This window comes from Pseudomonas sp. FBCC-B1667 (assembly GCF_059133255.1).
In genome coordinates this window covers 3106371-3219376 of sequence record NZ_CP101437.1, presented here as the reverse complement: position 1 = coordinate 3219376, position 113006 = coordinate 3106371, and the positions used below count along the sequence as shown (strand labels likewise).

General features: G+C 57.7%; 115 protein-coding genes and 1 pseudogene (2 of these 116 cut by a window edge). 74 read left to right on the top strand and 42 right to left on the bottom strand.

Annotated features, from left to right (window positions below):
• The 20 genes from NL116_RS14665 to NL116_RS14570 all read right to left on the bottom strand — a co-directional run.
• On the bottom strand, positions 1 to 1167 hold the 5' portion of the coding sequence (locus tag NL116_RS14665; RefSeq protein WP_494377804.1) for a hypothetical protein. The gene continues 366 nt to the left of window position 1, outside the view; only the first 1167 of its 1533 coding nucleotides appear in the window; the start codon lies at positions 1165 to 1167; its stop codon lies off the left edge, out of view.
• Positions 1160 to 1384: a hypothetical protein gene (locus tag NL116_RS14660; RefSeq protein ID WP_494377803.1), complete on the bottom strand. Its 225-nt coding sequence runs from the start codon at positions 1382 to 1384 to the stop codon at positions 1160 to 1162. The genes NL116_RS14665 and NL116_RS14660 overlap by 8 nt, the downstream gene beginning before the upstream one ends.
• Positions 1381 to 2232 (bottom strand): hypothetical protein, encoded by an 852-nt coding sequence (locus NL116_RS14655; protein ID WP_494377802.1) that lies wholly within the window; start codon positions 2230 to 2232, stop codon positions 1381 to 1383. The genes NL116_RS14660 and NL116_RS14655 overlap by 4 nt, the downstream gene beginning before the upstream one ends.
• Positions 2233 to 2665: 433 nt before the next feature.
• Positions 2666 to 3064 carry a hypothetical protein gene (locus NL116_RS14650; protein ID WP_494377801.1) on the bottom strand — a complete coding sequence of 133 codons (399 nt, stop codon included), beginning with the start codon at positions 3062 to 3064 and terminating at the stop codon, positions 2666 to 2668.
• Position 3065: 1 nt separating this feature from the next.
• Positions 3066 to 3599 (bottom strand): head-tail connector protein, encoded by a 534-nt coding sequence (locus NL116_RS14645; RefSeq protein ID WP_494377800.1) that lies wholly within the window; start codon positions 3597 to 3599, stop codon positions 3066 to 3068.
• On the bottom strand, positions 3599 to 3886 hold the full coding sequence (locus NL116_RS14640; RefSeq protein ID WP_494377799.1) for a hypothetical protein: 288 nt from the start codon (positions 3884 to 3886) through the stop codon (positions 3599 to 3601). Before NL116_RS14640 ends, NL116_RS14645 begins: the two co-directional genes overlap by 1 nt.
• Positions 3886 to 4227, bottom strand: a complete 342-nt coding sequence (locus tag NL116_RS14635; protein ID WP_494377798.1) for a hypothetical protein — start codon at positions 4225 to 4227, stop codon at positions 3886 to 3888. Before NL116_RS14635 ends, NL116_RS14640 begins: the two co-directional genes overlap by 1 nt.
• Positions 4228 to 4241: 14 nt before the next feature.
• Complete coding sequence (locus tag NL116_RS14630; RefSeq protein ID WP_494377797.1) at positions 4242 to 5429, bottom strand: phage major capsid protein; 1188 nt, start codon at positions 5427 to 5429, stop codon at positions 4242 to 4244.
• Between the two features lie 147 nt (positions 5430 to 5576).
• Entirely contained in the window at positions 5577 to 6611 is a 1035-nt protein-coding gene (locus NL116_RS14625; protein WP_494377796.1) for an HK97 family phage prohead protease, read from the bottom strand.
• Positions 6611 to 7327 carry a hypothetical protein gene (locus NL116_RS14620; protein WP_494377795.1) on the bottom strand — a complete coding sequence of 239 codons (717 nt, stop codon included), beginning with the start codon at positions 7325 to 7327 and terminating at the stop codon, positions 6611 to 6613. Before NL116_RS14620 ends, NL116_RS14625 begins: the two co-directional genes overlap by 1 nt.
• A complete protein-coding gene (locus tag NL116_RS14615) occupies positions 7324 to 8628 on the bottom strand; it encodes a phage portal protein (RefSeq protein WP_494377794.1) in 1305 nt (434 codons plus the stop codon). The genes NL116_RS14620 and NL116_RS14615 overlap by 4 nt, the downstream gene beginning before the upstream one ends.
• Complete coding sequence (gene terL / locus NL116_RS14610; protein WP_494377793.1) at positions 8628 to 10040, bottom strand: phage terminase large subunit; 1413 nt, start codon at positions 10038 to 10040, stop codon at positions 8628 to 8630. The genes NL116_RS14615 and terL overlap by 1 nt, the downstream gene beginning before the upstream one ends.
• A complete protein-coding gene (locus tag NL116_RS14605; protein ID WP_494377792.1) occupies positions 10021 to 10764 on the bottom strand; it encodes a hypothetical protein in 744 nt (247 codons plus the stop codon). Before NL116_RS14605 ends, terL begins: the two co-directional genes overlap by 20 nt.
• 13 nt (positions 10765 to 10777) lie before the next feature.
• Positions 10778 to 11077 carry a DUF1364 domain-containing protein gene (locus NL116_RS14600; RefSeq protein ID WP_494377791.1) on the bottom strand — a complete coding sequence of 100 codons (300 nt, stop codon included), beginning with the start codon at positions 11075 to 11077 and terminating at the stop codon, positions 10778 to 10780.
• The gene (locus tag NL116_RS14595) at positions 11077 to 11544 is read right to left on the bottom strand and encodes a hypothetical protein (RefSeq protein ID WP_494377790.1); all 468 of its coding nucleotides are present in this window, start codon (positions 11542 to 11544) and stop codon (positions 11077 to 11079) included. Before NL116_RS14595 ends, NL116_RS14600 begins: the two co-directional genes overlap by 1 nt.
• 99 nt (positions 11545 to 11643) lie before the next feature.
• Positions 11644 to 11994 (bottom strand): hypothetical protein, encoded by a 351-nt coding sequence (locus tag NL116_RS14590; protein WP_494377789.1) that lies wholly within the window; start codon positions 11992 to 11994, stop codon positions 11644 to 11646.
• Positions 11987 to 12952 (bottom strand): ParB/RepB/Spo0J family partition protein, encoded by a 966-nt coding sequence (locus NL116_RS14585; protein WP_494377788.1) that lies wholly within the window; start codon positions 12950 to 12952, stop codon positions 11987 to 11989. The genes NL116_RS14590 and NL116_RS14585 overlap by 8 nt, the downstream gene beginning before the upstream one ends.
• Positions 12953 to 12998: 46 nt before the next feature.
• Positions 12999 to 13358, bottom strand: a complete 360-nt coding sequence (locus NL116_RS14580; RefSeq protein WP_494377787.1) for a hypothetical protein — start codon at positions 13356 to 13358, stop codon at positions 12999 to 13001.
• A complete protein-coding gene (locus NL116_RS14575; protein ID WP_494377786.1) occupies positions 13351 to 14121 on the bottom strand; it encodes a hypothetical protein in 771 nt (256 codons plus the stop codon). Before NL116_RS14575 ends, NL116_RS14580 begins: the two co-directional genes overlap by 8 nt.
• Complete coding sequence (locus tag NL116_RS14570; RefSeq protein ID WP_494377785.1) at positions 14114 to 15145, bottom strand: phage replication protein; 1032 nt, start codon at positions 15143 to 15145, stop codon at positions 14114 to 14116. Before NL116_RS14570 ends, NL116_RS14575 begins: the two co-directional genes overlap by 8 nt.
• Before the next feature lie 97 nt (positions 15146 to 15242).
• Here NL116_RS14570 and NL116_RS14565 point away from each other — a divergent pair, with 97 nt between their 5' ends.
• Entirely contained in the window at positions 15243 to 15530 is a 288-nt protein-coding gene (locus tag NL116_RS14565) for a ubiquitin family protein (protein WP_494377784.1), read from the top strand.
• Between the two features lie 141 nt (positions 15531 to 15671).
• Here the strand turns inward: NL116_RS14565 and NL116_RS14560 are convergent, their stop codons facing one another.
• Positions 15672 to 16238 (bottom strand): toxin YdaT family protein, encoded by a 567-nt coding sequence (locus NL116_RS14560; protein WP_494377783.1) that lies wholly within the window; start codon positions 16236 to 16238, stop codon positions 15672 to 15674.
• Positions 16239 to 16602: 364 nt separating this feature from the next.
• On the opposite strand from NL116_RS14560, the gene NL116_RS14555 reads away from it, so the two are divergent.
• From NL116_RS14555 to NL116_RS14495, 13 genes and pseudogenes are all read left to right on the top strand, one after another.
• The gene (locus tag NL116_RS14555) at positions 16603 to 17358 is read left to right on the top strand and encodes a S24 family peptidase (protein ID WP_494377782.1); all 756 of its coding nucleotides are present in this window, start codon (positions 16603 to 16605) and stop codon (positions 17356 to 17358) included.
• A gap of 372 nt (positions 17359 to 17730) precedes the next feature.
• Complete coding sequence (locus NL116_RS14550; RefSeq protein ID WP_494377781.1) at positions 17731 to 18096, top strand: hypothetical protein; 366 nt, start codon at positions 17731 to 17733, stop codon at positions 18094 to 18096.
• A gap of 60 nt (positions 18097 to 18156) precedes the next feature.
• Positions 18157 to 18342: pseudogene (gene csrA / locus NL116_RS14545) on the top strand (carbon storage regulator CsrA); the annotation flags it as partial.
• 518 nt (positions 18343 to 18860) lie between these two features.
• A complete protein-coding gene (locus NL116_RS14540; protein WP_494377780.1) occupies positions 18861 to 19082 on the top strand; it encodes a hypothetical protein in 222 nt (73 codons plus the stop codon).
• Between the two features lie 10 nt (positions 19083 to 19092).
• The gene (locus NL116_RS14535; RefSeq protein ID WP_494377779.1) at positions 19093 to 19290 is read left to right on the top strand and encodes a hypothetical protein; all 198 of its coding nucleotides are present in this window, start codon (positions 19093 to 19095) and stop codon (positions 19288 to 19290) included.
• A 21-nt stretch (positions 19291 to 19311) separates the two neighbouring features.
• Positions 19312 to 19554: a hypothetical protein gene (locus NL116_RS14530; RefSeq protein ID WP_494377778.1), complete on the top strand. Its 243-nt coding sequence runs from the start codon at positions 19312 to 19314 to the stop codon at positions 19552 to 19554.
• 2 nt (positions 19555 to 19556) lie between these two features.
• Complete coding sequence (locus tag NL116_RS14525; RefSeq protein ID WP_494377777.1) at positions 19557 to 19817, top strand: hypothetical protein; 261 nt, start codon at positions 19557 to 19559, stop codon at positions 19815 to 19817.
• Positions 19814 to 20002 (top strand): hypothetical protein, encoded by a 189-nt coding sequence (locus NL116_RS14520; RefSeq protein WP_494377776.1) that lies wholly within the window; start codon positions 19814 to 19816, stop codon positions 20000 to 20002. The genes NL116_RS14525 and NL116_RS14520 overlap by 4 nt, the downstream gene beginning before the upstream one ends.
• 144 nt (positions 20003 to 20146) lie before the next feature.
• The gene (locus tag NL116_RS14515; protein ID WP_494377775.1) at positions 20147 to 21277 is read left to right on the top strand and encodes a coiled-coil domain-containing protein; all 1131 of its coding nucleotides are present in this window, start codon (positions 20147 to 20149) and stop codon (positions 21275 to 21277) included.
• A gap of 56 nt (positions 21278 to 21333) precedes the next feature.
• On the top strand, positions 21334 to 22281 hold the full coding sequence (locus tag NL116_RS14510; RefSeq protein WP_494377774.1) for a RecT family recombinase: 948 nt from the start codon (positions 21334 to 21336) through the stop codon (positions 22279 to 22281).
• A complete protein-coding gene (locus NL116_RS14505; RefSeq protein WP_494377773.1) occupies positions 22278 to 22946 on the top strand; it encodes a lambda exonuclease family protein in 669 nt (222 codons plus the stop codon). Before NL116_RS14510 ends, NL116_RS14505 begins: the two co-directional genes overlap by 4 nt.
• A 374-nt stretch (positions 22947 to 23320) precedes the next feature.
• Complete coding sequence (gene yejK, locus NL116_RS14500) at positions 23321 to 24340, top strand: nucleoid-associated protein YejK (RefSeq protein ID WP_494377772.1); 1020 nt, start codon at positions 23321 to 23323, stop codon at positions 24338 to 24340.
• A 13-nt stretch (positions 24341 to 24353) separates the two neighbouring features.
• Positions 24354 to 24677: a hypothetical protein gene (locus tag NL116_RS14495; RefSeq protein ID WP_494377771.1), complete on the top strand. Its 324-nt coding sequence runs from the start codon at positions 24354 to 24356 to the stop codon at positions 24675 to 24677.
• A 7-nt stretch (positions 24678 to 24684) separates the two neighbouring features.
• On the opposite strand, the gene NL116_RS14490 is transcribed toward NL116_RS14495, so the two are convergent.
• Positions 24685 to 24867, bottom strand: a complete 183-nt coding sequence (locus NL116_RS14490) for a hypothetical protein (RefSeq protein WP_494377770.1) — start codon at positions 24865 to 24867, stop codon at positions 24685 to 24687.
• A 76-nt stretch (positions 24868 to 24943) separates the two neighbouring features.
• Here NL116_RS14490 and NL116_RS14485 point away from each other — a divergent pair, with 76 nt between their 5' ends.
• From NL116_RS14485 to NL116_RS14445, 9 genes are all read left to right on the top strand, one after another.
• Positions 24944 to 25723 (top strand): DUF2786 domain-containing protein, encoded by a 780-nt coding sequence (locus NL116_RS14485; protein ID WP_494377769.1) that lies wholly within the window; start codon positions 24944 to 24946, stop codon positions 25721 to 25723.
• A 355-nt stretch (positions 25724 to 26078) separates the two neighbouring features.
• Positions 26079 to 26285, top strand: a complete 207-nt coding sequence (locus NL116_RS14480) for a hypothetical protein (protein WP_494377768.1) — start codon at positions 26079 to 26081, stop codon at positions 26283 to 26285.
• The gene (locus tag NL116_RS14475; RefSeq protein WP_494377767.1) at positions 26282 to 26551 is read left to right on the top strand and encodes a hypothetical protein; all 270 of its coding nucleotides are present in this window, start codon (positions 26282 to 26284) and stop codon (positions 26549 to 26551) included. Before NL116_RS14480 ends, NL116_RS14475 begins: the two co-directional genes overlap by 4 nt.
• Positions 26548 to 26781, top strand: a complete 234-nt coding sequence (locus tag NL116_RS14470) for a hypothetical protein (RefSeq protein WP_494377766.1) — start codon at positions 26548 to 26550, stop codon at positions 26779 to 26781. Before NL116_RS14475 ends, NL116_RS14470 begins: the two co-directional genes overlap by 4 nt.
• A 126-nt stretch (positions 26782 to 26907) precedes the next feature.
• The gene (locus NL116_RS14465) at positions 26908 to 27834 is read left to right on the top strand and encodes a phosphohydrolase (RefSeq protein ID WP_494377765.1); all 927 of its coding nucleotides are present in this window, start codon (positions 26908 to 26910) and stop codon (positions 27832 to 27834) included.
• A gap of 42 nt (positions 27835 to 27876) precedes the next feature.
• The gene (locus NL116_RS14460; protein ID WP_494377764.1) at positions 27877 to 28257 is read left to right on the top strand and encodes a hypothetical protein; all 381 of its coding nucleotides are present in this window, start codon (positions 27877 to 27879) and stop codon (positions 28255 to 28257) included.
• 329 nt (positions 28258 to 28586) lie between these two features.
• Positions 28587 to 29789 (top strand): tyrosine-type recombinase/integrase, encoded by a 1203-nt coding sequence (locus NL116_RS14455; RefSeq protein ID WP_494377763.1) that lies wholly within the window; start codon positions 28587 to 28589, stop codon positions 29787 to 29789.
• Between the two features lie 12 nt (positions 29790 to 29801).
• Positions 29802 to 31391: an ABC-F family ATPase gene (locus tag NL116_RS14450; RefSeq protein WP_080943075.1), complete on the top strand. Its 1590-nt coding sequence runs from the start codon at positions 29802 to 29804 to the stop codon at positions 31389 to 31391.
• 284 nt (positions 31392 to 31675) lie between these two features.
• Positions 31676 to 32863 (top strand): MFS transporter, encoded by a 1188-nt coding sequence (locus NL116_RS14445; protein ID WP_494377762.1) that lies wholly within the window; start codon positions 31676 to 31678, stop codon positions 32861 to 32863.
• Positions 32864 to 32888: 25 nt separating this feature from the next.
• Here the strand turns inward: NL116_RS14445 and NL116_RS14440 are convergent, their stop codons facing one another.
• Together NL116_RS14440 and NL116_RS14435 are read right to left on the bottom strand one after the other, a co-directional pair.
• Positions 32889 to 33926, bottom strand: coding sequence for an alpha/beta hydrolase family protein (locus NL116_RS14440; RefSeq protein ID WP_494377761.1), 1038 nt, complete (start codon positions 33924 to 33926; stop codon positions 32889 to 32891).
• Between the two features lie 250 nt (positions 33927 to 34176).
• On the bottom strand, positions 34177 to 34788 hold the full coding sequence (locus tag NL116_RS14435; protein ID WP_494377760.1) for an FMN-dependent NADH-azoreductase: 612 nt from the start codon (positions 34786 to 34788) through the stop codon (positions 34177 to 34179).
• Positions 34789 to 34917: 129 nt separating this feature from the next.
• On the opposite strand from NL116_RS14435, the gene NL116_RS14430 reads away from it, so the two are divergent.
• Entirely contained in the window at positions 34918 to 35826 is a 909-nt protein-coding gene (locus NL116_RS14430; RefSeq protein WP_494377759.1) for a LysR substrate-binding domain-containing protein, read from the top strand.
• On the top strand, positions 35823 to 36182 hold the full coding sequence (locus tag NL116_RS14425) for an MmcQ/YjbR family DNA-binding protein (protein ID WP_494377758.1): 360 nt from the start codon (positions 35823 to 35825) through the stop codon (positions 36180 to 36182). Before NL116_RS14430 ends, NL116_RS14425 begins: the two co-directional genes overlap by 4 nt.
• Here NL116_RS14425 and NL116_RS14420 read toward each other — a convergent pair.
• The gene (locus NL116_RS14420; protein ID WP_494377757.1) at positions 36179 to 36610 is read right to left on the bottom strand and encodes a DUF1294 domain-containing protein; all 432 of its coding nucleotides are present in this window, start codon (positions 36608 to 36610) and stop codon (positions 36179 to 36181) included. The two genes, NL116_RS14425 and NL116_RS14420, sit on opposite strands and share 4 nt — an antisense overlap.
• Positions 36607 to 37437, bottom strand: a complete 831-nt coding sequence (locus NL116_RS14415; RefSeq protein WP_494377756.1) for an undecaprenyl-diphosphate phosphatase — start codon at positions 37435 to 37437, stop codon at positions 36607 to 36609. The genes NL116_RS14420 and NL116_RS14415 overlap by 4 nt, the downstream gene beginning before the upstream one ends.
• Positions 37438 to 37729: 292 nt before the next feature.
• Here NL116_RS14415 and NL116_RS14410 point away from each other — a divergent pair, with 292 nt between their 5' ends.
• The 9 genes from NL116_RS14410 (at position 37730) to fapF (ending at position 45953) form a co-directional block, all read left to right on the top strand.
• Complete coding sequence (locus NL116_RS14410) at positions 37730 to 39364, top strand: methyl-accepting chemotaxis protein (RefSeq protein ID WP_494377755.1); 1635 nt, start codon at positions 37730 to 37732, stop codon at positions 39362 to 39364.
• A 138-nt stretch (positions 39365 to 39502) separates the two neighbouring features.
• Complete coding sequence (pnuC, locus tag NL116_RS14405) at positions 39503 to 40066, top strand: nicotinamide riboside transporter PnuC (protein ID WP_494377754.1); 564 nt, start codon at positions 39503 to 39505, stop codon at positions 40064 to 40066.
• Positions 40063 to 40587, top strand: a complete 525-nt coding sequence (locus NL116_RS14400; protein ID WP_494377753.1) for an AAA family ATPase — start codon at positions 40063 to 40065, stop codon at positions 40585 to 40587. The genes pnuC and NL116_RS14400 overlap by 4 nt, the downstream gene beginning before the upstream one ends.
• A gap of 356 nt (positions 40588 to 40943) precedes the next feature.
• On the top strand, positions 40944 to 41399 hold the full coding sequence (fapA, locus tag NL116_RS14395; RefSeq protein ID WP_494377752.1) for a functional amyloid chaperone FapA: 456 nt from the start codon (positions 40944 to 40946) through the stop codon (positions 41397 to 41399).
• 1 nt (position 41400) lies between these two features.
• Positions 41401 to 41982 carry a fibril amyloid subunit FapB gene (fapB, locus tag NL116_RS14390; protein WP_494377751.1) on the top strand — a complete coding sequence of 194 codons (582 nt, stop codon included), beginning with the start codon at positions 41401 to 41403 and terminating at the stop codon, positions 41980 to 41982.
• Between the two features lie 63 nt (positions 41983 to 42045).
• Positions 42046 to 43062, top strand: a complete 1017-nt coding sequence (gene fapC / locus NL116_RS14385) for an amyloid-like fimbrin subunit FapC (RefSeq protein WP_494377750.1) — start codon at positions 42046 to 42048, stop codon at positions 43060 to 43062.
• A gap of 63 nt (positions 43063 to 43125) precedes the next feature.
• Positions 43126 to 43806, top strand: coding sequence for a fibril amyloid maturation endopeptidase FapD (gene fapD, locus NL116_RS14380; RefSeq protein WP_494377749.1), 681 nt, complete (start codon positions 43126 to 43128; stop codon positions 43804 to 43806).
• Positions 43807 to 43850: 44 nt separating this feature from the next.
• Positions 43851 to 44594, top strand: coding sequence for a fibril amyloid subunit FapE (gene fapE / locus NL116_RS14375; protein ID WP_494377748.1), 744 nt, complete (start codon positions 43851 to 43853; stop codon positions 44592 to 44594).
• Positions 44595 to 44639: 45 nt separating this feature from the next.
• Complete coding sequence (gene fapF, locus NL116_RS14370) at positions 44640 to 45953, top strand: fibril amyloid transporter FapF (RefSeq protein ID WP_494377747.1); 1314 nt, start codon at positions 44640 to 44642, stop codon at positions 45951 to 45953.
• A 66-nt stretch (positions 45954 to 46019) separates the two neighbouring features.
• Here the strand turns inward: fapF and NL116_RS14365 are convergent, their stop codons facing one another.
• On the bottom strand, positions 46020 to 47345 hold the full coding sequence (locus NL116_RS14365; RefSeq protein WP_046033095.1) for a sigma-54 dependent transcriptional regulator: 1326 nt from the start codon (positions 47343 to 47345) through the stop codon (positions 46020 to 46022).
• Between the two features lie 343 nt (positions 47346 to 47688).
• On the opposite strand from NL116_RS14365, the gene NL116_RS14360 reads away from it, so the two are divergent.
• From NL116_RS14360 to nhaB, 3 genes are all read left to right on the top strand, one after another.
• Positions 47689 to 47955: a hypothetical protein gene (locus NL116_RS14360; protein WP_494377746.1), complete on the top strand. Its 267-nt coding sequence runs from the start codon at positions 47689 to 47691 to the stop codon at positions 47953 to 47955.
• 274 nt (positions 47956 to 48229) lie between these two features.
• Complete coding sequence (locus NL116_RS14355) at positions 48230 to 49519, top strand: delta-60 repeat domain-containing protein (RefSeq protein WP_494377745.1); 1290 nt, start codon at positions 48230 to 48232, stop codon at positions 49517 to 49519.
• A 74-nt stretch (positions 49520 to 49593) separates the two neighbouring features.
• Positions 49594 to 51096 (top strand): sodium/proton antiporter NhaB, encoded by a 1503-nt coding sequence (gene nhaB / locus NL116_RS14350; protein ID WP_494377744.1) that lies wholly within the window; start codon positions 49594 to 49596, stop codon positions 51094 to 51096.
• An 84-nt stretch (positions 51097 to 51180) separates the two neighbouring features.
• Here nhaB and NL116_RS14345 read toward each other — a convergent pair whose 3' ends face one another.
• The 3 genes from NL116_RS14345 to gnd are packed head-to-tail and all read right to left on the bottom strand — an operon-like array spanning position 51181 to position 54508.
• Positions 51181 to 52011, bottom strand: a complete 831-nt coding sequence (locus NL116_RS14345) for an HAD family hydrolase (protein ID WP_494377743.1) — start codon at positions 52009 to 52011, stop codon at positions 51181 to 51183.
• Positions 52008 to 53531 carry a glucose-6-phosphate dehydrogenase gene (gene zwf / locus NL116_RS14340; RefSeq protein WP_494377742.1) on the bottom strand — a complete coding sequence of 508 codons (1524 nt, stop codon included), beginning with the start codon at positions 53529 to 53531 and terminating at the stop codon, positions 52008 to 52010. The genes NL116_RS14345 and zwf overlap by 4 nt, the downstream gene beginning before the upstream one ends.
• Complete coding sequence (gene gnd, locus NL116_RS14335; protein WP_494377741.1) at positions 53528 to 54508, bottom strand: phosphogluconate dehydrogenase (NAD(+)-dependent, decarboxylating); 981 nt, start codon at positions 54506 to 54508, stop codon at positions 53528 to 53530. The genes zwf and gnd overlap by 4 nt, the downstream gene beginning before the upstream one ends.
• A 272-nt stretch (positions 54509 to 54780) precedes the next feature.
• Here gnd and NL116_RS14330 point away from each other — a divergent pair, with 272 nt between their 5' ends.
• The 3 genes from NL116_RS14330 to NL116_RS14320 all read left to right on the top strand — a co-directional run bounded on the left by NL116_RS14330 (position 54781) and on the right by NL116_RS14320 (position 57454).
• A complete protein-coding gene (locus tag NL116_RS14330; protein ID WP_494377740.1) occupies positions 54781 to 54963 on the top strand; it encodes a DUF6026 family protein in 183 nt (60 codons plus the stop codon).
• 195 nt (positions 54964 to 55158) lie between these two features.
• Positions 55159 to 56895 carry a phosphoethanolamine transferase CptA gene (locus NL116_RS14325; protein ID WP_494377739.1) on the top strand — a complete coding sequence of 579 codons (1737 nt, stop codon included), beginning with the start codon at positions 55159 to 55161 and terminating at the stop codon, positions 56893 to 56895.
• A gap of 349 nt (positions 56896 to 57244) precedes the next feature.
• Positions 57245 to 57454 (top strand): hypothetical protein, encoded by a 210-nt coding sequence (locus NL116_RS14320; protein WP_494377738.1) that lies wholly within the window; start codon positions 57245 to 57247, stop codon positions 57452 to 57454.
• A gap of 50 nt (positions 57455 to 57504) precedes the next feature.
• On the opposite strand, the gene NL116_RS14315 is transcribed toward NL116_RS14320, so the two are convergent.
• From NL116_RS14315 to zapE, 3 genes are all read right to left on the bottom strand, one after another.
• A complete protein-coding gene (locus tag NL116_RS14315) occupies positions 57505 to 58002 on the bottom strand; it encodes a GNAT family N-acetyltransferase (RefSeq protein WP_494377737.1) in 498 nt (165 codons plus the stop codon).
• Between the two features lie 96 nt (positions 58003 to 58098).
• Complete coding sequence (locus NL116_RS14310; RefSeq protein WP_494377736.1) at positions 58099 to 58680, bottom strand: DinB family protein; 582 nt, start codon at positions 58678 to 58680, stop codon at positions 58099 to 58101.
• Between the two features lie 15 nt (positions 58681 to 58695).
• Positions 58696 to 59814: a cell division protein ZapE gene (zapE, locus tag NL116_RS14305; protein ID WP_494377735.1), complete on the bottom strand. Its 1119-nt coding sequence runs from the start codon at positions 59812 to 59814 to the stop codon at positions 58696 to 58698.
• Positions 59815 to 60124: 310 nt separating this feature from the next.
• On the opposite strand from zapE, the gene NL116_RS14300 reads away from it, so the two are divergent.
• Positions 60125 to 61177 (top strand): aldo/keto reductase, encoded by a 1053-nt coding sequence (locus NL116_RS14300; RefSeq protein ID WP_494377734.1) that lies wholly within the window; start codon positions 60125 to 60127, stop codon positions 61175 to 61177.
• 52 nt (positions 61178 to 61229) lie between these two features.
• Here NL116_RS14300 and speB read toward each other — a convergent pair whose 3' ends face one another.
• Both speB and NL116_RS14290 read right to left on the bottom strand, forming a co-directional pair.
• Positions 61230 to 62189 carry an agmatinase gene (speB, locus tag NL116_RS14295; RefSeq protein ID WP_494377733.1) on the bottom strand — a complete coding sequence of 320 codons (960 nt, stop codon included), beginning with the start codon at positions 62187 to 62189 and terminating at the stop codon, positions 61230 to 61232.
• 17 nt (positions 62190 to 62206) lie between these two features.
• The gene (locus NL116_RS14290; protein WP_494377732.1) at positions 62207 to 63298 is read right to left on the bottom strand and encodes a polyamine ABC transporter substrate-binding protein; all 1092 of its coding nucleotides are present in this window, start codon (positions 63296 to 63298) and stop codon (positions 62207 to 62209) included.
• Positions 63299 to 63399: 101 nt separating this feature from the next.
• Between NL116_RS14290 and NL116_RS14285 the strand changes: the two genes are divergently transcribed.
• The 3 genes from NL116_RS14285 to NL116_RS14275 all read left to right on the top strand — a co-directional run bounded on the left by NL116_RS14285 (position 63400) and on the right by NL116_RS14275 (position 66417).
• Entirely contained in the window at positions 63400 to 64299 is a 900-nt protein-coding gene (locus NL116_RS14285) for a LysR family transcriptional regulator (RefSeq protein ID WP_494377731.1), read from the top strand.
• A 98-nt stretch (positions 64300 to 64397) separates the two neighbouring features.
• Complete coding sequence (locus tag NL116_RS14280; RefSeq protein ID WP_494377730.1) at positions 64398 to 65873, top strand: nucleobase:cation symporter-2 family protein; 1476 nt, start codon at positions 64398 to 64400, stop codon at positions 65871 to 65873.
• A 55-nt stretch (positions 65874 to 65928) separates the two neighbouring features.
• Positions 65929 to 66417, top strand: coding sequence for an LEA/WHy family protein (locus NL116_RS14275; protein ID WP_494377729.1), 489 nt, complete (start codon positions 65929 to 65931; stop codon positions 66415 to 66417).
• A gap of 18 nt (positions 66418 to 66435) precedes the next feature.
• Here NL116_RS14275 and NL116_RS14270 read toward each other — a convergent pair whose 3' ends face one another.
• Entirely contained in the window at positions 66436 to 67359 is a 924-nt protein-coding gene (locus NL116_RS14270) for a carbon-nitrogen hydrolase family protein (RefSeq protein ID WP_494377728.1), read from the bottom strand.
• Between the two features lie 84 nt (positions 67360 to 67443).
• Between NL116_RS14270 and NL116_RS14265 the strand changes: the two genes are divergently transcribed.
• Positions 67444 to 68352: a LysR family transcriptional regulator gene (locus tag NL116_RS14265; RefSeq protein ID WP_494377727.1), complete on the top strand. Its 909-nt coding sequence runs from the start codon at positions 67444 to 67446 to the stop codon at positions 68350 to 68352.
• Between the two features lie 9 nt (positions 68353 to 68361).
• Here NL116_RS14265 and NL116_RS14260 read toward each other — a convergent pair whose 3' ends face one another.
• Positions 68362 to 68616 (bottom strand): hypothetical protein, encoded by a 255-nt coding sequence (locus NL116_RS14260; protein ID WP_109786463.1) that lies wholly within the window; start codon positions 68614 to 68616, stop codon positions 68362 to 68364.
• Between the two features lie 165 nt (positions 68617 to 68781).
• Here NL116_RS14260 and NL116_RS14255 point away from each other — a divergent pair, with 165 nt between their 5' ends.
• Complete coding sequence (locus NL116_RS14255; protein ID WP_494377726.1) at positions 68782 to 69099, top strand: ElaB/YgaM/YqjD family protein; 318 nt, start codon at positions 68782 to 68784, stop codon at positions 69097 to 69099.
• Positions 69100 to 69171: 72 nt separating this feature from the next.
• Here NL116_RS14255 and NL116_RS14250 read toward each other — a convergent pair whose 3' ends face one another.
• Positions 69172 to 70209 carry an Ldh family oxidoreductase gene (locus tag NL116_RS14250; RefSeq protein WP_494377725.1) on the bottom strand — a complete coding sequence of 346 codons (1038 nt, stop codon included), beginning with the start codon at positions 70207 to 70209 and terminating at the stop codon, positions 69172 to 69174.
• 204 nt (positions 70210 to 70413) lie between these two features.
• On the opposite strand from NL116_RS14250, the gene NL116_RS14245 reads away from it, so the two are divergent.
• The gene (locus NL116_RS14245; RefSeq protein WP_494377724.1) at positions 70414 to 75267 is read left to right on the top strand and encodes a dermonecrotic toxin domain-containing protein; all 4854 of its coding nucleotides are present in this window, start codon (positions 70414 to 70416) and stop codon (positions 75265 to 75267) included.
• A gap of 96 nt (positions 75268 to 75363) precedes the next feature.
• Positions 75364 to 76365 (top strand): FecR family protein, encoded by a 1002-nt coding sequence (locus NL116_RS14240; protein ID WP_494377723.1) that lies wholly within the window; start codon positions 75364 to 75366, stop codon positions 76363 to 76365.
• 56 nt (positions 76366 to 76421) lie between these two features.
• Here NL116_RS14240 and pvdQ read toward each other — a convergent pair whose 3' ends face one another.
• On the bottom strand, positions 76422 to 78767 hold the full coding sequence (gene pvdQ / locus NL116_RS14235; protein WP_494377722.1) for a bifunctional acylase PvdQ: 2346 nt from the start codon (positions 78765 to 78767) through the stop codon (positions 76422 to 76424).
• 226 nt (positions 78768 to 78993) lie between these two features.
• Here pvdQ and NL116_RS14230 point away from each other — a divergent pair, with 226 nt between their 5' ends.
• A complete protein-coding gene (locus NL116_RS14230; RefSeq protein WP_494377721.1) occupies positions 78994 to 79395 on the top strand; it encodes a fe2+ zn2+ uptake regulation protein in 402 nt (133 codons plus the stop codon).
• On the opposite strand, the gene NL116_RS14225 is transcribed toward NL116_RS14230, so the two are convergent.
• Positions 79385 to 79573: a hypothetical protein gene (locus NL116_RS14225; RefSeq protein ID WP_494377720.1), complete on the bottom strand. Its 189-nt coding sequence runs from the start codon at positions 79571 to 79573 to the stop codon at positions 79385 to 79387. The two genes, NL116_RS14230 and NL116_RS14225, sit on opposite strands and share 11 nt — an antisense overlap.
• A gap of 156 nt (positions 79574 to 79729) precedes the next feature.
• Between NL116_RS14225 and NL116_RS14220 the strand changes: the two genes are divergently transcribed.
• The 6 genes from NL116_RS14220 to NL116_RS14195 all read left to right on the top strand — a co-directional run bounded on the left by NL116_RS14220 (position 79730) and on the right by NL116_RS14195 (position 87219).
• The gene (locus NL116_RS14220; RefSeq protein WP_494377719.1) at positions 79730 to 79867 is read left to right on the top strand and encodes a hypothetical protein; all 138 of its coding nucleotides are present in this window, start codon (positions 79730 to 79732) and stop codon (positions 79865 to 79867) included.
• A gap of 264 nt (positions 79868 to 80131) precedes the next feature.
• Positions 80132 to 81373 carry an MFS transporter gene (locus tag NL116_RS14215; protein ID WP_494377718.1) on the top strand — a complete coding sequence of 414 codons (1242 nt, stop codon included), beginning with the start codon at positions 80132 to 80134 and terminating at the stop codon, positions 81371 to 81373.
• Positions 81374 to 81394: 21 nt separating this feature from the next.
• The gene (locus NL116_RS14210; protein ID WP_494377717.1) at positions 81395 to 82525 is read left to right on the top strand and encodes a LuxE/PaaK family acyltransferase; all 1131 of its coding nucleotides are present in this window, start codon (positions 81395 to 81397) and stop codon (positions 82523 to 82525) included.
• Between the two features lies 1 nt (position 82526).
• Complete coding sequence (locus tag NL116_RS14205) at positions 82527 to 84941, top strand: aldehyde dehydrogenase family protein (RefSeq protein WP_494377716.1); 2415 nt, start codon at positions 82527 to 82529, stop codon at positions 84939 to 84941.
• A 53-nt stretch (positions 84942 to 84994) separates the two neighbouring features.
• Positions 84995 to 86284 (top strand): phenylacetate--CoA ligase family protein, encoded by a 1290-nt coding sequence (locus NL116_RS14200; RefSeq protein ID WP_494377715.1) that lies wholly within the window; start codon positions 84995 to 84997, stop codon positions 86282 to 86284.
• On the top strand, positions 86284 to 87219 hold the full coding sequence (locus NL116_RS14195) for a GNAT family N-acetyltransferase (RefSeq protein WP_494377714.1): 936 nt from the start codon (positions 86284 to 86286) through the stop codon (positions 87217 to 87219). Before NL116_RS14200 ends, NL116_RS14195 begins: the two co-directional genes overlap by 1 nt.
• Here the strand turns inward: NL116_RS14195 and NL116_RS14190 are convergent.
• Complete coding sequence (locus tag NL116_RS14190; protein WP_494377713.1) at positions 87208 to 88134, bottom strand: LysR family transcriptional regulator; 927 nt, start codon at positions 88132 to 88134, stop codon at positions 87208 to 87210. The genes NL116_RS14195 and NL116_RS14190 overlap by 12 nt on opposite strands.
• A gap of 118 nt (positions 88135 to 88252) precedes the next feature.
• On the opposite strand from NL116_RS14190, the gene NL116_RS14185 reads away from it, so the two are divergent.
• From NL116_RS14185 to NL116_RS14095, 19 genes are all read left to right on the top strand, one after another.
• Positions 88253 to 89248: an aldo/keto reductase gene (locus NL116_RS14185; RefSeq protein ID WP_494377712.1), complete on the top strand. Its 996-nt coding sequence runs from the start codon at positions 88253 to 88255 to the stop codon at positions 89246 to 89248.
• A gap of 194 nt (positions 89249 to 89442) precedes the next feature.
• Positions 89443 to 91434, top strand: a complete 1992-nt coding sequence (locus NL116_RS14180) for a methyl-accepting chemotaxis protein (RefSeq protein ID WP_494377711.1) — start codon at positions 89443 to 89445, stop codon at positions 91432 to 91434.
• Between the two features lie 231 nt (positions 91435 to 91665).
• Positions 91666 to 92112: a DUF411 domain-containing protein gene (locus NL116_RS14175; RefSeq protein ID WP_494377710.1), complete on the top strand. Its 447-nt coding sequence runs from the start codon at positions 91666 to 91668 to the stop codon at positions 92110 to 92112.
• Positions 92112 to 92546 carry a YqaA family protein gene (locus tag NL116_RS14170; RefSeq protein ID WP_494377709.1) on the top strand — a complete coding sequence of 145 codons (435 nt, stop codon included), beginning with the start codon at positions 92112 to 92114 and terminating at the stop codon, positions 92544 to 92546. The genes NL116_RS14175 and NL116_RS14170 overlap by 1 nt, the downstream gene beginning before the upstream one ends.
• 117 nt (positions 92547 to 92663) lie before the next feature.
• Positions 92664 to 93683, top strand: a complete 1020-nt coding sequence (locus NL116_RS14165; RefSeq protein ID WP_494377708.1) for an alpha/beta fold hydrolase — start codon at positions 92664 to 92666, stop codon at positions 93681 to 93683.
• Positions 93684 to 93696: 13 nt separating this feature from the next.
• The gene (locus NL116_RS14160) at positions 93697 to 94650 is read left to right on the top strand and encodes a D-2-hydroxyacid dehydrogenase family protein (RefSeq protein WP_494377707.1); all 954 of its coding nucleotides are present in this window, start codon (positions 93697 to 93699) and stop codon (positions 94648 to 94650) included.
• 578 nt (positions 94651 to 95228) lie between these two features.
• The gene (gene glgA / locus NL116_RS14155) at positions 95229 to 96815 is read left to right on the top strand and encodes a glycogen synthase GlgA (protein ID WP_494377706.1); all 1587 of its coding nucleotides are present in this window, start codon (positions 95229 to 95231) and stop codon (positions 96813 to 96815) included.
• A gap of 13 nt (positions 96816 to 96828) precedes the next feature.
• Positions 96829 to 98625, top strand: coding sequence for a malto-oligosyltrehalose trehalohydrolase (gene treZ / locus NL116_RS14150; protein ID WP_494377705.1), 1797 nt, complete (start codon positions 96829 to 96831; stop codon positions 98623 to 98625).
• Positions 98622 to 100700: a 4-alpha-glucanotransferase gene (malQ, locus tag NL116_RS14145; RefSeq protein WP_494377704.1), complete on the top strand. Its 2079-nt coding sequence runs from the start codon at positions 98622 to 98624 to the stop codon at positions 100698 to 100700. Before treZ ends, malQ begins: the two co-directional genes overlap by 4 nt.
• Entirely contained in the window at positions 100697 to 103474 is a 2778-nt protein-coding gene (locus tag NL116_RS14140) for a malto-oligosyltrehalose synthase (protein ID WP_494377703.1), read from the top strand. Before malQ ends, NL116_RS14140 begins: the two co-directional genes overlap by 4 nt.
• 21 nt (positions 103475 to 103495) lie before the next feature.
• Positions 103496 to 103828: a DUF2934 domain-containing protein gene (locus tag NL116_RS14135; protein ID WP_494377702.1), complete on the top strand. Its 333-nt coding sequence runs from the start codon at positions 103496 to 103498 to the stop codon at positions 103826 to 103828.
• A 103-nt stretch (positions 103829 to 103931) separates the two neighbouring features.
• Positions 103932 to 106091, top strand: a complete 2160-nt coding sequence (gene glgX / locus NL116_RS14130) for a glycogen debranching protein GlgX (protein WP_494377701.1) — start codon at positions 103932 to 103934, stop codon at positions 106089 to 106091.
• Position 106092: 1 nt separating this feature from the next.
• Positions 106093 to 107082: an acyl-CoA dehydrogenase family protein gene (locus NL116_RS14125; RefSeq protein WP_494378062.1), complete on the top strand. Its 990-nt coding sequence runs from the start codon at positions 106093 to 106095 to the stop codon at positions 107080 to 107082.
• On the top strand, positions 107079 to 107837 hold the full coding sequence (locus NL116_RS14120) for a PIG-L deacetylase family protein (RefSeq protein ID WP_494377700.1): 759 nt from the start codon (positions 107079 to 107081) through the stop codon (positions 107835 to 107837). Before NL116_RS14125 ends, NL116_RS14120 begins: the two co-directional genes overlap by 4 nt.
• Positions 107834 to 108433 (top strand): SAM-dependent methyltransferase, encoded by a 600-nt coding sequence (locus NL116_RS14115; protein ID WP_494377699.1) that lies wholly within the window; start codon positions 107834 to 107836, stop codon positions 108431 to 108433. The genes NL116_RS14120 and NL116_RS14115 overlap by 4 nt, the downstream gene beginning before the upstream one ends.
• On the top strand, positions 108430 to 109089 hold the full coding sequence (locus NL116_RS14110) for a glycosyltransferase family 2 protein (RefSeq protein WP_494377698.1): 660 nt from the start codon (positions 108430 to 108432) through the stop codon (positions 109087 to 109089). The genes NL116_RS14115 and NL116_RS14110 overlap by 4 nt, the downstream gene beginning before the upstream one ends.
• A gap of 126 nt (positions 109090 to 109215) precedes the next feature.
• A complete protein-coding gene (locus NL116_RS14105; RefSeq protein WP_494377697.1) occupies positions 109216 to 109974 on the top strand; it encodes a PIG-L deacetylase family protein in 759 nt (252 codons plus the stop codon).
• A gap of 108 nt (positions 109975 to 110082) precedes the next feature.
• A complete protein-coding gene (locus NL116_RS14100) occupies positions 110083 to 110907 on the top strand; it encodes an endonuclease/exonuclease/phosphatase family protein (RefSeq protein ID WP_494377696.1) in 825 nt (274 codons plus the stop codon).
• Positions 110908 to 111186: 279 nt separating this feature from the next.
• The gene (locus NL116_RS14095) at positions 111187 to 112260 is read left to right on the top strand and encodes an autotransporter domain-containing protein (RefSeq protein WP_494377695.1); all 1074 of its coding nucleotides are present in this window, start codon (positions 111187 to 111189) and stop codon (positions 112258 to 112260) included.
• A 140-nt stretch (positions 112261 to 112400) separates the two neighbouring features.
• On the opposite strand, the gene glgB is transcribed toward NL116_RS14095, so the two are convergent.
• Positions 112401 to 113006, bottom strand: the end of a protein-coding gene (gene glgB / locus NL116_RS14090) for a 1,4-alpha-glucan branching protein GlgB (RefSeq protein ID WP_494377694.1). The gene runs 1626 nt beyond the window's last position; the window shows 606 of its 2232 coding nt (coding positions 1627–2232); its start codon lies off the right edge, out of view — the gene reads right to left on this strand; the stop codon is at positions 112401 to 112403.

Below are 113006 nucleotides of genomic sequence, written 5' to 3'. Positions count from 1 at the left end.
GGTATCCGTTTTGTAGGTGGTGACCACCTCACCAATAATTGTCCTTCCGCTGTAGACGCCGACCAGCGAGAACCCATCGGCACGCAACAATCGCTGCTCCCTACCTGAGAATGTCAGGCTTGGATCGCCAGCAGGGATTGCAGGGAGTGGCGTATTGAAAAGCGGCAGTGACGCCAAGGCAGGACCGCCTACAGCATCAGCACCAGCGGGGGCGACAACAATGTCTGCCACCTGCGCATCTGTCGTCAAACGGCGTGAACGAGCCCCCATAATCCTTGCAGCCAGCATATCCGCCGGATAGATGATCGCAGAGCCGATATGAGTTGAAGTGGCAGCTACATTGTTACCGACCAAGACCAGCACTTGCGTGTCATTGGCCTGTGCCGCAGCGCTGGCATCGGCGAAAGAAGCATGTTTACCGATGAAGGCGACACCGTCAGCGACGCCCACAGCAGCGTTAAAGCGATCCGTTAGTAGATTGATGACATCCGCACGATTGGCGTACCAGGATTCAGGCCAGCTAATCCCGGTGTATCGGGTTTCACCGATTACATCCAGCAAGCCAACGGGATAGGTAACGGCGGCCCCGCCAGCCCATCCAGTTAATGCGGCTGTTACACCAGGTACGCTACCCTCGATCGACAGTGCATACTGATTTGGGCCAATACCGATGTCCTTCGCCGTAAAGGTGACCACTTCGTCAGCCGCAGCAGCACCGATCAATACCCCCTTAAATGCGGTTTCAACTGCTGCTGCGACTGCCGCCGCGATTTCGTCCTCTGCATCACCTGCTGACACCGGCACTTCAGCATATCGAGCGGAGTCTGCTACACGAACTGTCAACGTTCCGGGGGCTGTTGCTGGCCCAGTAAACGTGATTGTTGCTTTAGAAAAGACGCTTCCTGTAGAGCGAACACTGATTACATCAAATGGCACAGCGCCTTTCGATGCGTCCATATAGGCCGCGATTCGCTCATGAAGCTCGCCAAAACCGAATTGGCTGCGCAACTGACTAAGTGTCAGTCGGTGGACATTCTGGAAATACCCGCTGCCTGTTACAGAGGGCGGAACCACTCCGATAAGGAGGTCTCGGCGACTACCAATGGATTGCTGGCTCGGTGTCGCAAGTAGCGACAGTGAGACTCGCGGAAGGCTAATTTCACTCATTATCGGCTACCTGGTCTTCGGGCTTCTCTTGTGGCGGAGCCTCGGTTGTTTTTTTTCGCTCGACAATTACCGCGAAGGATTTGTCGGCAAGCCTACGACGCCAAAACGAATCGCTCGGCGTCTTCTCGTTGATGGCCTCAACACTGATGGTTCCCCCAGGTGAAGTGCCATCGATGACCGCTTGTGATTTATTCACGAGCGTGATTTTCAGTTTCATTGATCAAGCTCCGTTGTAAGTTTCATGGCGTCACCACCAATACCCAAACCCATATCCTGATAGATCCGCAGAAATGCGACGTCATCCGGATATTCAGTTCCGTTGATACCCGAGCAGAACGTCGTGACCGTTGGCGCTTGGAAGTCATAAACGTGAACATACCGGGCGTCAGTCATCGGGCCGGGCCCATGACTTTCAAAGATCGATCGGATGGATTGCGCAGATCCGGAAAATACGACGCCGGAAAAAGTCGAGATGATTTCAGAAGCAATTACGCCATACGCCAATTGCTGTGCACCGGCTGCGCCAATGTCATCTGCTGCTGGAATGAAGCAAGCAATGCTGAAGTGTTGAATAATCGTCATCATGTTCATGTCTTGCGCTGTAGGCATGGCCAGCGTGTCACCGACGGAATGCTGATCACGTGCCGTATCAACATCGCCCATGATGATGAAGAGATATGGAGCAGACCTCGCGCGCTGCGTATAAATTTCCGTCGCCCTATCAATATCAGCAGATACCGCGATATTCAGGGATACAGAAGCAGTGCAAACGACTGGCGTGCCATCAGGAGGGACAGGAAGGCCCGCTCTTGCCTTGAGTACGATCTGATCCCCCGTGACCGACTCCACCTCAAGAAGCCCAAACAGCGATGCGATGCGGCCGCCGCCCATGGTGGTTTTGCATAGTAGACGGACAGATTGGACCTTGTGACCGGGAGCCGTAAGCACCAGCTTTCGGCCAACGATGTCGGCGGACGCCACGGAAATCGCCTGACCATCGAATCGGTCTGTAATCGTTGAAAGAGCACTATATGCATGCTCAAGAATTTCTTTGGGTGTGATCACTAGCCCATCCTCATAGCGTTTTTATAATGCTTACGAAAGAGGCGAGTAAGCACTGCGTCTGCAAACATTCCGACAGTTCGAACATGTGGTCTGGCCCTCATGTTCTTTGTGCCCTCCTCAAGCCATTTTCCGTATTCGGCTCGATCTCCAAATTCCATTCGACGATTGTCTGAGGTGTAGCCGACAGTTCTTGCAAGGCGGCCTGTGCGCCGGGCAGGAGCTTCGCCAGGAGCGGAGGCAACATGCCTGCGCCCCCTGAACAAATATGTCCGCCCCGTCCGTCTCCCAGACGTCAGTAACTTGTAGAGCTTGTCCTGCTGGATCTCGCCGAACTCACTCAAAGCAGCACCGTTAGCGTCATCGATGAGCCCTGAGTGGCGCCGCAGCCTGTCAAGACGCCCCTGCGATGCCTTTGTGATTCTTATCTTCAGCATTACGCCTCCGAAGCAGAGCCAGCGCCCCGATAATCGCATTGAATCTTGATGCTCTCGTTGTCCAGGTCGACGTTATCAGCGCTCATGACTTTGTAGTTTTCTGGCTTCCCATCAATGCGTAGGAAAAGGTTTCCCTGTTGAAACTCCTCCATCAAGGAATCGTCGTAGCGCACAGAAACGATGTGCGTAGGAGCGTCCTCAATACTGACCCCCGTGTCTGTAGGATCAATTTTGTACGACGTGACCTTCGCCCAGACTCCCTTGGCGATCAGGTCAAAGGTCACTGGCGACATGCTCAACGAATCAGGATCTACACCGCCGACCATTCGCGCATACAGATCTATCGTGTGCCGCAGATCGCTGGCTTTGAGGCATGACTTCTTTGCGCAACTGGCCATATCAGAACACCCTGCTAATGCGATGACGCCGCAGCGACTTAATGGCTGCCTCTTCCACACCTGAAGCGCAATCACACCCGCCGCGTTTACTGAACTCGACAGCGCATAGATCAAGGATCGCCAGGCGAATGTCTGCGGGAATATCCGTGACCGCTTTGTACCCCGCACTCAACGTCACCTGAAGCGGATTCTCAACGTGAGGATTTGGCTCTGCATCCACCGCGAGCAGTACGAGCTGGCATTGCTCATGCACTGGTTCGGCGATCCATGCCGAGGTCGGCAACTCCATCAGCCCGGTATCCGTACATATTTTGATGGCCGTTACACCGCCTATAAAAAACGGTGCCGGGGTAAGCCGCTGGGATAGGTAGAGAGGAGCCGACAGAGTCAATTCACGCTCGCTGAGCATGCGGTTCGTGATTCGTTCTGCCTGGCCAATGCAACCGACTCGAATAGCATCAAGCGCGATGTCGTCAGCGCTGGTGCTGACTTTCAGAAAAGCCTTCAGTTCAGCCAGAGTGACGACATCGAACATCATTTAGCTCCTTGAGGTTTAGATTCGCTGGCAGGCGTTTTAGTCGCAGCAGGCTTGTCTGAGGAGGCGTCTTTCTGAGCGTCAGATGCAGCATTGCCAGACTCCTGCTTCTGCGCAGCCGAGTCGTTTGGCTTTTTCTCGGGCTCGTGCCATTCAGCCCAGCCGGCATCGACCAAGTCTTGGTTGTCAACGGGGGTAAAGTCTCGAACTTCCCCCTTCTTGATCTTGACCAGCTCGAACCCACCAAGAGCCCATTTGCCGGTTTTCGTGATTTCGATCTTACTCATCACGGCACCGGCGCATATGCAGGATTGGAAAGGATCGCAACCATCGCATCGGGCGCAGCACTCGGCGTCACGAACACATAACGCTTCGCGCCTAAGTAACCGATCTTTACTGCCGAGTTGGCACCATCCAGGACTGCCGGCATTCCGATCAATTGACGAGCGGGCACAATCGTCGAGTCTGCAAAAACTGCAGTGTCACCTTCGCGAACTTCAAAAGTGATCGGCGCTGCAGGATCTGCAATTGTCACCGCGGCGAATAAAATTGAACCAGATCCTGTCGTGCCTACCGGAGTACTTGCCGTAACAACAAAGACTTCTGCATCATGATAAAGATTATGCATCTGAACCTCTCCTGTTAGGCCTTGATCTTGAGAAGCTTGAATGCTTCTTTCAGTGTTACTTGGCCGTGGTTGTAGCGATGGAAAGTGAGCTCGATAATCGCGGCCTTCTTGCTAGTGATATTGTCGCGAATGACCTCGGTCCCAGTGCGATCGATGATCGTGTAACCGCGACGGAAATCCGCAAAGGCCATCGGAATCGAGTTGGCAGCGATATCAGGCATGTCTTCCATAAGCACATAGCTGAAACCGGCGATCTGGTTCGGAACCACGCCATTCAAGCCTGGCTGGAACAGATACTGCCCATTGGTGCCCTTCAGGATTCGGATCTGTGCCAAGGTTCTACGATTCAGGGCGAACACCGGGTTGTAACCAACCTTCAAGTCACCTGTTAGAAGCAAGATGTCATCACCGCTGAGCACGCCGGACCCAGCAGAAATTCGAGCATCGCCCTGGAGGCCGGCAGCGCCGGAAAGGAAGCCCATCGGCTTCTTCACATTGTCACCGACAGTAAACCCACGCCCCTCAGCGAAAGCGAATGCCTCGGCAACGTCCGTCATAACTTCATTTTCGAAGTCAAAGGCCGTGTCCAGCAGGAGGTCGCTAGTCATTGGGATGGTGGTAGTCAATCGGTGAACCGTCAGCGACTGACTCCCGTACTTCGATTGGGACTCGTCACCCTCTTCGGCCTCGCCTTCATATGTCGCGACCGGGATGCCGGTGCGCACTGGGCCCTGAAGAGTTTTTCGGGAAACCGTGCGAACTCGAGCAACAGAGCGGATCGGGGAGATCTCGGTGATCCCCTTAATGATCATACTATCCAGCTCTGGCGTGGTCAGGTAGCCGCCATCCGTTCCGGAATCAGAGCGCATCAGGCTGCTCTTTTGCTCAACATCCATGTCATCGCCGCGACTGATATAAGCGCTGATGGCCTTGTACTCGGGCGTCTCTTTGTAGTCGCGCCCAGTGCCAGGACCGCCCTTGCGCGCCAGCTCTTTTTCTAGCACGTCCATGCGCTCAGAGAATTCGGCGGACGCCTTTTTGGACGCCTCGAGCTCGGTAGTAAGACGCTGGCTCTTTTCTTCCTGCTTGGCAAAGATCTCCTCCGCTTTCGCAGCCATTGCCTTTGCCTCTACATGCTGAGCGCCTAAGCGCTCAGTGGTGCTGCGCAACTCATTAAGTACTGCACCGATATCGTCTGACATTTCCCGCCTCGCAAAATTGATTGGTCTGTTTGCCGATTTCTCGGCGGGCCATCTCAATTGATCGCATCTCGCGTCAATTAATCAGTCCACAGCACCAACCGAACATCTCGCTCGACGGGCACAGGTGTTACGCAATAATATTTTTAACTAAGTCCTATTGACGATGCCCTTCAACGAGTCAATCGCAGACTTAATTCCCGCAACCAGTTCAGTTTCAACTGGAGCGTTTTTCATCTTTATCCTTGAGACTAGGAGTTTAGCTGTTTTACGGCTAAAAGAAACTCCCTCACAAAGCTGGCGTTCCAAATCGCGCTCATTGAACAAGTCTAAGTCATCAATTCGAAATGATTTTCCGGAAAGCGGCGACTCCAAATCCATTCGCTTGTAATACATATCGACGTTATCGCAAATGGACTTACGGCTTTCGTCTGGGATGTCGACGCTTCCGCATGCCCCCGCAAGAGTCGCGGCGGCTGCAAATATGGCTTTAGGAACAATCTTTGGCTCCCCGCCTATGATATCCACGATTGGCAGCTTGCAGCTTTTGAAGTCATTCGGGGCCGATTCGTCCGCCCAAAGAAAGCATGTTTTATATTTTTTGTTTGGAGCACCTTCCGATCCCGCCCACTCACGAATCCGCAGCTCGGCAGACTTGCTATCCCACGGTGTTTCCCTGGCAGCCGTTGCATACTCCTGAACTGGATTGCTTTTCACTGAAGTGATGCGAGCCATGGTGTTTGCTGGCATGACACAGAGCGACCCCTCGAAGAGAGTGCAGGCCTTGATAATCCTGACTTCATCTCGATACGCAACCTCGTTAGCATAATAACCAATGCTCATGCCGGAGATTGACCCACACTTGATCTGAGGAATCATTCGCTCAGCTACGAATCGGTCAGCCTTTGGCAGTCTTGCCTTAACGAACAATCCATAACTGTCTTCGCGCATCTCAGTAAAAACGCCAACAGGCTCGGATCGATCATGGCTAAACAACGTCGGCAGCTTAAACCCTGAAGACTCCCATGCCGCAAGAGATTTTGTGAAGGCGCCATGTTCCACAATGTCATCCCAGTGATCGACATTACCGAAAACCGCCAGATAACCAGAAACCTCAAAAAACTCTTCATCATCCGAGAATTCTTTTCGCTCAAGCCGAATAAAGGCCTTCACTTCGCCGCCCATTATTTTTCACCCTCAGTGTAAATAGCGATACAGCGACAATGGACGATCTCTTTTGCTGGAGCGCCAAGGCTGTAATCTGCTGGAAATCTCATGCGGTAGCCGCCAACAGTAAACGTCGAATCGAAATCGACGGTCTGATTGTTGGCGAGCACATGCGTTGTTCTAACTATACCGTCATTCATGGTAATCCATGTTTTTTTATGCAGTCCCGCACTGTCGGCGGTATGGTATTTAACGCTCTCTGCACTTGCTGTTGTTTCGGTTACCGCACCAGTTGTTGCCCGCGAACTGAAAGTTTGTTTTAGATTGGCGTAAGCAGTCCGAGCAATGGCCGCACTACTGGCATCCTCGCCCGCTGCTACTAGCTCTTTTGCTGAATAAACAATCGCGGCAATGACGTTTTTTAGCGTCGTGTCTGAAATCATGCCGGATGACTCAAGGGCGCGATCATTTAGCCAGACGACATAGCCTGTAGCGTCGACAGAAGACAGGGCGAATGCTTCTCCGACCAGAAGACCGTGCTTCACTAGAATTCCCGTGAGCGCCCCCTTGATGTCGTCACGAATAGCAGGGGATTCACCACGAGCAAAGGCTCCGAGTGCTGATTTGCTTGCCTCTTCGAAGAACACAAGCAGCGAGGCATAAAGTATCTTTTCGAGATCGTCTCGCTTCTCGCTTTCCAGCTTCGTTGCGGCTGCTATACCCTCTTCGTTCATTTCGTCAAATCGAACAATCTGCTGTTGTCAGCAGTGAACATATCGGTTCCGACCGGCACCAGTGCCGCTGGCTGGTACAGAGAGTCGCCGCCATCAAGTGGCTCGCGACCTGGTATCTCCGACCGAAGCTCATTGATAGTTTCCACGCCAATGTCTTTGCGTTTTTTAAGCACTTCAATCATTCGGTCATATAGCGGGGCGATCTTTTGTTCGTCATAAGTGATGGTGTATTCACTTGGGTCAATGCCATAGCGTGGAAGCAATACTCTGGATAGCCCGGACAGCAACGTCTTTGCCAGCGGCAAAACTGCCCGATCATAAAGTTGAAAGACGGACTGGCGCATGTTGTCGTAGGTTGCGGCGTCCTGCCTTACAAGTGGAAGCGGTATTTTGAACCTGGTATAAATTGCATCGCCGGATGCTCGGTCCAGTGTCGAAAAATCCATATCGACGCGCCCCTTCCCTGCCTCCTTGATTTCCAAATCCGTAGACTGGACAACGGCGATTTTCCCGGCAGTTCCAGATCCGGAAAAATCCTCGTTTATTTTATCGCGCCGAGCTTTCATTTCCTCCTCGCCGACCGAGTCCTTGAAAAGGAATACCAGCGACAGCTTCCCGCCATTATTCAATACGGCCAAATTATGCTGACGGCTTAATACAGATTGCCTGGCATCCATTGCGCAAGAATTAAGCGGGCTGTCTGGATCGGCCCCGGTGCGACTCGAGTAACCTTGAATTATCCCAACCTCGCGCATACTGCCGTCAAGATAGCGAACTCCTTTCTTCTTTTCCTGGCGTACGTAAACACCCTTCACTGCGCCCTGGTTAACTTGTATTTGTGCTGGATAGCCATCGCCTTGGTCGTATTGCACAGAAGATGCGCCAGGGCGAACAGCAAACACCTCAAGCGGCGGCCTATTGATGTTTCCAGACAAGGTTACCTTTGCCGACGCCGTAAGAAGATAAGATCTAGCAAGTGCGCCGATGAACTGCTCAAACGTTTCAAACCCGTTGGGTCCACGTAACAGCGTAATAACATCATGCATCTCGTCTATTTTTCCGTCTGCCACCCTGACAATGATAGGCGACAGCTTTTCGACCTCATCGCAGATCATCTCAACTGAAACCGCTACTGGTCCAACGGTTTGATAAAACTTTATCGCTTGGCTCGGAGTTATGAGGCTTGACGTAATAAAATCAGCGAGCGCCCCGTTTACAGTTCGAGCTACTGTCTTGCCTCCCGAATTCGCGGCGCCAGCTTGACCGGATTTCTTGCCAAGGTTGATACCGAAGATTTTCATTATCCCATCCAGAAAGTTGACTTCTTGGCGATCTTATTAAAACAACCGCCAGCCGCGTCAATTTGGTCTTTGTATTTACCGCTCGGAAATGTTTTGTGTTCATCAATGAACAGCTTATTCCATTCACCTCTGACCAGCTTAATATTTTCGGCTTCTACTTGCACTGCATATGGTTCAGCGCGAATAGCCTTATCACCGGTTGCTCGCTCAGATTTAATGTTATACCCCGCCAAGTTCCTTACCGTGCCCTCCGCGGACTCTTTACCACCAGATCCCGGCTCTTGCTCAATCCAGATAGCACATCTATCGCCATCGAGCTCAGCAGTTTGCTTTATTGTTTTTTCGCGAGTGGTTGCACCCCACTGCCCCCTCACTACATCCAGCACATACCAGAGACCATCTTTACTGCGGCCCATCTTCACGCCTGCGGTATATGCGCCGCCACCCTCAGTGCCAGCTTTATCCCAATAACGCACTACTTCGATCAGGGGAGGCGCAGCATCGACAACTTCGAGCTTCTCCCAGGCAAAGAAACCACCGGTACGCGGCGCAGGACGCTGCTGGTTTTGTCCGGCATGCCCATAACTTCCAAGCAGCTTCTTGTCCCGCTCCACAACCTCCAGAGGGAAGCGCTCGGGAAAAAGTAGCTCACCGTCATAGGTGCGCTTGTCGGCCACGCCTAGACTGGTCACGCAGCGGCGCTCAGGCTCAAACTCCATAGGCAGCATTAGGTGCTCATACCCAAAGTCTTCAGCGATGATCAGACCTGAGACGTCCGACTCGTGCACCCGCTGCATGACAACGACGATGGCGGATGAGATAGGGTTGTTGAGTCGAGTGGGCAGCGTTTCGCGGAACACGTCGATAGCAGTGTTTCTATCTGCCTCGCTCTTCGCACCTTCAACGCTATGCGGGTCATCCCATGCCACCCGATCACCACGACGACCAGTCATGCTCGCTACGGCGCAGGCCTGACGAAAGCCAGTACTGCCGTTTTCGTAAAAGGTCTTTTCGTTCTGGTCGCCCATCAACTGGACGCCCCATCGCTCCTGGTACCAATCAGAGGTAACGAGCCGGCGCATTTTTACCGTGTCGCGGATGGCAAGTTTCTGTTCGTGACTGGCGCCAATGAAGCGCATGTGCGGCATTGCCTTCGGCCCCCACTCCCAAGCAGGCCAGAACACACCAACCAACATCGATTTCATGGTGCCAGGAGGGATGTTAATCAGCAGCCGATTGAAGTCACCTCGGGTGATAGCCTCAAGGTGCTCACACACTACCTCGACATGCCAACCATGCGTGTAAGGCTGCCCCGGTTCCAGCACATGCCAAGCCTCGCGAACGAAGGTCGCAAGAGAACGGCGGCAGGCTTCACGCTCAAGCGAGACGAGGTCAATCTGGAGCGCGTGCATTCATCAGCGCCTTGATCACGTCATCTGGGAGCTGCGTCAGATCGACGGTGCCGTGCTGAATTGGCCCGCCGCCTTTGCCGGTGTGCTCAACCTTGACTGGTGGCGCGATGTCGAAGGCGTCACGCTCCAGGCCGATCAAGATCTTCAGCGTTTCAGAAAGCTTCTTTACTGAGTCGATGCGCGATGGCAGAGCAATGACTTTCATGTACATGTCATTCAGCCGGTCATTACCCTTGTCATCGGGGCGCTCCATCATCTCGGCTAACTGCTCGAACAATTCAGCATTGCCCGTCTGCTGCTCAAGCTCCACGAGCATGCTGGTGATTAACGCACGGTAACGCGTGATACTCGACCTGTGAGAGAGCTTCACGCTGACTATCGCTCTGGCGCTGGCCTCGACAAGTTCGCACTCAGAAAGGTCGGCTCCGCTGCGTACCTCACTGCGTACTTCTTCGTCCGAATCAGCCTCTACATCAACAGATACCGAGCCTTCAGCATTGGCCGCTCTGCGTACTTCGCTGCGTACTTCTGTGCTGCGTACCAGATCATCAGCTCGCAGCCTTACCCTCTCGGAAAGATCCCTTGACCAAGAGTCGCGCTTGGCTCGCTTACGAATTGCCCCCTCGCTCACATCTGACTTTGTGGCAATTTCTCGAAGGCTAAGCAATCCAGCTCGGTAGTCGAGCTCAATACGCTCCCAGTCGATGGGTTTCTTCTTGCTCACACATCCTCCCCATTCACGCTGCCACTACCCCTTCACTCACCAATATGTCGTTGGTACGCAATACACCCTCCGCGTGATACAGCCGCATCTCATCTTTGGGCATGTCGTACTTGGCGCGACCATCAATGCGGTCGTGGCACCAAGCGCAGCACCAGGCACCTTGCAGATTGTTTGGCTTCATGCCCATGCCGCACGTACCGGAGAGGCGGTAATGGGCGAGCACGGTTGTTTCGGTGTTGTTGGGGCACCCTGGCAAACGGACTTGGCAATCACGGCCTCGGGCAGCCTTGGTGATTTTTGTTTGCTTAGCCATCAGCAGTCCTCGCTCAGCAGATCAGTGAATACAACACCCTGCGTCGAGAACGCATCAACTATACGGTCCGTGTACTCGATGCCCTGGGCGCGATTGAATAGGCGCGTGACCGGGAATCCATCAGGACCTAGCAAGGGACAATCCCCCATCAGCTCAAGCTTCTGCTCATAGTCGAGATTCAGAAGTATTCGGTTCCAAGAGTCGCGAAAGCACGGATCTTCAGACCGCATGATCGGCACACCAAAGTGCAGCTTGCAGTACTTACGCGCATCCTCAGTACCTCCGACTTGGGTCATCTCGGCGATACGCTGGTAGAGAGAGAACCAAAGGGCATTCTGGTCAAGCGTGCGGTCCTTTCCAGGGCGAAGCGAGACCACCACGAACTTCTTCTCGCGATACATGGTGGTCAGCATGGTGATAGCTTGTGACAGCCTCGGGGCGCTGTTTACGCTGATACGGTCAGCCATGGCCCCGCCCCTTCATGCGACCACAGCATTCAAGCCATGCAGCGACCGCGATACCTGCGAGCCAAGAGACAGCTGGAAGTATTGAGCTGGTGAGCTCAGTCATAACCGCGCCTCCTTGGCCATCTCAGCATCAATCACCGCATCCCACTCGGTATCGGAAACGTTGTAAGCAAGATCCTCGACAAGTGCCATTTGCTCATCAGGCTTGATGAAGCGATATCGGTCGGCGTCTTGGCGCAGCAAACTTACGACCTCAACGATGCGCGCCTCACCCTTTGCACCAGATGCCACCCAGATGGCGCCATGGCCACTTCTAAGGTGATCGTTGTCTGCCCTGAGCTGGCGTATCTCGCGAACCAGGAGCTGCACATCACCCATACCTGGTGCAACGCACTGCTCTGAATCCTTGAGGATGGAGTCAAGGTTCGCATCTGATAATCGACTATTCATTGTCGGCCCCAACTGCTTCCAGCTCACCTTGTGCAGCCTTCTCTTCGCGGAGACGCTGCTTTTCAGCCTGCCGCGCACGAGCTGCTTCAGCATCACCGCGAGCATCCAGCAGATTCCGCAGGAGACGCGCAGGGAGCTCGACCGTCAGCACCTCGGTTTCCTCTTCTTCCTCCTCTCCCCGCTCAGCTCGTGCCTGGGCAAGTTTGTAGAGTTCGGTGTGGACACTGAGCGGTACCGCTGAAGCAAGGTCATCAGCAGACGCGATGTAACTAGTTACTACTTTCTTCGGGAGCGACTTACCCTTGACTGTTCCCTTTGTAACTTTGGCCTTGCCCAATCCACGAGCTTTTTGCAGTTCGGCCTCAAGATGCTTTCCGGCGCCTTCGCCGTACTCACGAATGAAGTCGATTGCGGTCTCTGTGCTGACGTGTCCCGAGGACATCAAGTTATGAACATCGACATTCGCATATGCAATCAATAAGTGATCATCAACATGCGGGCGACTCTTTTTCACCAGAGACGCGATTTCAGACGGCGGAATATTTAGAGCCGCAAGCTCTTTGTACATTTTCGCGTATTCGAGTGCGGTTAAACCGAGCTGATTGTTACTCGTGGCGATGCGCGCAATGCGCTCTGCGTTGTTACCCTTGAACGGAACGATGTCGATCAGCTCAACAGGGCGCCCTTCTGCCAACAAGCGGCCATAGGCCTCATGGCGGCGGTAACCTTCAACGATGACCAGCTCACCCGTGGCCGTGTTCAGATGGACTTCAATGGCTGGGACTTGCCCACCCTCACGCAAATAGTCGGTCAGCTTGACGATAGACTCTTCCCAGCGTGCGTCATGGTTGCGAGCATTCCAGCCAAGAACGAGCGTCTCATATTTGACTTGCATGCCGGTGCGAGCACGCTTGATGACGCCATCTTTGACAAGACTTTCAAAAGAGTAATTAGCCATCATATTCATCCTCTAATTATAAACCAGCTCAACTTTTAGATCTGGATTAAATGTTTGTTTTGTTTGATTTTAAAATGTCGCGAATAGAATTTATTGCAGCACCTGCTACTTCCGGCGTTCGAATGGAATCGGCAGGTAACTTGTACAAATAGCCGCCCTCTAAAAAACGCTTACACGCCTCAGAAAAATTCCTCTTAAACACTTCCTCGACTTTGTTGTCAGGGTAAGTGTCTCGGTTGTTCAGCATCCACCAGCCAGTTTCTCGAGCTGCGTGGTGCACAACTCGGTGACTCCACTTGGCTTTGCCAGCCATGCATGGGCGGACATTGCGGCACGCCTCTGCGAAGGCTTCAGCAAGACTGGGGATACCGGCATCCGAGAGAAGATGTTTTTCCAAGTTAGGCATCGCGCTTCTCCAGTAAGGCCATAACCTGCGCCTGAAGCTTCCGCTTACGCAGGTAAAGCTCAACTCGCTCAAGACGCGCCTGGCGCCGCTTTTTCTCGGCGCCTTGCGCAAGTGTTTCTCTGATGACCTGGAGCCGCTCGGACACTTCGGGGGATGGCTTGCAGGCCTCACCAGTGATCAAGCAGGCGATTGCCTTCCCGTCCTCAGTGATCGGCTCCTGCGCCAGATCGAGCAGATACATCTCTGCTCGATCGTGCGAAATACGCTGCATCTGCACCGCGGTGGCTAGAGCGTCGACTCGTCCTGCCGGATCGAATCCCATCGAAAGATGCCATTTGGCTGGAAGCGCCTGACGTCGCGCCTCGCCGACGATCCGGACATAGGCATCCATGAACGCCATGCGAGCGCCGATCTTGTCGCCTGCGCTCAACACGGGACGCGCAGCAGCCAGCGCCAGATGAATCTCTTCGGTCAAAACGATGGAATCGAATTCGTTGCACGACGAAACGGCGATAGCCCATGCCTCGTCCTTGCCTGGCCGACCATCTGCCGCCTGAACACGCTGGAGGATGTCGGCCATGGTCAAGCGACCACGAACCTCCTGACGGCAAGCGAGCAGCGCAGCCTGGATCAGCGCCAGCGGATAGCGACTCAGATCCACGGTCATGATCGCTGCAGTGTTCGGGCTCAGCGTGCAGCCCATTGCCTCAGCGGTACCGCAGATCAGATCGACCACGTCGTCGATTTCGTACTGGCTAAGCATGGGATTCGTTCCGCTTGCGAAGCAGTGCTTTGGCTTGATCAGCGGTCGATACGTTGGCTTGCGTGTTTTCCATCTGACGGGCAGTAGCCCCGTTCACCTGGGTCTGTGTAGCCCACTGGGTGTGGTAAGCCTCTGCGTTAGCCAGCAGCTCGCCCAAGCCATGGCACTTGCGGATCAACTGGGCGTCGTTGATCTTGACGAAGTACGCGGCCACGCTGTGAGCCACATCAGACCCAAGACGGTCGATCAGCTGACCAAGCTTTCCGCCAACGGAAGCGTTCCACACCGGCCAGGTGTGGTAGCGCTTGCGGTATGCCATGGCGTAGTTAGCCCAAGTCTTGAATGTTTTGCAGGTCGGATCTTTCGGCCCCGGCATGTCGAGAGGGATTTCGCAGCGTGGCGCTTCCGTCGCAGCTGACTGCTCACCGACCAAAACTAATCCGCCAGAACGGGTCGGCTCTGCCGTGCCCTCTGGCAAATTCTGATCACTGGTATCCTGATTGGTACCCTGATTATTGGTTACCTGATTACTGGTATCCTGATTTGTCGGAGATTTTTCCGACCTCGAACGGATTTTTTTCCGACCCCTATCGGAAATATTTCCGACCTCGCTCGGATTTTTTTCCGATCTAGCTCGGATTTTTTTCCGACCTGTTACATCGGATTTTTTTCCGAGCTCCTTATCTAAGGTCGGATATTTTTCCGACCCGTCAAGCTTGCGATTCCACTCCTTTGCTTTCTTCGTCAGACGGACCAATGTGATGCTTGAAGTGCTGGCCAGATCGATTAATCCAGCCTCCTCCAGCGCCCTCAAAAGCCGGTACGCGGTATCGGGTTTATCCGTGAGCAAAGGCAACTCTTCAACGATCTTGGCTTTGCTCAACGCAAAGAAGATCCCGCTATCTGTCTTCATTGAATTAGCCCAGCTTGGGCATTCGTAGACAAAGGCAAACAGCAGCGCTTGCTGTGAGTTCAACCCCCACTCAAGAGCTTTTGCTTGATTGATAGTAATCGTGTACTGCATGTCAATCTCACTCCTACGTGAGGAGCTTGCGAAATAGGTGTCCGGCGCATCCGTGGTATTTTGAATTTCCACAAACAAAGGCCCAAGGAGGCCGGACATGACTCAAACAAATAGCGACTTGCTGGAACTGATTCGCCGAAAAAACAATGTTGATGAAAAAATTGAATTGTTAGTGACCGCGCTCCAGACGCAGACAGCAGCTTTGATCAACGTCCAGCTGGTGATGCTTGCCGCAATCAATCGAACCGAATCTTTCGACAGGGGCAGGCTCATCGAAGATCTGGAGCGACTGCGAGATCTCGTACCTAACGACCTGAACGTCGACGAATACAAAAGTGCTATCAGGATGAGGATTCGCCAGCTGAGACCTTTGACTTGTATCTGACCCCTTGAAAAATAATCATCTCGTCTGTTTCGAGCGTTAAAATCACGCTTTCGTAGTCATCAAATGCGCCTTTCGCAGACCTATCAGATGCAGCTCTGACGGCCTCGGTCGTCAGATTTTGTTTATGCAGTTCTTGCTGATTCATAATCTCGCTCTCTCTTGGATAGTCTGCTCAATGAGACTCAACGCCTGACCGCCCGCAACGAGCGATTCACTTAACTCACGGTGGGCGATTTTCAGTCGGTCTTGGCTTGTATCGTCCAGCAGATACACCATGGCCTCTTGTGCTTCAGCGCCCTCTTTCATGACCGCCCGGACGTGGTGAAACATTCCGTCCTCAATGCTCTCCTTGGCGATCACACGCACGGAAACGCCAAGCGGAACGAGCAACTCTCCGAGTACCTGGATCTTCAGATCGCATGGCAGTGCAGCCAGAATCGACGGGATGAAATTTGCCGGGAGCAAGTTGGTATCTTTCGTGGCGTCATTGAGCCAACGAAAGATCCGCTCCGAGTTAACAGCCATCCGAGTGTGCGCATCTTGCGTTGGCGGCTCGAAGCGAATACCGGTGCATTGCGGGCCGCCGATTCGCTCGTGAGTCTCGACGATCAACTGAGCCGCAGTAGCCCGACTCATGCCCTCCCGCTTGCACCACTGATTGACGCCGCCGAGCAAGGTCGCAATCAATGTCTGCGAGTCAGCTCGCATGACTTAGAGCCTCAGCAGATGCATTATTCCGGTCCGCTTTGAGCTCTGGCCAGATTTCGTGCCAATCATTTGGGCGCAATGCTTGGCGAGTAACTGAACCACTAGTGGCAGTTTCTGTCCGAACCGCAATCTCAGCGGAAGCAGTTTTGCAGCCGTAAGCGATCATTCGCAGGTAGGCACGACTGGTGCCAGTCTTGGCCACTGCGGAGTCATCGGCTGTTTTGAGCCACACCAGCAGCTCTATGTTTTTGGTCCTCATAAGCAGCTCTCGAGTAAAAGTACCCGAAATATAACCCCAAGGTAACAGCGATGGCAACACCCTTGGGTTATTTACCTGTGGGTAGCAAACTGAGATTATTCGTTAATGGACATATATGAAATTCGACGCGAAAACCTGCGCGCCATCGTCAAACAGAAATTTAGTGGCCGGATGGCCGGATTAGCCGAAGCGGCTGATCGGGCGCATAGCTACATATCGCGCTGCCTAACAGAAAATGAAAAGCATCGAAAAAACGTCGGTGAAGAGTTCGCACGCGATTTAGAAATTCGTCTCGGTTTACCGCCGTTGGCGCTGGACAAACCTAAAGAGGAAGGACTAGTTTCCTCAGGTGAAAGGCCAGCGCTAGACAGGTCAGAAGAAGTCAAATTGCCACTACCGCATGGCTCTCGCCATGTAATGGATAGGGACATTTCCCCTCCTGTCGATACTGGACACATATACAGTGTCCCACTAATCTCGCTGAGCAATGCCATTGAATGGGTCTCAGGAGGTTACAAAATGACGGACATCGCGATAGAGGCGTACATACCGTGTGTCGTTCCGGTAGGGATTCGCGCCTTTGCCTTTCGCATGACTAATGACTCAATGTCAGGCCCTCGGGCGGAGCGCCCAATTCTTCCAGGCTGGATCGCAGTAGTCGATCCGGACGCCCCGGTGTCTCCGGGGCAACTTGTTATCGCATCGGTTGGCGGGCAAGAACCAATCATGGGGGCATTGAGCCCATATGGTGGGCGCACATTTGTTAAGCCGGCAAATCCGGAGTATGAAAAGGAGGAGATTGATCCAAACGACCCTAAAAGCCTAATTGGACGCACGGTTTTCGTAGGTTTCACTACCTAACGATCTGCATCGCATACTTCCAAACAAGCAATCGAGGCCCGCATAAAGCGGGTTTTTTTTCGTCCATTTTATTTTTATTACCTGAGGGTATTGACCGTGATTTTAACCTATGGGTAATATTCACCCCGTCGCAGCAACACACCACCGCGATACGGGGCAACCCGGCGCTCTTTAACAATCTCGACCCCACCGCAGTCCCGACAGGCGCAGCAGCATCGCGATCTGAGCGACGGTGGCAAAACATGACTGCAAGTGCCGGTTCTTTGAATCGGCCCATGCTCGGATCTGGTGACCGAGCCAGGTCGACCCGCTGACGTTTCTGGATTCAGCGACCACCGACCTGCGCTGTTAGCACTCCCTGCTGGAGCCAAGATGAGGCGCAACACCGGCACAGTACAAAGCAGTGAAAGAATGCCTCCCAGGGTGGCGAGTAACCCTGTACCGAAAAGCCAGAAGAAATACAGCGCGACACGCCAGCAGCTGAGCGCGGCACACCGATTTCACTGGCTGCCCTTCTTGCGAGGGGCAGACGGGAAATCAACCGGAGCTGTAACCATGAACCAACCAGCGGCAAGCAAGTGTACCTTCTGCGGTAAGACCATCGAAGTGGTGGTAAAGGCGAAGATCATCGATCAAGCCTATGACCAAGTACGCAGAAAAAAATACGTTCGAACTCGTGAGCTGGAGTTCTGCACTGAAGAACATGCAAGCAACTACCAGATGAGTTGTGAGGGATGATTTCACCCCTGCCACTGGAGACGGTGGCAGCGGGAAATCCAACCAAGCAAGGAGCAAGACATGCTGATACTCACCCGCAAGATTGGCGAAAGCATCAACATCGGCGACGACATCCTCATCACTATTCTGGGCGTAAGCGGCCAGCAGGTACGGATAGGGATTGCGGCGCCAAAGGATGTCGCAGTGCATCGTGATGAGATTTACAAGCGTATTCAGGCTCAAAATATCAGCGCTCTTACGGCGCCGAGCGGCTCACCACCTTGCGCCTGGACTGAGCAAGAACACCGCGAGCTTGTGACTGCCCTACGGCAGGTGACGACCGAAGAAAGTCGGTCTTGTCGATAGCGAACAACCAGCGCCGCGAGAGCCTCTCGTTAACTGCCCGATCCCTCGCAAGAGGTCGCATCGGTGAGCTCTGCAGCACAACGGTAGTTTCGTTGGATGGTTCGTGTGCCATCGCTTCAGAGCTCACCGATGCGACAGTATCGACACCTGTTCACGGCAGGCCTTCGGGATCACCGTGACGCGTAAGCCGGAAAGAGCGCGGCTGTACATCCCCGGCAGCTCAGGGCGCATAGAGAGGGCACCGTTCCCCGCAAGGGTTTGCACGGCTCCTTGTAGGGTTTCCCGCTCGTGCGTGACCTGGCATCTCACCACCCCGATTTCATACGTCGCCACCTTGTTAGATGAGCCTTGCGGAAGTCTGTTTCTGATCAAGGTGGCGACCTATGCATTCGATTTTAAAGCCCATTACAGGAGTGTTCATGAGCACCAAGGAAATCGTTTTCGATGCTGAAACGGTCAACGCCTGCGGAGAGTGCGGGCACTCGTCCAATGTTCGCGTTACCGCTGAAGCCGACCTGCAAACGTTGTTCGACAACTTCGAAGCTGTAGAGGTGATGGAGTTCATTGATCGCGCCCACTTCCTCGAAGCCATCGGCGAAGAATTTGCCCGTCAGTACTTCGGTATCGACGCCAAAGAATAAGGAGTCATCCATGGAAAACGCTAAGCCTGATAAGGCGCAGTGCCCGCAGTGCAAAAGCTGGTGCGACCCAAGCCAGCTGGAGGTCACCAAGATCTCTCGGCGCGGTCGCAGCCGTCATACCGGCAAGCGGGAGACGCAGTATCAGCTTCTGAGCTTCTGCAAGAACACGCCCTGCGCCGCTCGCTATCAGGCTGGCGCCTTGGGCTAATCCACGCTTGTCGGAGGCCTCATGGCAACCAGTTACGCAGATAGTGCACAGGCCCGCGAATGGGATAGGCGCTACGACGCTTGGGGCCGCGAGAAGAAACCACAGCTCGATGAATTCCACGACTATGAAGCCGCCGAGTTGATGCGCTCGCAGGAGAGGATTGAGCATGAGGCGCGGGAGCTTATCGAGCGAAAGGCAGCGGCGACAAAGCGTCGCGCCGCAGTTGAGCAGATAGGCAAATTCTGGGGCTACAAGGAAAAGTAATTATGCGCAAACGCTATGACAGAACCGTCAAATTCATTGAGTTTCAGATCGAATCAATCGGCAGATCTCTCTTTCCAGCCCTGAATGGCTGTGAGTGCGCAATTCAGCTCGCCCTCTACCAAGGTGATATTGATCAGGGTGAATCGATCGAACTCATGCAGCGCGTCTGCGATGCCGAACAAGCCCGCGAATCTGAGCTCAACAAGATTCAAGCCGATCGTAGGGATGCACAAGTGCGAGACCTTTGCAGGGGCGGGCTATGACAACCTCTCCAGTCAAAAGCCTGATCGAAGAAATGACCGACGAACTGATCCGCGATCATCTGTCGGAATCCAGCGAGCCGCTCAATCGCGACACGCCAGTCAGCAAGCTTCCGGTGCGCTTGTCGTCGACACTGCACAACCACCATTGGAAACATGAGGTACGTCATGACCAGCGCTCAACGTAGTCGCCGCCATGCCATTTGGCGAGGCTCTGCGGGCGCCCTATTCCTCAGCATAATTTGTTTCGCCCCGGCAATCGGCGGCCTGATTACCCAATAACCACCCCCCTTAATCACGGCGCCCCGCAAGGATGGCGCGGAGTTTTACTCATGCCTAAAAATCAACAAGCGGACGTTGCTGCCGACAAAGTTCTGACCGAAGAAGTTGCGAGTGCCGTCACCGATATCGCGGAATATCGTCCGCACGAAGAGCAGATCGTTCGTCTGGAGACGACTTACGCGAAGCTGGTCGTTGACTGCTCGACGAGTGAAGGTTTGGCAAATGCAAAAGAAGTACGCGCCGATATCCGGGACGTGCGCTATGCCTTGGACAAAACCACCAAGACGGCGCTGGTCCCCTATCAGCAGAAGGTCAAGGATGCCCAGGCTCGCGTCAACCAAGTCAAGGAGTTCGGGGAGGCATTGAAGGGTCGTGTACTGGCAATTGAGGAGCCCGTCGACGAAGCCATTAAAGCCGAAGAAAAACGCATAGCTGACGCCAAGGCCGAACGCGAGCGTATCGAAGCTGAGCGCGTTGAAGCCATTAGGGCAAAAATCACCCGATTCCGCTCTGTCGCTGCTGCATATGCAAGCCGCAGCGCTGCCGATGTCGCAAGCATTCTGCAAGGCGTAAAGGAATCGGTGATCCTGCCTGAAGAATATGCGGAGTTCGAGGCTGAAGGCACCATCGCTCGCGACAATGCTATTGAGCAACTGGAAACGCTGCACAAGTCTGCCATTGAACGCGAAGAGGCTGCCGCCAAACTGCTGACACAGCAGAAAGAACTCGACGAGTTGCGCAAGAAGCAACGCATCGCCGATGAAAACGCGGAGAAGGAACGCCAACGCATCGCAGCAGAAGATCGCCAACGCATCGCGGATCAACAAGCCGAACTGAACCGGCAGCGCGAGCAACTGCAGCGTGATCAAGACGCCCAGCGCCTAAAGGACGAGCAGAACCAGCGTGACCAGGAAGAACTGACCCGTCTGCGCGCACAAACATCTGTCTCGGTTCCAGCGGCAACCATCGCGCATATTCCAGCACTAGAAGCTGCCACAGTCACGACTTCAGTGGTTGTCGAGCCGGCACCAACATCAAAGGCTTTAACCGATCCCACAGCGGTAGACGTGGCCTCCGATCCAAATATGCCAACCGCTGCCGAAGTAGTGGAAGTGGTAGCCATGGCCTACGACGTGGACAAGGATCAGGCCTGCGCGTGGCTGCGTGCCCTGTCGTTCTAAAGAATCCAGAAACTAACCCCAGTGGCCGATCAGAATCGTCGGCTATGGAGCAAGCAATGAGCGCATCAACTCAGCTGTCAGCAATCTCGACGGATTTTGCCAGCCCCACAGCACTGATCCTAAACCGCGAAAGCATGCAGTCCATGACCGACTTGGCAGCAATGATGGCGGGTGGTCAAGCGACCGTACCCGCGCATTTTCGGGGTAACCAAGCTGACTGCATGGCCATCGTCATGCAGTCAATGCAGTGGGGCATCAGCCCCTTTGCTGTCGCTCAGAAAACTCACCTCACCCAGGGCGGCGCACTTGGATACGAGGCGCAGCTGATCAATGCCATAGTGATTTCTCGTGCACCAATTCAAGGGCGTCCGGAGTATGAGTACCTGGGCGACTGGGACAAGATTCTGGGGCGCGTGAACGAGAACAAATCCGACAAGGGCGGCAAATATTACACAGCAGCGTGGAAGAAAGACGACGAGCTAGACTTGGGCATCATTGTTCGCCTGACCATGATCGGTGAAACCCTGCCACGCGAGGTCAAGGTCATGATGACCCAAGCCTACCCGCGATTCTCTACTCAGTGGGCAACTGACCCTAAGCAGCAGATTGCTTACCTCGCAATCCGCAAATGGGCCCGACTGCATGCCCCTGACGTAATTCTCGGGGTCTACACTAGCGACGAGATGCCATCAGCCGAAGAAATCGACATTACACCGCATGAGGGTGCAGCGGCCCCCGCCGAGACGGCAACTTCGTCCGCCCAGAACGATGTGACAGACGCGGCCGCGGACTTGTTCGAGCAGTTGAAAAAGGTCGCCAAGGAACAAGGAATTGATGGCTATGAAAAGGCCTGGAAGGCACTGAAGCCCACGGAGCGCGTAGCTGTCGGCATGGCCCGCAAAGACGAACTGAAGAACATTGCGCTGAGCGTCAGTGCGGAAATTATCGATGCTGAATTCACCACCGTTACCGAAGGCGATGATCAGCAAGGCGCCGAACAATGAGCGTCGCTATAGACCTTCAGCGCACCGAGCAGTGGCACACCGATCGCATTGGCCGAATCACCGCTAGTCGGTTCAACGACGTCATGGCGTGGGGCAAGCCTGATAAAAAGGGTAAGCGAGAGCCACAAAAAGCCCGTACCAGCTACATGCTCGAACTGTGCTTTGAGCGCTTGGCGCGGAAGCCAAAGCACCAAGTGAAAAGCGCCTCAATGCGCTGGGGTACCGAGGAGGAGCGCTCATCACACGAAGCCTACGAGCTCATGACCGGGAATGATGTCGTGCCCAGCGGCTTCATAATCCACCCGAAATACGATTGGCTGGGATGCTCGCCAGATGGCCTAGTGGACGCCGACGGCGGCATAGAGTCGAAGTGCCCCTACAACGAAGCTGTTCACGTGCAAACATGGCTGGAGGGCATGCCTGGCGAGCATATGGCGCAGGTCCAAGGCTGCATGTTCGTCACGGGTCGCAAGTGGTGGGATTTTCTTTCGTTCGACTCGCGTCAAGATGGAGATTGTCAGCTCTACATCCAAACGATTTATCGCGACGAAGAATACCTAGAGACACTGCACAAAGAGCTCGTTCAATTCAATCTGGAACTGAATCGCATGGTTGATGAAGTGGCCGACAAGGCTCGAATGCAAATGCATCGACTGTCAGCCTAAAGGCCTATTTTATTTCAGTGCGTCCACGACTCGGTCCAAGGGGCATAGGTGAGTTTGGTCAAGAACCAAATTTTACTGCAGTCATTGCATTTTAAAATTGTGATGCAACGACCTATCGGCTCCCTCTTCCCCGTTTCAACAAGTTGATTTGCGTGACCCGGACGACCTGGGTTTTCAATCGCGCTCCTACATCTGCTGCATAAAACCACTCTTATCTCCTAATCAGCGAAAGGCTGGACCGAACAAATAGCTCATGTGAGGGGTTGAAGCTAGTCAAATCGCTACGTCACGCTGATTTGTAACGACTAGCCGTAACACACCGACAGGCCACGCCGCTGCCCTCTTTTTTGGCGACATCAACTCAAGGAATCCGTATGCCAATTCGTCATTGCATCATTCACCAGATCAACAAGAAACCAGATGGCTCGCCATCCATTCTCCATTTACGAAACACGGAGCTGAGTGAGTCCAATACGAATGAAGCCCTGCTACAAGGCTTCAACGAAAGCTACAACGCAAAAGCCGGCAAGGGCTGGGGCTTCTTTCAAGCTGAATCCGGAGCCTTTCCGCTCAGTGGCTGGCTTAGCCAGTACTTGGATGGAGCGAAAGACTTTGCCGAATTCAGCGTGCGTGCCACCGAGCATCTGAAGCAGTTGATGGATGAGTCAAATCTAACGGTCGGTGGCCATGTCCTGCTTACCCACTACCAGCAAGGCATGACTGATTACCTGGTCATCGCTCTCCTCCAGCAGCGCCAAACTGTTTCCGTAAACGAAAAACTTCAAACCGTTTACTCCCACTATCTGGATCTTGATCACTTGAGCTTCGCCGCTCGAATAAATCTCTCTGAATGGAAAAACAACCCGCAGTCGAAGCAATATGTGTCCTTCATCAAGCCCAAAGGCGGACGCAAGTCGGTCGAATACTTCCGCGATTTCATCGGCTGCCAGGAAGGCGTCGACGGTCCGAGCGAGACTCGCACGCTGCTCATGGCATTCAGCGATTTCGTCGCCGCTGAGGATCTACCTGAGGAACAAGCTAGGCACGCGACCACTGCCTTGGTCGACTATGCCACTGCGCAATCTAAAGTCTGCGAGCCAATCATCCTTGAGGAGCTTTCCGAGCTGCTTTCGGAGTTGATCGACGAAGAGCGTCCTACGGCGTTTCACGACCACATCAAAAACAAGGATTACGGCCTGTCACCGGAGATCCCCGCAGACAAAAAGACCATCAACAAATTCCGGCGCTTCACCGGGCGCGCCGAAGGCCTCTCGATCAGCTTCGAATCTCACTTGCTCGGATCGAAACTGCAATACGACGGCAAGGCCGGCACGCTGCTCATAAAAAACCTGCCAGTTCAACTTGCAGATCAACTCAAGCGGGCCAGCGCCTGACTGGAGATAACTCATGGGTCTACCAGTAGCTGCTCTTAGCGATGATGAGCTTATTCATTACGCAGGTTTCGACGAAGACGCCCAGGCTGAGATGGTCCGCAGATCGGCTTGTTTTAGCGGAACCTACCTCAGCGAGATCGAAAGACTCAATCAAAGGGTGGTTGATCTCGAAGGACAGCTGGAGGATGCAGAAAAAAGCAGCTCGCCAGCGGACGAACTGCAAGCATGCCTCCAGAGTGTTTACGAGCTGCTGAAGGATCATTGCGAGGTGAGTGCCGGCGAGGCAGCTGAATTAATTGATGAGGCGCTGGGATTAATGTCCGACTTTGCCGGCTGACTAAGCCTTATCTATTGTGCTGAAGATCTGGCTCAGGCCCGTAGGCAAGATCCCGCCACTGCGCCAGCTCTGCTATCAAACGAAGCCCGCCGAAAACCTCAGCCTCAAGCTTTTCCTCGGGAAGGCTGAGCAAACGAACCACCTCTTCACCAATAAGCCGAATCGCTTCTACATCGACCTTCGCACTCATCGCAGCCACCTCCGTTGCGCCAGATTCAAAAAATTACTCCACTTCAATAAATCACGCCAGCCGACGAGGATCCCTGATGTCCGCACAACAGATCGACGAAAAGAAACGCGAGCGCGCGATCCGCAAGATCAAGCATTGTCTGGCGCTAGCCCAAAGCGCCAACGAGAACGAAGCCGCAACAGCACTTCGTCAAGCACAGGCGTTGATGCGCGAGTATCGGCTAACCGAAATTGACGTGAAGTTGAGCGATGTCGGTGAAGTCGAGTCGGCCATCTTTCGCGCCAAGCGTCGATCAGCATGGGATCAACAGCTGAGCATTGCTGTGGCAGACACATTCGGCTGTACGACCCTGCGCTGTCGGAAGTGGAGCTGTTCGAAAGGCCAAGTCATTGAGTGCGCGACATTCGTTGGTGTTTCTCCCGCTCAGAACATCGCCCTGTACGCGTATGAGGCGCTGCACACCAAGCTCACCATGGCGCGCAAGGAGTACTGCTCAGCCGTCAGGTCCGGAGTTCATCGAAGTCAGTATTCGGCAGAAACTGCTGGCGATCACTTCGCGCTGGCGTGGGTGTGGGAGGTTCAGTCGAAGCTGAAAGCGCTTGTGCCTCAAGGTGACGATGATCCGCTAGGACGCCCCTCCACCGGCCAAGACCTTGTCGCAATTCAGGCGCAGGACAAGGCATTGATCAGCGAGTACCTCTCCACCCAAGACATTGGAGAGTCCCGAAAAAGCAAGGGAGTCGAGTTGGATCTGGACGCCCAAATCGCGGGCATGCTCGCAGGTCGAAATGTTGAATTGCATGCAGGCATAACACGCGCTGGCGATAACTTGCTCGCGATCCAGCACAGCGCCTAACCAGAATCCTATGAATTTGGTGCGCAAGTAGGTCGCAACCCTTCCTGTTTTTTTCCAGCCAGCACAGGTATCGCCATGCCAAAAAAGAACAAGCCCGCTGAGCGATACCGCCATCGCGTGACGCGAAAGCATTACCTGGTCATCGCCGAATCAGAGGGGATATGCAGTCTCCAGGGTGTCGATAGGCACCCAATCGAAGTCAGCCGAATCAACTTAACCACCAGTGACACCTGGGAGCGTATGCCATGAAACACGAACCACCTGATAAGACACTGGAAGAAGCGGCGAAGCCGCTTTTGTGGATGGGCGCTGTGCTGGCGATCCTCGCAGTGATTGGCCTCGTTTGGAGTTTGTTATGAGCACCATCATCACCGTCCGCTATTCGACCGGCTCGTACGTCGCTCGCGCCAAAGGTCACAAGGGTACGGCCAGCAGCACGATCAGTGCTCGAATGGCTGCCAATGGCATGGCAAACAAGCTCGGGTTCGACCTCACCCAGCTCCAACCGATCGGCGAAAAGGACCAGGTGCAAACCTTTATCTATCCGGAGACCCCACAATGAAAAAGGTTCTTTTTCTCTTGCTGCTGACGCTCGCCGGATGTAATGCCTCAGCAAACATCCCTCCGGCCATCACTGTCATGCACGATGACGACCATGCTGTGACTTGCTGGCTCTCGACGTACAACGGCTCCAGCTCGATTGCCTGCCTGCCGAACTTTATGATTGAGGATCCAGGTGATAGCGAATACAAGCCGGAGGATGACGCTCGCCTTGAGTCCTCCTCCGCGACGACATCTACTTTGAGCGGGGAGTTATTCGGACTATGAGCCGGTACATCGCTGTGATACACGGTTGGCATGTCACCAGTAACGGCTTCAACGTGCACGAACTGGAATCGCGGACTCTAGATGAGGCGCAGAAGGAAGCTTGCTGGCTGAAAGGTCAGCGCGAGGCGAGTTTTGATCGGTGTGCTTATGTGATTGTTGAGATAGACGATACCGAGCATCTACCGCGAAGCCTGACTTGGCGCGAGCGCTTAACTGGAAAACTGCACTAAAGGAGTCCGCCCGACACGGACAGCATCCATGCGCCGTTGAACGTCCGAACCGGGCGAACAATCCACCTTATATCACCAACCCTCCCCCCTTTCAAAGCCATCCGCTATAGCGGCAAAGGAACAGTCATGACTGCCAATCAATCGAAACCCATGTGCATTTACCATGGCAACTGCGCTGACGGCTTCGGCGCAGCCTGGGTGGTACGCAAAGCTCTTGGTAATGATGTCGAGTTCGTCGCTGGTGTTTACGGTCAAGAGCCGCCGGACGTCACAGGCAAGGACGTGATCCTCGTCGACTTCAGCTACAAGTACGACGTACTGGCAGCGCTCGCGAACAAAGCCAATAGCATCATCGTGCTCGACCACCATAAAAGCGCTGCTGAAGACTTAGCCCGCTTTGAGCCATTTCACGCTGGCATCGAAGAAGATACTCGGCACGACGACGGGTCTCCGTTGCTCGGATGGAAGACGGCGCACGATATGGCTCACTCGCAGAATGGTCCAGCCATTGCCTGTTGCTTCGACATGAATCGCAGCGGGGCAATGCTGGCGTGGGATCATTACTTCCCCGACCAAGATCCACCGCAACTGCTGCGACACATCGAGGATCGCGATTTGTGGTTGTTCAAACTGGACGGTACCAGGGAGATTCAGGCCAACCTGTTCAGCTACCCCTACGACTTCGAAGTGTGGGACCGCCTGATGGCCGCCGACGTTGAGACTTTGCGTTCAGATGGCGCCGCGATTGAGCGCAAGCATCACAAGGACGTCGCTGAACTGGTCGCCGTGACGAAGCGCCGCCTGGTGATCGGTGGTCACGACGTGCCCGCAGCTAGCCTCCCGTACACCTTGACCAGCGATGCCGGCCATCTCATGGCGCAAGGCGAGCCATTCGCTGCCTGCTACTGGGACACGCCGGACGGACGTTCATTCAGCCTGCGCAGCACCGACGAAGGCCTCGATGTTTCCGATATCGCCAAACAGTACGGCGGTGGCGGTCACCGCAACGCTTCCGGCTTTCGCGTGCCATTCGGCCACGAACTGACCCAATAACCAAAGCTTATATACCAGCCTGCCGGTGGGAGAGGAATCGCCATGCCTGAAATCAAGTGTCTCATGGGCCACGCACAGCACGTCAGCACCACCGACTGGGTGGCCACTCTGACACTCGACCAACTCCGCTTCGCCCGGAAGCTCATGGATGAAATGATTAAAGCAGCCGAGGCGCAACCGGAACGAATTGTCTGGCGTGTTTGCCTGGGTGGCATGTGCTTAGGAAACTATCCCGAAGATCAATACGAAAAAGCTGCTGACCATTTGTTGCAAGTGTTCAAAGGCACGTTTATGGAAGAAGCCGCTGAATACATGAAAAAACCATACGGTACCGAAGTATTCCGCCGCCAGTTACCCAGTATCGAGATCGAGCGTGTGACTCAGTTCGAATATGAAACCGAGTGGTTTCCTGAAAAATCGTAATTAGTGCCCGCCCGGTACTGCCCCGCTTTTACCAGCATGTAAATCGGAACCGGGCGAGCGGCGCACACGATACAGCAGAAAGCCTTCCTCCAAAAAATATCTAACGGCCTGCCGATGGGCGGCGGGCAAGGAACCCCCATGTCCGAAAACATAGCGATTGAACCAACTCCTCCGCCAGATCCGGACAAGCTGACAGAAAAACAAATGGCAGTTCGACTCGGAACAACTGTGAAAGGGCTTCAGGCCCGCCGCAGCCGAAAGAAAATACCGGAAGGCGTCTGGAACAAGGTAGACGGCGCCATTATGTACAGCGTCAGGAGATACGACGAATGGGTAGAAAGTCTGTGGGTATGCCCGCCGGGGTGGAGATCAGGGGCGATGCAATCCGGATCCGTTTTACTTGGAACGGTCAGCGACGCTCAGAGACGCTTACCATCCCAGCAACGAAGGAAGGCATCAAGATTGCCACCCGCCTTAGAGATCAAGTAGTCGGGCTTATTAAGATGGACCTGCTTGACGATGCGAAGTATGCCGAGCTATTTCCTAACTCGGCTACAACTTCAGGCGGAATGTTATCGTTTGGGGTGTACGCCCAGCTCTGGCTTAATGGGAGGGAGATCGAGGCAGGCACGCGCAAAAACTATAAGGGAGTTTTAAATCTTTACTGGATGCCTCAGCTGGCATTAACTCGGCTCGATTTAATTAGCACAATGCTCCTGCGCCAGATCGTCGGTGAGATCGATTGGTATTCGCCAGGTGTAAAGCGCAATGCCCTGGTGCGCCTAAATACTATTTTGGATGCAGCCGTTGCTGAGGGGCTAATCGAGAAGAATCCCGCAAAGTTGTTGGATAAACCGAAGCGTAAAAAAGAAGAGCCCGATCCTTTCAGTGTTGAAGAGGCCAATCAAATCATCGAACAGCTGTATCGGACGGAACATTGGCCCAGTAGCATATTCGGGGCATTCTTCGAGTTCGCGTTTTTTACCGGCCTTCGGTTGCAGGAAGCGATAGCCCTGCGCTGGGATGAGGTCGATATCCAAAAAAGGGAAATGCGCATATGCCGGGTAATCGCCTTGGGCGAAATTGAGGAGCGCACAAAGACAAAGAAGAACCGGGTTGTGCTACTCAACCCTCGCGCACTGCATGCTCTAGAGTTTGCGAAGAAGTATGCAGAGCGACGACTGAAGGGCGAAGGAGCATTGAAAGCGTTCCCTTACGTGTTTCCGCCATCGAGGATGAGCGAGTACATCAAACAAACCTCGGACCTGCATAAACAGTGGGGGCCGGCTCTGGCAGCCATTGGCGTCCGTTATCGCCCGCCGCACAACTGCCGCCATACTTATGCGACAATGTGCTTAATGTCCAACATGAACCCCGCCTTTATTGCCCAGCAGCTTGGCCATAGCGTCAAAATGCTGCTTGATACTTATGCGCGCTGGCTGAGCTCAAGTGGTGATTGGGAAGAGATGGACAAGCTAAACAATGGCCCAAGATTGGCCCAAGCCCAAAATGCACAGCGCGTAACCCCTTGATAGGTAACAGTTTTGATCTCTACAGCTAACATCACGATGCAGTTCGGCGCCAAGCCGCTATTCGAAAACGTTTCGGTCAAGTTCGGCGCGGGCAACCGCTACGGCCTGATCGGCGCCAACGGTTGCGGCAAGTCGACTTTCATGAAAATCCTCGGTGGCGATCTCGAGCCATCCGGCGGCCAGGTCATGCTCGAGCCGAACGTGCGTCTGGGCAAATTGCGCCAGGACCAGTTCGCCTACGAAGAATTCACCGTGATCGATACCGTGATCATGGGTCACGAAGAGCTGTGGAAGGTCAAGGCCGAGCGCGATCGCATTTACTCGCTGCCGGAAATGACCGAAGAAGACGGTATGGCTGTCGCCGAACTGGAAACCGAGTTCGCTGAAATGGACGGCTACACCGCCGAATCCCGTGCCGGCGAGCTGTTGCTGGGCCTGGGTATCGGCATCGAGCAACACTTTGGCCCGATGAGCGAGGTTTCCCCAGGCTGGAAGCTGCGCGTATTGCTGGCGCAGGCGCTGTTCTCCGATCCTGAAGTGCTGTTGCTCGACGAACCGACCAACCACCTGGACATCAACACCATCCGCTGGCTGGAAAACATTCTGACCCAGCGCTCCAGCCTGATGATCATCATCTCTCACGACCGTCACTTCCTGAACAGCGTGTGCACCCACATGGCTGACCTGGATTACGGCGAATTGCGTCTGTTCCCGGGCAACTACGACGAGTACATGACCGTGGCGACCCAGTCCCGCGAGCAACTGCTGTCGGACAACGCCAAGAAGAAAGCGCAGATTTCGGAACTGCAGTCGTTCGTCAGCCGCTTCTCGGCCAACGCCTCGAAAGCCAAGCAAGCGACTTCCCGCGCCAAGGCCATCGACAAGATCCAGCTGGCCGAGGTCAAGCCTTCGAGCCGCGTGAGCCCGTTCATCCGTTTCGAACAAACCAAGAAGCTTCACCGTCAAGCGGTCATCGTCGAGCGTATGGCTAAAGGCTTCGACGGCAAGACCCTGTTCAAGGACTTCAGCTTCCAGGTTGAAGCCGGCGAGCGCGTGGCGATCATCGGCCCGAACGGTATCGGTAAAACCACCCTGCTGCGCACCCTGGTCAACGAACTGACCCCGGATGCCGGTACCGTGAAGTGGACCGACGCTGCGGAACTGGGCTACTACGCCCAGGACCACGCGCACGACTTCGAAGACGACTGCAACCTGTTCGACTGGATGGGCCAGTGGACTCAGGGCGGCGAACAAATCGTTCGCGGTACCCTCGGCCGCATGCTGTTCTCTAACGATGAGATTCTCAAGTCGGTCAAGGTCATCTCCGGTGGTGAGCAAGGTCGCATGCTGTTCGGCAAGCTGATCCTGCAAAAGCCGAACGTGCTGATCATGGACGAACCGACCAACCACTTGGACATGGAATCCATCGAGGCGCTGAACCTGGCGCTGGAGAACTACCCAGGCACGCTGATCTTCGTCAGCCACGACCGTGAGTTCGTATCGTCGTTGGCAACCCGCATCATCGAATTGAGCCCTAGTGGCGTGATCGACTTCAGCGGTACTTATGACGATTACCTGCGTAGCCAGGGTGTTGTGTTCTAAGTATTGGTTTCAAGCTTCAACTGAAGGCCCTGTCCATGTGACGGGGCTTTCTGCATTTCATGGCCAAAGAACCTTCTGGTGCTGAAACCTTCGCGAGCAAGCCCGCCCCCACATTCGATCGAGTTATCCCTGTAAGAATGCGGACAAATGCGAGAGCGGGCTTGCTCGCGAAGGGGCCCTGAAAGACAACCAAAATAGTCAGTCAAAATAGATAGCCAGCTTCCTTTTATTCCCCACCCACGCCATGATGCAGCTCTCCCACCGCCGCCCGCGAACGAGCCCACATGTCTGCGCAGCAACAGCCCCCGCAAAGCTCCCTGGCGATCACCCTGCAGATCGTCTCCATCGTTTTTTATACCTTTATTGCCTTCCTCTGCATCGGCCTGCCGATTGCGGTATTGCCGGGCTATGTTCATGAGCAACTGGGCTTCAGCGCGATCATCGCCGGGCTGACCATTGGCTCGCAGTACCTGGCCACCCTGCTCAGCCGGCCGATGGCCGGGCGCATGTCGGACAGCATTGGCACCAAGCGGGCGATTGTCTACGGGTTATCGGGGATTGTGCTGAGCGGCGTATTGACGCTGATCTCGACGTTGCTGCAGAGCATGCCGCTGTTGAGTCTGTTGATCCTGATCGCCGGTCGCTTGCTGCTTGGGATCGCCCAAGGCTTGATTGGCGTAGGCACCATCAGTTGGTGCATGGGCCAGGTCGGCGCGGAGCACACCGCCCGCTCCATCTCCTGGAACGGCATCGCGTCTTACGGCGCCATCGCCATTGGCGCGCCGTTGGGCGTGGTGATGGTTGCCGAGTATGGTTTCGCCAGTCTGGGGATCGCGTTGTCGCTGCTGGCGCTTGCCGCGCTGCTGCTGATTCGCAACAAACCGTCGGTGCCGGTGATCCGTGGCGAGCGCCTGCCCTTTTGGGCAGTGTTCGGGCGTATTGCGCCGTTTGGGGCGAGCCTGAGCCTGGCGTCCATCGGGTATGGCACGCTGACCACCTTTATTACCCTGTATTACGTCAGCCGTGGTTGGGCCGGTGCCGCGTATTGCCTCACCGTGTTTGGTGCCTGCTTCATTTTGGCGCGACTGTTGTTCATCTCCAGCATCAGCCGTTTCGGCGGATTCACCTCGGCCATTGCCTGCATGAGCATTGAAACCGTGGGCCTGGTGCTGCTGTGGCTAGCGCCTTCGACGGGTTACGCACTGATCGGCGCGGGCCTGACCGGTTTTGGCTTGTCGCTGGTCTATCCGGCGCTGGGGGTTGAAGCGATCAAACAGGTGCCAAACTCCAGTCGTGGCGCGGGGTTGAGTGCTTATGCGGTGTTTTTTGATCTGGCACTGGCCATCGCCGGGCCGTTGATGGGCGCGGTGGCGTTGAACCTTGGGTATACGTGGATTTTCTTTAGCGCCGCGTTGTTGTCGGTAACCGGACTGGCGCTGACCCTGCTACTCAAACGCCGCGCAATGGCCTAGCCAGCTGCTACAAGGGTTGTAGTGTTTATTGATCGGCAGTTTGCAGGCCTGCCCGGGTTGCGATGCCCAGGGTGCGGGAGAAGAATCGCCCGGCTTCGGAGATCATGTCGCGATGAATGCCTTCGCGGTCGACACCGTCGGCGTCGGTGCACAGCGCCGGCATGGTGGCGATCTGTTCATCGTTGCACGGTGCCATGAACACGAAGTGCCCTGCCCCCGCCAACAATTTGAAATCCGGCGCTATCGGCAATTTTCGGGCGAGTGCAGCAGCGTTCTTGTCGAAGGCGACCAGTTTGTCACCGTCACCACTGTAGAGCAGCACCGGCACATGCACATCGGCCAGGGTGTGACGGCCGAATTTCAAACTCAACGGCGCCATTAACAGCAAGGCACGCACACGCGGGTCGGCCACAGGTTGAAGATCGTCACGGTCCACAATCAGCTCACCTTTGGTGTTGCAGGCATCGCGATCGTCGGGGCGCTCCTCGCAATACCGACGCAGACGATCCAGATCAGGCGTGGCACCGGACAGGATCAACGCCGTCTCCCCGCCCGCCGAATAGCCGATTACGCCGACCTGATTGGCATTGACGAATGGCGCAAGCATGCGATCGCCCAGCGTGGCAGTAATAGCTTCGGAAATCTGGATGGGACGGCCGTAGAGGTTGCTCAACGTACCAAGGCGGCTGTGATCTTTGGAGTTGTCGCCGGGATGGACCACCGCCACCACCACAAAACCTTTTCGCGCCAGCGACGTGGCGAGGTCGTGCAGGGCCAGCGGGGTTCCGGTGTTGCCGTGGGACAGCATCAGCATCGGGAAACGGCCGATAGCCACCGGGATGTCTTCACCGGCTTCGACCGTGTAGCCCTCGATTTTACTGGTGTGTTCGCGCTCACTGGAGGGATAAAACGCGATGGCGTGCATCGGTTGTAAATCGAGAGGGTCGAGAAAACTCATCTCATGGAAGCCGACGCTCCAGTGTGGATGCGGCGCAGGCGCGGCGTGCACTGAATTCAGGCTGCTGAGCAGGCAAAACAGTAACGTTGCACAAAGACGCACCATAAGGATGCCCCACCATTTGTTACCTGACCGGAAAGCCCGTTCTCCCCGGATGATCGAGGCAGCGGCCTTGTACCAGCTATCGCGGACACCAAGGTCGTTGCAGAACGGGAGCGTTAACCCCCTGTTGCATAACCTGGGCCACAACCTGAAACAGCCAGAAACAAAAAACTCCGTATCTGGCACTTGCGTGACCAGAATACAGAGTTTTCGGGGGTGTTGCCTGAGCTGTTTTACGTTTTTTACGCAAGCCTTACGCAGCGGCGAAAAGTTGCTCGCTGATTTGCGCTTGAGCATCGCTCATGGCTTTGGTGCGAACTTCGTCACCGTAGGCCAGGCCATGGGCGCGGACAAACTCGATGTCGGTGATACCGATGAAGCCGAACAGCACTTTCAGATATTCTTCGTGAGCCACGCCAGTGGCTTGACCGGCATGCAGGCCACCGGAAGTCGAAACGATCACGACTTTCTTGCCACCGCACAGGCCTTCTGGGCCGGCTTCGGTGTAACGGAAGGTCTGACCGGCAACGGCGATCCGATCGATCCAGGCCTTGAGTTGGGTCGGGATGGTGAAGTTATACATCGGTGCGGCAATCACCACGGCATCGGCGGCGAGGAATTCAGCCAGAGTGGTGGCGCTCAGCTCGGCCTCGTGCTGCTGGGCGGCGTTGCGCAGTTCGGCGGCAGTACCCGCAGCAACGAGAGTCGTGGCGGAGAAATGGCTGATGGCATCGGCGGCGAGGTCGCGGTAAGTGACCACGGCGCTCGGCTCTGCGGTTTGCCAGGCTTTGACGACTTCGCTGCTCAGCAGACGGGAAGCCGAGTTGTCACCAAGAATGCTCGAATCGATATGCAACAGTTTCATGTGGGATCTCCAAGTGAGGACCGCCACGGGGCGATCTGATGGAGTGAATCCTACAGACGAAACCAATGGCTGATTAGGCCGCAACAATGCGATAGTTCGTCCCACTGATAGAACAATCGGACCGCCGTCATGCAAGACCTCAATGATCTCTACTATTTTGCCAAGGTGGTCGAAGCCGGCGGTTTTGCCGCTGCCGGTCGATTGCTCGGGATTCCGAAATCGCGGTTGTCGCGGCGTATTGCCGAACTGGAAGAACGCCTCGGCGCACGCCTGCTGCAACGCACCACTCGGCAACTCAAGCTGACGGCGGTGGGCGAGCGTTATCTGCGGCACTGTCAGGCGATGCTGCTGGAGGCGGAAATGGCTGATGAAGCGGTGGCCAGCATGTCCAGCGAACCCCGTGGCCGGTTGCGGGTGTCGTGCCCGGTCGGCCTGGCGCATGAAATGTTGCCGACGGTCATCGCCCGATTTCTTGAGAAATACCCGCAGGTGCAATTGGAGGTCATGCTGCTCAATCGCCGGGTCGACCTGGTCACCGAAGGCGTCGACGTCGCCTTGCGCGTGCGTGAACTGGGCGATGAAGATCCGTTGCTGGTAACCCGACGCTTGCGCCAGGCACAAATGGCCATGGTTGCCACCCCGGCGTTTTTGCACGGGCGTGAAATCAATCACCCTGAGGACCTGAAAAATCTGCCCGTACTCGGCGCACTCGAAGCCGACCGCATGGTGCATATTCGCCTGCTGGATCAGCAAGGCAAAAGTGTCGAGCTGAGCCTGGAAGCGCGGCTCGGCATCGATGACTTTATCGTGCGCAAGGCCTGCACCCTCGCCGGCCAGGGTTTTACCTTGCTGCCCATGATGTATTGCGAGCCGGAGCTGGAAGACGGCTCGCTGGTGCAACTGCTACCCGATTGGTCATTGCCTGGCGGCTGGCTGCAAGCGGTCTACCCTCATCGGCGCGGGGTAATGCCGGCGGTTCGTGCCTGGCTTGACCATTTGATCGAAACATTCAACGCGTGTGGGGACCGACTGATATGAAGGCTGGACGTATGAGCGAAGAGGATGTCGCGCAGTTCTGTCTCGCGCTACCGGGTGCGCGGGAAGACTTTAAATGGGGCGGTGTGCGGGTGTTTTCGATTGCCGGGAACAAGATGTTCGCGTTGCAGAACCTGCGCGGCGATTCCCTGGCTTTCAAAGTCGACAAGGATCTGTTCCTGGGCCATTGCGATCGGCCGGGCATCCACCCGGCTCCCTATCTGGCGAGAGCCCAGTGGATCATCATGCAAACGCCCTACCCGCTGGGCGCCGAAGAACTGCAAGGCTTGTTGCAACGGTCCCACCAATTGGTGGTGAGCAAACTGCCCAAGCGTACCCGGGTGGGACTGTTGCTTTAGAACAAGGCCAACAGGTGTGCGCCCAAAAATAGCTGATCGATCCAGAACACTTGGTGCAGCAACACAATCAGCCAGAACAGCAGTTGATACGAGACTTTGCGGGTCTTGTGCCGAAACACCTGCTGAGCCAGCAAGGCGCCGGGCCAGCCACCGGCCAGTTCAACCGCGTGCAAGACGTTTTCCGGCGTGCGCCAGGCGTCGGCGCGGGCCTTGCGCTTGTCGCTCCAATACAGGAAAAACGCCAGCACACTGACGATCCCGTATGCGGCCAGCGGAATCAACGACACACCGCGCAGCCAAAGCGTCACCGCCCCAAACAGCGGCAGCGCACACAGGACTGCGAAAACCAGCAGTTTGAGCCTGGGATGCTGGATGCGCTCTCCCCCGGACCCGCGCCCGGGGTCGCGGCGCCCGCCGGCGTCACTCATGGCTTGGCCGCAGACCAGTCGACCCAGCCAAACTGCCAGGTGGCCAGAATGACCAGTCCAAACGCGATCCGATACCAGGCGAACGCTGCGTAGCTGTGGCTGGCGATGAACTTGAGCAGGCCGCGGACCGCGATCATCGCGAAGACGAAGGCCGTCACGAAACCGATCGCGAACACCGGAAAATCTGCCGGCACGAACAGATGACGGTATTTGAAACCCGAATACACCGCTGCAGCGACCATGGTCGGCATTGCCAGGAAAAACGAGAACTCGGTGGCCGTTTTGCGCGACAGGCCGAACAGCAACCCGCCAATGATGGTCGAGCCAGAACGCGACGTCCCTGGGATCATGGCCAGGCACTGGGCGAAACCGACCTTCAGCGCGTCTTGCCAGGTAATCTCATCGACCGTTTCGGCATGCACCTGATGCTGGCGTTTCTCCGCCCACAGCATAATCACACCGCCCACCACCAACGCGGTCGCGACGGTAATCGGGTTGAACAGGTAATGGTGAATCAGGTCGGAGAAAATCACCCCCAGAACCACGGCCGGCATGAAGGCGATCAGCAGGTTGGCGGTGAAGCGACGCGCGCTCGGTTGCGTTGGCAAACCGGTCACCACATCGAGAATCTTGCGACGAAACTCCCACACCACTGCCAGGATTGCACCCAACTGGATAATGATGTTGAACGCGATTGCGCGCTCGCCACCGAAGTTGAGCAAGTCGGCCACGATGATCTGGTGCCCGGTGCTGGAAATAGGCAGAAACTCTGTCAGCCCTTCTACTACGCCAAGTATCAATGCCTGAAAGGCGGTCCAAAGATCCATCAATCCCCCAAGAAGCAATGCCCCCAGGCATGCCCCGTCAATTTTGTTTAAACGTTCATTGCGCTGAGCGTAGTTGAAGTTCCGCGCGCACAGGATCCAGACGAAACCGTAAAAATTCCGTGAAAACAGAGCGTGATTCAGGTTTTTCTGCGCGGGGCCGAAATCCTATCAGACAAGCCACTAAAACGCTGCCGGGGAATAGGACTAGCGTCGCATATGCCCAACCGGCAAAGCGTGGTTGGATGCTGGCAATGGTTTATGACAATAAAAAGAAAACTGGAGTAACAGCGTTATGAACAGCTTGCGCAGTGTATCGATCAGCCGACGCTTGTGGCTCATCTTGATCGTGTCGGTAGTGATGTTGCTGACGTTGGGCCTGCTGATGCTCAAGCAGATTCACGACGACCTTTATCAGGCCAAGGCGCAGAAAACCCAGCACGTGGTACAGACTGCCAGCGGCATTCTGACTTACTACCATGACCTGGAAACGGCCGGCACCCTCTCCCGTGACGCAGCGCAGAAGCAGGCGCTGACCGCGGTCCGTGGACTGCGCTATGACCAGAATGACTACTTCTGGATCAACGACCTGACGCCGGTGATGATCATGCACCCGGCCAACCCCAAGCTTGACGGCCAGAACTTGTCGGCCATCCGCGACCCGGACGGTTTTGCGGTATTCAACGAAATGGTCGCCGTGGCCAAAGCCAAGGGCGCCGGCATGGTCAACTACCGTTGGCCGAAACCGGGTGCCAGCGCCCCGGTCGAAAAAACCTCTTACGTCAAACTCTTCGAGCCTTGGGGATGGGTGATTGGCTCGGGGGTGTACATCGATGACACGCAGGCCGAGTTTTATGGTCGTGCAGAGGAGGCGACGATGCTCGGGGTGGCGATCGCACTGGTGATGGCGCTGTTGGTCATCCTGATCGCCCGCAGTATTGTGCGCCCGCTCCAGGACACCGTGAACGCCATGGCCAATATCGCCAGCGGTGAAAGTGACCTGACTCGCAGCCTCGATCCCCACGGCCAGGACGAAGTGGCGCAACTGGCACGGCATTTCAACGCGTTCACCACCAAGTTGCGCCGGGTGATCACCGAGTTGCAGGTGTCCGCCAGCGCGCTGGGGCAATCGTCCAGTGAATTGGGCAATGACGCCGCCCAGGCTCAACAACGCAGCCAGCAGCAGTCCCAGCAGATGGAACTGGTGGCCACGGCTGTTAATGAAGTGACCTATGGCGTGCAGGATGTGGCCAAGAACGCCGAGCATGCCGCCAGCGAAATGCGCGACGCCGAATCTCAGGCGCAGCAGGGCCAGATCAACATCGACGGGAGCTTGCAGCAGATCGACAAACTGTCCGGCACCATCGATCAGGCTGTCGAAGTCATTCGCACCCTGGCAACGGAAAGTACGCAGATCGGCAGCGTACTGGAGGTGATCCGCTCTATTGCCGAGCAAACCAACCTACTCGCCCTCAACGCGGCCATCGAAGCGGCCCGGGCCGGTGAGCAGGGTCGAGGGTTTGCAGTGGTGGCCGATGAAGTGCGCCTGCTGGCCCAGCGCACGCAGAAGTCCACCGCAGAAATCCAGTCGATGATCGAACGCCTGCAAAACCATTCGGAAGCGGCGGTCAAAGTCATCGGCGACAGCAGCCGCGCGTCACAACTGACGATTGAACAGGCAGGCCTGGCCGGTGCGAGTCTGAATGCGATTGGCCAGGCGTTGCGCAACCTCAACGGGCTGAACGCTTCGATCGCCAGCGCGACATTGCAGCAGGCCCACGTGGTGGAAGACATCAATCAGAACGTGACCCAGGCTGCGGCGTTGTCCCACAGCACTGCGTTGGCGGCGGAGCAATCGAGTTTGGCGAGCGTTCGACTCAAAGACCTGAGCGAGCAGTTGAACGGGTTGCTCAAACAGTTCCGCGTGTAACACATCCCCTTTAGCAACTGACGAGCAACGTTTCTGGCGAAGGGGTTGCCCGTCAGTTGCTACTTGCAGGACAGGTTCTACTTGGCCGCGCCTGCCGGTACAATCCGCCCCCCACTTCGCTTTCCCCAAGGAACTTCCATGTCCGGGCTTGAACTGTTTGCCGCCGCCCTCGGTGTGGTCGCCGTCTGGTTGACGGTCAAACAGAACCCCTGGTGCTGGCCGATCGGTCTGGTCATGGTGCTGCTCTATAGCTGGATCTTTTTTGAGGTGAAGCTGTATTCGGACATGCTCCTGCAAGTGATCTACGCCGCGCTGCAACTCTATGGCTGGTGGCAATGGACCCGCGCAGGCGCAGCGAATTCTGGCCGTCAGGTCAGCCGGCTTGACTCGAAATCAGTCGCTTGGGGCCTCGCGGTCGGCGCGCTGGGCAGTGTGCTATTGGGCGCCGCCATGGCGCACTGGACCGATGCCGCCCAGCCTTGGCTCGACGCCGCACTGACCGGGTTCAGCCTGGTCGCGCAAATGTGGATGGCGCAAAAACGCGTGCAATGCTGGCCGTTGTGGATTGCCGTTGATGTAATTTTCGTCGGGCTGTTCATCTACAAAGGCATGTACCTCACGTCTGCGCTCTATGCACTGTTCCTGTTGCTGGCCGTGCAAGGCTGGCGTGAATGGCGTAGCGACCCGGCACTGCACGCATGAAGGTGCTGGTGCTCACAGGGCCCGAGTCCAGTGGCAAGAGCTGGCTGGCGGCAGGATTGCAGGAGCATTTCGGCGGTGTGCGGGTCGATGAATACGTGCGTTGGTTCATTGAACAAAACCCTCGCGATACGTGCCTGGGTGATATTTCCGAGATCGCACGCGGCCAGTTGCAGTGGGAAGATGAAGCCCGCTCGCGACAGCCACGGCTGTTGATTCTCGACACGCACTTGTTGAGCAATATCCTGTGGAGCCAAACCCTGTTTGGTGACTGCCCGGCATGGCTTGAACCTGCTTTATTGGCTCGGCACTACGACTTTCACTTGCTGCTGTCACCAGAGCATGTCGACTGGACGGATGACGGCCAGCGCTGTCAGCCAGAGTTGAGTGAACGCCGGGTATTTTTCAAGGCGACTTACACCTGGCTTGAACAGCATCGACAACCGTTTCAGGTCTTGCAGGGCAGTTGGGCAAACCGCCGGTCTCAGGCCTTTGAAGCGGTCACGCGCCTGCTGGCCTCTTGAGCCTGTTTTGAGTCGATTTTCCCCAGCGATTCCCCTGTTCTGGGGCAAGAGTGTCCATTCGTGAAACACTCATCTGCCCGCAAACAGGCCGTTTCAGCACTCTTCATCATCTTGTCATGGCTCTTGTTAAGCGTTTGAAACACCACCGCGCTAACCCTTGTTCTAGAGCTTTGCATCGCGATTGTTCGACAAAACCTTGCGGCACCTGTCTCAGCCCTGAAACACCTCGCGTATCGCTCAGTTCTCATTAAAAGCTAACCATTTGAATTAAAACAATAATTCAAATGCGGCACAGCTTTCGCTCTCTCCTTCCCAACGCTGACAAGGGCCAGCCCACAAAAGAAGGAATAGCTGCCGTGGGGACTTTCAATAAAGGCATGACCTGCCTACTGCTGATCGGATGTGCCGCCACTTCGGTACTCAGTTTCAATGCCCAGGCTGATGGCAACGGCGTTATCACTCTCAAACGCGACGTCCAGCCCATCCCTATCGGCCGCAATGGCGGCAAAGACCCCTACCCAACCACCGTCAATGCCAACCCATCGGCGCGCATCACCTCGACCATGAGCAACACCGAGTTGACTGACGGTGATTTCGCCAACATTGCCAGCGGCTCGACCATCACCGGCAACATCAACCCCAACACCAACGGTGGCAGCATGCAAGGCCTCAACGTCGTGACCAATCCCAACGGCATGCCAGGCATGAGCGCCGGTCACGGTGGTGGCAGCGGTGCCGCGATTTCCGGAACCATCAATCGGGCCATGAGTTCCGGCATGGCCCCCCTGACCAGAATGGCCGGAGGTCAATGACATGACTCGCAGCCTGATCTTCCTCGCGCTGTTTGCCAGTGCCGGCGTCATGGCCGACTCCTCCGGTGTTCCAACCGTGAACAACGCCAGCATCCAGGATGCCGGTGTCCAATACAAAGGCAACCTGAACGTCAACCAGGCAGCCGGTGATCAGCAACAACAAACCAACGTTCGCGCCATCGCAATCGGCACCAATGCCGGGGCGACGACCAGCGTCCAGCAAAAAATCAACACCCCCGCCAATCCGTCAATGAACGCGACGGCCACCATCGGCGGCACCTCTTTCAGCAATGGCAACGGCGTACTGGGCGTCAACCAGAGCGCCGGAGCCAACAACCAGATGGCCAACGCTGCGCGGATCAGCATCAGTGCCGGACCGCAGAGCGTCGACGATAGCGCCCTTTCTCAACAGAACGTGGCGTTGCTACCAAACTCAGGAGCAACTGGGTCCCAAACCGGCAGTCGCCAGGTCGTTACCAGCGACCAGGCCTTCACCGGCAGCCGAGGGATTATCCAGGTGAACCAGAGTGCCGGGGTGGGGAACCGAATGGCTAACACCCTGAGCATCCGGGTCGCTGACTGACCCAAACGCAGTGCGATTAGAAAGTACCAACACTTAACCAACTAATAAGCACGGAGAAACACCATGAAACCTACAATGGCCCTAAAACCACTGGTTTTCGCTCTCGCAGCAGTGATGGCAATCGCAGCACAAGCAGGCGGTCGTGATGATGATCACGGTCATGGCAATGGTCACGGCAATGGGCATAACAACCATCAGCCTCAACACCCTACTTTCGACGAACTGCTCTCAATCAGTGCCGGTGCCGGCGCGACAGTGATCGACGCACAAGACAGCAGTGGCAACACTGTGCTGAACCAAGGCACCAAAAATGGTGCTGCAATCGACAACTCGCTCAATGGTTCCAACGGCAACATGGGCGCTAACGTGGCAGCCGGCGACGGCAACCAACAAGACAACGCCGCCGCATTGGCGACTGCTGACGAAAGCTTCATTTTCGGTTCCGCAGTTGCGGCTTCCAGCGCCACTCAAAACAACTCCGACAACGCCGTCGCCAACTACTCCAACACCAATACCTCCACACTCACCAACGCAGGTAACAGTGGTTCCGGCAATATCGGGGTGAACGTGACCTCAGGCAACTTCAACCAACAGAAAAACAACCTGGCGATTGCTGTATCGGGTGGCCGTGTAGCCGTAGCAGCCGCCGAGGCTAATCAAACCTCCAGCGGCCTGCAAGTGGCCAACAACGGCACTCAGACCTATAAAACCGACACCCTCAGAGGCACTATCACCGCGGCTGGCGCGTTTGTAGCTGCAGGCAAAGCAGTGTCTGAACCTGCCAAAGACGATCATGGCCACGGTGGTTATGGTAACGATGACAGAGGTCATGGCGGCAACAACGGTGGTGGCAAAACCAATTCCGACTTCGTTGCAGTTGGCGTTTTCGGTCTGGCTGGCGTAACCACTCAACAAGTAATGACTCCAGATGGCTGGAAAAACCCTGTAACCAACACTGCCATTATGCAAAACTCGATGAACAACTTCTCCGGCAACGGCGGAGCCAACGTATCGTCTGGTTCTGGCAACCAACAAAGCAATTCGCTGTCCATCGCCGCAGGTTGCAAAGCCTGCCTGTAATCGCGATCGAAATGAAAGCCCCGGCAACGGGGCTTTTCCACAGTCCGCAAAGGCGTATCGATCATGCGTAAGACTGCCCTTTTCGCACTCCTCTGCCTGTCTGGCCTGACTCAGGCCGCACAGATGCCGGTTGCCGCCCTGCCAGGCGGCGTGCTGGTTTATAAGCATGTGCAGAGTTTGCGTGAGCGCAAGTTTTCCGACATCGTCGAACAGAAAACCGACTTCAGCTGCGGCGCTGCCGCACTGGCGACGGTGTTACGCCAGGCCTATTGGCTGGACGTCGATGAGGAGCACATCATTAAAGGCATGCTGGTCAATGCTGACCAGAACCTTGTTCGTACTCAAGGGTTCTCCATGCTGGACATGAAGCGCTACATAGAAAGCATCGGCATGCGCGCCAGGGGCTACAAGATCCCACCTGAAAAGCTGGATGCAGTAACGATTCCGGTGGTAGTACTGATGGAAATTCGCGGCTACAAGCACTTCGTGGTGTTGCAGCGTGCGGACAAGAACTGGGTCTATATAGGCGACCCGGTCCTCGGTCACAAGCGCTACTCCCATGATGACTTTGTCAAAGGTTGGAATGGCATTGTCTTCGCCATCGTAGGTCCCGGTTATGACAAAACCAATGCATTGCGCAGTCCACCGGTACCGCTAACGGCCAAGAACAAGCTGGATAGCTTCAACCCTGTCAGAGATGCTGAATTGATGGATTTTGGTTTCATACAGAGCGACTTCTTTTAATCGCCAAAAGATGATATTGGGGCAGGATGCTCCGGGAGCAGCAGATGAAAACTTCATACTGGCTGGCCGTTGCCTGTCTGGCAGCGAGCGCATCAGGCTATGCCAATGGATTCAAACCCATCGAAATCAAGGATCAGGAACTCGCCCAGTTGCGCGGCCGCTATGTAATGCCGGGCCGAATTATCAGCTTCGGCGTGGTCATGAGCAGTACCTGGCGCAATGCCAGCGGTGACGTCATCGGGGCAGCGACGTCCATGCAAATTCAGGCAGCAACGATCAAACCCGAATTTTATGTATCAACCATCAGTCACACCGGCAATGGCACTACGCCTGACCCAGGCACCGGCAATGTGATCGGCGGAGCAGGTCTGGCGACCAGCCAGGGCGTTACCCAAAGCGTTCGAGCAGCCGGGGACGGCAACACCGCTTACAACAACGTCGCGATCAACGTGAAGGAAGCCAACCAGGCGCCGGCGCTTTTGCCGGGTCAAGGACAGGCCCTGATGGCTGGACAAACCATCTCCGGCAGCAACGCCGCCGGCAGTGTCGCCGTAACCGCCTCCGGGGGTGGCATACAAATGGCTATTCAAGCCAGCGGCAACCAAGGCACGGCTCTGCAACAAGTCGCCCAGGGCGGATTGCTGCAAAACACACGATTGCTGGGCAACAGCAACATGGTGAACAACCTCACCCAACTCAACGTGGTGCTCAATAATAATGGCCCGAGTGCTGGCGCATTGGACTGCAACCTGACCCAACTTAACGCCCTTCGCACCTTAGGATATTGAACTACGCTGACTCTCGACCATTGGGCTTTAAGGGACGGCGAATTCATGTATCGATCAGTATCACTGCGCGCAGTAGTTTGTTTGAGCACTCTGTTTCCGGCGGCGATGTTGCAAGCAGCACCCAACGCCGATGTAGAGGCCCTGAAACAGGAACTTCTGGAGTTGAAGCAACGATACGAAGTACAACAAAAAGCCTTGGCGGTACTCGAACAACGGGTCCGCCAAGTAGAGGAACAACCCGCAGCGCCCCCACCAAAACGACTGGCCAAGTCGCCAGCAGACATGAAGGGGAACGCGGGCACCGCGGTCGCCACAGGGACCGGCGCCGCAGCAGCATCGGGGGGAGCCGCTGGGGGTAGCGGCAGTTCTTACGGCCAATCGCTGGCTGACGACTCACAACCGGCACAGAGCGTTTCCAACCTGTATGACGAAGCCAGCGGCTTCTTCGGCGGCGGCAAATTCAGCCTCGAAACCGGTATAACGTACTCCCGATACGACACCCGGCAACTGATTCTCAACGGCTTTCTCGCGCTGGACTCGATCTTCCTTGGCAACATCAACCTCGATCGCATCAAGGCCGATACCTGGACACTTGATGTTACGGGCCGTTATAACTTCGACAACCGCTGGCAATTTGACCTTGACGTGCCGGTGCTTTACCGCGAATCAACTTACCAGTCCGGTGGGGGCAACCAAGGCGCGGCTAACGTCACCACTGAACAAACGGTCACCCAGGATCCGACGATTGGCGACGTCAACTTCGGCATTGCCTACAAGTTTATGGACGAATCGGTGAACACCCCGGATGCCGTTTTCACCTTTCGAATCAAGGCGCCTACGGGCAAGGACCCGTTCGGGATCAAACTGCGTCAGACCGACGCCAACTCTAACCTGTTCGTACCTGACTCCTTGCCCACTGGTAACGGCGTATGGGCCGTCACCCCGGGCATTTCGCTGGTCAAAACCTTTGACCCGGCGGTGCTGTTCGGTAGCTTGTCTTACACGCACAACTTCGAAGAGTCCTTCGACGACATCAGCGCGACGGTCAACCAGAAAACACCGGGCAAGGTACAAATCGGCGACAGCTTCCAGATCGGCGCAGGTATTGCGTTCGCCTTAAACGAAAAGATGAGTATGTCGTTCTCGGTGTCTGACCTGGTGCAGCGCAGAAGCAAGCTGAAACAGGATGGCGGTGACTGGGAATCCGTGGTCGCCAGCGATGCAAATGCCGGCTACTTCAACATCGGCATGACCATTGCCGCCACCGACAACCTGACCATCGTACCCAACCTGTCCATCGGCATGACGGACGATGCCCCGGACTTCCAGTTCAGCCTGAAATTCCCTTACTACTTCTAACCCTTACCCGAAATGGAAAAGGCCCGCTGCGACGGACATCGCAGCGGGCCTTTGCGTTTGCGGCCTCTACCGGATCTGATGTTTGTGCAGCAATCGGTAGAACGTCGGGCGTGAAACACCCAACACTCTGGCGGCGACACTGAGATTGTCACTGTGCCGATTCAGTACGTCGCACAGCGCCTGGCGTTCGGCGCGCGTCTTGTAGTCTTCTAGCGTGCCCATGGGAGTGGCGAAGGCTTGCTGGCTGATCAAGCCAAGGTCCCGCGCCTCGATTTGCCGCCCTTCGGCCAATACCAACCCACGACGTACCCGGTTGGCCAATTCGCGGACATTGCCCGGCCAGTCATGCTTGCCCATGGCAATCAGCGCGTCCTCACTGAAACTGCGCGGACGGCGGCCGGTTTCGTGGCTGTAGAAGTGGGAAAAGTGGTTGGCCAACATCGACAGATCGCCGTGGCGTTCACGCAGCGGCGCGGTGACCACCTGGAGCACGTTCAGGCGGTAGTACAAATCCTCGCGGAAACGTTTCTTCTCGATAGCGGCCTCAAGGTCGACGTGTGTTGCCGCCAATACCCGAACGTCCACCGGAATCGGCTGACTGCCGCCTACGCGCTCAATGTGCTTTTCCTGTAGGAAGCGCAGCAGATTGGCTTGGAGTTCCAGCGGTAAATCGCCGATTTCATCGAGGAACAATGTGCCGCCGTTCGCCGCTTCGATCCGCCCGACCTTGCGCTGATGGGCGCCGGTGAAAGCGCCCTTCTCATGGCCAAACAACTCGGACTGAATCAGGTGTTCGGGAATCGCGCCGCAATTGATCGCCACAAAAGGTTTGCTGTGGCGCTGGGATTGCCGGTGCAGGGTTCGGGCGACCAACTCCTTACCGGTGCCGCTTTCGCCTCGGATCAACACCGGGGATTCGGTGGGCGCCAGTTTGCTCAACAATTTGCGCAGCTCGCGAATCGGTTTGCTGTCGCCCAGTAGTTCGTGCTCGGGCTGGTCGATGTGAATCGTGCCCTGCCCACGCAGGCGCGCCATACCGAACGCCCGTCCCAGAGTGACCTGAACGCGAGAAACGTCAAACGGCAAGGTGTGAAAGTCGAAAAACCATTCGCAAACGAAGTCCCCGACATTCTGCAAGCGCAGGACTTCCTGATTGAGGACGGCGATCCACTCGGTGCCGCTGCGGCTGATCAGCTCTTTGACGGCTTCCGGGCGTTCCAGGTGAAAGGGTTGTAATCGCAAGAGGCCAACGTCGCAGGTTCTATCGGCGGCGTTCTCCAGGGAACAACTATCAACATCCCATCCCACAGAGCGTAAACCCGGTAATAGACGATGGCAGTCGTCACAGGGATCTACTACTAACAGACGTCGTAACGCGGGCGCTTCGATCATGACTGTTCCTTGGCGCCAAATTATAGGAAATATTAGTAAAAACAGTCATTTGGCGGACTTGGCTGTAACATTAGCAAGAATTTGACACGGCCTTGTATCGATTGACTATAGAGCAGCCACTTAATAAGTTATAAGCAACGACTTGCTTAGTTACCTAACGAGTTGAACCTTTCATTCAGCTTTCAAAAAAAGTCCTGCAACTGAGGTTATGAAAGAAAGTTGAAATTTCTTTTGTTTGGGTGTGACCTGACCCCCTGTTGGGGGCATCAGTACAAGTAACTAGCCGAACGGTAAGCCCAACCGACGGCACATCACTTGATTGGGCATACAGAGAGAAGACCCCATGACCGCCCCGCTCCGTATCAACGAAGCTCTTTTGATTGCCGACCGCGCATTTCAACCTTTCGAATGCGTCGCCTGGGCTCAACAAGACGGCAACGGCGAGCTCTGCATCACCGTCATCGACCGCACGAATACCCATATCGGCCGCACCCAAATCCCAAGCAGCGCCTATTCCGACCCGGCACAACTTGAACATTTGCTGCAGCAGGCCCGTGCCGAACTGAGCCAGGACGGTTATAAACTGCAATCGTGGTCCATGCCGCATTAAGGGCATTTGGCGGATTACTTCCCGATAATCCGCCCTCCCCCACACTTTTGTTTGACTGTTTACGACAGTAACAGCGCATTCAAACTTCAATCTCCCCACCCCGAGTTACTTGGCTGGCTTGTCAGTGGTTCGAAAAGACACTGTTCTGGCACACAGCGACCCTCCGCCTGTTAGTTAGGACAGTTGTGCGATCGCTCATTCAGGGATTGAATGTTTCGCAGGCAGTTGGCCACCCGCCCCGCGGGTTTCGGCCAGCTCGCAAGGAGATGCGCGCATGCCACACCAGACTGCATTTGCCCTATCTGCATCGCCGACCATTGCTGGCGACCTCGATAAAAGTTTCGCCGCCGGTGGCAAAACCCAAGTGTATTTCGCGGGCAGTACGTCAAGCATCGCCAACAGCGTCGCGATCGACCCGAACGGTCGCGTGCTTGTGGCGGCCACCGTCGGCATGCGAGAAGGCAACTGTTTTGGCCTGGCCCGGTTACTGGAAGACGGCTCGGCAGACCTGGCATTTGGCACTAACGGCAGCGTTATCGGGCAGTTCCAGCATGGTCATGAGGCCATGGCGGGCAAAGTCCACGTACTCGCCAATGGACACCTTCTGGTCGCCGGCCTGCATTATGAAAATGATCAGCGAACGCTGCCAGCGCTGGCGTTGTTCGATTCGCAAGGCCACCCGGTGGAACGTTTTGGTGACAATGGACGCTGCGTCGTACGCCTGCCGGGAAACCTGTCCCAAGGCATGCGCGACCTCTGGCTTCCTCCCGGCGTTCCGGGGGCCGAAGCCTGCGACGTGCACGTCCAGGCAGATGGCCGGGTTCTGTTACTGGCCAACCATCATTTTGAATTGGCCGATCACGTCGGCCTGCTGATACGCCTCACCCGGCATGGCGAACTGGACACCTCCTTCAACAGCCGCGGCTTCGTCATCGTCAGGCATTTACTGATGAACTCCTGGCTCCGCAGCCTGATGGTGCAACGTGACGGCCGGATCATGGTGGGTGGGTCGATCAATTTCCCCGAAGAAGGCTTGCTCGCGCGCTACCTCCCTGACGGTCGCCTGGATGACACGTTCGCCGTGGATGGTTTTATGACATTCAGGGCCGAGGAGCGCGGGGCTCAGGTCAGCCAGATCATCGAGCAGGACAATGGCGACTTGCTGTGTTTTGGCAGCAGCCGCGACCCGATGCATTGCCTGGCCTTCAAAGTACACAGCAACGGTCGTCCGGACGTTCATTGCAACGGGGGTCAGCCACAACTGCTGAAAGTTGGCCGCAGCGGCTGCCAATGGACAGGCGCGTGTAGCCAGCATGACGGCCGTGTGTTGGCAGTAGGTGCCACGGTCGGCGGGATTGAAGCCGATTTCCTGTTGGCCCGGTACTTACCCGGAGGGCAGCTGGACCCAGGTTTTGCCGAAGGCACCTGCTGGGTTCGCACGCGCCTGGGGAGCAGCCTCGACACCGCGACGTCAGTGGCCGTTCAGGCAGACGGAAGCATTGTCGTCGGCGGCTATTCGCTGGATGGCTACTACAAGGCTGTTGTAGTGCGTTATCTCGGCTAGACCCGAACTTCCCACACTTGATATTCCCATCTTGTTACGGCAAGTTGCGCGCTTCTTTAAACAAGGAGTAGCCGATGTCCGGTTCAATGGCCCAGGCGTTCGCGCATAACTTTCTCGGCCACTCACCTCGCTGGTACAAAGCGAGCATTCTCGGCTTCCTGATTCTCAACGCATTGGTGCTGTGGACGGTAGGTCCGGTTGCGGCCGGTTGGCTGCTGGTGCTGGAGTTCATCTTCACCCTGGCCATGGCGCTCAAGTGTTATCCGTTGATGCCCGGCGGGCTGCTGCTGGTCGAAGCGCTGCTGCTGAAAATGACCACACCGCAGGCGCTGTATGACGAACTGGTGCACAACTTTCCGGTGATCCTGTTGCTGATGTTCATGGTGGCCGGCATCTACTTCATGAAAGACCTGCTGCTGTTCCTGTTCTCTCGGCTGTTGCTGGGGGTTCGCTCCAAGGCGCTGCTGGCGTTGATGTTCTGCTTTCTGTCGGCTTTCCTGTCGGCGTTCCTCGATGCCTTGACCGTGACGGCGGTGATCATCAGTGCTGCCGTAGGGTTTTACTCGGTGTATCACCGTGTCGCCTCAGGCAATGATCCACGCCAGGACAGCGAGTTCAGTAATGACCAACACTTGCCCTCCCTTCACCATGAAGACCTTGAACAGTTCCGCGCCTTCCTGCGCAGCCTGCTGATGCACGGTGCCGTGGGCACAGCGCTGGGCGGTGTCTGCACGCTGGTGGGTGAACCACAGAACCTGTTGATCGGCCATGAGATGGGTTGGCACTTCGCTGAATTCTTTTTGAAAGTTGCCCCGGTTTCACTGCCGGTGCTGGTCGCCGGTCTGGTGACGTGCGTGCTGCTGGAAAAACTGCGCTGGTTTGGTTACGGCACCCTGCTGCCGGACAACGTGCGCACGGTGCTGGCCAATTATGCCGCCGAGGATAATGCCGAACGCACCACACGCCAGCGTGCTGCTTTGTTGGTGCAAGGTGCTGCGGCATTGATCCTGATTGCAGGGCTGGCGTTTCACATTGCGGAAGTCGGCCTGATCGGGTTGATGGTGATCATCTTGATCACCGCGTTCACCGGCATCACCGACGAGCATCGGATCGGCAATGCGTTCAAGGACGCCATGCCGTTCACCGCGCTGCTGGTGGTGTTTTTTGCGGTGGTGGCGGTGATTCATGATCAGCAACTGTTCACCCCGCTGATCCAGTGGGTATTGGCGCTGCCGGCCGACCGGCAACCGGGCATGTTGTTTATTGCCAACGGCTTGCTGTCGGCCATCAGCGACAATGTGTTTGTGGCGACTATTTACATCACGGAAGTGAAACAGGCCTTCATCTCCGGCCATATGACCCGCGAACACTTCGAGACACTGGCCATTGCAATCAACACCGGGACGAACCTGCCCAGCGTGGCGACACCCAATGGTCAGGCAGCGTTTCTGTTTCTGCTGACCTCGGCGATTGCGCCGCTGATTCGGCTGTCGTACGGGCGGATGGTGTGGATGGCGTTGCCGTATACGGTGGTGATGGGTGTGCTTGGGTGGTACGCCGTTAGTTTCTGGCTGTAACCCGGACCAAAAACTGTGGGGCCTGCTCGCGATAACGGTCTGAAAGGGCCTCATGGCGAGCAGGCTCACTTCTACACCGGGGATTTATGTGGGCTGGCGAGGGAGGATGTATTGCTCGATCGCCTGTGCCGCACCGTCTTCGGTGTTGGCGCCCGTCACCACGTCGGCCTGACGCTTAACCGCCTCTTCCGCCTGACCCATGGCAATCGACAGCCCGGCGCGATGAAACATCGCCGGGTCGTTGCCGCCATCGCCCAACGCGGCAGTTTGTTGCAGTGGTACTCCGAGGTATTTGGCCAGTGTCTCCAGCGCCGCGCCCTTGTTCGCCTGCATCGCCGTCACGTCCAGATACACCGGCTGTGAACGCGACACCTGGGCCTGGCCTTCAACCCTGGGCAGCAATTGTGCTTCCAATTCGATCAGCAACCCGGTGTTGTTGCTGGCCGCGACGATCTTGTCGATGCGCTCCAGGTACGGTTCAAAATTCTCCACCACCACTGGCGGATAGCCCAGACCATGCTGCTCTCGGGGAACCATCGGGCCATTGGCGTCTTTCAACAGCCAGTCGCCGCCACTGAATACCCAGACTTCGATGTCCGGCAGATCGGCAAACTGCGTCAGGGTGGTAAGCGCAGCGGTGGCCGGCAAGTAATGAGCCACCAGCAAGCTGCCGTCCGGATTGACGATCGTGCCGCCATTGAACGCGGCCGTCGGTACATCGACGCCTAACGCTTCAATCTGCTGCAACATCGCTTTGGGCGGGCGGCCGGTGGCCAGGCTGAACAACACGCCGGCCTCACGCAACGAACGGACGGCCTCGACAGTTCGCTGACTGAGCGTGTGATCGGGCAGCAACAAGGTACCGTCCATGTCACTGAGCAGAAAACGGATGGGCTGTTGCGTGACGTCCCTCATCCGAGGCTGTGCCAGACGCGACCATCACGTGCCAGCAACTCATCGGCGTCAGCCGGGCCATCCTCACCTGCTGCGTAATGCTGAACCGTTGCGTCCTGTTGCCAGGCGTCGAGAAATGGCTGCACGGCGCGCCAGCCGTTCTCGATATTGTCGGCGCGCTGGAACAGCGTCTGATCGCCGGTCAGGCAGTCATAGATCAGCGTTTCGTAGCCGGTGGACGGCTGCATTTCGAAGAAGTCCTTATAGGCGAATCCCAGTTCGATATTGGCCATCTTCAACGCCGGGCCAGGCCGTTTGGCCAGCAGGTCGAACCACATGCCTTCGTTGGGTTGAATCTGGATCCGCAGGTAGGTCGGTTGCAACTCGTCGACCTCGGTGTCACGGAACTGCGCATACGGCGCCGGTTTAAAGCAGATCACAATCTCGGTATCGCGCACGCTCATGCGTTTACCGGTGCGCAAGTAAAACGGCACGCCGACCCAACGCCAGTTATCGATCATGACTTTGAGCGCCACATACGTTTCGGTCGTGCTATCGGGCGCCACGTTGTTTTCCTGGCGATAACCGGGCAGCGGGTTACCGTCGACGTCGCCCGCGGCATATTGACCGCGGACCGAGTTGGCCCGTGCCTCTTCGGTGGACCAAGGGCGAATGGCTCCGACCACTTTGGCTTTTTCACCCCGTACTGCGTCGGCGCCAAACGCTGCCGGCGGTTCCATAGCCACCATCGCCAGTAACTGGAACAGGTGATTGGGCACCATGTCCCGCAGGGCACCGGTGTGTTCATAAAAGCTGCCACGGGTTTCGACGCCGACGGTTTCAGCGGCGGTAATCTGCACGTGGTCGATGTAATGGTTGTTCCAGAACGCTTCGAACAGGCTGTTGGAAAACCGGCTGATCAAAATGTTCTGCACGGTTTCCTTGCCCAAGTAGTGATCGATCCGGTAGATCTGGTTTTCCGTCATCACCTTGAGCAAGCAGGCATTCAAGGCTTCTGCGGTGTGAAGGTCGGAGCCGAACGGTTTTTCGATGACCACCCTTCTGAACGCTTCAGGGGTTTCTTGCAGCAAACCGGCGGCGCCGAGCCGGCGCACCACTTCACTGAAGAAACGTGGCGCGGTGGCCAGGTAGAAGACCGCGTTGCCCGTGCCACTGGCGGCGATTTTCGCCGCCAGTGCTTGATAAGTGCTGTCGTCCAGGAAGTCGCCCTGGACGTAGCTGATGCCTTGGGCCAGTTTGGCCCACACCTGCGGATCAAGCGCTTGATCGCCCTTGCCGACCTTGGCCGCCGCTTCCGTTCGAATAAAATCTTCGAGCTTGCGGGCAAAGGCATCGTCAGTGATGGCGTTGTGGTCAACGCCGATGATCCGCAATCCATCCCCCAGCAAACCGTCGCGACTCAGGTTGTACAGCGCCGGCATCAGCAGGCGCTTGACCAGGTCACCGTGGGCACCGAACAGGAACAGCGTGGTCGGTGGTGCGGGTTCTGCCTTGGATTTATTGCGGATCAGACGAGTCATTTTTTCGGTGTCTCCACGTGGCCGCCGAAGCCGAAGCGCTGGGCTGAGAGAATCTTGTCGCCGAAGGTGCCTTGCCCACGCGAACGGTAGCGCGAGAACAGCGAGTTCGACAGTACTGGTACCGGCACCGCCTGCTCCATGGCGGCTTCAATGGTCCAGCGGCCTTCACCGCTGTCAGCCACGGAACCGGAATAGCCGTCGAGTTTCGGATCACTGGCCAGTGCGTCGGCGGTCAGGTCGAGCAGCCAGGAGGAGACCACGCTGCCACGACGCCAGACTTCGGCGATGTCGGCGACGTTCAGGTCAAAGCGCTGGTCTTCGGGCAGGTTCGTGCTGGCCTTGGTCTTGAGGATGTCGAAACCTTCGGCGAAGGCCTGCATCATTCCGTATTCGATGCCGTTGTGAATCATCTTCACGAAATGCCCCGAACCCGCGGGCCCGGCGTGGATATAGCCACGTTCAGCGCGATCGTCATCGGACTTGCGGTCCTTGGTGCGCGGGATGTCACCCAAGCCCGGCGCCAGGCTGGCGAACAGCGGATCAAGGCGCTTAACCTCTTCGGCATCACCGCCGATCATCATGCAGTAGCCACGCTCCAGGCCCCAGACGCCACCGGAGGTGCCGACGTCGATGTAGTGCAGGCCTTTTTCCGACAAGGTCTTGGCCCGGCGGATGTCGTCCTTATAGAAGGTGTTGCCGCCGTCGATGATGGTATCGCCAGCTTCGAGCAAGGTGCTCAGGGTCTCGATGGTGTCTTCGGTCGGTGCGCCGGCTGGCAGCATGACCCAGACCGCTCGCGGTTTGGCCAGGCCGGCGACCAGCGCCGGCAAGTCTGCGACGCCCGTGGCGCCCTCTGCAGCCAGGGTGTCGATGAAGGCGGTATTGCGGTCGTAAACGACAGTGGTATGCCCATTGAGCATCAGGCGCCGCGCAATATTGCCGCCCATGCGGCCCAGTCCAATGATCCCGAGTTGCATGTGCTGATGCTCCCTACTACAAATAAAGTGTGTCAAAGGTTATAGCCCAACGTGAGTCATGGGGTTAGTCCAGAGCGTTGGCACATAGTTTCCGGGCATTGTGCCCGATCCTGATTGATAACGTCGGTAATCGCGCCGAAGACACAACGACCACGAAAAATAAAAAAGTTCCCTTGTGAGGCAAAAGAAATCAAAATCAGCGCCGATAGTAGATCAGCACCCGCTTGTAAGGGGGCGTTCTACAGTTGAGTCAACCAATTGCGAGGTGAGCAATGGGCACAGTACACGCAGCACGGCCAGCACAGACCCTTTACGTTACGATTCGTCGGGATGAATTGCGTCAATTGAAAGAAGAGCGCGACCTCTTGAAGCAGGAACTCGCGCAACTGCGCCAGCTGACGCAAGGCACTCAATCGCTACCTTTGCCCGTGACTCAACGCGCGCCTCATGCCTGATTTTTTCAGATAAATCGGAGACAGCGCTTCGCTGTTTCCGGTCTCGTTTTACCCTCGCAATCTCCAGCGCTTCACAAATTTTTCACAAATACTTACTGATAATCCCGCGCATTATGGCCGCTCGATTCTCGTGTGGTTTCCGTTCGTCGGCATGGGATGGCTCGACGTCGAAGTGATTTCTGGCTGGAGCGTTGAATGGCATTGTTTAAGCGCAGCACTACGTCTGCGAAAGGTTTCGATTGGGCAGGATTTCTCTGGTTATTCCTGTTCTTCTGGTATTTTTCCGGCATCACCCAATTACTCATTCAACTGACCGGCACTTCGGGCTTTACCGGATTCCGTCAGGCGTTTGTGATGAGCGCCATCTGGCTTGCGCCGATGCTGGTGTTCCCTAAACAGACGCGCGTGATGGCAGCGGTCATTGGCGTCGTGCTGTGGGCCTGCTCAATGGCCAGCCTGGGTTACTTCTTTATATACCAGCAGGAGTTTTCCCAGAGCGTCATCTTCATCATGTTCGAGTCGAACATCTCTGAAGCTGGCGAGTACATGACCCAGTATTTTGCCTGGTGGATGGTCGCGGCGTTCCTCGCCCACACGCTGTTCGCTTATTTCCTGTGGACCCGCCTGCGCCCGGTTGTCCTTCCTCGTTGGCAGGCACTGGTGGCCGCGACGGCTATCGTGATCGCAGTGGTCGGCTACCCGCTGGCCAAGCAGACCGCGCGCACCGGCAATTTTGCTGAAGGGTTCGACAAGTTCGAAACCCGCATCGAGCCTGCCGTGCCTTGGCAGATGGCCGTGGCTTATCACCGCTATCTCGAAACCCTGGCCGGCATGCAAGACATGCTGCACAGCGCGAGCAAAATTCCACCGCTGAAAAACCTCGCCGACTCGAGGGTCGACCAGCCGGCGACCCTGGTGCTGGTGATCGGCGAGTCCACCAACCGTCAACGCATGAGCCTCTATGGCTACCCGCGTGAAACTACGCCGGAACTGGACAAGCTCAAGGACCAACTGACGGTCTTCGACAACGTCATCACCCCGCGCCCTTACACCATCGAGGCGCTGCAACAGGTGCTGACCTTCGCTGACGAAGAGAATCCGGACCTTTACCTGACTACGCCATCGCTGGTCAGCATGATGAAACAGGCGGGTTACAAGACGTTCTGGATCACCAACCAGCAGACCATGACCAAGCGCAACACCATGTTGACGACCTTCTCCGAGCAAGCCGACGAGCAGGTGTACCTGAACAACAACCGTAACCAGAACGCCGCCCAATACGACGGCGACGTGATCGAGCCGTTCAACAAGGCGTTGGCCGATGCGGCGCCACGCAAGTTGATCGTTGTGCATTTGCTGGGCACACACATGAGCTACCAGTACCGTTACCCGCCGACGTTCGACAAGTTCACCGACCGTAAAGGCGTGCCGGACGGCGTGCGCGACGATCAGGTGCCGACGTACAACAGCTATGACAACGCCGTGCTGTACAACGATTTTGTGGTATCGAGCCTGATCAAGGACTACGCCAAGTCCGATCCGAACGGCTTCCTGTTGTACCTCTCCGACCACGGCGAAGATGTGTTCGACTCCGTCGGTCACACCACCCTTGGGCGTAACGAGAACAAGCCGACTGCGCCGATGTACACCATTCCGTTCATGGCATGGGCATCACCGAAATGGCGTGAAAACCATGACTGGAGTTTCGCTGCAGACCTGAGCCGGCCTTACAGCAGCTCGCAACTGATTCACACTTGGGCAGATCTGGCCGGTTTGAGTTTTGATGAGCTGGACCACAGCAAGAGCCTGGTCAGCGCCAGCTTCAAGCCGCGCCCATTGATGATCGGCAACCCCTATGAGCGCCAGGTGCGCCCGCTGATCGATTTCAGCCTGATGAAGCCGAAAGTTGATCCGACCCTCGTAAAACAGTAGACGCAGACAGGGGCCGATTCCGGCCCCTTTTGCTGTGCCCTGCACAAAACCTTGCCTCGTGGAAAACACCTTAAAACGAGATTAATTCACGTTTCCGCTAAATCCCCTCTTCTCTCCTCGTCCTTGAACAAGCGGGAATCTTCCATTGACGACGCGGAGTCGGCTGCGATGTATTACGACAACGTCGGGTTCTACAACGGCGTGTTTTGGGCTGACCCGCGCACCATCACGTTCAGCCTCGACTGCAAGCTCTGACAAGCGCATTCCCATTTGACCGAATCGGCGGATAATGTCCTTTCGACATTGGTTCACGGACGAAAGGCCCTGCTACCTGTAATGGGAGACACCCATGAAGCGTACTACCTTGATCCTCGCCAGTCTGTTGATGTTCAGTTCAGCCACAGCCTTTGCAGAACGCGGTGGCGAACGCATGCATTACTACTACGAAAAATTGCATCTCGCCCAACAAAAGGCAAATGGCTTCGAGATCAAAAACATCGAACTGCCAGTACCCACCGATCCAACCGCACAAATGACCGAGTCCTATCGACCGAAGTAAATCTCGCCAGCCGGGCGTCCTGAGGGGCGCCCTTTTTCAGGCCCGAGCGGTTAAAGGTTCTTGATCCAGAACAGCATGCGGCCATGGGTCGGGTCGAACATGCCGGCAGCAAAACCGAACTTGCCATAAGACGCCTGAGCGACCGCGTTGCCTTCGAGCACTTCCAGTGTAATTTTGCAGCAACCCCGTTGGCGGGCAATGTCTTCAACTTTTTGCAGCATCCTCTGGCTCAACCCCAAACCGCGAAACTGCGGCACCACCGACACGTCGTGCACGTTGATCAGTGGCCGGCAGGCAAAGGTCGAAAAGCCTTCGAAGCAATTGACCAGCCCGGCAGGTGCGCCGTCGACAAACGCCAACACACTGAACGCGTGGGGACGCTTGGCCAGTTCCCCCGGCAGTTGTTGCAGCCTATCTTCGGGCAACGTATGCCCGCCACCCATCGGGTCCTGGGCATAGGCGTTGAGCACCACACCAATCGCCTCGGCGTGCACCGGGTTGGTGTAACTGGCCTGAAGTACCAGAATGTCTGCGAATTCCGTTTCCATCGTTGCTATCCCGTCGAGTTGTCCCGGCGCGTCACTCGCGCCGCAAAGTCGAAGGACATTAGCCTGACTCACCATCGCCGACAACCTGATCCTGCCTTAAACACCCCAGATCAGCGTCTCGGTCCAACCCAACTCGGCAAAATCCGCCGCCCGTAAACCCGACTCGCCAGAACAAAAAAACTCGTCCAGTTGTGGCGGTGCAACCGAGGTGCCGCTGAGCATCGCGTGCACCTGGCCGCGATGATGAAGCTGGTGTTCGAACAGATGGGACAGCAGGCGCAAACGGCTGTCATGTTGCGGCGTGTCCCGGGCAATGGTCACGATTCGCCCAAGGTCGGCGTCGCGCAACTGTTCGCAGTAGGCGATCAACCGATTGTCGACCAGCGATTGCTCGCGCTTGAGGTTAGCGCCGACGCCGAACGGCTCGTTATCCTTGAAAAAAACGTAGCAGTCGGGATGTGGATCATCACCGCGCAACTCGCGCTCCAGTGCGTCCACGTAAAACCAGTCGCAGGTCAGGATGTGATTAAGCGTTGCGATGAGGCTGGGGAAGAAGCTGACTCGCGGGGCCGCAAGCTCCACCGGAGTCAACAGGCTCCAGGCCTTGGCGAGTCGGTAATTGGCCCAGGCGTTTTGATAAGCCATGGTCAGCAAATGGTGAGACAGGGGCTGATTCATGTTCGCTCCCGACAGTCAGGCTTCAGCAAAGCGTTGCAGTTGCATTTCCTTCAAACGGCTTAACGTGCGACGGAACGGGAATTCCAGATAACCCTCGGTGTATAAGGCCTCCATCGGCACCAGTGCTTCAAGGTACAGCGGGACTTTGCGGTCGTAGCACTCGTCCACCAGCGCGATGAAACGCCGCACGCCATCGTCGTGCACGGACAGTTGCGGCAGCTCGCGGTCTCCTGCAACAACGTGCTCAGCGGCGTCTTCGGTGCCTCGGGCGATGCGTCCTTCGCGTTTTTGCGCGCTGAGGTTCGGCACTTCACTCAACAGAATAGCGCTGTAGGTGTCGCACAGGGCCATGAAGTCCATGGCCGAAAAAGGTTGCTCGCACAGGTCCGCATAACGGCACCACAGCACGCCGGCGCTGGCCTGCAAGACGTTGACGTGACGGTAACCTACGGTCACCGGGTCGCTGGACACGGACTGGCCCACGGTCAACGCCTTGAACACCTCGCCCAGTGCGTCGGGGTGCGCGTCATTGGTCACCCAGTAACGCTGCAATGCAGTGCCCGGATGCAGGCGATGGTCTTCGCCTCCCTCCACCGCGATCACTTGCATGTGCCGCTTGATCGCTTCAATCGCGGGCATGAAGCGGTCGCGATTGAAGCCATCGGCGTAAAGCTGATCCGGCGGCAGGTTGGAAGTGCACACCACCACCACGCCCTGCTCGAACATTACCTGAAACAAGCGTCCGAGAATGATTGCGTCGCCGATGTCATTGACGAACAACTCGTCGAAACACAGGACGCGCACTTCCTCACTCAACTCCCGCGCCAGCGCTTTCAAGGGGTCGACGGTGCCGGTCAGTTGAAACGAACGCTGGTGCACCCAGCCCATGAAGTGATGGAAATGTTGCCGCCGGGCCGGCACGCGCAGGGTTTGATAGAACTGATCCATCAACCAGGTCTTACCCCGCCCGACCGGCCCCCACAGGTAAACGCCAGTCATCGGCGCTCGCCCTTCATGCAAGGCTTCGTGGCATTTTTGCAGCGCCCACACGGCGTGTTCCTGGGCTTCGTCCTGGACGAAGCCCTTGGTTTCAATGGCGTGTTGCCAGGCGCTTAACGGAGAGTCGACATTCATGCGCGGGAGTATACGTCCGAACTGACGCCACCGCCTCAGGGCTGCTACCCGCGAACCCATGCGGCTCCACATTTTCCGGATAGCCATAACCGGCCGGCCCCGCAATGCGTCCTGGGCTTCAGGGGCCGACACGGCGGTAATCTTGGCCAACGTTGGCCGCCGCTTTACTCAATACCACCAGGACCGACGGTCGCCCATTTGGCCTCCGTGGGTAAAGTGCATTGACGCGCATAGATTACACGCATCATATTTAATACATGTTGCTAAACATTTAAATCCAATCCCGGCGTCTTTCTTCAGGAGTCACTCCATGCATTACAAAGTGTTCGGCCGTAAAACCGGCTTGCGGGTTTCGGAACTGGCGTTGGGCGCCGGCAATTTCGGTACGGGTTGGGGCCACGGTGCCGAGCGTGACGAAGCCAAGCGTATTTTTGATGGCTACCTGGAGGCCGGCGGCAACTTCATCGACACCGCCAACGGTTATCAGGCGGGTCAGTCGGAAGCCATGCTTAGCGAATTTATCGTGGCAGAGCGCGATCGCTTGGTCATCGCCAGCAAGTACACCTTGGGGACGACGCCGTCTGCGAGCATTTCCCACACCGGCAACAACCGTAAAAACATGGTTCGCGCCGTAGAAGAAAGCCTGACCCGGCTTAAAACCGATCACCTGGACTTGTTCTGGGCGCACATGAGCGATGGCGTGACACCCATGGAAGAAATCTTGCGCGGCTTCGATGATCTGGTGCGCGCCGGCAAGATCCATTACGCGGGGCTGTCAAACTTCCCGGCGTGGCGCATCGCCCGCGCTGACGTGTTGGCCGAAGTGCGTGGTTTTTCGCCGATTGCAGCGATTCAGGTGGAATACAGCCTGGCGGAACGCACTGCTGAACGTGAACAACTGCCGATGGCAGAAGCCTTGGGCCTGGCCGCGACATTATGGTCGCCATTGGGTGGCGGCTTTCTCACCGGCAAATACCGATCCAGCGATGGCGACAATCGCGCCTCCAAACTCGGCATGTTGATTCATGCGGAAAAAGGCGCCCGGGAAACCGCCATTCTTGACACGCTGCTCGCCGTTGCGGCCGAACTGGAAGCGAGCGCGACGCACGTGGCCATTGCCTGGTTGCGCGCAAAAGCCCAGCGCTCGACCACTGCGCTGATTCCGATTCTGGGCTCGCGCACCCGTGAGCAATTGGATGCGACGCTGGGGGCACTGAACGTGCAATTGAGCGCGGATCAATTGTCGCGACTCGATGGTGTCAGCGATGTGGCCAAAGGTGTGCCGCACGAAACGCTTGCCGGCTCTTTTTCACGGTTTAGCGGTGACCAGGTCCTCGACCTGCCCATCATCCCGGTGGCCTGACAGCAGTCTAATGCGGGAGCGGGCTTGCTCGCTCCCGCATTGGATTGTTGTACTACCGATCGACCTTGTGGCGGGCGGCGTAGAGGCACAGCATTTCCATGGCCAATGTCGCTGCGGCCAATGAGGTAATGTCCGCGTGGTCATAGGCCGGTGCGACTTCCACCACGTCCATGCCCACCAGATTGATCCCGCGTAATCCACCCAGAATTTCCAGTGCCTGAACGGTACTCAAGCCCCCGCAAACCGGAGTCCCGGTACCCGGCGCAAACGCCGGGTCGAGACAATCGATATCAAACGTCAGGTACACCGGGTTATTTCCAACCCTCGCCCGTATCGCCTCGACAATCGCCTCACAGCCTTGGCGATGCACCTGACGCGCGTCCAGCACCTGAAATCCCTGATGATCGTCATTGGTGGTGCGCAAACCGATCTGCACCGACCGCGACGGATCCACCAGCCCTTCTTTGGCCGCGTGCCAGAACATGGTGCCGTGGTCGACCCGCTTGCCGTCCGCGTCTGGCCAGGTATCGCTGTGGGCGTCGAAGTGGATCAGCGACAACGCACCATGTTTACGCGCATGGGCCTTGAGCAGCGGGTAGGTAATGAAGTGGTCACCGCCGAACGTCAGCATCGCACTGCCGCTGTTCAGGATGTGCTCGGCGTGCGCTTCGATGCTTTCTGGCGCCGTGTGCGGCGAACCGTAATCGAAGTCGCAATCGCCGTAATCGATGACGGCTAAGTGATCGAACGGATCAAACGTCCACGGCCAGTGGCGCTCCCAGGCAATCCCGGTGGACGCGGCGCGAATACCCCGTGGTCCGAAACGTGCGCCGGGGCGGTTGCTGGTGGCAGTGTCGAACGGCACCCCGCTGACCGCGACGTCGACCCCGCGCAAGTCGCGGCTGTAGCGGCGGCGCATGAAACTGGTGATGCCGGCGTAGGTGCTTTCGGCAGAAGTGCCATAAAGGCTGTCGCGGGTCATGGCCTGATCGTTTTGCATCGGGACGTCCATGGTGATCTCCTTTTTAATTATTGGCGGCTACGGAATGTGGTCCACAGGCGCGTGCGCAACCGCAAGTCCTTGAGACTCATGCTTTGGTCGGCGTACAGGCGTGCACGCATGTCGGGCAGTGGAAAGATGTCCGGATCGGTGCGCACGGCTTCGTCCACCAGCGGGGTGGCCGCCTGGTTGGCCGTGGCGAAAAACAGCGTGTTGGTCAGCGACGCGACGGATTCGGGGCGCAACATGAACTCGATAAAGGCCCGGGCTTCTTCGGGGTGCGGCGCGTCCTTGGGGATCGCCAGGTTGTCTTGCCAGACCAGCGTGCCTTCCTTGGGAATCCGGTACGCCACCTCAAACGGCTTGTTGGCCTTGCGTGCCTGATCGGCCGCCATGCTCGCATCACCGTTGTAGGTCAGCGCCAGGCACACGCTGCCATTGGCCAGGTCGCTGATCTGCCGGCCGGTGGCGACGTACAGCACATTTGGCTGTAAAGCATGCAACAACGCCTCGGCAGCTGTCAGATCAGCTTTGTCAGTGCTGTAGGGATCTTTACCCAGATAGTGCAGTGCCAAGCCAATGACTTCCTGTGGCGAATCGAGAATCGCGATGCCACAGTCTTTCAGCTTGCTGGCGTATTCCGGTTTGAACAGCAGGTCAAGGCTATTGAGCGGCACATTCGGCAGGCGTTTTTGCACCGCTTCGACGTTCATTCCCAAACCCAGCGTGCCCCAGGTGTAGGGCACGCCATAGCGATTACCGGGATCGACGGCGGCCAGTTTTTCCAGCAGGTCTGGGTCGAGGTTGGCGTAACCCTTGAGCCCTTCGTGGTTAATTTCCTTCAGCGCACCCGCCGCCAGACCACGGGCCAACACGCTTGAGGAAGGCACCACCACGTCATACCCACTGCCGCCGGTGAGCAGTTTGGTTTCCAGTACTTCCGAAGAATCGAACGTGTCGTAGCGCACGTGAATTCCGGTTTCCTTTTCGAACGCCTGCAAGGTTTCGGGCGCCACGTAATCGGCCCAACTGTAGAGGTTGACGGTCTTTTCCTGCGCCTGGGCCGACACGGCCATGGCGAGCAACAGCGCGGGAAAACACAGCTTGAACACGGGAGCCATGACGAACACCTGACCAGAGGAAGTGGTTGAAGGTTGCGCGCTCGGTTACATTGGCGAAATATCAAGTTTGTTAACCTGACTTTATGGCGGAGTAATGTTTGATGCTTGGGCAACTTCACGATCTCGACCTGCAACTGCTGCGCCTGTTTGTCCGCGTCGTCGAGTGCGGCGGCTTCAGCGCAGCCCAGGGTGAGTTGGGCCTGAGCCAATCAAGCATTAGCCAGCAAATGGCTAAACTTGAAACACGGCTGGGGTATCGCTTGTGCAGTCGCGGCAAGGGTGGATTCAAGATCACGCCCAAGGGCGAGCAGCTGTTGACCGCGACGCGCGGACTGTTTGAGTCCATCGAAACGTTTCGCCATCAGTCCAACGGTGTGGCCGGCAGATTGATCGGCGAAGTACGTCTGGGCTTGTCCGAAGCCCTTGATCAATCGGTGCTGCAACAGGTGGCGGACGCGATCCGGCGCTTTCGCGAACGGGACGAATCGGTGCGCATCGAACTCATCAGTGCCATGCCCGGGGAAATGGAACGCTTGCTGCTGCAGCAACGGCTGGACCTGGCCATCGGCTATTTCTCCCAAGTGCAAAGCGCGTTTGACTATCACGAACTGTTCACCGAAACCCAGCACCTGTACTGCGCACCTGGTCATCCATTGTTCACCGATGACGCGCCGGACGATGACGCGCTGCAAGCTTGCGACCGGGTCGACCACCCTTACCGCTTCTTGCGCAGTGACGAGCCGTTTCAGGGCACATTATGCTCGGCGCGCTCGGAACAGGTCGAAGGCACCCTCGCCTTCATTCTGTCCGGCAAACATGTCGGCTATTTGCCCAACCACTTTGCCCGCAGTTGGGAAGACAAAGGGTTGTTGCGCGCCGTGCGCGAAGGCGAGATGAGTTTTGAAGTGGCGTTCCATCTGGCGCGGCATCGCGCTCAGGTGCCGGGGGATGCGCAGAAGGCGTTTGAGCAAGATTTGCTGGCCGCGTTCAGCGAAACCTGACCTTTCAGGCAGTTTTGTTTCGTTGCCCTCGCTGCCCACTGCTGGCATCCTGCGCCTCCATTTTCTGAACCGGCCCGCCGTTTGGCACGCTACCCACCATGACCGCCTCTGAAAAAGCCCCCGCTTTGCGCAACAACGACTTGATTTACGGCCTCGACGACCGTCCGCACCTGACCGCCACCGTCTTCGCCGCCTTGCAGCATGTGCTGGCGAGTTTTGTCGGCATCATCACGCCGACCCTGATCATGGGCGGCGCCCTCGGTCTGCAAAGCGAAATACCCTACCTGATCAGCATGGCGCTGTTCGTTTCCGGCCTGGGCACCTTTGTTCAAGCCCGACGGTTCGGCCCGGTCGGCTCTGGTTTGCTGTGTCTGCAAGGCACCAGTTTTTCGTTCATCAGTGTGATTCTCAGTGCCGGGTTCATGGTCAAGGCACGGGGTGGTGGCACCGATGAAATCCTCTCGACGATCTTTGGCGTTTGCTTTTTTGCGGCGTTCATTGAAGTCGCACTGAGCCAGTTCATCGGCAAATTGCGGAGGCTGATCACACCGGTGGTGACTGGCACGATCATTACATTGATGGGCCTGTCGTTGGTCAAAGTGGCCATGACAGACATTGCCGGTGGCTTCGGTGCGGCGGATCTCGGTTCGACCCGTCATTTGGCGCTGGCAGCCCTGGTGCTCGGCACCATTGTGCTGCTGAACCGGGTCGACGTGCCGTTTCTGCGCCTCGGCGCTATCGTCATCGGTCTGACCTTGGGTTATGTCGTCGCCTGGCTGATGGGCGACGTCAATTTCGCCAGCCTGCCGGACGTACCGCTGATGAGTGTGCCGGTGCCGTTCAAGTACGGCTTCAACTTCGATTGGGTCGCGTTTGTGCCGATTGCGGTGATTTTCCTCGTGTCGCCGCTGGAAGCCGCCGGTGACCTGACCGCCAATTCGATGATTTCCCGGCAACCGGTCAAAGGCCCGATCTACATTCGCCGGATCAAATCGGGCCTGCTTGCCGACGGCCTCAACTCCGCCTTGGCCGCCGTGTTCAACAGCATGCCGATGGTCACGTTCGCGCAGAACAACGGCGTGATCCAGCTCACTGGCGTGGCCAGTCGTTACGTGGCGTTCTTCATCGCCGGGTTGCTGGTGCTATTGGGGTTGTTCCCAATGATCGGCGCGGTGCTGCAACTGATGCCCAAACCGGTGCTCGGCGGCGCCGAACTGGTGATGTTCGGCACCGTGGCGGTGGCCGGGATCAAGATCCTCGCCGAAGCCGGCCTGCATCGACGCAACATGCTGATCGTGTCGATTTCCCTGGGCCTGGGTCTGGGCGTCGCGGCGGTGCCTGAGGTATTGCGCGAGTTGCCGCTGGCGTTGCACAACATTTTTGAATCGCCAATTACCGTCGGGGCGTTGTGCGCTATCGTGCTGAACATCTTCCTGCCCGAGGAGTTCATGGCGCTGGAGGAAGACGATTTCGATCCGGAAGCCTCGATCCTGAAGGTCATGGAAAACCCCGATGTGCCAGCCAACGCTGAACCCGCAATGCCTGAGGCTGTCGCACAATTGAACCGCCCGTGAGGCTCAACGGCTGAGCCGTGAGCGGTTCAGCCCTTTTCTTTTTGAGAGCCTTTTCATGCGTAGCGTCCACGCCGTCCTGCTTTCTCTGCTTTTACTGTCGTTGAGCGCCTGCGCCCTGTTCCCGAATCGTGATCCGTTGAACATCAATGTGGTCGGCATCGAACCGCTGCAAAGCCAGGGCATGGAAATTCGTTTTGCGGTGAAAATCCGTGTGCAGAACCCTAATGAAAGCCCCATCGACTACAACGGTGTGGCGCTGGACCTGGAGGTCAACGGACAGCCGCTGGCTTCAGGGGTGAGCGATCAGTCGGGTTCGATTGCGCGCTTCTCTGAAACAGTGCTGACGGTGCCGGTCAGCGTTTCGGCGTTTTCGGTATTGCGTCAGACCCTCGGACTGAGCCAGACGCAATCGCTGAATAACCTGCCTTACGTGTTGCGCGGCAAACTGGCGGGCGGATTGTTTGGCACGATGCGGTTCACGGATACCGGCAAACTCAGCCTGCCGGGCGCGATCGCAGTCCCTCGCCAAACCCCGCAATCATGATCACCACAAATCCATTTGTTATGCGGTGAAGCGGACGCCGGGTTTGGGTCGTTCATCGACGCTGAGCTCAAACACATCCGGCCGCGCATAGTGCCCGACCACGTCGTAGTCATAGCGCGCCCGAATCAGATCGTCCGTGTCGATTTCCGCTGTGAGCAGCCCTGGGCCGTCGCGCAACGGCCCGGCCAGAATGTCGCCCATCGGCCCGACAATCACACTCCCCCCTGCAATCAGCGGCCGATCCGCCGGCCAGTTGGCAATCTCCACGCCCAAGGCGTGCGGTGAGTCCTGGACCTGACAGGCGCTGACCACAAAGCAGCGTCCTTCATGGGCGATGTGACGCATGCTGACTTGCCACATTTCGCGCTCGTCCACCGTCGGCGCGCACCAGACCTCAATGCCTTTGGCGTACATCGCGGTACGCAGCAGCGGCATCATGTTTTCCCAGCAAATCACCGCGCCGACTCGGCCGACCTGGCTGTCGATCACCGGTAACGTCGAACCATCACCCTTGCCCCAGATCAGCCGTTCGGTGCCCGTGGGCATCAGCTTGCGGTGTTTGGCGATCAGTCCGGCCTGCGGGTCGAAATACAGTGCCGTGCAATGCAGCGTACTGCCCGCGCGTTCGATCACACCAATCACCAGGTTGGCACCGGTACGTGCCGACAACCCGGCCAGGGCTTCAGTCTCGGCGCCGGGTACATCGATGGCGTTGGCGAAATACCGGGCGAATGCTTCTCGCCCCTCCGGCAGGCGATAACCCAGTTGCGTGCCAAACCCCTCGCCTTTGGGGTAACCGCCGAGCAAGGCTTCAGGCATCACCACCAATTGGGCTCCGGACTCGGCAATGGCGTTTTCCCAGGCAAGAATCTGCTCCAGCGTATCGGCCTTGCCGCCGGGCAAGGCACCGATTTGCAGCGCGGCAACGATTGACTTGGGCATCGCAGTGACTCCATTGGCATCAGGTATTGCTCATTCTCCGGCGCCACGGGATCATGAATAAAGCCCGATTCGCTGCTGAATGATATGAACACCATGAATATCGCCAATGTCGACCTCAACCTGCTCAAAGTCTTCGAAGCGCTGCATGAAGAGTCCAGCGCCAGCCGTGCGGCCCTGCGCCTGGGCGTGACGCAATCGGCGGTCAGTGCCGCGTTGCGCAGGCTGCGCGAGGTGTACGGCGATCAGTTGTTCGTGCGCACCGGTCGTGGCCTGGCACCGACGCTGAAGGCCAATCAATTGAAACCGGTGGTCAGCGATGCCCTGAACAAATGCCGCCAGAGCCTGGCGATGGTCGATCCGGCGGCCCATCAATACGAAGGCCGCTCAGTGTCGGTGGGGATGTCGGATGATTTCGAGATCGCCTACGGCCGACGATTGATCGAAGAAATTGCCCGGCTTGCGCCGAAGTTGCGGCTGATCTTCCGGCAAACTCACAGCCAGATCGTCGCCCACGCCTTGATGGACCGCAGCATTGATCTGGCGATCACCGCCGGCGGTTTAGCCGAGCGCTTGCTCAGCCGTCAGGTGTTGGGAGAAGGCGGATACCTCTGTCTGGCCGATCGCGCCAGCCTGGCCCCAGAACAGCAAACCCTCAGCCTTGAAGCGTTCGTCGCCCGCGAACACATCCTGGTGTCGTCCGGCGGATTTATCGGCATCACCGATGAAGGACTGGCGGCGCTGGGGCTGAGTCGTCGGGTGTGCGCGTCGACCACCCATTTTGCCGCGCTGCCCCATTTGCTCAAGGGCAGCCAGGCAGTGGCGACCATTCCAGCGCATGCCGCCGAGAGCATTGCGGCGCTCAGTGGACTGGCGCTGCTGCCCTGCCCTTTGGCCTTACCGCGTTACCCGATCGAATTGGGCTGGCGTACCAGCACGCAACTCGACCCGGTGGTGTTGAAAGTGCGCGAAGCGATTGTCGCCTGTTTCGCTTGAAGTCCGGCCTTACTTGTTGGCAGCCATGAGGCGATTGACTTCACTGCGCACCATGTTGGCGTATTCTGGCGGCGACATCGCGTCGAGTTCGGCACGGACCCATTCAGCCCACTTGCCTTTACGCTTGGCGCGCTCCCCGAACAACCGCGCGGCCTCACCCTTGGATTTACCCAGATTGCTTTGCCAGAGGTCGAACAGACGGGATTTTTCATCTTCCAGCGCCGCACGCTCGGCGAGGGGTTTGTCGGCCAGATTGAAGCTCATGGAAATTTCCTGCTGCGTAAAATAGGCGACATCTTACACTGCAGGACGAAATGTCTGACTCAGGAATTTTCTATCCGGCAAGGTCGACGGGAAAATTCACTGCAACTTTTTCACCTGCGCGTGACTCCATTGTTCACTGCCTACTTACCTGCAAGGAGTACCTCAATGGCTCGGAAAACCGCTGCACAAGTCGCCGAAGACCAAATCAAGGATCAGGCCTTCAGCGAGCTGACCACGCTGATCGAAGAGTCGGAAAAACTGCTGAACAGCAGCGCCGCTCTGGTCGGCGAGGAAGCAGAGACACTGCGCGAGCAAATCGCCCTGAAACTCCAGCAGGCTCGGGATTCGGTCAGCAACGTGCGCGACCGCACGAGGCCCGCCGTCGAAGCCACCGAAACCTATATCGGCGGTCATCCGTGGCAAACCGTGGCCATCTCTGCCGGTTTTGGTCTGGTGGTCGGGTTGCTGCTGGGTCGTCGTTAAGCCTCCACGCTGCCCACAGCAAAAAGGCGAGCCATTGGCTCGCCTTTTTCATGCCGGCTACAAAATTGCTGATTACTGTGCGAGTGCCCGCAAATTCGCCAGCGTCTCGACGTCGAGCGTAATGCCTTGAGTGGCGGACTTGGCCCGCTGCGAATGGCGCCGATCACCCGGCAAGCGCTTGAGCCCAACGCCATGCATCTGCCGCACCAGTTCCTGGCTGCGCTCTGCAAAGTTTTGCCCGGCGGTTTTGCTCGGGTCGATCACAATCAGCAGTTGCCCGGTCCATGGGGTTTTGGCCCCAGGATGGTTCGACCAATCGAACTCGAAGGAAAAATTCCCGCCGGTCAGCGCTGCCGCCAACAGCTCCACCATCATCGACAAGGCGGAACCCTTGTGCCCGCCAAAAGGCAGCAGTGCGCCGCCTTCAAGAATCGCTTTCGGATCCTGCGTCGGCTGCCCGAGGCTGTCCACGCCCATGCCTGCCGGCAAGCGCTCGCCCTTGCGGGCCGCGATCTGCACATCGCCATGGGCAATGGCGCTGGTGGCCAGGTCAAAGACAATCGGATCGCCATCCGCGCGCGGGGCAGCAAATGCGATCGGGTTGGTGCCGAACAGTGGACGGTCGGCGCCGTGTGGCACCACGCAGGTCATGCTGTTGACCACGCTCAGTGCCACCAGCCCTTCGTAGGCAAAGGGTTCGACGTCCGGCCACAAAGCCGCGAAGTGGTGAGAATTGCGAATCGCCAGCACCGCGATGCCTGCGCTGCGCGCCTTCTCCACCAACAGGGCGCGTGCCGCTGCCAAGGCCGGCTGGGCGAAGCCATTGCCGGCATCGACCCGGACGAATCCCGAGGCCACGTCTTCAACCACCGGCACAGCCTGACCATTGACCCAGCCACTGTTCAATGTCGAGACATAACCGGGAATGCGGAACACACCGTGACTGTGAGAACCGTCACGCTCGGCGCCGGCGCAATTGAGAGCCAGGGTCCTGGCGACGTTGGCAGAGGTGCCATGACGTAAAAAAATCTGTTCGAGCAATTGAACGAGCGCGTCGAAATCGAGCGTTTGGGTGTTCGAACTGACGGCCATTTCGGGCGATGCGGTCATCTGAAGCTCCAGTTTTATTATTGAGTACGGGCAACAGGGTGAAACAAGGTTACAGGGCAACCCAAAAGCGTCGCCGATTAAGCGCTGTTCTACCGGCATCCTGTCAAGCCTGAGCCACACGATTGGCTCAAGCAATATGTACCGCACGCAAGCTTTTCAATGACCGTACCGTTTTTCCTCCCCCCACTACATCGAGGAAAAGCCATGACTGATCCACTGGTCCCCTATTTTTTCGACGAGGCAGAACACGCCTCCACGGCGCGGCAGCCCGGTGACCGCGAAAAAGCACTGAACTTCACCCTCGCCGACCTGAAATGGTTGAAGAACGTGTATTTGGCGACCGATATCGCCCGTACCGCCCAAAAAGACCCCATGTACGTTTACCTGCTGTCACTGAACAGGCCGGGCACACCGGATATTCCATTGGCCGGCACGTTTGCCATGAGCCGGCCGGAGGACGGCGAGGTCACGCTATACACACCGTGGAAAGGCTTGATCAAGTTTGCGGACATGGACGAGCTCAAAAGCAAACTCAAGGAGTGGCTGGCGTCGGACACTGACAAACAGGAGCTGTTTCGCTTTATCTCTATCGAACAACGCTGCGCGCTGTCCGTCAACGCGACACCCGACATTTCCACGGCAGAAATCGCCGGCGCCGTGTTTCAGGATCAGCAGATCAGGCTTGAGCAGTGTCAGGCACTGAACATCAACGCGATGATGGGCGAACTGCTTAAAACACCGACCTTGCAATCAATGCTGGATGACACGCTGAAACATGCATTGCACAAGCCGTTTCCCGGTTTGGACCAGCGTCTGACTCGACTGAAGTGTTTTGTCAGGACAGCGTCCCCCTTCAACGAAGGTGAAGACCATCACACGATTGCCGAGCGCTCACTCAGTGATGCCCTCCTCCACTTCTACCTGACCAACCAGTGGCCTGCGGGCGACTCCAGGGTCTTTGCCCATCCAGGGCACGGCGTGAGCAGCGGTGCCGATAATCTTGCTTGGGAAAGTGCGGTAAAAGAGATCGCCCAAAGCTTCACACCGCACTTGCACAGCCAGCTCGACGTGTTCTGGAACACGGCCATGAGCAGTGGACTGTCACGCCGAGCGTTTTTCAGCGAGGGCTTGCGCGATTCGTTCCACCTCAAGCTCCTGCTCCAGCGCCAGGAGGGCACGTTAACGACGCAGGAATACCTGCAACTGATGAATGTCAGCCGCGGCCCTACGGACGCTGCGCTGCGCGTCGAAAAAATACGGGTCACTGCTCCCTTCAAGCACTACGTGGAGCTGGCCTCGGCCTTGATGATTGGCGGCACCGATACATTGGGATTTTTGTACACCCCGTCTCGCGGCATCGAAGCCACCGACACGTTGTCCGCGATCAAGAAAATCGTGCTGCAAATGCTCAAAAGCGAGGGGCATGAAGACACGTTGCTCAACGTTATGTCGCTGGATGAACGCAGCACCTTTCTGGGGTTGCCGCCTGAGCAGTGCTTGATTGAAGGACACCCCGTCACCGAGCCGGTATTTGAAGAAGTCATCGCCAGCATCCTCGGCAAGCAGCGGGACAACCTCAGTCATGCGTTGAGCCGTTACCGTGAAAGCGATGGCACGCTGTCCCCTCATGCCTTGATTGATAATGCGTTGGATGTCCGTGGCCTGTTCGACGACCGGCTACTGGCCTGCGATGCCGCCGGCCGCTGGAGTACACGGGTTGATCAACGCTGGAGTTCGCGACCGGTCACCGTGCGAGCCGAGTCAGCAAAGGAAGGTCTGGTGCGCCTTGAGTCGGTAGAACAGGCACTCGATCAACTGCTGGACAAGCACCCGGCTATTCCCCCAGGCCTGCGGACCCTTGCGCAGGCACAAAACCTGGTCAGTTCATCGGTGGCGAACCTGCAATCGAGTTTCGCACATACCCTGGCAACGGCATTACGCACAGAACTGAAGTTGCGCACGGTCACACGGACTCTCGGTTCGACGGAACAGGCCATCATCAAAACCGTGCTCGACAGCCCGATTCACTTGCAACGAGCCGCGCTTAACGGCTTTTTGCCGGAGGTATTTTCCCTGGCGCTGCAGCCAGGCGACCTTACCGCCCCGTTAAAACTGGCAAGCTGTTTTGTATTGACTGAACGAGGCGGACTGGACCCGAAACATTCGGGCAAGTCAGTCTTGTGGACGCCGGCGTCGGGATTTGAGGCCTTTGAGTCACTGTCACGATTACGCACCGCGCTTGATCATCGTCTGAAGGACCGCACGCTGCGGTTAACACTCCTGGAGAACCTCGGTCGTGGCGAGCGATTACCCGGCAAAAGTTACACGCTGGCACCGCTGCAACGGACCCACGGGCATTTTCTCGATCACCTTCAAAAGCCCTATGTCCATCTCGACCAGACGTGCCTCTCTCGCGCATTGGACACGGCGCTCCCCACCTCGACATTGACGGACCTGCTGAACCTGGTGGCGCTACGGCAACCGCTGACAGGATTACGCCGTGCGACGGATATTGCCCTGTCCCTGACGACTCAACAAAAACTTCCAACAGGGTTGGCCAACGCCTCGATTAAAGACCTGGTGCTGCACGGAGAACTGCTTCAGCAATACCTCGATAACGTCAAAAACGACGAGGATTACCTGACGGGCCTGCGGTCAGTGCAGCGCACGGCTCACGCCGAACTGGTACAACAACTCAAGGCAGACACCTTCGACATCGACCCGGACAAGGTTCAGATCCAGCTCAGCGCGCGGCCGACTTCACCCCCCAGTGTGCAAACCCTCACCGAATTTTCATTGACGCATTTCAAGGAACTGGACCAGGCCCGATTCAAACTGCAATCGCTTGATAGCAGCGTGATTCCCGAACTAATGGACGAACGCTACATCAAGGACCTGGTACGAAACCTGAAAACGGCGGAGCAACAGCAAAAAATACTGAGTGGGGCTCTTGCCGACACCCCGGCCAATACGAATCGCAGACAACGGTTTTACCGCCAACTGCCCTGGCAACTGTTGCATTACGCCCACACAGAAAAATTGCAAGAACGCCTGAGCGAAACCGGGTTTGATCTGATCAAGCAAATCATGGACATGCCCGACGCCATCGCCCGCGCGGCAGTCGACGGTGCCCACGCAATCATTCGCCCGCTCGAGTTCCTGGGGATCAACCCGGCACAGGCCATCACCGTTGCGGGGGTCTATCTGATCGGTTCGGCGACCGACAACGCAGCACCCCAAATCCTTGTTGCGCCACACAGCCCTGGACACGGAATCAAGGAATATGAAAACGAAGCGCAACTGCTGACAGAGTTGAAAGCACGAGGCCCCTTGTTCGACTGGATACTGACAAACCTGCCGGAGCCCGACCGGACACGGCTGGAAAACCGGATGTCGATCACGCCAAACCGAGCCACACGAGCAACATCAGCGTTTTCCGGGAATCACGCCAGCGAGGTCACACTGGCGTCCAATGCGATCAAGGGGCACCTGTTCAGCCTGTTGTTCAATGACAACATGGCGCTGTTGGGCAGATTGCTCGGTTGTCAGTCCGACGACAAAAAAGCCACGGAATGGACGACCATCAAACACGTGCTGGGTGAAGACCTGCAGCAGGCCTTCTCTTATTTCATGGGAAAACTCACTTACCCCCTTACGGTTTGGCGCAGTTACCGCAACTTCAAGCAATCCGCTGAAGACCTGCAGACGCACAACTGGGGACCAGCGATAAGCGCATTCATTAGCGGCATTGCTCAATTGGCGACGCTACGGCAATCGCTGGGGAATCAGACTTCAGTCCCTTCAACGCCCCAGGCGTCTGCATCGGCGGCGTCCGCCCGCCGGTTCAATTGGCATGATGTCGACATCACTGCTGCCGAACGTACGCAGGTCAGCCGGCATGAGGGCATCGATGTCGACCTGGGTTCACTGACACCAGACTCGTCGCTTGGGCTCTATACCCACCCAACAACCCGCAAACAGTACGCTCCCGTTGAAGGAAAGGTGTATCCGGTCGCCAAGCGTGGCACACGATGGCGCATCGCCGGCACCCAAGTCCGTGGCCCTGTACTGCGCCAAAACATAGCGAAACAATGGGTCCTGGATCGGGAAACGTCCCTGCCTCACTTCAGCCTTCTCGATCGACTGGATACCACCATGGCGGTGTGGGGAGGCATGAACGTCGACGCCCGTGGAATGCCGCAAATCCGCAAACTGTTTCCATTCAGGGCGCGTCAGATTGACGAGGCACTGGACCAGGCAACCACTTATGCCTGGAACTGCTTTCGGAATGTGCAACTGCTGAAGAATGCTGACGACACCGCAACTCCGATTCATCAACTGGTCGCAGACTTTATCGGCGTACCGCACGTATTGCCGGCGTACGTGGAACAGCTTGAGCAAGCCATCCAGGGGGTTTTTTCAGCCTTGCTCGACCCCACTCTGAGAAAGCCCGATTCCTCTCGTTTTGTCGTCGGCAGAGTGATCGAAGGCGCGGAACATACGTTCGCCTTCATCGTTCCGAATGACGCGAAACAAAAGATTCACCTGGCCGATAAATTCTTCAGTCCCGGCTTTGAGCACTACCGCCAGCACCTGCGTGACACGCATTTCCCTATCGGCGCCCATAGCCGCGCGATGACGATTATTCATGAGTTGGCACACCTCGCCTGCAAAGCCGAAGACATTAGCTACCTCGATGCCAGCCGCCCGTTCGCTGATCTGATTGAGTCGTCAGACTCGATTGGCCACTTGCTCAAAACAGGGTTGACCGAGCTTCAAAGCACCGCTCTTTCAGCCAAGACGCCCTATACCCAACTGTTCATGATTCTGGACCCTGATACCGGCGAGTGGGAGGAACTGGGTAATACGACGCTTGAAGATACTTCGAAACTCAAGGATTTTGTCTTGACGTTGACCGGTGCAGAAAATCTGAGCGGAGCCCGGCACACGTTCAAGAAAGATCCCCTGATCAGGCTCAAAGTACAACTGAGTAACGCCGACAGCGTTGCCTGGTTGATCGGTCATCTGGGACGACAACTCCACGTCAGTACGCCCTGACCTGAAAAAAAGCGAGGATTTGATGGTTAATTGCCATGACGACTGTTCTCGCAGACTGACCCGCAAGGTTAGAATGCCGGAAATCAGGATGAGTCAATGACCGACAATTCTCTATCTCCAGACGACTATGACGCGATCACCGATGCCGCGGCGCATTGGTGCATGCGCTTGCATGCCATCGACTGCACGACTGAAGAACGGGTAGCGTTCGAACGATGGCATGACGCCCATCCGCTGCATGCATTCGAATATGAAGCCATGCTGGAGATCTGGGAGGTCGCCGGAGATCTGCCGCGCCCTGATGCCGTCAATCATGCTGCGCACCTCAAACCTGTCACGCCTTGGCGCAGTCTCGGCATTGCCGCCGCCGTGTGCGCCCTGGCGTTGCCGCTGGCGGCGTACAGCGGGTGGAGTTTGGGTTGGTTGCCCAACTCATACCAACACTTTGAAGCCGGTGATACGGTCCGCCAGGTCACCCTGAACGACGGCAGTCAGGTGGAACTGAATCTTGGCAGTGAGCTGACGTTCAGCAACTACAAGGATCAGCGCCGGGTCACGCTGAAAAAGGGCGAAGCCTTCTTCAGCGTCAGCCATGACACGACTCACCCTCTGGTCGTCAAGGCCGCCAGTGGCAGGATCCGGGTCACCGGGACCCGATTCAACGTCTGGATGTACGAGGACCAAGTCCGTGTGAACCTGATCGAAGGGTCGGTGCTGGTCACCAGCAACGACGACCTGCCCGGTGATGGTTTACGTCTGGGTCCCGCCATGCAGGCGCGCTTTAAACAAGGTGACTACACGCCGCAAATCAGTCAGACCTACGCCAACGATAATTCGCTGGCCTGGCGCAGTGGCAAACTGGTGCTTGATAACCTGGCACTCATCGATGCCCTGCCGTTGATCAATCGTTACCTGAGCAAACCCGTGATGGTGGCCGACCACAGCACCGGCCAGATCCGTCTCGGCGGTATCTACAACATCAAGGAGCTCAACAACCTGGTGGCGTCCTTGCCCAAGGTTCTGCCGGTTTACCTGACCCGCAACAAGGACGGCAATCCGGTCCTCAACTCCATGCCGCTACAAACCCCTAAAAGCTGAAGGCCGCAACCCTTGTGGGGTGCGGCCTTCGTTTTTTGATCCAGGTGCCTTTGCAGTTAATGCGCAGCCAACTTTGCTGCTTTTCCATCCTGCTCGCGGATCGTCTGCGCCTGATACTGCGGGTCTGACGTTATCTGCTGTTCGGTAAACGGCAGCACACTCCATTGCTTCTTCGAAAACGCCAGCGTCTGGTCCCGCGCATACCTCGACCCCGGATCGCTGGACAACGAGAACGCCAGCAACCCTTCAGCGTGCGGTCCTTTGTCATCGAAGGTCACCACCTGCAAGTAGCTCGTGCCACTGATCACTTCAAGTTTGCCATCTGTTCTCGGCACGCTTTGAATGGCGTTGTAGATGCCCAATGTGCCGGGTCCACCATGGATCGGCGTTTGCTGACCGCCGCTGCTGACCACCTGAACATCCCCCCAACGTGTGGCGGGCTTTAATCCCTGGGTTTTCACCCGTTCAACCGAAGCGAGCATCGCCTCGCGAAGAGCCTTGGCAACATCCGACCGGTCAATGGCCAGGCCTCTCGGGGTGTTTTGCGGATCTTCGGGATCAAACGCCACGCGCCAGATATCCGGATTTTGCTGCAAGGGTTCCATGACATTCTGGAAGTGGACAAAACCCAGCCCGCTGTCCAGATTCGCACGGCGATCCCACGCCTTGAAGCTGGCACACAGCGGCTTCAGCGCCGTAGCATCGCCGCCCAGGTCACCCGAACAGAACTGCAGCAAATCTGGCATGATCTGCCCGGCCAGGTACACCTGATCGTCCATCACCATCCGTTGCAAATCCGCCGACGTCACAGGCCCGGACTTGTTGAGCGTGCTCAATCGATCCAGTGCGAAACGCGAGCGCAAGCCCAAAGGCTCGCCTTCCTGGCTGATCAGCGGCGAGAACCCGGTGAGCGGTTGCGCCGGATTGACCATCCAGGCGGAATCATTGGAGTGCTGCACAAAATCCCTGCGCGACAACTGCGGTAATTTATCTGCGGCATAAATGCCTTTTTGCGCCGCTTGCGGGTCAATGTCCCAAGCGCAGGCACTGTTGGAGCCGTCTAGCACGATCATTTGCAACCCGGCCCCTGGATCGCTGCACCGGGCCAGTTTTTCGGCATTGACGTTTGGCACCACCGAGAGGTTCATGTACAGCGTTTGCCCCTGATCATCCACGGCCAGGGTGTTGACCCACGGAATGCCCTGGAGGGCGTGCACCGAGGCCTGAAAATCCTTGAGGCTGTTTGCCTGGTTCATCGCATACCACTGCTGAAGGACCCGATCGTTATCGAGGTTGGCATCGCGCAGGCTGTACGCGTATTGATGATCCCACGCCAGTTTTCCGGGCCATTGCACGATCGGGCCGAAGGACGTGCTGTACACCACATGAGAAACCGGCAGGGTCTGACCATCCGGTTGCTGCACATCCACCACCAGGGTTTGTTGCTTCATCGGCAAGGACTTGCCGTCGAGCAGGTAGCGGGTCGAATCCTTGGGATCAAGCTGCAGTCGATACAGCGTGAAGTGTTTGGATGAGTCCACGGTGTGGCTCCAGGCCAGGTGCTGGTTGAACCCGATGTTTATCATCGGCAACCCTGGCAGCACAGCGCCCATCACATCCAGTTTGCCGGGAATGGTCAGGTGCATCTGATAGAAGCGCATTGCGCCGACCCAGGGGAAATGCGGATTGGCTAGCAGCATCCCGCGACCGTTGAGAGAACGCTCGCTGCCGATGGCCACGGCGTTACTCCCGCGATCCAGCGAAAACCGCTGCATGCGCGAGGCCGCCACCTGGAACGACGACAACTCAGCGGACAATTGCGTAACGGCTTGGGGCGGGGTGGCACCCGCCAACGCTTCGGCGAACTGCCCTACTCCACCTTCGACCAGCAGACGACGGGTCAGCTTGACCAGGTCCTGGGCCGTCATCTCGCGCACCCAGGTTCCCTGACACTGTGCAGGCAAACCCTGTGCCCGGCGTTCTGCCAGCGAACGGTTATATCCGGCGACGTAACCGTCAATGAGTTGCTGTACTTCGGGCGTTTGCGCCTGCCAGAAACCGGCAACGGCATCTGGTGTGTTCAGCCAGGTGAAAAACAGGTCGCTGACCAGATTCTCGCGCTCTTCGGCAGTCCGTTGTTCCGGCCCGAAATAGCGGGAGCGCTCACCATTGACGGTGACAATTTCGTTGGCCAGCAAACACAGGTTGTCCTGCGCGTAGGCGTACCCGATGCCATAACCGAGCCCCCGTTCGTTGACGGCGCGAATGTGAGGCACGCCGAAACTGGTGCGGCGAATGTCAGCGCTCGCCTGTTCTGGCTGACTGCGGGCGTTTGCCGCAAGACTCAACGCCACTAACAAACCCGCAAGGCTTAGCCTGGTTAACTGCCTGAAAGTAATCACACCCGCTCCTGATCGAATAGACAAACACCCAGCCTTCTTTCAGGAACGAAACAAAAGACAAAAATTTAGGCTCGCAAAGCCATTCCAAATAGCTTTCTCACAGGCTGCTCACATGGCGCTGACAAATTTTCTACATTTGGGCCTTCATTATTTGTCGTGCTCATACGTCTAAATGACTGAGAGCCCCCTTCACATTTTCTGGCCGGCTCGGAAAAGGAGTTTTTGCATGTACAACTCGCAACTGCCAATGGACGGTAGCAATGCACCCTCGGGCCCTGCCATAGGCTCCGGTATTTTCGAACCGCGCGGCGAGCGCAACGCCAATGAGCGTATCCGGTTGCTGCTCAAAAGCTTTGGCCTGCGCACCAGCCTGATTCGCCTCAAAGTCATCGATGCCCTGCTGGTCGCCGCCGAAAGCGACCGCAGTCTCGGCGTGCGGGGCGTGCACAGTCAGTTGCTGGACCTGGATATTCCCTTGTCCTTTCTCAGCGTGCGGGAAGTGTTGAAACGTTTGTGCAGCGAAGGCGTGATCACGCTCAATCCGGACAAAAGCTACAGTCTGCATCCGCACGCTGTAGCCATGCTCCATCGCGATTCACCCGTTGAAGATACGTCGCTCAAGGCTTGACCTTGCGACGCATCACGCCGTTGATCACCACCACGACCACCGCCACACCAATGGCGATGTACTGAAACAGCTTCTCGCTGATGACACCTTCGTTTTGCAGATACGAAAGGCCGAACATGATCCCCAGCACAACCAGAGAGATCAAAATCGAGTATTTCAAACGTTGCGATTGAGTCATTGCGAGTTCCTGAACCTGAAAATGTATCCACTTTGTATCCGAACGCATGCCAGCCCCCTACATTTCTTCGGGGATGGCGAGCTGTAAACGGGGTCTCATGTTACAGCCGATGAAGAGATTTGGCTTCATAGCGGCGCTAACCATGAGGATTTCGAAATGTTTCGTCGAATCACACTGCTGATTCCCCTGATCGCACTGTTGGCCTTGAGTGGCTGCATCGTTTTCCCCCACGGCGGTTGGCACGGGGATCACCACTATGACCGTGGCGGGCCCGGTTATTACGAGCATCGATAACTTCCGACCGGAATAAGGGCTATACATTATTTACTTTAGTGCGTAGGAACAATCCGATAACTTCTTAACTAATGCCCGCGCTGTCGCGGGCATTTTCGTTAAACCCATTAATACTTTCCGCCCTGTGATTCACATTGCATCATCTTGCAAACAGCTGAAACGTCCTGTTTCAATCCTTCATTAGAGCCCCCCCTGATCGCTGGATACTCTTACCGCGCAACAAGAGCACACACCCATTAACTCGCCGCAAAAAACAGGGAACATATGAACAGGCCTTTGATCAATATAAGCCCGTATCATTTGCTTGGCTTTTGCTTCGCAATAACGTTTTTCGAATTACTGACTTATATGGCCAGCGATATGGTCATGCCGGCCATGTTGACTGTCACTCATGACTTGAATGCAAGTGCACAACATGTCCCATTCGCTTTCAATCTGTATCTGGCAGGAGGGATACTCTTGCAGTGGCTTATCGGACCACTGTCCGATCACGTTGGTCGCCGTAGAATGTTACTTATCGGTTCGGCGGTATTCGCCCTCGCCTGCAGTGCTGCATTCAGTGTGCAAAGCATTTATGCGTTCAATGGACTACGCCTGATCCAGGGCATGGGATTGGGGTTTGTCATCGCCGTCAGCTACCCGGCATTGCAGGAAGTGTTCTGCGAAGCGGACGCGGTAAAAATCATGGCATTGCTGGGAAATGTCGCACTGCTTTCTCCCCTCCTCGGCCCGCTATTGGGCAGCCTGCTGCTGGAATGGCTGACCTGGAGGGAACTGTTTTTACTGCTGGGCGTGAGCGGCATGGCGGTCTGGCTGGCACTTTATGTGTACATGCCGGAAACCGTGGGAACGTTACGCCATGACGGTCAACGCCTGATGACCGTGCCGTTTGAATGGGGTGGTACCGTGCGCCGTTATGCCGCACTGCTCGGTAACACGCGATTCCTGAGCGCCAGCGTCGCACTGGGCATCATGAGTTTGCCGTTGATTGCCTGGATCGGGTTGGCGCCACTGTTGCTGATGCACAACCAAGGACTTTCGCCGCTTGCGTATGGCCTGTGGCAAATCCCGGTGTTTGCCGCGGTCATTCTTGGCAACCTGATACTCAATCGATTGATCGCCAAGACCGACATCCCACAACTGATTCGATACGCGCTCTGGCCGTTCTGCGGTGGGCTCATCGCGTTGATCGCGCTCAGTGCCTACGGCGTCTCGACCCCGTTGCTGATCGGTTGTCTTGGGCTGTACGCGGTCGGTCTCGGCATGAGCAACGCCGCACTCTATCGCCTTGCGTTGTTCTCAAGCGATGACAGCAAAGGCCTGGTCTCGGCCATGATCGGCATGATCTCGATTGTCATCATGGGGGGCGGTGGTTCGATGCTCGCGGCCGTCGGCGCTGGTTACAGCCATGAATCCTTCTCCCTGATGGCGGGCATCGCCGGGCTTCTATGCCTGTTGCCCTTGCGGTTTTTTCTACGCCGCAACGCTGTCGCACTTACCGTCTGATCCCCAAGCACAGGTCCACTGATGATCCATTTACCCTATACCGATGCGCTTTGCGCGTTAACGAAACCCTATTGCCTGGATTCGGTACCAGACGGCCTGTTTGATCGGGCGATGAGTGAAATCAGTCTGTTCCATTGCCAACACACGCCAGGCTATGAGCGCTGGCTGCACGCCAATGGATTTGATGCCAACGCGCTGGAATCGATGGATGACTGGTCAAGACTGCCGCCGATTTTTGCCAACTATTTCAAGCGCCATTTATTGCTGGGTTCTCCGGGAAAAGACGCACTTGAGCTGACGTCGTCCGGGACCAGCGGCCAAAAAAGTCGCATGCGCTATGACACACGCAGCATGGCTGCCGCCCAAGGCATGGTGAGCCACATTTTTCGGCACTACGGCTGGGACACTCCAGGCAGCCCCTGCAACTATTTGCTACTGAGCTATGAACCCGAGGCAGTCATTAGCCTTGGAACCGCTTTCACCGATCAGTTTCTATGCAGCTATGCCCCCGTCAACCGAGTCGCCTATGGACTGCGCCGCACGGGAAATGGGCACGCGTTCGACCCGTTCGGGGTTGTCCACGCCTTGCAGCAATTTGCTGAAGAAGGCTTGCCCGTGCGCATTCTCGGGTTTCCAGCGTTCCTGTCCCATGCGTTGAAACATATGGACGACACCGGCCTGACGGACCTCAAGCTGCCGAGCGAATCATTGGTGTTTCTCGGGGGGGGCTGGAAAACCCAGGCGGCGCAGGAAATGTCTCTGTCAGGGTTGTATCAACGGATCAATCGCCAATTGGGTATCGACCTGACTCGCTGCAGGGATGGCTACGGAGCCGTCGAGCATGCCGTGCCTTACGTCCAGTGTGCTCATCAGCATTTTCATGTGCCGATCTACTCGAAAGTCTTCATACGCAACGCCGCCGACTTCACCGTTCAGCCGTATGGTCGGCGCGGCTTGCTTGAGCTCGTGTCGCCCTACATTTCTTCAAGCCCGGCGCATGCCGTGGTGATGAGCGATCTGGCGACATTGCACCCCGGCGCAAGCTGCGGGTGTGGCTTGACGACCGACTGGTTTGAGCTGCATGGACGCGCGGGAACAACCGCTAGCCGAAGCTGCGCAATGGCCGCGTCCGAACTGATGGGAGGGGCATGACATGTACTTGATCAATGGCCAACTGCGTAGCGATGTCACCCTTGAGGCGACCCTTGAGCAACTGCACCAACAATTGCCACGGCTACTGAGTGCACCGATCGACAGCGAAACCGTGATTGAAACCGTCACTCGTTTTGCCCTGCAATTGCAGACTCGAACAGTTGATTTGCCCCTCAACGATGAACAACGCCAAGGGCTCGTCGACTTCTGTCAGCGCAGCAGCCTCAGCACCAAGCTTGAACGAGAACTGGGCGACCAACCCCGTTCGCTACGACGTATCGACTACCGGCAAACGAGTTTTGAAAGCTGGCACCCGCTGGGGCTGGTGGTGCATGTGACGCCAGGCAATGCACCGCTGTTGGCGTTCTGCGCGATCATCGAAAGCCTGCTGGCCGGCAACATCAATTGGCTGCGCCCCAGTTCCAGCGACGCAGGAGTGACCGCTCGGTTACTCGCGGCACTGGTGCAGTGTGACACCAGCGGCAGGTTGGCAGATTTCGTCGCGGTGCTGCCTGTCAGTACGGCACAGATCCCTGAACTCTGCACGCACGCCGATGGCGTGTCAGCCTGGGGCGGCGAAGCGTCCCTTAAAGCCCTTCGTCAACACATCCCGGCCGGATGTCGCTGGATCGACTGGGGTCACAGAATCAGTTTCGCTTACCTGTCGCCAGACGCGGCCACTGCCTCTACGCTGGATGCCTTGGTGGATGAAGTCTGCAGTCTGGATCAACAGGCTTGCTCCAGCCCGCAATGGCTGTTGGTCGACAGTGACGATCCCATGGTTTTGCAGGGGCTGGGTGAACAAATGGTCGAAGCGTTTGAACGCCGTGCCCGGCAGTGGCCGGCACTCACCCCGACCGATCAGGAAGCTTCGGAAATCACCACCCGATGCGCCATGGCTCGACTGGATCTCTGCTTTGCAAACCAGACCGGCCAGGTCTGGAACGGCCCGGGATGGCGCATCATCTGGGAGCATGATCAAACACTGGCCCCATCGCCACTGTTCCGCACGCTGATGCTCAAACCCGTGCCGCAACACTTGATCGCCGAGGCGCTGCTGCCGTGGCGTACCGTGTTGCAGAGTTGCGCGCTGATCTGTTCACCCGCACAAGCGCCACAGCTGGTACGCACACTGGTCAACGCGGGGGTCACGCGCATTGCGCCCTGCGGTTCTATTCAGGATGGTTACGCCGGAGAACCGCATGATGGTGTGTACGCGCTGTCGCGTCTGAGTCGCCGTCTCTCGGTGAGCCTGCCGCCCGATGTGGCAGGGGGCCGCGCAACACTCGACGTGCGTCCGACCGCTCCCGACTTACACCAGCTGCCGATCCTCGATAAAAACGCGTTCATGGCCCAGCCCATCAGTGGCGCAGCCCAGCTGTATTTTCGTTCGGGTGGCAGCAGTGGCAACCCGGCGTTGGCCGGGTACAGCTATCGCGACTTCGAGCGCCAAATGCGCGCGGCGGCCGACGGCATGTTCGCCGCCGGCCTTGACCCATCGACGGACCGGGTGATGAACCTGTTTTACGGCGGTGGCTTGTATGGCGGGTTTTCCAGTTTCACCAAGGTGCTTGAGCAGATGGAGGTGACCCATTTCCCGATGGGGGCACCGCCAAATGACGACTTTGGCGAAATAGCGCAAATGATCGCGGACCACCGCATCACCGTGCTGATTGGCATGCCGAGCACCTTGCACCGTCTGTTTTTCAACGAACAGGAACGCCTGCGCGTTTACGGTGGCATCCAAAAAGTGTTCCTCGGCGGTGAACACCCGGCAGAGGCCAGCCTGCGCCTGATGGAAAGTTGTGGAGTGTTGCAGATTCGCTCAGCGATGTATGGCTCGGTCGATGCCGGCCCTTTGGGGCATGCGTGTGCAGCGACGGCCAATGGGGTATTTCATTTGATGTGCGATACCCAGCATCTGGAAATCGTCGAGATCGAACAGGATGTGCCGGTTCAGGCCGATGACATCGGACGATTGCTGTTTACCTCCCGGGCGCGCCAAGGTCAGAACGTGCGCCGCTATGACGTAGGCGATACCGGTCGCTGGGTGCCCGGCCCCTGCCCTTGCGGACTTGAATCGCCGCGGTTCGAATTGCTTCAGCGCCACGGCAAGCTGCTGCGGATAGGCACAGAGTTCATTTCGCCATCGGCGCTGCAAGAACGAGTCGGCAGACCGATTCAAATTCAGCTGGACCACGCACTGGACGGCATGGAACGGCTGCGGGTTTTAGTCAATTCAGACAGCGGCAATGTTCGCCAGTCCCTCTTGACCGATGAAGCCTTGTCGAACGCGGTAAACAACGGCTTTTTAACAGTAGAAGTTCAAGAGTGTGCGGAATCGGCTTTCACACGAAACAAGCACAGCGGCAAAACACCCTTCGTTATTGATAATCGAATACAAACAGACCGCTGATTTGCAACACCCTGTCTTTTAACCGTAGACATGCCTGATAAAAAGTGAGCCCCGTGAATTCCATTTATTCGCTTGAACAACTCGTGCCCTTCATAAGGCAGCATTCGAACTTTTACCGCAAACATCTGCAAGACTTGCCCGTGGGCGAAGTTACCTTGAAAGCGCTGCCATTAATAAACGCGGATGAATATTGGGCAGACAGTCACGACTTGAATAATTGGCCCGTGCTCACAGGACACATGAACGATGGCCTGGTGTTTAAAACCGGGGGCTCGACCAGTCACGGCAAACTTAGCGTTTATACCCCCACTGAATGGCAGACATTGGTCACCCCATTTGCACACAGCATTTCCTCTCAACTGAAGAACGGCGACCGAGTCGCCAATCTGTTTTTTTCCGGTGATCTTTACGCCAGCTTCGTGTTCTTCCACGACTCACTCGCCCACGTCACACACTCGATTTGCGAGTTTCCCTTCACGGGCAATGTCGACATGGACGTACTGGCTGATGCCGTAGATCAGCATCGGATCAACGTGCTGGCCGGCGTACCCGCCCAGTTGTTGCAATTTGCCGCCTACCTGGGTCGCCATCAACGTGTACTGTGCGGCGTCGATACGCTGCTGTACGGCGGCGAAAGTCTGTTCCCCGCGCACATCGCCATTCTCAAGACAGTACTCCCCAACGCGCGCATCGCTTCCGCCGGCTACGCCAGCGTCGATGCCGGCCTGATCGGGGCCAGTAGCCGTGACTGTGCCTTGGGCGAGCATCGGACGTTTGAACCTTACACACTGCTGGAAATTGTCGATGAACACACCGGCGAAGCCATCGAAGAGTGTGACCGTACCGGTTTGCTGGTGGTCACCAGCCTGACGCGCCGGCTTATGCCCCTGCTGCGGTATCCCGTGGGTGACCGCGCTTGCTGGCGCGAGCCAAGCGCCACGCCGATGCGCAAATTCACACTCAAGGGGCGCAGTGCCCACAGTCAACGGGTTCGGGTAGGGACATTGTCTTTGCTGATTGATGAAATCGTGTTGATCGTGCAGCGCATCGCCGGCAGCGATCAATGGCAGTTGGTGATCGAGCAAGAGGGCGTCAAAGACCTCGTGACAGTGAAGTGGGTGCCTTCCATGCCATCCACCGACACCGTCCACCTTTGCAGTGCGCTGCATGATGCGCTGGCCGCCCATTATCCCGGCCTTGGTCAGCTGAATCGCCAAGGGTTGATGGAATTGCGCGTAGCGTCCTGTGCAATCACCGATTTGAACCTTCATCCACGCTCAGGCAAACAGATGCGCGTCCTGGACTTGCGCGAGTATGGCTCGCCGTCAACGGAGCTTGCGTGATGTCGGCACTCGTTTATCGTCGCTACCAGCCGGGGGATGCAGCCGCCGTAAGCCAGTTGTTTCGCCAGATCTACGGAGAATATTACCCTCGACCAGACGTTTATCTGCCGAACATGATCAGTCAGCAAAATGCCGACGGCCAATGGTTCTCGATGCTGGCGGTCGACGGTGAACGCGTGCTGGGGCATGCCGCGTTATGCCGTGACTTGTTGTCGGACACACCTGAGCTGGCCCTTAGCGTGGTCCACCCCGCGGCGAGAGGGCAGCGTATCGCGACACAATTGGGACGAAGATTGTTGTTGCAGGCGAATGCACAACAGAACAAGAACGTCTTGATCAAACAAGTCACGCACCATTCCCATACACAACGTATGGCCCACAGCATCGGCTTTCACAGCACGGGTTTGCTTCCTGACTACGCGCCGTCCCCGCTCACCACGCCGCTGCTGGAAACCATTGTGATCGGCTGTTATCTGGCTGAGGGGCATAGACGCCCGTTGCCCGACATTCAATGGCCTGAAAGTTGTCGCAGGCTTATGCAACGCTTATGCGATGTGTTCGGGACTTATCGGGCCACGGCGTTGCCAGCACCGATGCCGCTGCAAATCAGGCAACACTACCAACGCCACGTCGTTGTCATTCAGCGCTTGAGCGACGCATTGCTGGATCAACTCCGGAGTTTGCCCGGCCATTGGCTGATTTCGGCGAAAGTCGAGCTGTCACGCCACTTCGTCGAGGACCTGCATCGTTTGACGATACTGGGTTTCACCTTCAGTGGATTGATGCCCGCCCTGCACAGTAACGGTTGGTTTGCGCTGTTTCACCGAGGGGCGCAGCCGCGTCACCTCTCTCTGCATTGCCCTGACATGCAACAGTTGCACGATAACTTGCAGCGCAACGTCAGGGCATTGGACAGCACCTGCTCAGCCGCTTGACCTTCTCCTGTGAACGTCAAGACCCGGCTGCGCGCAAAGCTCCACCAGCCAGTCGACAAACACCCTCACCCGCGGGGACAACTGGCGGTGAGGCGGATACAGCGCCGTCAGCGGCATCACTGGTGGCGGCACTTTTGCGAGCACTTCACACAAACGGCCTTCGTCGAGCTGACGGGCAACGTGGTAATACGGGGTCTGAATCAATCCGTACCCCGCCTCGCACGCGGCCAGGTAACCGTCGGCACTGTTGACCGCTATCTGTTTGGGCAAATCCATGAGTTGAACGTCATCATCAACCTGGAATTCCAATCCAAATCGCTTACCGGTGGCGGCGGAGAAATACTCCACCATCCGGTGACCTTCGAGGTCTGCCAGACACTGAGGCGTTCCATGGCGTTGCAAGTAGTCAGGGCTGGCACACGTCACCTGATCCAGCATGACCAACGGACGCGCCACCAATGAATCATCCAGCGCGGCGCCGCCGCGCAACACGCAATCGACGCCCTCGCGGATCAGATCAACTGGACGGTCGTTCAGACCGATTTCCAGTTCGATCAAGGGATAACGTCGGGTGAACGCCGGCAACGCGGGAATCACGATCAAGCGCCCAATGCCTGCCGGCATGTCCACCCGCAACAACCCTTTGGGATTGTGTCGAGCGGCGGAAAACACCGCCTCAGTCTCTTCAAGGTCTGCCAATAGCCGCACACAACGCGGGTAAAAGGCCGCGCCGTCGAGGGTCAGGCTGATCTGTCTCGTGGTGCGTTGCAGTAGCTGTACCCCCAGATGCGATTCAAGCTGCTTGATCAAGACAGTGACCGAGGCGCGGGGTAATTGCAGGCTGTCTGCCGCTTTGGCAAACCCGCCCAGTTCGACGATTCGGGTAAACACGCGCATGGCGTTAAAACGGTCCATTGGTCTGGCAACCCCGAGGATTATTTAGAAAATACGAACAGTGATAGCAGTTTTAGCCGGTTTATCTTGTTTCTGTCGAGGTCGACACTGTGCGCTCACACCACAGGGAGTTGATTTCATGCAAACACGTCAATTGGGCAAAAACGGCCCGCAGGTTTCCGCCATCGGCCTGGGCTGCATGGGCATGACCGATTTCTACACCACCGGCGTGGACACCCGCGAGGCCACTGCCACCCTCCACCGGGCGCTCGAGCTGGGGATCAACCTGCTTGACACCGCGGACATGTACGGCCCGCACACCAATGAAGAATTGATCGGCAAGGCCATAATCGGCAGACGCAACCAAGTATTCCTGGCGAGCAAGTTCGGCATTGTTCGCGATCCTTCCAACCCCACCGCACGGGGCGTAAATGGCCGCCCGGACTACATTCATGCCTCCATCGACGGCACGCTCAAACGCCTGGGCATCGACACCCTGGACTTGTATTACCAACATCGGATCGACCCGCAGGTGGCCATCGAAGAAACCGTCGGGGCCATGGCCGAACTGGTGAAGGCCGGCAAGGTACGTTACCTGGGCTTGAGCGAGGCTTCCGTTGCCACGCTGGAACGAGCGCAAAAGGTGCACCCCATCAGCGCGCTGCAAAGTGAATATTCGTTGTGGAGCCGCGACCAGGAAGAGAACGGCTGCCTGGCCGCGTGCCAGCGACTGGGCGTGGCGTTTGTGCCCTACAGCCCGCTGGGGCGTGGCTTTCTGACGGGAGCGCTGAAAAGCCCGGACGACTTTGCGGCGGATGATTACCGTCGTTTCAGTCCACGCTTTCAAGGGGAAAACTTTGCGAAGAATCTGTTGCTGGTGCAGCAAGTACAGGCGCTGGCCGCAAAGAAAGGCGTGACAGCAGGCCAATTGGCGTTGGCTTGGGTGCTGGCACAAGGTGACTACCTGATCCCGATCCCCGGCACAAAACAGCGCAAATACCTGGAAGAAAACGTCGAGGCATTGGAGGTGAAACTTAGCGCAGATGAACTGAAAGCGCTGGAAGCGATATTCCCCGCCCATGCCACCGCAGGCTTGCGTTACCCCGAGGAAGTCATGAAGTTGCTCGACCGCTAGTAACGGTGCCTGGCCCGCTCCTCCGAACGGGCCACACCTATAAGCGCCTTGGAGTTGACGCTCTTTCTACTGCCGATGCCCGTTTCTTGGACGATCGTACCTCAAGCTATCCCTGCGCAAGCCGATAACCCGCTGAAGCACCGACGCCCCATCCAAACCTAATAATAAAAGTGCTGCACACAAGGACCGGTCCCATGCCCACATTCCGTTCGATCCAGGCTCGCTACACGCTGTTTCTGGTCCTGTTTATCCTGTTGCTGTTTGTGCTGACGGTGGTCGGCATCAGCCAGTTGGTCGCGCCGAAACTGCGCCATACCGAAGAACAGGTGGCCCTCAATCGCATCGCCGACGTCGCCCGGCAAATTCAGGGCGAACTGAACAAGGTTCAGGCGCAGCAACGCAGCATCACCCAAACCATTCCGTTGCTCGACAGCGCGGGTATCGACACGGTGTTGCCGGGCTTGGTGGATCAGTACGGTGAATTGAAAGTCTTTGGCGGCGGGATCTGGCCGTTGCCCGGCCAACGTGAAGCCGGGCGCAACAAATTCAGCACCTTCTGGCACCGCGACGCCTCGGGCAAACTGGCAGTCAATACGTTCTGGAACAGTGACGCTGCGCCGAACTACTATGACCAGGCCTGGTACAAGGGCGGCATGCAAACGCCACGTGGCCAATGTGCCTGGGCGGCAGCTTATAAAGATGACGCCAGTGCCGAGCCCCGCACCAACTGCGCCATGGCCATTCTGAAAAATGGCGTGGCGTACGGCGTGTCGACCATCGACGTGACGCTGGGCTTCTTCAATGACTTGATCGCGCAAAAAGAAAAAGACCTTGGCGCCGAGATGTTGATCGTCGAAGCCGACGGCAAGATCATCAGCAACAGTTCGCGCATCAGCGGGCCCATCGTCCTGAAAAACATCAGTGAACTGGCGAGCAGCTCACCCTTTGCCAGTCAGGTAAAAGCCGGCCTGCAAAACCGTGACCAGTCGCAGCGCGTGGAATTCGACAACAACGGGGTAGACAGCACTTTCTTCATGCGCCCCATCGAAGGCTCGCCGTGGTTCCTCGCTACCGCCCTGCCGAGCAAACTGATCACCGCCCAGCGCGACGACGTGCTCAGCACCCTGAGCCTGTTGCAAATACCAATGGTGATCCTGCTAGGGCTGTTGCAGATCTACGCGATTCGCCAACTGGTCCTGCGTCTCAAAATCCTCAAGGCCAACATCGACGCGCTGTCTGCGGGCGATGCGGATCTGACCAAGCGCATCACCATCCGCGCCGAGGACGAACTGGGCGCCATCGGCTATTCGGTCAATGCGTTTATCGTCTACTTGCAGAACATGATCGGTGAAGTGACCCAGGCCACCGGCGCCATGGCGTCGAGCCTGGACAATCTGCAACGCACCTCGGCCCATACCAGTCAGATTCTGGTGCGTCATGCTTCGGAAACCGATCAAACCGTCACCGCCATTACCGAGATGAGTTCGACCGCTGAAAGCGTCGCGCAAAATGCCGCCGAGACGGCAGCCTTCACCAAACGTGCCAACGAAAACGCTGACCGTTCGCGCGTGGTGGTGGGCGAAGCGTCGAGCAGCGTGGTTGCGCTGATCGAGGAAGTGGCCAGCGCCACCCACAAAGTCGAAAGCATGCAGCAGGACGCGCAACGCATCACCGAGATTCTCGGGGTAATTGGCGCCATCGCTGGGCAAACCAACTTGCTTGCATTGAACGCCGCCATCGAGGCGGCCCGTGCCGGGGAACAAGGTCGGGGTTTTGCGGTGGTCGCCGATGAAGTCCGCGCCCTCGCCGGCCGCACCCAGGCCAGCACCTCGGAAATCAATGAAATGCTTACGCGCCTGACCCAGGGCGTCAGTTCGTCGGTTGCTGCGATGGAAAACACCCAGGCCAGTTGCCAGTCCGCCGCCGACGCGACAGCACGGGTCAACTCCGGCCTGGATGAAATGGCCGGTTCCGTCAGCCACATCAACGGCCTGAGCACTCAAATCGCCACCGCCGCCTCGCAGCAAAGTGCGGTGACCGAAGAGATCAACCGCAGCATGGTGCAGATTCGTCATATGGTGGATGAACTGGTGAAAAGCGGTCAGGCCAGCGAGCTGAATACCCGGCAACTGGTGGATGCCAATGCACGCGTCAGTTCGATCATGGGGCGGTTCAAGGTTCGTTGATTACCTGAAGCCTGGAGCAAAACCTGTGGGAGCGAGCTTGCTCGCGATTGCGGTGTGTCATTAAACAGTGATGCCGACTGACATGACGCTATCGCGAGCATGCTCGCTCCCACAGGGTTCTGCAGTGTCTGCATTAACTCTGCATCACTTGGAAACAATCTCGTCCCTAATCCGTGGCTAAACTGGTCAAAATGCCTCTTTTTTTGACCGCCACCGAGTCGAGACCTTCCCATGCGAACCCCTCTGCGTCTGGCCGCCTTGAGCGTCCTTTTTATTTCCTCCCTGGCTCAGGCCGCTGACCTGATCCCCATCGAAGTCCATCGCGACGCCAACTGTGGCTGTTGCAAAAAATGGATCAGTCACCTTCAAGCCAACGGTTTCAAGGTAGAAGACCACGTCGAAACCAACATGAGCGAATTCAAGCAACAGCACGGCGTACCGCCGCGTCTGGCGTCGTGCCACACCGCGTTGATCAACGGCAAGTTTGTCGAAGGCCATGTACCGGCGGATCAGGTGCTGGCGTTGAGCAAGCGTGACGACCTGCTGGGCGTTGCCGCCCCAGGCATGCCCATGGGCTCGCCCGGGATGGAAATGGATGGCATGAGCGATGCCTACCAAGTGATCGGCCTGAAGAAAGACGGCACTGATGTCGTGGTGGCGGACTACCCCGCCCATTGATGTCCGGCGCGTACCTTGGGCTGTTTCTCGCCGCGTTCGGTGCTGCGACGTTGCTGCCGCTACAGTCCGAAGCGGTGCTGGTGGGGCTGTTGCTCAGCGAAAAATATTGGCTGTGGTCACTGCTGGCCGTCGCCACCTTGGGTAACGTGCTGGGCTCGCTGGTGAATTGGTGGCTGGGACGCGGCATCGAACGGTTTCGCAATCGGCGCTGGTTTCCGGTCAGCCCTCGTCATCTGGAACAGGCCCGACAGCACTATCAGCGCTACGGCCATTGGTCTTTGCTGCTGAGCTGGGTGCCGATCATCGGTGACCCGCTGACGCTGGTGGCCGGCGTCATGCGCGAACCCTTGGGGCGGTTTCTGCTGATTGTGACCCTGGCCAAGGGCGCACGTTATGGCGTGCTGGCTTTGGCGACCCTCGGTTGGATAGGTTAAAGACATCCTGTGGGAGCGGGCTTCCTCGCTCCCATTGGGGCTGTTTTTATGCCGGATCGATTAATGTCGCCGTAATCGCGCCCTTCCAGCATCGCCGTATTTCCATGGAGTAAACCTATGCCTCCTTCCCGCTGGTTGCCCTGCCTGCTGCTGACCGCCGCGTTGCCTAGCCTGGCCCACGCCGAAGGTCCGGAGTATGGCCCGGAACTACAGGGCTTCGATTACCCCTACACCGTCAAGCACTTTGCCTTTGAATCCCAAGGCAAATCCTTGCAAATGGGTTACATGGACGTCGCCGCCCATGGCAAGGCCAATGGCCGCAGCGTGGTGCTGATGCATGGCAAGAATTTCTGCGGCGCGACCTGGGACAGTTCGATCAAATCCCTCAGCGAGGCCGGCTACCGAGTCATCGCCCCGGACCAGATCGGTTTCTGCACTTCCAGTAAGCCCGACAATTATCAATACAGTTTTCAGCAACTGGCGACCAACACCCAACAACTGCTCAAAGCCTTGGGCATCCAGAAAGCCAGCATCCTCGGCCATTCCACCGGCGGCATGCTCGCCACCCGCTATGCACTGCAATACCCAGAACAAGTCGAGCAACTGGCACTGGTCAACCCTATCGGCCTGGAAGACTGGAAAGCCCTAGGCGTGCCGTATCGCACCGTCGATCAATGGTACGAACGTGAGTTGAAACTCAACGCCGACGGCATCCGCACCTATGAGCGCAACACCTATTATGGTGGCCGCTGGAAGCCGGAATTCGATCGTTGGGTCGACATGCTGGCCGGCCTGAACAAAGGCCCGGGGCATACGCAGGTCGCGTGGAACTCGGCGCTGATCTACGACATGATCTTCACTCAACCGGTGTACTACGAATTCAAAGACCTGAAGATGCCGACGCTGTTGCTGATCGGGACCTCCGACACCACGGCCATCGGCAGCGACATCGCCTCGCCCGAGGTCAAGTCGAAGCTCGGTCACTACGACGTGCTCGGCAAACAAGTGGCACAACTGATTCCGCAGTCGACCCTGGTTGAATTTCCCGGCATGGGCCACGCACCACAAATGGAAGAGCCGGCGCAATTTCACAAGGCCTTGCTCGACTGGCTGAACAAAACCAACCCCGTTCGTTGATGAGGTAAGGCTGATGGCGGTGCAGATTGCGGTAATCGATGACTGGCAGGACGTCGCGCGCGACGTAGTGGACTGGTCGGTGCTGGACAGCGTTGGCGAGGTGAGTTTTGTGCATGACTACCCGGCTGACAACAAAACCCTGGCCGAGCGTTTGGGTGCCTACGAGGTGATTTGCGTGATGCGCGAACGCACCCGGTTCGATGAGGACCTGCTGCGTCGGTTGCCGAAACTCAAGCTGCTGGTGACCGGCGGCATGCGTAATGCGGCGCTGGATTTGAAGGCGGCCGCCGCGTTGGGGATTCAGGTTTGCGGCACCGACAGCTACAAACACGCCGCGCCGGAGCTGACCTGGGCGCTGATCATGGCCGCCACCCGCAACCTCGTCGTCGAAGCCAACGCGTTGCGCGCGGGTCAATGGCAGCAAGGCCTGGGCGGTGATCTGCACGGCAAAACCTTAGCCATCCTCGGACTCGGCAGCATCGGCAAGCGCGTCGCCCAGTTCGGGCAAGTATTCGGCATGCGGGTGATTGCCTGGAGTGAGAACCTGACATCTGAAGTGGCTGCCGAAGTCGGCGTGACCTATGTCAGCAAGCAGGAACTGTTCGAGCAGGCCGACGTGCTGTCGGTGCATCTGGTCCTCAGTGATCGCAGCCGTGGCCTGGTCGATGCCCAGGCGCTGGACTGGATGAAACCCACAGCGCTGCTGGTCAATACGGCTCGTGGGCCGATTGTGGATGAAGCGGCGCTGATCAAGGCCTTGCAGAAAAATCGCTTGGCCGGTGCGGCACTGGATGTGTTTGATGTGGAGCCTCTGCCTGAACATCATCCGTTCAGGACGCTGGAGAATGTGCTGGCGACGCCGCATGTCGGGTATGTGAGTCGGCAGAACTACCAGCTGTTCTTTTCGCAGATGATCGAAGACATTAAGGCGTGGTCGGCGGGTGAACCCATTCGGTTGTTCACCTGATACCGAGTTATCGTTCTTCGCGAGCGAGGCCGCTGCCACATGGGTCCTGAGTACACCAGAGATCAGATGTGGGAGCGGGCTTGCTCGCGAAAGGGCCATTAGCCCCCCCCAACATCCTCATGCAACCGCACCACAACAGTGCGCCCAGCCCTCTCAACCCGCCCATCTTCGTGACTTGCCGGTCCCGTTTTGACCCATCATCAAAAATAAACCTGCCCTTCGTCGGTGCGTTCCCCCCTTCGCGCCGGGTTCTTTTACCCTCTTGAAACTGATTGTCGAACAATTTCACCACTTGACCCGCCCCGCTCTAGGATCTGGCCTAGACTCATTTTCGCGAGGTAAAACCGGTCGGTCATCTGGCGGTAAAAAACTCGAAACTTTCAGGCTTGGCCATGGGTCAGGTTAAAGGTAGGGCCAACGCGACTGGTGCATTCCTTGCAACGGCCCCTCCAACCCATCTGCTTCACCGCATTGGGCAGCATTTGCCACGATGCGTGCGCGTCTGCGCCCGGCCACAGGAATTGGCCACACCGTTTGTGCCAGACCTAAGCTTTAGATCAACACCACGGGAGATTCATATGATTAGTGCGGCTTTAGATATTCAGGGAGAGCGTGCTCATCAGCAGGTCGGCGAATCGAGCGCCGTCAATGCACCGAGCGCGCAATCCATCAGCGTCCCGGGAACCAAGACGCTGGCACCGGCTGCCAGTCAGAATCCAAATAGAAAGAAAGTGTTGTTCGTGACGTCCGAGATTGCCGACCTGGTCAAGACCGGCGGCTTGGGCGACGTCTCCGCCGCGCTGCCACGGGCCATGGCGCAGTTGCATGATGTACGGGTCCTGATTCCCGGATACCCGCAAGTGCTGCACAGCGAAAACCCGATCCACATCATTGGTGAACTGGGTGGGCACGCTGCGCTCCCGCCCTGCAAGATCGGACGCATGGACATGCCGGACGGTCTGGTCATTTACGTGTTGATCTGCCCCGAACTCTACGAGCGCGAAGGTTCACCCTACGGCGCCAACAATGGCCGCGACTGGCCGGACAACCACATTCGTTTCGCCCGCCTGGGCCTGGCAGCCGCCGATATCGCCGCCAATCTTGCACAAATTCACTGGTGCCCGGATCTGGTGCACGCCCATGACTGGCCGGCGGGCCTGGCGCCCGCGTACATGCACTGGCGTGGGCAGCGCACCCCGACCCTGTTCACCATCCACAACCTGGCCTATCAAGGCGTGACCAGCCTCGGTTCCTGCCCTGAACTGGGGATTCCCGCGCACGCCCTGCAACAGGAAGGCATGGAGTTCTACGGCAAGATGTCGTTCCTCAAGGCCGGCATGGCCTATTCGAGCCACATCACCACCGTCAGCGCCACCTATGCCCAGGAAATCACCACGCCGGCCTTCGGCTGTGGCCTCGATGGCTTCCTCGCCGCCAAGACCCAACAAGGCTTGCTCAGCGGCATCCCGAACGGCATTGATGAAAGCTGGGATGCAGCCACTGATACGCACCTGTTCCGCCCGTTCAGCATCGGTGATTGGGACGGCAAAGCAGTGAACGCCGCGCATGTGCGCGAGCTATTCGGCCTGGCCGATTCCGAAGGTCCATTGTTTGCGGTGGTCTCGCGCCTGGTTTATCAAAAAGGCCTGGACCTGACCGAAGCGGTCTCCGAGTACATCGTCAAATCCGGCGGCCAGATTGCAATCATCGGCCGTGGCGAACCGGAAGAAGAACAAGCGATGCGTGAACTGGCCCTGCGTTTTCCAGGGCAAATCGGCGTGCGCATCGGCTTCAACGAAACCGACGCCCGACGCATGTTCGCCGGCAGCGATTTTCTGTTAATGCCCTCGCGTTACGAACCCTGCGGCCTGAGCCAGATGTACGCCCAGCGCTTCGGCTCGTTGCCGGTCGCCCGCAACACTGGTGGCCTGGCTGACACCATTGAAAACGGCGTGACCGGTTTTCTTTTCGATGAATCCACGGTCGAGAGTTACCAGGAAGCCCTGAGCCGTGCGTTCAAGGTGTTCGCCTTCCCCGACCTGCTCCACGCCATGCGGTGTCGGGCCATGGCCGCGCCGTTCAACTGGTGCAAGGCAGTGGAACCCTACGCCGAACTCTACGAACAACTTGTGGCCAAGGCCTTGGGCAAATCAGGCCGACAGTAAGAGGTTTTCAACGATGCCGTTACGGACCCTTGAGACCTGGCCCCACGGCGCAATCATGCTGGACGCAGAGCACACGCGTTTTGCGTTGTGGGCGCCGGATGCGTTTTACGTCAGTGTCGAACTGGAAAATGGACAATCCTTGCCGCTATTGCCCCAAGGTAATGGCTGGTTCGTGATCAAGACCCGCTGCCCCGCGGGCACCCGCTACCGTTACAACATCGATGGCGAGCTGGAGGTGCCGGACCCGGCCTCCCGCGCGCAAGACGGCGATATCGGCAGCCACAGTGTAGTGGTCGATCCGTTGGCTTATCGATGGCAACACAACACCTGGCAGGGCCGGCCATGGAACGAGGCGGTCATCTACGAGCTGCACGTCGGTGTGCTCGGCGGTTTCAGTGCCGTTGAACAACACTTGTCGCGCCTCGTCGAACTCGGCATCACCGCCATTGAGCTGATGCCGCTGGCGCAATTCCCCGGTGAACGCAATTGGGGTTACGACGGCGTCTTGCCTTACGCCCCCCAGGCGTCCTATGGCTCGCCCGAGCAACTCAAGCACCTGATCGACACCGCCCACGGCCTCGGCCTGGCGGTGATTCTCGACGTGGTTTACAACCACTTCGGCCCGGACGGCAATTACCTGCACCACTACGCCAAGAGCTTTTTCCGCGAGGACAAACACACGCCGTGGGGCGCGGCCATCGACTTCCGTCAGCGTGAAGTACGGGATTTCTTCATCGACAACGCATTGATGTGGGTGCTGGAGTATCGCTTCGACGGCTTGCGCCTGGACGCGGTGCACGCCATTGAAAGCCCTGACTTCCTTGAAGAACTCGCGCAACGGGTTCGCCAGCAAACCGAACCCTCGCGTCATGTGTGGCTGATGGTGGAAAACGAACACAATGAGGCGAGCCTGCTGGAAAAAGGATTCGATGCGCAGTGGAACGATGACGGCCACAACGCCCTGCATGTGTTGCTGACCGGTGAAACCGACGCCTACTACGCCGATTACGCCGAGCAGCCCACCGAACAACTGGCCCGCTGCCTGAGCCAGGGCTTTGTGTTTCAGGGCCATCTCAATCGCCACGGCACGCCGCGAGGTGAACCCAGTGGTCACTTGCCGCCGACCGCGTTCGTGCTGTTTCTGCAAAACCATGACCAGATCGGCAACCGCGCGTTAGGTGAACGACTGCACCAACTGACTCCCCCCGATGCGCTCTACGCGGCCACCACACTGCTGCTGTTGTCGCCGATGATCCCGCTGATGTTCATGGGCGACGAATTCGCCGCGCAGGCCCCGTTTCTGTTTTTCACCAGCCACCACGGTGAACTCGCCGAGTTGGTGCGCGAAGGTCGACGCAACGAGTTCGCGGCGTTCAGCGCCTTTGCCGATCCGCACAAACGCGAACAGATTCCGGACCCGAACGCGCCTCAGACCTTCGCCGCATCGCAACCCAAGCTGGGGGCCAGCGCACTGCCGGCCATTCACGACCTGTATCGCCGCCTGCTGCAGCTGCGCCATCAACACCTCATCCCTCGCCTGCCCGGCACTCAGGCACTGGGCGCCGACGTGCTCGGCCATGCAGCAGTGACTGCGCGCTGGCGGCTGGGCGACGGCAGTGAGCTGCGCATTGACCTGAACCTCAGCGACACGCCAGTGGTCCACACCCCACAGGCCGACACAGTATTGCTGTTCGAACACCCGCCCCACTCGGCGGGCCTGTTGCACGAGGGCAAACTCGCCCCGTATTGCGTGCTAGTCAGCCTCATGGCCGCAGCCCCTTTGCTACCCCCGGATGGAGAGCGCCAATGAGCGATGCGCAACTTGAAATACTGGCCAGCCGCGCAGGCCTGGCCGTCGACTGGATCGACGCCAATGGCCGCCCGCAAAAAGTCGGCCCATCGGTGCTGCGCGCCGTACTTACCGGCCTTGGCCACCCAGCCGGCAGCGCCCAGGAAATCGACGCGAGCCTGCAGGAACTGCAAGCCGTCCAACAGACCCACCGCCTACCGCCGTTGTTAACGGTCGATGTCGGAGCCGGGCTCGATCTGGCGCGGTACTTTGAGCCCGAAACCCCCTGCGACATTCACCTCGAAGACGGCTCTAAGATGTACCTGAAGCTCGATGCACACGCCGTGCTGCCAGGGCTGGTTCCGGTCGGCTACCAGCACGTCAGCATCGACGGGCAATCCTTCACCCTGGCGGTGGCGCCCGAGCGCTGCTACAGCGTCGGCGACGCGGTCGACAATCCCATCCCGCGCACCTGGGGCCTGAGCGTGCAGCTGTATTCCCTGCGACGTGCCGGCGATGGCGGTTTTGGCGACACCCAGGCGCTGGAAGACCTCGCACGGGTGGCTGGCGAACGCGGCGCCGAGGCGTTGGCGATCAGTCCGTTGCACGCCATGTTCGGCAGCGACACACAGCGCTACAGCCCTTACTCGCCCTCCAGTCGTTTGTTTCTCAACAGCCTTTACGCTGCACCCGGCGCCATCCTCGGCGAGCGCGCGATGCGTGCGGCGATTGACACCACCGGGCTGGCCGCAGAATTGCAACAGCTTGAAGCGCGCCCGCTGATTGACTGGCCCGTGGCTGCGCAAGCCAAACACCGCATCTTGCAGGCGTTGTACGAAGGCTTCGTCCACGGTGAACATCCCTTGCATGAAGACTTCAGCAGCTTCCGCCATGCCTCGGGCGAAGCACTGGAAAATCATTGCCGCTTCGAAGCCCTTCAAGAAGTCCGCGCCGCCAAGGGTGAAAGCCTCGATTGGCGCGAGTGGCCCGAACAATGGCGCGACCCGCGCAGCGCTGCCCTGGCCGAATTCGCTGAAGAGAACGCCGCCCGCATCGGCTTCTTCGCCTTTTGCCAGTGGTTGATTACCCGTTGCCTGGAGCGCGCGCAAGCTGCCGCCCGCAGTGCCGGGATGAGCATCGGCCTGATCGCCGACCTCGCCGTGGGCGCTGACGGTGGTGGCAGTCAGGCCTGGAGCCGCCAGGACGAATTGCTCGCCTCACTGACGGTGGGCGCGCCGCCAGACATTCTCAACCGGACCGGCCAGGGCTGGGGCATCTCTGCATTTTCGCCAGAAGGCCTGGTGCGCAACGGGTTTCGCGCGTTCATCGAAATGCTGCGTGCCAATTTTGCCCACGCTGGCGGCCTGCGGATCGACCACATCATGGGCCTGCAACGGCTGTGGGTGATCCCCAACGGCGCACTGCCTCGCGATGGCGCCTACCTTTATTACCCGGTCGACGACTTGCTGCGTTTGCTCGCGCTTGAGTCCCACCGTCACCAAGCGATCGTGCTGGGTGAAGACCTCGGCACAGTACCGGACGGCCTGCGGGAAAAACTCATCGCACGTTCGATCCTCGGCATGCGCGTGTTGCTGTTCGAACAGGACAACGCACACTTCAAGCCTATTCTCGACTGGCCGGACAACGCACTGGCCACCACCAGCACCCATGACCTGCCGACGCTCAATGGCTGGTGGCACGGCCGCGACATCGACTGGAACGCCCGGCTCGGCCTGACCGATGCCAGCGGCGAAATCGAGTGGCGCCAACACCGCGAACGCGAACGCGAAGGCCTGCGTCGGGTGTTGAGCGAGGACCCGCAAAACTTTCGCGAAGAGTCCCATGAAACCGATCAGGTGCTCGACGCCAGCGTCCGTTTCCTCGGGCATACCCGTGCGCCGTTGGTGTTGCTGCCGCTTGAAGATGCCTTGGGCATTGAACAGCAGGCGAACCTGCCCGGCACCATCGACACCCACCCCAACTGGTCACGACGCCTGCCCGGCGACAGCGAATCCTTGCTCGATGACCCGGACGCGGCCCGACGCCTCGAATTGCTCGCCTGCGCGCGGCTTCAGGCGGGCGAGCGTGACCAATGACGGCACCGATTATCCGAGCGCCGCGAGCGACCCTGCGGCTGCAATTTCACAAAGGCTTCACCCTTGATCAAGCGGTGCCGCTGGTGCCGTATTTCGCCCGTCTGGGCATCAGCCACGTCTATGCCTCGCCGCTGCTGGCGGCTCGCGCCGGCTCCATGCATGGCTACGACGTGGTGGACCCGACTACCGTCAATCCCGAACTGGGTGGCGAAGACGCACTGCGGCGTCTGGTCGGTGCCCTGCGCGAACAAGGGATGGGCCTGATCCTCGACATCGTCTCCAACCACATGGCCGTCGGCGGCGCGGACAACCCGTGGTGGCTGGACCTGCTGGAATGGGGGCGCCTGAGTCCGTTTGGCGAGTTTTTCGACATCCAGTGGCACTCGCCGGACCCGTTGATGGAAGGCCAGCTGTTGCTACCGTTCCTCGGCAACGACTACGGCATCGCCTTGCAAGACGGCACCTTGCCCCTGCGCTTCGATGCGCAGGATGGCAGCTTTTATGTGCAGCATTACGATCACCGCTTCCCGATCTGCCCGATGAATTACGGCGAGTTGCTGCCCACCGAGGTCGAACCGCTGAAGACGCTGGCGGAGCGCTTCACCACCCTGAGTTACCAGACCGACGCACACAACCTGGCGGTGCCGCTGAAAGCCGAATTGCGCGAACTGGCCAGCGATCAGGCGCTGCTCAAGTCCATCGAACAGCACCTCGGCATTTACGATTCGCTCACACCTGACGGATTCCAGCGTTTGCACACCCTGCTTGAACGCCAGAGTTATCGACTGGCCAGCTGGCGCACGGCGGCGGATGACATCAACTGGCGGCGTTTTTTCGATGTCAACGAACTGGGCGGCTTACGCGTCGAACGCCCCGCCGTGTTCGAAGCCACCCACGCGAAAATCTTCGAACTGGTGGCTGAGGGGTTGGTGGACGGTCTGCGCATCGACCACATCGACGGCCTTGCCGATCCTCGTGGCTACTGCCGCAAACTGCGACGCCGGGTCGATAGACTGTCACCGGGGCGGCACTTGCCGATCTACGTCGAGAAGATCCTCGGCGAAGGCGAAACCCTGCACCGCGACTGGTCGGTGGACGGCACCACCGGTTACGAATTCATGAACCAGTTGTCGCTGTTGCAACACGATCCACACGGCGCGAACACCTTGGGCGAACTCTGGCAGCGCTTCAGCGAACGGCCGGCCGATTTCCAGCAGGAAGCGCAGTTGGCGCGGCAGCAAATCCTCAATGGCTCGCTGGCCGGTGATTTCGAAAGCGTTGCCCAGGCTTTGCTGCAAGTGGCCCGTGACGACCTGATGACCCGCGACCTGACCCTCGGTGCGATCCGCCGGGCGTTGCAGGAATTGATCGTGCACTTCCCGGTGTACCGCACGTACATCAGCCCCCGTGGCCGCTCCGCTGAAGACGATGTGTTTTTCCAGCAGGCCATGGACGGTGCACGACACACCCTCAGCGAAGCCGATTGGCCAGTGCTCGATTGCCTGGCCGGCTGGCTCGGCGGCGAACCGTGGCGCAAGCGTCCGGTGGGTCGCTCGCGCAAATTGCTCAAGCATGCCTGCGTACGCTTTCAGCAATTGACGTCGCCGGCCGCCGCCAAAGCCGTTGAAGACACCGCGTTCTATCGCTCGGCGGTGTTGCTGTCGCGCAATGACGTGGGGTTCAGCACCGAACAGTTCAGCGCCCCGGTGTCGGATTTCCATGCGGCCTGCGCCCAGCGTCTGACTGCGTTCCCGGACAACCTGCTGGCCACGGCGACCCACGACCACAAACGCGGCGAAGACACCCGCGCACGTCTGGCGGTGTTGAGCGAACGCAGCGCCTGGTACGCCGAGCAAGTCCCGCTCTGGCGCACACTTGCCCGACCACTGCGCGACGATGATCACATGCCGTCGGCGGGCGATGAGTTGATCTTGTATCAGGCAATCCTCGGCAGCTGGCCGTTGACCCTGCACATCGACGATCAGCCGGCGCGTGAGGATTACGCTAAACGCCTCTGGCAGTGGCAACAAAAAGCCCTGCGCGAAGCCAAACTGCAAAGCAGCTGGAGTGCGCCGAATGAACCCTATGAGCAGGCAATGCAAAGGTTTATCGAGCGCCTGTTTCTGGCCCCCGAAGGTGAACTGTTGCGCGCCGCCCTCGGTAAAGCCGTTCAGGCCATCGCCCCTTCCGGTGCTATTAATGGCTTGGCGCAAACCTTGCTGCGAATGACCGTGCCGGGGGTGCCGGACCTCTATCAGGGCAACGACTTCTGGGACTTCAGCCTGGTCGATCCGGACAACCGCCGGCCGGTGGATTACGCCCGTCGTGAGCGAGCCCTTCAAGCGACACCGGAGGTGCCCGATCTGTTGTCCAACTGGCGTGACGGGCGCATCAAGCAAACGCTGATCGCCGAGGTGCTGAACCTGCGCGCCAAGCATGCCGAACTGTTTTCCCGAGGGTGCTATCAGGCCCTTGAAGTGGTCGGCAGTCAGGCTCATCGGGTGTTGGCATTTGCCCGCGAGCTGGAGGGAAAACGCGCCATCGTGATCGTCCCGATACGCTGCGCCGAACTGCTGAAAAACAGTGCCCAACCGCAGATTGATGCGCCGCTGTGGGGCGATACACGGGTCAAATTACCGTTCGCCTCCTCCGATGAAAATCTGAAGGGACTTTTTTCCAGCCTCGCAGTCACAAAAAACAGGGAGCTGAACATCAGCGCCGCGCTGGGGGTTGTCCCGGTCAATCTCTTTATCCAACTCTTTACCCAAGCTTGAGTTCAGTTCAGGAGCATTGCGATGAGTACCGACGATAAACGCGTTCGCGAATTTGCCTATCAGATCTGGGAATCTGAGGGGAAACCCGAGGGCCATGAGGCGCGACACTGGGAGATGGCGCGCAAACTGGCCGAAGCGGAGGCCCTGGCACCGAAGAAATCGCCGAAAGCCAGTGGTAGCAAAGCCGCCGCCAAACCGACAGCCGCCAAGGCTAATGGCGCACTGGACGGTAAAGCCAGCGAAGCCAAACCGAAGGCGAAGGCCAAACCCGCAGCGGCGTCGAAAGTGATCCCGCCGGGTGAGAAAGCCGTCGAGAAGAAACCTCGCGTGGCGAAAAAACCACCGATCACCTGACGCTCCGAGCGAATTGTCCTGATCGAAAACGTGGCGAGTTCGCTCGCCATTGAGGGCGCGTTCGCCCTCGAAAAACACTTGATCCTTCCTTGCAGGAGCACTTATGACCACGCCAAAAAAAACCGCGCCAGAACCTCACGCCGAGGCGTCGCGAATCCGTGAAGGCTTGCCCTTCCCGCTGGGCGCAACCTGGGATGGCCTGGGGGTCAACTTTGCCTTGTTTTCCGCCAACGCCACCCGCGTCGAATTGTGCATCTTCGACGACGCCGGCGAAGTGGAACTTGAACGGATCGAACTGCCCGAATACACCGATGAGATCTACCACGGCTATTTGCCTGATGCCCATCCGGGCCTGATCTATGGCTATCGCGTGTACGGCCCGTATGACCCGGCCAACGGTCATCGTTTCAACCCCAACAAATTGCTGATCGACCCTTACGCCAAGCAATTGGTCGGCCAATTGAAATGGTCTGAAGCGTTGTTCGGCTACACCATCGGCCACCCCGACGCCGACCTCAGTTTCGATGAACGCGACAGCGCGCCCTTCGTGCCCAAATGCAAAGTCATTGACCCGGCGCACACCTGGGGCCACGACCATCGCGTGAGCGTACCGTGGGACAAAACCATCATTTACGAAACCCACGTGCGCGGCATCAGCATGCGTCACCCTTCCGTCCCCGAGAACGTGCGCGGTACCTTCGCCGGGTTGATGGTCGATGACGTGCTGGAACACATCCGCAAGCTCGGCGTGTCGTCGGTTGAATTGTTGCCGATCCACGCGTTCGTCAATGACCAGCACCTGCTGCACAAAGGCATGACCAATTATTGGGGCTACAACAGCATCGCCTTCTTCGCTCCGGACCCGCGGTATCTGGCCAGTGGCAAGATTGCCGAGTTCAAGGAAATGGTTGCGCACCTGCACGAAGCCAATCTGGAAGTGATCCTTGACGTGGTCTACAACCACACCGCCGAGGGCAACGAGCAAGGCCCGACCCTGTCCATGCGCGGCATCGACAACGCCTCGTACTACCGCTTGATGCCCGACGACAAACGCTTCTACATCAACGATTCCGGGACCGGCAACACCCTGGACCTGAGCCATCCGTGCGTCCTGCAAATGGTCACCGACTCTTTGCGTTACTGGGCGACAGAAATGCACGTCGACGGTTTCCGCTTCGACCTGGCGACCATTCTCGGACGCTACCACGACGGTTTCGATGAACGTCACAGCTTCCTCGTAGCCTGTCGTCAGGACCCGGTGCTGCGCCAGGTGAAGATGATTGCCGAACCGTGGGATTGTGGCCCCGGTGGCTATCAGGTCGGCAACTTCCCGCCAGGCTGGGTGGAATGGAACGACAAGTTCCGCGACACCGTGCGCGCGTTCTGGAAAGGTGATGACGGCCAACTCGCCGATTTCGCCAGCCGCATGACCGCCTCCGGCGAGATGTTCAACCAGCGCGGTCGCCGGCCTTATGCCTCGTTGAATTTCATCACCGCCCACGACGGCTTCACCCTCAACGACCTGGTGTCGTACAACGACAAACACAACGAAGCCAACGACGAGAACAATCAGGACGGCAGCAACAACAACCTGTCGTGGAACCATGGCGTCGAAGGCCCGACCGACGACCCCGAGATCAACGAACTGCGCCACCGGCAAATGCGCAACTTCTTCGCCACGCTGTTGCTGTCCCAAGGCACGCCGATGCTGGTGGCCGGCGACGAATTCGCCCGGACTCAGGAAGGCAACAACAATGCCTACTGCCAGGACAGCGAGATCGGCTGGGTCAACTGGGATTTCAGCGAGGACGGCAAGGCCCTGCTCAAGTTCGTCAAACGCCTGATCAAGTTGCGCCTGGCGTATCCGATCCTGCGTCGCGGGCGCTTCCTGGTCGGCAATTACAACGAGGATATAGGGGTCAAAGACGTGACCTGGCTCGCGCCGGACGGCAGTGAAATGTCTCAGGAACAATGGGGCGAGGCCCACGGTCGTTGCCTCGGCATCTTGCTCGATGGCCGCGCGCAGGAAACCGGCATCCGCCGTAAAGGCGCCGACGCGACGTTGTTGCTGGTGGTCAACGCGCACCACGACATCGTCAATTTCACGTTGCCGGAAGTGCCGGACGGCGGATTCTGGACCTGCATGATCGACACCAACCAACCCTCGATTCGTGGCCAGGAACGCTTTGAAATCGGCCACGAATATTCGGTGACCGGCCGTTCGCTGCTGTTGTTCGAATTGCAGCATGAGGAAGAAGAGTGAAATGGACCTTCAGGCGTTTCTCACTCGGCAATCCGCGGATTACGCTGACACTCAGGCGTTAGGTGGTTGCCTGCGGAGGCTGGTGGAAGCTGGACTGGACCAGCTTCCACTGCCGGGAAGTGGCCGGACGCTGGAGCGCTTTCAGCGTTTGGCCGAGGTCGGCGGGCATGATCTGGGGCTGTGCAAGTTGTACGAAGGTCACACGGATGCGTTGGCCATCATGGCGCAACTGGGTGGCGAGCCCACGTCTGGCAGCACGTGGGGCATGTGGGCCGCCGAACCGCCGAATGCGCGGGTTCGGGTCAGTCGGCAAGGTTTGAGCGTAAGGCTGGATGGGCGCAAAGCCTGGTGTTCGGGCGCGGCGGTGTTGAGTCATGCCTTGATCACCGCGTGGGACGAAAACGACTGCCAGCAATTGGTCGCGGTGGCGTTGGATCAATCCGGCGTCAAAGTGACGGAGCAAGACTGGCAAGCCGTCGGCATGGGCGCCACCGGCAGCGTCGAAGTGTTGTTCGACGGCGCTGAAGCGCAGCTCATTGGCCACCCTGGCGATTACTTGCAACGGCCGGGTTTCTGGCAGGGCGGAATCGGCATTGCCGCCTGCTGGTACGGCGCCGCACACAGCCTCGCCGAACGCCTGCGCACGCAATGCGCGCAACGAGAAGAACCTCACGCCCTCGCCCACCTCGGCGCGGTCGACAGCGCCCTGCACGCCGCAGCACAGGTGTTGCGCGCCGGCGCCCTGGCCATCGATCACTCGCCGCAGGACAACGCCGAATTGCTCGCCCGCCGTGCCCGTGCGGTGGTTGAACAGACCGCCGAACAGGTGATTTTCCATGTCGGCCACGCCCTCGGTGCCGGGCCTTATTGCAAGGACCGGCAATTCGCCCGACTGATCGCCGACCTGCCAGTATTCTTGCGTCAAAGCCATGCCGAGCGGGACCTCGCCGCGCTGGGCCAACAGTCGCTCAACGGAACATGGACGCTATGAAAACCAATCCCATTGTCGGTCACGGCACGCCCCTGCGCCTGTGGCAAACCTCCCGTCATCTGGCGCAATTGCCGGTGATCGACATTCTCAGCCTGGTGCCCGAAGGCGCCCGCGCGGTGATCATCGCGCCGCACCCGGATGACGAAGTGCTCGGTTGCGGAGGGTTCCTGCAGGTGCTTGCGGCGGCGGGTCGTTCGCTGCAACTGATTTCGGTCACCGATGGCAGCGCCAGCCATCCCGGTTCCACCCGCTGGCCCGTGGAACGCCTGAGCGCCGTGCGACCGCAGGAATCGGCTGAAGCGCTGCGTCGTCTCGGTTTGCCGCTGCACCAGTTGAAATGGCTGCGCGGCGGTTTCAGCGACAGTCAGGTGGCCGCACGCGAAACCGAGCTGAGCGCGTTCATCGCACAGCATCTGCGCCCCAACGATGTGGTGTTCACGACGTGGCGCGAAGACGGCCATTGCGATCATGAAGCCGTGGGGCGAGCCAGTGCCACCGCCGCCACCCGCGTCGGTGCGACCCTGCATGAACTGCCCGTATGGACCTGGCACTGGGCAACGCCGGAAGACGCGTTCGTACCGTGGCACCGGGCACGAAAAATCCTCCTGACGCCGCCGCTGATAGCGCGTAAACGCCATGCAATTCATGCCTTCGCCAGCCAGTTGGAAGGCGATCCGCAGATCGGCTTGCCACCGGTGCTGGCGCCCTATGTGCTGGAGCGACTGCTGCAGCCGTTCGAGGTGGTGTTTCTATGAGCGTCGACGATCGTTATTTCGACGGGTTGTTTGCCGGCAACGATGACCCGTGGGCGTTTCGTCTGCGCTGGTATGAGCAGCGCAAACGCGCCATCACCCTCGCCGCCCTGCCGCGTGCGCATTACCGCGCAATCTTTGAGCCCGGTTGCGCCAATGGTGAACTGAGCGTTCAACTGGCCAGTCGTTGCGATCGCCTGCTGTGTTGCGACACCGCTGCCGCGGCCGCGGCGTTGGCGCGCTCCCGCCTTGGCCCGTTCGACCATGCCGAAGTGCGCCACGCGCGCTTGCCTGGTGATTGGCCGGAGGAAAAATTCGATCTGATCGTGCTCAGCGAAATCGGTTACTACCTCGATGCCGAAGACTTGAAGCGCTTGATCCAGCGGGCCGAACAGTCCCTCACCGCCGACGGTCAACTGCTGGCCTGCCACTGGCGCCCCCCCATCGAAGGCTGCCCGTTGAACGCGCGACAGGTGCACGATTTGCTCCACGAGCACTTGCCGCTGGCGCGTCTGGTTTTGCATCAGGAAGCGGATTTCCTGCTGGAGCTCTGGAGTCGTGAACCGCGCTCCGTGGCGACACTTGAGGGCTTGCGATGATCGGCATTCTGATCCCCGCGCACAACGAAGAAGACTTGCTCGCCGATTGCCTGCAAGCCGCACTGGGCGCTGCGCAACACGAGTTGTTACGCGGTGAAAGCGTCGCGGTGCTGGTGGTGCTCGACAGTTGCACCGATCGATCTGGCGAGATTGTTCAGCGCTACCCGGTGCACAGCCTGACCATCGAGGCTCGCAACGTCGGCCAGGCACGCGCGGTCGGGGCCAGTTTTCTGCTGGCATTGGGGGTGCGCTGGATTTCCTGCTCCGACGCCGACAGCCGTGTGGCGCAGGATTGGCTGGTGGCGCAGTTGTCCCTGGATGCAGACGCAGTGTGCGGCACGGTCACGGTCGATGCGTGGCACGAGTCTTTCGACGAATCGGCACAGATTCGTTATCACCAGCATTACCAGGCCAGTGACGGCCACCGGCACATTCACGGCGCCAACCTGGGCATCAGTGCCGACGCCTATCGGCGCGCCGGCGGGTTCGAACCGCTGGCCTGCCATGAAGATGTGCAACTGGTGCGACAACTGGAGCGCTGCGGCGCGAAAATTGCGTGGAGCCATCGCCCGCAAGTGCTCACCAGCGCCCGCCTGGACAGCCGCGCACGGGGTGGTTTCGGCGACTATCTATCCGATTTGGCACGAATTGATTAAAAAAATCGGATTCAGATGAAACCGTCACGCGACGAATAGCATTACTTGAGCAATACTCAGCACGCGACAATCCAGGGTACGGAGACGTCGCACATTGCTATCAAACTGAACAAGGACGTAGCCCCGATGAAATCCGTCTCCATCATCGACAGCAGCCAGCCAGCACAAATCTGGAACAGCGCGCTGCAACTGGACAACATCCCCGTCATCAACACCCAGACCCTGGTCCCCGCCGGCGCTCGCGCCGTGGTGATTGCGCCGCATCCCGGCGATGAAGTGGTCACCTGTGGCGGCCTGTTGCAGTTGCTCTCGACCCTCGGTCATCCCCTGCAATTGATCTCGGTCACTGATGGCAGCGCCACTCAACCGGGCTCACAACAATGGTCGGAAAAGCGCCTGAGCGTGTTTCGCGGCCAGGAAAGCGTCGAAGCCTTGCGCCGACTCGGTTTGCCGATGCACAGCCTGAAATGGATTCGGGGTGGCTTCACTGATTACGTCCTGGCGGAATACGAGACGCAACTGACCCGGTTCATCGCCCGCTACTTACGTCCCGGTGACGTGGTGTTCAGCACTTGGCGCGAAGACGGCACGCCCGATCACGACGCCGTCGGCCGTGCCAGCGCCGCGGCGGCGAGCCTGGTCGGCGCATCGTTCCATGAACTGCCGATCTGGGCCTGGCACTGGCCGGCTCGCGACCAGGGGCTGATGCCCTGGCACCGGGCGCGCAAAGTACGCCTCGATACCTGGACCGTCGCACGCAAAAGCCACGCCACCCACGCCTACGCCAGCCAGCTCGACGGCGAGCCAGCCCTCGGCATTGCGCCGCTGCTGCCCCGGATTATCCTGGATCGCATGCGCTTGCCCTATGAAATCGTCTTCGTCTGAGACGCGGCATAACCCTGCTACAAAATCGCAGCGATAGCGCGATCACTCTGAACTGCCCGCCGCCGCACCAGTCGCATGCATAAGCAGTCATGATTCAGAGGAGCCAACGTGACCAGCGATCCCGACCAGCGAACCACCCTCAAGCCGTCCCCGGCGATTCATCGCCTGAGGGTGCTGACGGTCAATACTCACAAGGGTTTCACCGCCCTCAACCGGCGTTTCATCCTTCCGGAACTGCGCGAGGCGGTGCGCAGCACGTCGGCGGATCTTGTGTTCCTGCAAGAAGTGGTCGGCGAACACGATCGGCACTCTTCGCGTTATTACAATTGGCCGCAGACCTCGCAATACGAATTCCTCGCCGACAGCATGTGGAGTGATTTCGCCTATGGCCGCAATGCGGTCTACCCTGATGGCCACCACGGCAACGCCTTGCTGTCGAAATACCCGATCCGCGAGTTTCGAAATCTTGATGTATCGATCACCGGACCAGAACGGCGCGGGTTATTGCATTGTGTACTGGAAGTGCCAGGGCACGCCGAAGTGCATGCGATTTGCGTACATCTGAGCCTGTTGGAAAGTCATCGTCAGTTGCAGTTGCAGCTCCTCTGCCAACTGCTCGACTCCCTGCCCGACGATGCCCCGGTGATCATCGCCGGTGATTTCAACGACTGGCAGTTGCAAGGCAATGCTGCCCTTGCCCGTCGTGACTACCTGCACGAAGCGTTCGAACGCCACAACGGGCGACCGGCGAAAACCTATCCCGCGCGTTTTCCATTACTGCGCCTGGACCGGATTTACCTGCGCAATGCCAGCAGCCATGAACCGCGAATCCTCGGCAATAAACCTTGGACCCACCTGTCGGACCACCTGCCGCTGGCGGTGGAGGTCCACCTCCAGAAACCGAGTAAAAGCTCTGATTCGCAGTTTTTTTGACGTTTTCTCGAACAAACAGACGCTTAGATCTGCGCCATAAATCAGTCACTTGCAACGCCTAAAATACCAATACCACTTATCGGCCATTTTCTTGACGCATTATCAAGGGTCTTCTTAGCTACACCTTACTACCCCCGAAGTACCATCAGGGGGCATCCCCCCAGACACCCGCCAATCCGGGCGCCCAGCGGTTTGCCCTCAATCCATTCGGCCGCCCCTCATTCGGGGTAGGAGAGACGCCACAGCGAGATACCGCATGCGATTGCAAGGTAGACCCCCATGAAAACGTCGTTCACTCAACAAGAGATAAAAGTCACTTTTTGCACTGTCTCGAGCTCCATCCTGCTGTGCTCGACCCTGGAAGCCCAGGCGGCACCCGCGGAGGAAGAAACCCTTCCGTGGTACCGCCAGGATGTTCCGGCGCTCACCTTGCCAACCACGCATTACACCTCGCTCTATCCCGGTCACTTCGGCGCCGCGTCCGATAGTCGAAGTTCACACCTGACCATCGAAGACGAAGCACCGTCGACCTGGGACCAGGTCTACGGCAAGCCTTCGCGGCAGGCGCAGACCGATTATCTGTCACAGGGATCTTCGATCCCGGGCAACACTGAATTCAAAGGGCCGGCGATACTCACCTTGCAAAGTGGTAGCGGTCATACCCAGCAGGTCGGGCTCATCGGCGGCACCACCAGGCTACAAGGCAATGGCAACGGTTTGTTGACCAGTCCAGCCTTGGCCGACCCCGAACACGACACACTCAACCTCCAAGGCCAGAGCCTCGGTGCGTACTGGAGCCTGACCGGCCCCCAAGGCTGGCACGTGGATTTGACCGCCAGCGGCGGCCGGGTCAACGGCTTCAGTCGCAATGACCAGGGTGCGCGACAAGCCACCGAAGGCAGTGCGATGACATTGTCGGTGGAAGGTGGCTTTCCGATTGGCCTGAGTGAGAACTGGGTCGTCGAACCCCAGGCGCAGTTGATCAATCAACGCATCACACTGGATACGCCGTATGCCGGCTCAGGGAACGCGTCGTCCAGCGACCTGACATCCTGGAGCGGGCGGGTCGGTGCGCGATTGAAAGGCAGTTACGACATCAATGGCCTGGGCGTCGAACCTTACGTGCGAACCAACTTGTGGCACACCGTGTACACCGGCAATACCGTGACCCTGGACCAGGTCGACAAGATCAGCAGTAGCCGCAATTCATCCACGGTTGAAGTGGGATTGGGATTGGTGGCCAGGGTTACGCCGGCGGTGAGTTTGTACGTCAGTGCGGATTACAGCAGTGATGTGGATGACAATGATTTGAATGGGTTGATCGGGAGTCTCGGGGTGCGGATGCGGTGGTGATCGTTTCCACCTCAACGGTCTGCTGCCTTGACTGGCCCCTTCGCGAGCAACCCCGCTCCCGCATTCGACCGTATTCTCATGGAAAACCCGGTTAAATGTGGGAGCGGGCTTGCTCGCGAAGGCAGCAACTCGGTGTCAGATCAGCCCTCAGGCCGCAAGATCAACACCGCCAGCGGTGGCAGATTCAACACCAGCGACAGTGCCTGCCCATGGCTCGGCGCCTCCTCGGCAAACACCCCGCCACTGTTGCCATAGTTGGAACCGGCATACATCGCCGCATCGCTATTGATCACTTCGGTCCAGCGCCCGGCAAACGGTACGCCGACGCGATAGCCCTCACGCGGCACCGGGGTGAAGTTGGCCACGACCAGCACCGGCCGTCCCTCCTTGCTCCAGCGCAACCACGCATAGACGCTGTTGATCGCATCGTCGCCGATCAGCCACTGGAAGCCCTGCGGTGCATCGTCCTGCTCATGCAGCGCCGGCTCTTCGCGGTACAGGCGATTGAGATCGCCGACCAGTTTTTGCACCCCTTTGTGTTCGGGGTATTGCAGCAAGTACCAGTCAAGTTGCTGATCGTGGTTCCACTCGCGCCACTGGCCGAACTCGCAGCCCATGAACAATAGCTTCTTGCCCGGGTGCGTCCACATGAAGCTCAGGTAGGCGCGCAAGTTGGCAAACTTCTGCCAGCGGTCGCCGGGCATCTTGTCGATCAGCGAATGCTTGCCGTGAACCACTTCATCATG

What these genes read in the sequence shown, in the direction of transcription:
- NL116_RS14565 (WP_494377784.1), top strand. Translation starts at nt 15,243, where the DNA reads ATGACTCAAACAAATAGCGACTTGCTGGAACTGATTCGCCGAAAAAAC.
- pnuC (WP_494377754.1), top strand. Translation starts at nt 39,503, where the DNA reads ATGTCCGGGCTTGAACTGTTTGCCGCCGCCCTCGGTGTGGTCGCCGTC.
- speB (WP_494377733.1), bottom strand. Translation starts at nt 62,189, where the DNA reads ATGGACGTCCCGATGCAAAACGATCAGGCCATGACCCGCGACAGCCTT.
- NL116_RS14240 (WP_494377723.1), top strand. Translation starts at nt 75,364, where the DNA reads ATGACCGACAATTCTCTATCTCCAGACGACTATGACGCGATCACCGAT.
- NL116_RS14555 (WP_494377782.1), top strand. Translation starts at nt 16,603, where the DNA reads ATGGACATATATGAAATTCGACGCGAAAACCTGCGCGCCATCGTCAAA.
- NL116_RS14585 (WP_494377788.1), bottom strand. Translation starts at nt 12,952, where the DNA reads ATGGCTAATTACTCTTTTGAAAGTCTTGTCAAAGATGGCGTCATCAAG.
- zwf (WP_494377742.1), bottom strand. Translation starts at nt 53,531, where the DNA reads ATGACTCGTCTGATCCGCAATAAATCCAAGGCAGAACCCGCACCACCG.
- NL116_RS14435 (WP_494377760.1), bottom strand. Translation starts at nt 34,788, where the DNA reads ATGAAACTGTTGCATATCGATTCGAGCATTCTTGGTGACAACTCGGCT.
- NL116_RS14455 (WP_494377763.1), top strand. Translation starts at nt 28,587, where the DNA reads ATGGGTAGAAAGTCTGTGGGTATGCCCGCCGGGGTGGAGATCAGGGGC.
- NL116_RS14285 (WP_494377731.1), top strand. Translation starts at nt 63,400, where the DNA reads ATGCTTGGGCAACTTCACGATCTCGACCTGCAACTGCTGCGCCTGTTT.
- NL116_RS14475 (WP_494377767.1), top strand. Translation starts at nt 26,282, where the DNA reads ATGAAAAAGGTTCTTTTTCTCTTGCTGCTGACGCTCGCCGGATGTAAT.
- NL116_RS14245 (WP_494377724.1), top strand. Translation starts at nt 70,414, where the DNA reads ATGACTGATCCACTGGTCCCCTATTTTTTCGACGAGGCAGAACACGCC.
- NL116_RS14115 (WP_494377699.1), top strand. Translation starts at nt 107,834, where the DNA reads ATGAGCGTCGACGATCGTTATTTCGACGGGTTGTTTGCCGGCAACGAT.
- NL116_RS14315 (WP_494377737.1), bottom strand. Translation starts at nt 58,002, where the DNA reads ATGGAAACGGAATTCGCAGACATTCTGGTACTTCAGGCCAGTTACACC.
- NL116_RS14185 (WP_494377712.1), top strand. Translation starts at nt 88,253, where the DNA reads ATGCAAACACGTCAATTGGGCAAAAACGGCCCGCAGGTTTCCGCCATC.
- NL116_RS14400 (WP_494377753.1), top strand. Translation starts at nt 40,063, where the DNA reads ATGAAGGTGCTGGTGCTCACAGGGCCCGAGTCCAGTGGCAAGAGCTGG.
- NL116_RS14540 (WP_494377780.1), top strand. Translation starts at nt 18,861, where the DNA reads ATGAGCACCAAGGAAATCGTTTTCGATGCTGAAACGGTCAACGCCTGC.
- NL116_RS14220 (WP_494377719.1), top strand. Translation starts at nt 79,730, where the DNA reads ATGTTTCGTCGAATCACACTGCTGATTCCCCTGATCGCACTGTTGGCC.
- NL116_RS14510 (WP_494377774.1), top strand. Translation starts at nt 21,334, where the DNA reads ATGAGCGCATCAACTCAGCTGTCAGCAATCTCGACGGATTTTGCCAGC.
- NL116_RS14580 (WP_494377787.1), bottom strand. Translation starts at nt 13,358, where the DNA reads ATGCCTAACTTGGAAAAACATCTTCTCTCGGATGCCGGTATCCCCAGT.
- gnd (WP_494377741.1), bottom strand. Translation starts at nt 54,508, where the DNA reads ATGCAACTCGGGATCATTGGACTGGGCCGCATGGGCGGCAATATTGCG.
- NL116_RS14625 (WP_494377796.1), bottom strand. Translation starts at nt 6,611, where the DNA reads ATGGGCGGCGAAGTGAAGGCCTTTATTCGGCTTGAGCGAAAAGAATTC.
- NL116_RS14205 (WP_494377716.1), top strand. Translation starts at nt 82,527, where the DNA reads ATGTACTTGATCAATGGCCAACTGCGTAGCGATGTCACCCTTGAGGCG.
- NL116_RS14660 (WP_494377803.1), bottom strand. Translation starts at nt 1,384, where the DNA reads ATGAAACTGAAAATCACGCTCGTGAATAAATCACAAGCGGTCATCGAT.
- NL116_RS14460 (WP_494377764.1), top strand. Translation starts at nt 27,877, where the DNA reads ATGCCTGAAATCAAGTGTCTCATGGGCCACGCACAGCACGTCAGCACC.
- NL116_RS14595 (WP_494377790.1), bottom strand. Translation starts at nt 11,544, where the DNA reads ATGGCTGACCGTATCAGCGTAAACAGCGCCCCGAGGCTGTCACAAGCT.
- NL116_RS14215 (WP_494377718.1), top strand. Translation starts at nt 80,132, where the DNA reads ATGAACAGGCCTTTGATCAATATAAGCCCGTATCATTTGCTTGGCTTT.
- NL116_RS14125 (WP_494378062.1), top strand. Translation starts at nt 106,093, where the DNA reads ATGGACCTTCAGGCGTTTCTCACTCGGCAATCCGCGGATTACGCTGAC.
- NL116_RS14300 (WP_494377734.1), top strand. Translation starts at nt 60,125, where the DNA reads ATGCATTACAAAGTGTTCGGCCGTAAAACCGGCTTGCGGGTTTCGGAA.
- NL116_RS14465 (WP_494377765.1), top strand. Translation starts at nt 26,908, where the DNA reads ATGACTGCCAATCAATCGAAACCCATGTGCATTTACCATGGCAACTGC.
- NL116_RS14290 (WP_494377732.1), bottom strand. Translation starts at nt 63,298, where the DNA reads ATGGCTCCCGTGTTCAAGCTGTGTTTTCCCGCGCTGTTGCTCGCCATG.
- terL (WP_494377793.1), bottom strand. Translation starts at nt 10,040, where the DNA reads ATGCACGCGCTCCAGATTGACCTCGTCTCGCTTGAGCGTGAAGCCTGC.
- NL116_RS14490 (WP_494377770.1), bottom strand. Translation starts at nt 24,867, where the DNA reads ATGAGTGCGAAGGTCGATGTAGAAGCGATTCGGCTTATTGGTGAAGAG.
- fapB (WP_494377751.1), top strand. Translation starts at nt 41,401, where the DNA reads ATGACTCGCAGCCTGATCTTCCTCGCGCTGTTTGCCAGTGCCGGCGTC.
- NL116_RS14645 (WP_494377800.1), bottom strand. Translation starts at nt 3,599, where the DNA reads ATGTTCGATGTCGTCACTCTGGCTGAACTGAAGGCTTTTCTGAAAGTC.
- NL116_RS14425 (WP_494377758.1), top strand. Translation starts at nt 35,823, where the DNA reads ATGAAGGCTGGACGTATGAGCGAAGAGGATGTCGCGCAGTTCTGTCTC.
- yejK (WP_494377772.1), top strand. Translation starts at nt 23,321, where the DNA reads ATGCCAATTCGTCATTGCATCATTCACCAGATCAACAAGAAACCAGAT.
- fapD (WP_494377749.1), top strand. Translation starts at nt 43,126, where the DNA reads ATGCGTAAGACTGCCCTTTTCGCACTCCTCTGCCTGTCTGGCCTGACT.
- fapE (WP_494377748.1), top strand. Translation starts at nt 43,851, where the DNA reads ATGAAAACTTCATACTGGCTGGCCGTTGCCTGTCTGGCAGCGAGCGCA.
- NL116_RS14120 (WP_494377700.1), top strand. Translation starts at nt 107,079, where the DNA reads ATGAAAACCAATCCCATTGTCGGTCACGGCACGCCCCTGCGCCTGTGG.
- NL116_RS14525 (WP_494377777.1), top strand. Translation starts at nt 19,557, where the DNA reads ATGCGCAAACGCTATGACAGAACCGTCAAATTCATTGAGTTTCAGATC.
- NL116_RS14270 (WP_494377728.1), bottom strand. Translation starts at nt 67,359, where the DNA reads ATGCCCAAGTCAATCGTTGCCGCGCTGCAAATCGGTGCCTTGCCCGGC.
- NL116_RS14275 (WP_494377729.1), top strand. Translation starts at nt 65,929, where the DNA reads ATGCGTAGCGTCCACGCCGTCCTGCTTTCTCTGCTTTTACTGTCGTTG.
- NL116_RS14615 (WP_494377794.1), bottom strand. Translation starts at nt 8,628, where the DNA reads ATGAAAATCTTCGGTATCAACCTTGGCAAGAAATCCGGTCAAGCTGGC.
- NL116_RS14495 (WP_494377771.1), top strand. Translation starts at nt 24,354, where the DNA reads ATGGGTCTACCAGTAGCTGCTCTTAGCGATGATGAGCTTATTCATTAC.
- NL116_RS14230 (WP_494377721.1), top strand. Translation starts at nt 78,994, where the DNA reads ATGTACAACTCGCAACTGCCAATGGACGGTAGCAATGCACCCTCGGGC.
- fapF (WP_494377747.1), top strand. Translation starts at nt 44,640, where the DNA reads ATGTATCGATCAGTATCACTGCGCGCAGTAGTTTGTTTGAGCACTCTG.
- NL116_RS14485 (WP_494377769.1), top strand. Translation starts at nt 24,944, where the DNA reads ATGTCCGCACAACAGATCGACGAAAAGAAACGCGAGCGCGCGATCCGC.
- NL116_RS14600 (WP_494377791.1), bottom strand. Translation starts at nt 11,077, where the DNA reads ATGGCTAAGCAAACAAAAATCACCAAGGCTGCCCGAGGCCGTGATTGC.
- NL116_RS14430 (WP_494377759.1), top strand. Translation starts at nt 34,918, where the DNA reads ATGCAAGACCTCAATGATCTCTACTATTTTGCCAAGGTGGTCGAAGCC.
- NL116_RS14110 (WP_494377698.1), top strand. Translation starts at nt 108,430, where the DNA reads ATGATCGGCATTCTGATCCCCGCGCACAACGAAGAAGACTTGCTCGCC.
- NL116_RS14570 (WP_494377785.1), bottom strand. Translation starts at nt 15,145, where the DNA reads ATGCAGTACACGATTACTATCAATCAAGCAAAAGCTCTTGAGTGGGGG.
- NL116_RS14170 (WP_494377709.1), top strand. Translation starts at nt 92,112, where the DNA reads ATGTCCGGCGCGTACCTTGGGCTGTTTCTCGCCGCGTTCGGTGCTGCG.
- NL116_RS14105 (WP_494377697.1), top strand. Translation starts at nt 109,216, where the DNA reads ATGAAATCCGTCTCCATCATCGACAGCAGCCAGCCAGCACAAATCTGG.
- NL116_RS14210 (WP_494377717.1), top strand. Translation starts at nt 81,395, where the DNA reads ATGATCCATTTACCCTATACCGATGCGCTTTGCGCGTTAACGAAACCC.
- treZ (WP_494377705.1), top strand. Translation starts at nt 96,829, where the DNA reads ATGCCGTTACGGACCCTTGAGACCTGGCCCCACGGCGCAATCATGCTG.
- NL116_RS14265 (WP_494377727.1), top strand. Translation starts at nt 67,444, where the DNA reads ATGAACACCATGAATATCGCCAATGTCGACCTCAACCTGCTCAAAGTC.
- NL116_RS14140 (WP_494377703.1), top strand. Translation starts at nt 100,697, where the DNA reads ATGACGGCACCGATTATCCGAGCGCCGCGAGCGACCCTGCGGCTGCAA.
- NL116_RS14135 (WP_494377702.1), top strand. Translation starts at nt 103,496, where the DNA reads ATGAGTACCGACGATAAACGCGTTCGCGAATTTGCCTATCAGATCTGG.
- NL116_RS14195 (WP_494377714.1), top strand. Translation starts at nt 86,284, where the DNA reads ATGTCGGCACTCGTTTATCGTCGCTACCAGCCGGGGGATGCAGCCGCC.
- NL116_RS14530 (WP_494377778.1), top strand. Translation starts at nt 19,312, where the DNA reads ATGGCAACCAGTTACGCAGATAGTGCACAGGCCCGCGAATGGGATAGG.
- NL116_RS14330 (WP_494377740.1), top strand. Translation starts at nt 54,781, where the DNA reads ATGGGCACAGTACACGCAGCACGGCCAGCACAGACCCTTTACGTTACG.
- NL116_RS14225 (WP_494377720.1), bottom strand. Translation starts at nt 79,573, where the DNA reads ATGACTCAATCGCAACGTTTGAAATACTCGATTTTGATCTCTCTGGTT.
- NL116_RS14575 (WP_494377786.1), bottom strand. Translation starts at nt 14,121, where the DNA reads ATGCTTAGCCAGTACGAAATCGACGACGTGGTCGATCTGATCTGCGGT.
- NL116_RS14445 (WP_494377762.1), top strand. Translation starts at nt 31,676, where the DNA reads ATGTCTGCGCAGCAACAGCCCCCGCAAAGCTCCCTGGCGATCACCCTG.
- NL116_RS14415 (WP_494377756.1), bottom strand. Translation starts at nt 37,437, where the DNA reads ATGGATCTTTGGACCGCCTTTCAGGCATTGATACTTGGCGTAGTAGAA.
- malQ (WP_494377704.1), top strand. Translation starts at nt 98,622, where the DNA reads ATGAGCGATGCGCAACTTGAAATACTGGCCAGCCGCGCAGGCCTGGCC.
- NL116_RS14440 (WP_494377761.1), bottom strand. Translation starts at nt 33,926, where the DNA reads ATGGTGCGTCTTTGTGCAACGTTACTGTTTTGCCTGCTCAGCAGCCTG.
- NL116_RS14520 (WP_494377776.1), top strand. Translation starts at nt 19,814, where the DNA reads ATGACAACCTCTCCAGTCAAAAGCCTGATCGAAGAAATGACCGACGAA.
- NL116_RS14640 (WP_494377799.1), bottom strand. Translation starts at nt 3,886, where the DNA reads ATGAGTAAGATCGAAATCACGAAAACCGGCAAATGGGCTCTTGGTGGG.
- NL116_RS14175 (WP_494377710.1), top strand. Translation starts at nt 91,666, where the DNA reads ATGCGAACCCCTCTGCGTCTGGCCGCCTTGAGCGTCCTTTTTATTTCC.
- NL116_RS14310 (WP_494377736.1), bottom strand. Translation starts at nt 58,680, where the DNA reads ATGAATCAGCCCCTGTCTCACCATTTGCTGACCATGGCTTATCAAAAC.
- NL116_RS14635 (WP_494377798.1), bottom strand. Translation starts at nt 4,227, where the DNA reads ATGCATAATCTTTATCATGATGCAGAAGTCTTTGTTGTTACGGCAAGT.
- NL116_RS14255 (WP_494377726.1), top strand. Translation starts at nt 68,782, where the DNA reads ATGGCTCGGAAAACCGCTGCACAAGTCGCCGAAGACCAAATCAAGGAT.
- glgA (WP_494377706.1), top strand. Translation starts at nt 95,229, where the DNA reads ATGATTAGTGCGGCTTTAGATATTCAGGGAGAGCGTGCTCATCAGCAG.
- NL116_RS14420 (WP_494377757.1), bottom strand. Translation starts at nt 36,610, where the DNA reads ATGAGTGACGCCGGCGGGCGCCGCGACCCCGGGCGCGGGTCCGGGGGA.
- NL116_RS14560 (WP_494377783.1), bottom strand. Translation starts at nt 16,238, where the DNA reads ATGCGAGCTGACTCGCAGACATTGATTGCGACCTTGCTCGGCGGCGTC.
- NL116_RS14365 (WP_046033095.1), bottom strand. Translation starts at nt 47,345, where the DNA reads ATGATCGAAGCGCCCGCGTTACGACGTCTGTTAGTAGTAGATCCCTGT.
- NL116_RS14590 (WP_494377789.1), bottom strand. Translation starts at nt 11,994, where the DNA reads ATGAATAGTCGATTATCAGATGCGAACCTTGACTCCATCCTCAAGGAT.
- NL116_RS14550 (WP_494377781.1), top strand. Translation starts at nt 17,731, where the DNA reads ATGAGGCGCAACACCGGCACAGTACAAAGCAGTGAAAGAATGCCTCCC.
- NL116_RS14535 (WP_494377779.1), top strand. Translation starts at nt 19,093, where the DNA reads ATGGAAAACGCTAAGCCTGATAAGGCGCAGTGCCCGCAGTGCAAAAGC.
- NL116_RS14260 (WP_109786463.1), bottom strand. Translation starts at nt 68,616, where the DNA reads ATGAGCTTCAATCTGGCCGACAAACCCCTCGCCGAGCGTGCGGCGCTG.
- NL116_RS14360 (WP_494377746.1), top strand. Translation starts at nt 47,689, where the DNA reads ATGACCGCCCCGCTCCGTATCAACGAAGCTCTTTTGATTGCCGACCGC.
- NL116_RS14630 (WP_494377797.1), bottom strand. Translation starts at nt 5,429, where the DNA reads ATGTCAGACGATATCGGTGCAGTACTTAATGAGTTGCGCAGCACCACT.
- NL116_RS14470 (WP_494377766.1), top strand. Translation starts at nt 26,548, where the DNA reads ATGAGCCGGTACATCGCTGTGATACACGGTTGGCATGTCACCAGTAAC.
- nhaB (WP_494377744.1), top strand. Translation starts at nt 49,594, where the DNA reads ATGTCCGGTTCAATGGCCCAGGCGTTCGCGCATAACTTTCTCGGCCAC.
- NL116_RS14410 (WP_494377755.1), top strand. Translation starts at nt 37,730, where the DNA reads ATGAACAGCTTGCGCAGTGTATCGATCAGCCGACGCTTGTGGCTCATC.
- NL116_RS14160 (WP_494377707.1), top strand. Translation starts at nt 93,697, where the DNA reads ATGGCGGTGCAGATTGCGGTAATCGATGACTGGCAGGACGTCGCGCGC.
- NL116_RS14355 (WP_494377745.1), top strand. Translation starts at nt 48,230, where the DNA reads ATGCCACACCAGACTGCATTTGCCCTATCTGCATCGCCGACCATTGCT.
- NL116_RS14650 (WP_494377801.1), bottom strand. Translation starts at nt 3,064, where the DNA reads ATGGCCAGTTGCGCAAAGAAGTCATGCCTCAAAGCCAGCGATCTGCGG.
- NL116_RS14505 (WP_494377773.1), top strand. Translation starts at nt 22,278, where the DNA reads ATGAGCGTCGCTATAGACCTTCAGCGCACCGAGCAGTGGCACACCGAT.
- NL116_RS14280 (WP_494377730.1), top strand. Translation starts at nt 64,398, where the DNA reads ATGACCGCCTCTGAAAAAGCCCCCGCTTTGCGCAACAACGACTTGATT.
- NL116_RS14165 (WP_494377708.1), top strand. Translation starts at nt 92,664, where the DNA reads ATGCCTCCTTCCCGCTGGTTGCCCTGCCTGCTGCTGACCGCCGCGTTG.
- NL116_RS14345 (WP_494377743.1), bottom strand. Translation starts at nt 52,011, where the DNA reads ATGAGGGACGTCACGCAACAGCCCATCCGTTTTCTGCTCAGTGACATG.
- NL116_RS14180 (WP_494377711.1), top strand. Translation starts at nt 89,443, where the DNA reads ATGCCCACATTCCGTTCGATCCAGGCTCGCTACACGCTGTTTCTGGTC.
- zapE (WP_494377735.1), bottom strand. Translation starts at nt 59,814, where the DNA reads ATGAATGTCGACTCTCCGTTAAGCGCCTGGCAACACGCCATTGAAACC.
- NL116_RS14480 (WP_494377768.1), top strand. Translation starts at nt 26,079, where the DNA reads ATGAGCACCATCATCACCGTCCGCTATTCGACCGGCTCGTACGTCGCT.
- NL116_RS14325 (WP_494377739.1), top strand. Translation starts at nt 55,159, where the DNA reads ATGGCATTGTTTAAGCGCAGCACTACGTCTGCGAAAGGTTTCGATTGG.
- fapC (WP_494377750.1), top strand. Translation starts at nt 42,046, where the DNA reads ATGAAACCTACAATGGCCCTAAAACCACTGGTTTTCGCTCTCGCAGCA.
- NL116_RS14515 (WP_494377775.1), top strand. Translation starts at nt 20,147, where the DNA reads ATGCCTAAAAATCAACAAGCGGACGTTGCTGCCGACAAAGTTCTGACC.
- NL116_RS14095 (WP_494377695.1), top strand. Translation starts at nt 111,187, where the DNA reads ATGAAAACGTCGTTCACTCAACAAGAGATAAAAGTCACTTTTTGCACT.
- NL116_RS14250 (WP_494377725.1), bottom strand. Translation starts at nt 70,209, where the DNA reads ATGACCGCATCGCCCGAAATGGCCGTCAGTTCGAACACCCAAACGCTC.
- NL116_RS14320 (WP_494377738.1), top strand. Translation starts at nt 57,245, where the DNA reads ATGAAGCGTACTACCTTGATCCTCGCCAGTCTGTTGATGTTCAGTTCA.
- NL116_RS14190 (WP_494377713.1), bottom strand. Translation starts at nt 88,134, where the DNA reads ATGGACCGTTTTAACGCCATGCGCGTGTTTACCCGAATCGTCGAACTG.
- NL116_RS14620 (WP_494377795.1), bottom strand. Translation starts at nt 7,327, where the DNA reads ATGAACGAAGAGGGTATAGCAGCCGCAACGAAGCTGGAAAGCGAGAAG.
- glgX (WP_494377701.1), top strand. Translation starts at nt 103,932, where the DNA reads ATGACCACGCCAAAAAAAACCGCGCCAGAACCTCACGCCGAGGCGTCG.